This window comes from Kocuria sp. SL71, from assembly GCF_026672465.1.
GTDB classification, from domain to species: domain Bacteria; phylum Actinomycetota; class Actinomycetes; order Actinomycetales; family Micrococcaceae; genus Kocuria; species Kocuria palustris.
Genome location: NZ_JAPPRE010000001.1, coordinates 1541796 through 1656613, shown reverse-complemented (window position 1 = coordinate 1656613; position 114818 = coordinate 1541796). Strand labels below are relative to the sequence as shown.

The window sequence follows — 114818 nt, the reverse complement described above, 5'->3', positions numbered from 1 at the left end:
GCCGCGCGTGGCCGCGCTCCCCAAGATCGCCGCGACCCAGGATCACGGCGCTGAGGTCGTGCTCTTCGGCTCGACCGTGGACGAGGCGCTGAGCGAGGCCAAGCGGGTGGCGGAGGAGTCCGGCATGGTCTTCATCCACCCCTTCGACAACGCGGAGATCGTGGCCGGTCAGGGAACGCTGGGCCTCGAGATCCTCGAGCAGGTCCCGGAAGTGGACACCGTGCTCACGGGTGTGGGCGGAGGTGGGCTCCTTGCGGGTCTGGCTGTCGCCCTGAAGGCCAGAGCCGCCAACGGCGGGCGCCCGGTGCGGCTGATCGGCGTGCAGGCCGAGAACGCCGCCGCCTACCCGCCCTCGCTGGCCGGGGACGCGATCGTCTCCCTGGACAGGGTCTCGACCATCGCCGACGGCATCGCCGTGGGCAAGCCCGGAGAGCTGCCCTTCGAGATCATCCGCGACCTCGTCGACGACATCGTGACGGTCTCGGAGGACCGCCTGGCCGAGGCGCTGATCTTCCTGCTCGAGCGCAACAAGCTCGTGGTCGAGCCGGCCGGTGTGGTCGGCGTGGCCGCGCTGCTCGACGGACGCCTCCAGGAGGGCCACGGAGACCTCGGCACCACGGCTGTGGTGCTTTCCGGCGGCAACATCGATCCCATGCTCATGCTCAAGGTGATCCAGCGCGGTCTGGCGGCGGCTGGGCGCTATCAGACCCTGAAGATGATGCTCGTGGACCGCCCCGGCGAGCTGACCCGCATCTCCGGGATCATCTCGAGCCTGGACGCCAATGTGACCGGCGTGGACCACACCCGCATCGGCGGCTCGCTGTCCATGGGCGATGTCTCCATCACGATCGACATGGAGACCAAGGGCCACGAGCATTCGCGTGCCGTGATCGCCGCCCTGGAGGCAGAGGGCTACGAGCCCGTCGTCGTGCACTGAGCCGAGCGCTCCCGCAGCCCGCACCCGCTGCGGGTCGGCATGAGGAAGGCGCCGTCTCCCGAACGGGAGACGGCGCCTTCGCCGTGTGCGGGGCTTCAGCCGCGGAAGGGCTTGGCCTCGAGGATCTCGACTTCGATGGACTTGCCGTTGGGGGCCTCGTAGCTCACCTTGTCGCCGGCCTTGTGGCCTGCGATGGCCGCGCCCAGCGGGGAGCGCAGGGAGTAGACCTCCAGGTCGGAGTCCCCGACGAGGTCCTCGGCGACCTCGCGGGAGCCCAGCAGGAAGGTCATCTCGTTGCCGGCGATCTTCGCCGTGACGATCATGCCGGCTTCGACGACGCCGTTGTCCTCGGCGAACTCGCCTACCGTCGCGTTCTCCAGGAGATTGGTCAGCTGCTGGATGCGGCCCTCGTTCTTGGACTGCTCCTCGCGGGCGGCGTGGTAGCCGCCGTTCTCCTTGAGGTCGCCCTCATCGCGAGCCGCCTCGATGCGGTCGACGATCTCCTGACGGTACGGCCCGGAGATGTGGTCGAGCTCCTTCTTGAGGCGGTCGTAGGCCTCCTGGGTGAGCCAGGCGCCCTCGGTCTCGGGGGTCTCGGACACGGTGCTCTTCTCTCTGTCTGCGGTGGTCTTGCCGGCACGGCACCCGACGCCGGGGCGCGGGGCCTCTGCGGTCTGCTCGGGCGGTGCCGCTGCCTGAGGGGGCTGCGCTGCGCATCGCTGGGATGCGGGCGCGGCAGAACAGGCAGGAGGATCATCTTATCGGAAAGGGGTGCGATCTTCGGCACACCGATCCACGGCGCCCGTGTCAGGCCGAGTGCGCGCGGCCGGGGCTCAGCCCAGGTTCCAGCAGCTGTCGACCCGGGCGGTGTTGGCCGGATTGGTGGTGCGGATGGCCAGGCGGTGGGCGGTCGTGCGCTCGGCCTGGGAGTCCGCGGGCAGCGTGATCTCCTCGTAGCCGACGACGGCCCAGTCCTCGTTCAGCGCCTCGACGCCGCAGCGCACCGCCTGATCGGGATCGCGGGTGACCTCGAAGTCGGCGGTCACCTGGGCCGAGGAGATGAGGTCGAAGCCCACGTCCTTGGAGCTCGGCGCTGCGGACCGGCCCTGCACGATCCACACGACGAACAGGGTGGCCACCAGCAGCGCGGCCCCGATCAGACCCCAGCGAGCACGAGCGCTCAGCCGGCGGCGGGGACGGAGGTCATAGCGCTGCTGCAGCACCGACGTCTCGCTCGCGGCTGCGGGCTCTCTCGTGTGCGGCATGCCTTCCAGTCTAGTGCCGGCCTCGGACGCCCCGGTCGGTCCGGGCACCGAGGGAAGGCCCAGCCGAGGCGCGTAGGATCGCGGGGTGTGCGTGCTGTCGGCCGGAGCCGGAAGCGCGCCGCCTGCTGAGCACGGATGCTTCGTGCTCAGCGCCCCTCATCGGAAAGGATCTCAGGACCTTGCCCTCGTACTCCGACATGCGTCTGCTGGCCGTCCACGCCCATCCCGACGACGAATCGTCGAAGGGCGCCGCCACGATGGCGCACTACCGCCGTCTGGGCGTCGACGTGATGGTCGTGACCTGCACCGGCGGCGAGTCCGGCTCGATCCTCAACTCCGCCATGGAGTCCGTGCCCCACGCCCGGCGCGACCTCGCGGGCTACCGCCGCCAGGAGATGGACCGGGCGGCCAAGGCGCTGGACATCCGCCACCGCTCGCTCGGCTACACGGACTCCGGGCTGCCCGAGGGCGATCCGCTGCCGCCGCTGCCGCCGGCGTGCTTCGCGCTGCAGCCGGTGGACCGGGCCGCCGCCCCGCTGATCCAGCTGGTCCGCGAGTTCCGCCCGCACGTGATCCTCACCTACGACGAGAACGGCGGCTATCCGCACCCGGATCACATCCAGACCCACAACGTCGCCATGCGCGCGTGGGAGAAGGCAGGGGAACCCGAGCACCTGCCGGAGCTGGGCGAGGCCTGGCAGCCGCTGAAGCTCTACTACGACCGCGCCTTCGACCTGGATCGCCTCCAGGCGCTGCACGCGGCCCTGACCGCCAAGGGCCTGGAGTCCCCGTTCGCCGAGCGCATCGCGCGTCGGCTCGAGGCCCGGGACACGGAGGGCAACGACTCCGCGCCGAACGAGCACGTCACCACGACCAAGATCCACTGCGCCGACTGCTTCCCGGTGCGCGACGAGGCCCTGCGGGCGCATGCGACCCAGGTGGCCCCGGAGTCGTGGTTCTTCGCCATGTCCCCACAGGACCAGGCCGCGGCCTGGCCGTGGGAGGACTACGTGCTCGCCGACACCCGCGTGGACGCCGAGCTGCCGGAGACCTGCGTGTTCACCGGGATCGTGGACGAGGTCCACCCGGACCCCGAGGACGCCCCCTCCTGGCAGATCTGAGGGACCCGCGCCCGCGGAGCCCCAGAACCTTCGAAGAGACGAGATCACCGCTTCCATGCTCAGCCTGCCGCTGCAGAACTACAACGATGCCACCGACCCGGGTGAGCTGCGCCCCGGCCTGGAGGCCGAGCAGGTCAGCCCCGGGCTGCTCGGCTTCCTGATCACCTTCGTGATGGTCGCCGTCGTCGTGCTGCTGATCGTCGACATGGTGCGCCGCCAGCGCCGCCTCCGCTACCGCGCCGATTACGCGCGCGCCCGCGAGGAGGCCGAGTCGGGGGCTGCGCTCCAGTCCCCGGAGGCGGCGCAGGAGGACGAGCCCGCCGGATCAGCCGCTTCCACGGACACCTCCCGCGGCGGACCTCCGGGTGCCCGCGAGCAGGACGATGCGCGCGCCGAGAGGGACGCTCCGGGCGAGCGGCCCTGAAGCCGCCCGCGCAGCAGTCGTGCCAGTGCCGCTCAGGCGGACATCGCGACGACGATCGCGCTCCAGTGGCACACGAAGCCGATCACGGTGCACGAGTGGAAGACCTCGTGGAAGCCGAAGTGCAGCGGCGCGATCGCCGGGCGCTTCAGCGCGTAGACCACCGCGCCGGCGATGTAGGCGATCCCACCCACGGACAGCAGCACGGTGGCCGCTGAGCTCACGGGCCAGAACACCGGGAGGTAGGCCACCGCGATGCAGCCCATGACGATGTACAGCGGCGTGTAGAGCCAGCGCGGGGCGCCCATCCACACCAGGCGGAAGGCGATCAGGCCCGCGGCGCAGGACCAGATGATGATCAGCAGCGCCCGCGGATCCTCGAGCAGGGCGATCGCCAGCGGCGTGTAGGTCCCCGCGATCAGCAGGGCGATGTTGCAGTGGTCGAACCGGCGCAGGAAGCCCGTGACCCGGGGGGACCAGTAGCTGCGGTGGTAGATGCCGGAGACCCCGAACAGCAGCAGCCCGGTCACGCCGAAGATCGCGCAGGCGAACCGCAGCTCCAGGCTCGGCGCCAGCAGCACCGCGATCAGGCCCAGCACGAACACGACCGGGGTGAACGCTGCATGGATCCAGCCGCGCATCAGCGGCTTGCGCTCGACCGGGGGATGCCGCTCCGAGAAGCCCAGCCGCGAGAGCAGACGGGACGCGGCCACGGAGCGGGTCACGGTGGGCAGCTCGAGCCGACGGCGCCTGCGCCCGCCCGAGGCCCGGATCTCGTCGCGGTGATTGTGCACACGGCGTCCCTGCGGCGCCTCGGCGGTGTGCGGTGACATGGAGCCTCCCGGGGACGTCAGTGAGGATCTGCGCAGCGGTGCGATGCGGATCCTGTCCATGCTAGGCCGACGGCCTGCGATCGAGCTGGGTGCATCGTCAGCCGAGAGAGGACGGGATGGGCGGCGCGGTGGATGCGCCGCTGCTCCAGCAGCGCCCGCGCTATCTTTGGGGCAGCGGCGTCACCGGTCCATGAGAGACCGTGCGGGGCCGGACAGGGGTGCCGGGCCGCAAGGCCCGCAGCCGAACCGCCAGATGGAGGGACTGCGTGTCCAAGACCCGCCCGCTGTACCGCCTGTACGAGCAGCGGCTCGAGGCAGGGCTGCCGCCCGAGCAGCTGCCCGGGCACGTGGGGGTGCTCGTGGACGGCAATCGGCGCTGGGCGGAGCAGTCCGGAGGCTCGACCGCAGACGGGCATCGTGCCGGGGCCGAGAAGATCATCGAGTTCCTGGGCTGGTGTCGGGATCTGGATATTCCGCACGTCACGCTGTACGTCCTGTCCACCGAGAATCTCAAGCGCCCGGCCGAGGAGCTCGGACCGCTGCTGGAGATCATCGCCGAGCTGATGAGCTCGCTGCAGACCCGCAGCCTGTGCCAGGTCCAGGCGGTCGGCGCTCTCGAGATGCTCCCCGACGACCTCCGCGGCTCCATCCGCGAGCTGGAGCGCGCGACCGTGGGGAACGAAGGCCCTCACCTGAACATCGCGGTGGGCTACGGCGGGCGCCAGGAGATCGTCGACGCCGTGCGGGAGATCTTCGCGGGGGCGCTCGAGCGCGGCGAGGACGTGGCCGAGCTCGTCCAGCGCCTGAGCGTCGATGACATCTCCGAGCACCTCTACACGCGCGGGCAGCCGGATCCGGACCTGTTGATCCGCACCTCGGGGGAGCAGCGGCTCTCCGGCTTCCTGATGTGGCAGTCCGCCTACTCGGAGTACCACTTCTGCGAGGCCCTGTGGCCGGACTTCCGCTATGTGGACTTCCTGCGCGCGCTGCGCGACTACGCGAACCGCCATCGCCGCTTCGGCGGCTGATCGGCGCGGCCGACGCGGCCGGTCCGCGCCCGACGATCGCGGGAGCACCATGTCCCTCTCCGGTGAATCACACACGTGCAATTCATGCTGCGTTCATGCCAGCGGAGTCCGGGCACTGCGCCGCTGTGCCACGTTGGAGCCAGGCGGACCGGAGGATGAGCCATCCGGGCGCCCCGACGGCAGGAGGATGCGGCGATGACGAGCACCACCACCCACCCCACTGGTCAGCAGGGCCCCGTGCAAGCGTCGGAGCAGGAACCGCCGCGGCCTGAGCCGAGCGCCGAGCCCCCGCGCGCGGGAGTGCGCTGCTACGTGGTGGACACCTCGGTCCTGCTCTCGGATCCCCGTGCCGTGCTGCGCTTCGCGGAGCACGACGTGGTGCTGCCGGTCGTCGTGGTCATGGAGCTGGAGGCCAAGCGCCACGACCCTGAGCTCGGGTACTTCGCGCGCAAGGCCCTGCGGCTGCTGGACCGGCTGCGCGTGGACCATGGCGGGCTGGATCGCCCGATCCCGCTCGGCGATCACGGCGGTCGGCTGCGCATCGAGCTGAACCACATCAGCGAGACCGTGCTGCCGCTGAGCTTCCGGCTGCGCGACAACGACTCGCGCATCCTGGCCGTGGCCCGGAACCTGGCCGATGAGGGCCACGATGCCTGCGTGATCTCCAAGGACCTGCCCATGCGCGTGAAGGCCTCTGCGCTGGGCCTGGACGCCGAGGAGTACCGCGCCGAGTGGATCGGCGACGACGAGCACGAGTGGTCGGGCATGGTCGAGCTCGACGTCGACGACGAGCTCGTGAGCCGCCTCTACGCCGACGAGGACGTCCGCGTCCCCGGCTCGGAAGGGCTGCCCTCGGGCGCCGGACTGATCTTGCACTCGCACCGCGGCAGCGCCCTGGCCCGGGTGCGCCCCGACGGCGGCACCCGGGTGGTGCGCGGGGACCGCGAGGTCTTCGGGCTCAGCGGCCGCTCCGCCGAGCAGCGCATGGCGATCGATCTGCTGCTGGATCCGCAGGTCGGCATCGTCTCCCTCGGCGGGCGCGCCGGCACGGGCAAGTCGGCGCTCGCGCTGTGCGCCGGGCTCGAGGCGGTCCTGGAGCGACAGGAGCACCGCCGGATCATCGTGTTCCGCCCGCTGCACGCGGTGGGCGGCCAGGAGCTGGGCTATCTGCCCGGTTCGGAGGAGGAGAAGATGAGCCCGTGGGGCCAGGCGGTCTACGACACCCTGGGCGCGGTGGTCTCCGAGAATGCGATGGCCGAGATCAGCGCGCGCGGGCTGCTCGAGGTGCTCCCCCTGACCCATATCCGCGGCCGCTCCCTGCATGACGCCTGGGTCATCGTGGACGAGGCGCAGTCCCTGGAGAAGAACGTGCTGCTGACGGTGCTGTCTCGCATCGGGCAGAACTCGAAGGTCGTGCTCACCCACGACGTGGCCCAGCGCGACAACCTGCGCGTGGGCCGTCACGACGGGATCGCGGCGGTCGTGCAGGCGCTGAAGGGCCACTCGCTGTTCGGGCACGTGACCCTGACCCGCTCCGAGCGCTCGCCGATCGCGGCGCTGGTCACCGAGGTGCTCGAGCGCACCGAGGTCTGAGCCGACCGCCTCGGCCCCGGCCGGAGCTCGTGCCGGGGCTCAGGCGTCCTCGGCCGATGCCTGCCGGGGCCGCAGCGCGACCCATGCTCCAGCGGCGATGGAGACGAGCAGGGGGACGGTTCCGAGCCGCTCGAGCGCAGGGGGACCGTTGAAGACCACGTCGGCCCCGCGGTCGCCCAGGTACTCGGCGGCCATGACCGACGGATTGTCGCTGAAGGCCACCAGGATCATCAGCGCCAGCACCGCGGCCGCTGCCCATTCGGCAGGCGGTGCGCTGCGCGGGCGGTCCGGGACCAGGGCGAACAGCAGCGGCAGCACCCACACCCAGTGGTGCTCCCAGGAGATGGGGGAGATCAGCAGCATCACGAGGGCGCCCAGCACGACGGCGGAGAACGGGTCGCCGGCTCGCGCCGCGCGGCGGATGCCGAGCCCTCCGAGCACGATCACGGCGACCGAGAGCAGCAGCCACAGGGGGGTGACCAGGGCATCCGGCAGACCCCACAGATGCAGCATGCCGTTGAGCGACTGATTGGAGATCCGTCCGGCGTCGCCCACACGATCCGTCGAGAACAGCTGGTGCGTGAAGTAGTCGAGCACCTCGCGGGGCAGGACCACGGCCGCGCCCAGGACCGTGATCAGCACGCCGAGGACCATGCCGATGATCGTTCGCCACCGGCCCAGCACGAGCGGGACCAGGCCCATGGCCGCCGGGGTGATCTTCAGGCCGGCGGCCAGACCGGTGAGCACGCCCGAGCCGGCGCCTCCGCTGCGTCGACGGCCGAGATCCGCGAGGATCAGCACGGCCAGGAGGACATTGATCTGCCCGAAGATGAACGTGAACCAGACGGGGTAGAGGTGCCAGGCCAGACCCAGCGCCGTCGCATAGGCCAGCAGCGTGGGGACCGGGCGCAGCAGGAACCAGCCGCGCGAGATCGGGGCCAGGCGCAGCACGACTCCGACGAACACCCCGATCAGCCCCGCATTGACCGCCTTGAGCACGGACCACGCCGATTCCAGGGACATGGCCCCCAGCGGATGGAAGAGGATCGCGGCAGCGGGCGGGTAGGTGAACGGCAGCTCGATCTTCCCGGCCTCCACGAGGCTCGGGGCATAGAGGTAGTCAGTCGTCGGGTTCTGGCCGTGCAGGATCTGGGCCGCGCGCCAGTAGACCTGCATGTCCAGCCCGGGGGCCTCACGTTGGCTGTGGACCACCAGGATGAACACGGCGGTGAAGATCAGCAGCCCCGCCCACATCAGCAGGCGCTGGAGCACGGACGGGGCCGACGGGGAGGACTCGTCGGCGAGGACGGCAGAGGGCATGGGCGCGGCGCCTTCGGTGGGGAGCGGATCGTGCGGTGGAGCTTCCGGGCCTGCAGCTCTGGTCTCGGGCAGGCGTGCGGGCGACTCGGAAGTTGTTCAGCCCCGCAGCCTCCACGGCAGGTGCTGGGAGACGTCGGTGAGCCGGAAGGACACGGGGGTGAACAGGTCGTCGTTGAGGTAGTCGTCGACCGCCTCGATCCGCAGCCGGTGACCGGAGCCGGCCTCGGGGCCCTCGAGCACCTCCGACGCGGTGCAGATCCCGGTCTGCTCGTCGATGCTCACGGCGGTGGGTGCGGGAGCCAGCGGATGCCCGGGCTCCACAGGACGATAGCCCACGAGCGGGCGGACGACGGCCCGGCGCACCGGGCGGCCGTCGTCATCGACGGCGCTGCGGATCTCGGTGAGGGCCGCTGGGGCCCGCTCCGCGAGGTAGAGCGGCTGCGGGGCGGGCCCTGCCAGCTCGACCGGATCGAGGACGGCCTGCCACCGGCCGCCGCCGAAGACCGGGTCCCCGTAGGCCGCCTCCGGACGGCGCTCGACCAGCCCCGAGCGGGTGTAGATGGGGCTGAGCAGTCCAGGAGGCACGAGCCAGGACTCGGGGCGAGCGGAGACGTAGAAGTCGTCGCGCGAGCCCACGAGATCCGTGGAGGTGTACAGCGCGGTGCCGTCCAGTGCCTCCACGCGCAGATCCTCCGGGCGGCGGATCCAGCAGCGCACGGGGGCGGTCTCGGGGCCCAGCCAGCTCAGGGTGAAGCGCACCGTGCCCCAGCGCCAGGGGGAGGACCGGCACAGGGCGGCGAACTCGGACGGATCGGTGGCGGGGGCGGCGCAGGGACGACCGCTCGCAGACGGGGTCATGCAGCCATCGTAGGTCGTCGCAGCGTGGTCACTGCTGTCCACAGCTGCTCGCACGGCCTCCCTCGCAGCTGCCGCCTCGGCTAGCTTCAAGTCCATGGGGGCGATCCTGGGTGGAGTTCTGGACGGCGGGGCCGCGCAGTGGGCTGCTGCGGCTCTGCTGCTGCTCGTGCTCACCGGACTCGCCGTGGTGGGCACCTGGCTCGTGGTGGTGGACCTGCGCGAGCACCGTCTGCCCGGGGACATCGTGCGCCCGGCGTGGATTGCCGCCGCGGCGGGGCTGGCAGGAGCCGGGCTGCTGGCCGGGCAGCCCGCGCGGATCCTCGCCATGGTGATCGGGGCGGCTGCGCTGTGGGGGCTGTACTGGCTGCTGCGCCGCGGCTCGAGCGGGGCTCTGGGCGCCGGCGACGTCCGTCTGGCCGGGCTGATCGGCACCGTGCTGGGCTTCGACTCGCTGTGGCTGCTGCTGTGGGCCACCGCGGCTGCCTTCGTGCTCGGCGGGCTGGCCGCTCTGGTGGTCGTGGTGCGCGATCGCGGCGACCTGCAGACGCGCATACCGTTCGGACCGGCCATGATCGCGGGTGCTGCCGCCGCGCTCGTCGTGGTCTGAAAGCGCGGCCCGAGCGTACAGCGCGGCCGAGGCGCTGCCTCTCGGTCGGCGCCCGGGCTGCTGTGGGACGCTGAGGTGCTGCCGCTGCGCGGGCCGTCGTCGGGCGGCCCGCCACTGATCGAAGGAGTAGTCCGTGCCCACTCCCGAGTACATCCTGTCCCTGCGCGAGAAGATCGGTCATGATCTGCTCTGGCTTCCCGGAGCGACCGCCGTGGTCCTGCACGAGGGCCGGATCCTGCTGGGGCGGCGTGCGGACAACGGGAACTGGGCGCCGATCACCGGCATCGTGGATCCTGGCGAGGAGCCCGCGGCCGCTGCCGTGCGCGAGTGCCTCGAGGAAGCCGGCGTGGTCTGCGAAGTCGAGGGCCTGGCCGGTGTGAAGGCCGGGGGAGAGGTCGTCTTCCCGAACGGGGACCGATGCCGGTTCCTGGACCACACCTTCCGCTGCCGCTACATCAGCGGCACCGCGCGCGTGAACGACGACGAGTCCACGGAGATCGACTGGTTCGACCTGGACGACCTGCCGCCCATGCGCGAGGACCTGCTGCGACGCATCCGCTGCGCCATGGACTTCGACGGCACCACGCGGTTCTCCACGGAGCCCGGTCCCTCCCAGGACCCCACGGGCGCCCACGAGCCGCCTCGGAGCTGAGAGCAGAAGAGCCGCCCCCGCCTCCGAAGAGGACGGGGACGGCTCGCGGTCTGCCGGTCGGATCAGCGCAGCGCGTTGATGTTGCGCAGGTTGGAGCGCGCCATCGAGACGGCCTCGCCGGCTCCTCCGTTCATCACGACCTTGCTGATCGCGGTCGCGAAGCCGAAGACCTGGTCCGAGGAGATCTGCGGCGGCATGGACAGGGCATTCGGGTCGGTGATGACCTCCACGAGCGAGGGGCCCTGGTGCGCCAGCGCCTCGCGCAGGGCGGGCTCGACCTCCTTGGACTTGATCACGCGCCGGGACTGGAAGCCCATGGCGGCTGCGACCTGGGAGTAGTCCGTGTCCGGGACGTCCACGCCGAAGTCGGGCAGCCCGTCCACGAGCTGCTCGAGCTTGACCATGCCGAGCGTCGAGTTGTTGAAGAGCACGACCGTCAGCGGCAGCCGGTAGGTGGCCGCCGTGACGAGCTCGCCCAGCAGCATGGACAGGCCGCCGTCGCCGGACATGGAGATGACCTGCCGGTCCGGGTAGGCGAACTGGGCGCCGATCGCATGCGGCAGGGCGTTGGCCATGGTGCCGTGCTTGAAGGAGCCGATGATCCGGCGGGTTCCCAGCGGGCGGATGTAACGGGCCTGCCACACATTGGTCATGCCGGTGTCGGCGGTGAACACCGCGTCCTGCGCGGCGACCTCGTCCAGCACGCTGGCCACGTACTCCGGATGGATCGGGGAGAGCCTCTTGACGTTGCGGGTGTAGGCGCCCACGGCATGGTTCATGATCCGGTCGTGGCGCTTGAGGGTCTTCTTGAGGAAGGACCGGCTGCGCTTGCGCTTGAGCAGCGGAAGCAGCCCCTGCACGGTGGCCAGGGTGTCGCCGTGGACGGGGTAGTCGACCTGGGTGCGGCGCCCCAGCACGGAGGCGTCGCGGTCGACCTGGATGGTCAGGGTGTCCGGCAGGAACTGGTCGTAGGGGAAGTCGGTGCCGAGCATGACCATGACATCGGCATCCTTCATGCCCTCCGCGGCCGCGCCGTAGCCGAGCAGGCCGGTCATGCCGACGTCGAACGGGTTGTCGAACTGGATCGCGTCCTTGCCGCGCAGCGAGTGCCCGATCGGAGCGCTCAGCACATCGGCGAGCTCGATCACGGCGTCGTGGGCGTCGCGGACGCCGTCGCCGACGAACAGGGCGACGTTGTCGGCCTTGTTCAGGACCCCGGCCAGCTCGACCAGGCAGTCGGTGTCCGGGACCACGCTGGCGCCCATGACCGGCTTCCACTGCGGGGTCTCGGCGGTCGCCTCGAGATCGGCGACATCGCCGGGCAGGGTCACGACGGACACGCCGTGCAGGGTCGTGGCCTTCTGGATCGCCGATCGCACCACGCGCGGGGACTGGTCGGTCGTGGAGATCATCTCCGAGTACACGGAGCACTCGTTGAACAGGCGGTCCGGGTGGGTCTCCTGGAAGAAGGACTGCCCGATCTGCGCCGAGGGGATGTGCGAGGCGATGGCCAGCACGGGCGCCCCGGTGCGCTGGGCGTCGTACAGCCCATTGATCAGGTGCAGGTTGCCGGGGCCGCAGGAACCAGCGCACACGGCCAGCTCACCGGTGAGCTGGGCGTCGGCGGCCGCGGCCATGGCCGCGCCCTCCTCATGGCGGACGTGGATCCAGTCGATCCCGCCCTGGGCGGCACCTCCGGTGCGGCGCACGGCATCGACCACGGGGTTCAGGCTGTCGCCCACGATCCCGTAGATCCGGCGGACGCCGGCCTGCTGGAGCTGGGCCACGATCTGGTCTGCGAGCTTCATATCGTCTCCTTCGGGCGCGGTCGCTTCAGGGGGCGGCCCGCGCAGAGTCTGGAATGACACCATCGTAAGCACGCATGCGATCGACGACGGGACGATCGTGAGGCGGCTGACATCACGCTGTCAGCGGACAACGACGGCCGCCCCTGCCTCGCGTGAGCGCGGCAGGGGCGGCCGGGGAGCTGCGCGGGTCAGCTCAGCGGGATGATCACTTGTACTGCCCGATCATGGTGGTGACGTCCAGGGCGGCATCGAGCTGGTCCTCGGTGAGCTTCTCGCCGTCCACGTAGCCGAGCTCGACGGTCGCCTCGCGGACCGTGACCTTGTTGGCCACCGCGTACTTGGCGATCTTGGCGGCGGACTCGTAGCCGATCGCCTTGTTCAGCGGGGTCACGATCGAGGGGGAGGCCTCGGCCAGGAAGCGGCAGCGGTCCTCGTTGGCGGTGAGGCCGTCGATCATCTTCTCCGCCATGACCGTGGAGGTGTTGGCCAGCAGGCGGATCGACTCGAGCAGGTTGGCGGCCATCACGGGGATGCCCACGTTGAGCTCGAACGCGCCGTTGGTGGAGGACAGCGACACGGTGGTGTCGTTGCCGATGACCTGGGCACTGACCTGGATCGCGGCCTCGCAGATCACGGGGTTGACCTTGCCCGGCATGATCGACGAGCCCGGCTGCAGGTCCGGGATGGCGATCTCGCCCAGACCGGTGTTGGGACCGGAGCCCATCCAGCGCAGGTCGTTGTTGATCTTCATGTAGGAGTACGCGATGTTGCGCAGCTGCCCGGAGGCCTCGACCAGGCCGTCACGGTTGGCCTGCGCCTCGAAGTGGTTGCGCGCCTCGGTGATCGGCAGGCCCGTCTCCTCGCCGAGCAGCTCGATCACGCGCGCCGAGAAGCCGTCCGGGGTGTTGATGCCGGTGCCCACAGCGGTGCCGCCGAGCGGGACCTCGGCCACACGCGGCAGCGAGGACTGGACGCGCTCGATGCCGAAGCGCACCTGCGCAGCGTAGCCGCCGAACTCCTGGCCCAGGGTCACCGGGGTGGCGTCCATGAGGTGGGTGCGTCCGGATTTCACGATGCCCGAGAACTCCTCGGCCTTCTTCTCCAGCGACGCGGCCAGCGTCTCCATGGCCGGGATCAGCTCGTTGCTCAGCGCGGAGGTCACGGCCACGTGCACGGAGGTGGGGAAGACGTCGTTCGAGGACTGCGAGGCGTTGACGTGGTCGTTCGGGTGCACGGTGACGTCCGCGGAGGCCAGCTCGTCCGAGGCCAGCTTGGAGAGGACCTCGTTGGTGTTCATGTTGGACGAGGTGCCGGAGCCGGTCTGGAAGACGTCGATCGGGAACTGGTCGTCGAACTCGCCAGCGGCCACGCGATCCGCGGCGCTGCGGATCGCCTCGGCGCGCTGGGCGTCCAGGACGCCGAGCTCCTGGTTGGCCTTGGCGGCGGCCTTCTTGACCTGGGCCAGCGCCCGGATGTGCTGGCGCTCCAGGGTCTTGCCCGAGATCGGGAAGTTCTGGACGGCGCGCTGGGTCTGAGCGCTGTAGAGGGCGTCCGCGGGTACGCGGACCTCGCCCATGGTGTCGTGCTCGATGCGGTATTCGGACGTGTTCTCAGTCATGGGGCCAGTCTAGAGTCCCGCCGGGCCGCTCGCAGGGCGGAGCGGCCCGGCCGCAGATCAGCCCTGGTGCTCGACGCCGCCGTGCTCGGGGACGTCCAGCCACGAGCCGTGGCCGAAGGTGAGCTTGGCGCGGCCGTGCTGCAGGCTGTAGCACATGCCCACGATCGCGACCCGGCCCGTGGACACGGCGGAGGCGATCGAGCGGGACTGATCGAGGATGCGGTGGGCCACCATCTCGACGTTGGCCTCCACGATCTCGTCGACCGAGTCCCGGCCCGCGCGCTGGCTGTCGAGGACGGCCGGCATGATGCGCTCGACGAGGGAGCGCTGGAAGCCGCGCGGCATCTCGCCGCTGCGCACCGACTCGCGCGTGGCCGTGACGGCTCCGCAGCTGTCGTGGCCGAGGATCACGATCAGCGGGACGTTGAGCACCTCGACCGAGTACTCGAGAGTTCCGATCACGGCGTCGTCGATGACCTGCCCGGCGGTGCGGACCACGAAGGTGTCCCCCAGGCCCAGGTCGAAGATGATCTCTGCGGCCAGGCGGGAGTCCGAGCAGCCGAAGATCGTGGCGAACGGGTTCTGCGACTGCGTCAGGGACTCGCGCCGAGAGGCGTTCTGGTTCGGGTGCTCCGAGGTGCCCTCCACGAACCGGAGGTTGCCGGCCTGCAGCTTCTCCAAGGCCTGGCGAGGGGTCAGCTGCGCTGCGGCGGCAGCAGGCGCGGTCGCCGTCGTCGTCGGCTGCTCGGCCGACGGGGAGGCGGCCTCGGGGGTCTCCTCGACGGCAGGTGCGGTTGACGGCTGCTCGGGGGCGGTCTGCGCGTCCGTGCGCGTTGCGGCGGTCATGGGATCCTCCTGGGTTGGATGGAAATAGGCGGGTGTAAGGGAAGGGGTGCGGCTCAGGCGCTGTCGTCGGCGGCGTCCGCGACGGCCTGGGCGGCGTGGTCGAACTCGGAGTCGGGGGCGGTGCCCTGCAGGATCACCGTGGTGCCCTCGACCTCGCCGATCCAGGCGGTGCGCTGCTCGTCGTCATCGTCCTCGCCGAAGTGCACCTCCCACTCGATGCCTCCGGCCTCAACGGTGTCCGCCTGCGGCAGCGAGTCGATCTGCTCGAGGGTCCAGGTGGGGTTGGCCTGATCGGTCTGGATCAGCCCGATGAAGCCGCCGCGCGGGGTCACCCAGCCGGCGTCCCAGGAGTCCACGCCGTCGGACTGCTGGCCCTCCCAGCGGGCGTAGTTGGGGCTCCAGCCCTCGCCGAGGTCGGGGACGAGGGGATCGAAGTCCGCGACGTCGGCCGCGTAGCCGGCCTCGCGCTGCACGTCGACGTCCGGGCGGTAGGTCTGGGCATCGGGGCGCGGCTGCAGGAAGAAGAAGACCAGCACGAGCGCGATGAGCACCACCATGGACAGCACCATGGCCCGTGCCGGGGCATTGACGCGCTTGGCCTGCTTCTGCGTCAGCTGGGGGACGACCGGCGGCTCCTGGTCGGCGCCGCTGCCGCGGTCCTGGCCGGCCTGCTGCGGCTGAGCCTCCTGCGCCTCGGGCTCCGGGCCTGCTGTCTGCACGGGCCGCCCCTCGGGGGTCCGTCGGGGCGCGGGGTCGGTGGGGGCGGGGGCTGCGCTCGAGCCGGTCCTGCTGCTGTCATCGATCTCCGTCACGCCCCCATTGTGCCCCGCCCGCGCGGCGCCGGGCGAACCGCCCCCGGGCGCCGGGGCCGGTTCGCCCGCCCCGGCGTGCTCATCGCCCCAACCGGCCCGCGGCGATGTCGCTCGAGCCGGCCCCCGGAGCCTGACGTCCGCCGCGGCCCAGCGCCGGGCCGCGGTCCGGGACCTCGGTGCGCAGGTCGTAGGTGTACTGGGCGCTGGGCCACTGGGGATCCTCGCCGATCCGCGAGGCGGAGATCACGACGGCCTCGCACTCGTTCATCCGCAGGATCTGCGAGACGTACCGCGGCAGGCTCCCCGGCTCGCGACCGCCGGTGCGCCAGGCGCTGCCGTAGTAGTGATCGGTCCGCTGCGCCCGCCGCAGCACGGAGGCGCGGACGGGGGCGGGCAGGTGCGCCTGCCGGTCGGCCGCCCTCCTGGCCAGGGTCGCAACCTCGGCCGAGTCCTCGTCCGCGGACTTCGTCGCCGTGCTCGTCCCCGCTGCATTCGTGGAGCTCCCGGCCGACGGCGACGTCGAGTCGACGGCCACGTCTCCCACGCGCGCGGTGGCGGGCTTGCGGGCTCGGCGCTTCACGGAGCCCGCCTTGACCCATCCTCCACTGGGCTTGAAGGTGCCGCGCGGCTGGACCTCGAGCTCCTGCCCGACTCCGAGGCCCGTGAGGATTCCTGTGCCGATCTCGCCCATGACCATGGCATTCATGGCGGCCAGCGCGGCCAGACGGACGAAGAGCGTCAGGAACCAGAGCTCACCCTGCTTCTCCTCTCCCAGCAGAGCATGGGCTCGCCGCTGCCGGACCTGCTGCCGCCGTCCGGGACGAGGCTCCTCGGGCAGCCGTCGGCGCAGGTCCTCGGCCTGGCCCCACCAGCTCAGCCCCCGGCGACCTCCGCTGATCTGCGTCCAGGCATCCAGTCCGGCCTGACTGCGCGGGTCGTGCTGCGAGCGATCCGGTGCAGGCCCCCCGGCCCCGACGCCCTTGACGGCGGTGTCCGGCGCAGGGGGAGCAGTCGGCGGTGCGTCATGAGGCGCGTCCTCGATGGGAGCGCCCCACCCGGGCATGCCAGGTTCGGCATCGCCACCGGTCGCGTCCGCCTCGTCGCCCGGCGGGGGCTCGGTCTCGCCCTGGTCCGGTGGTCCACAGCGATCGGATCCTGCCGCGAGGCCTGCGCGCAACCCTGCCCTCGGACGGCACGCTGTGCCGAACGGCACGCTGATCTGCCCGTCGGGCTGCAGGCACCGCGAATATGTCATGGCGGCCTGCGACGGCACGGCCCTTCCTCGCCCGGGCCGCCGCAGGTGAGCATCAGGGGCGCGGACGGTCGCGGGCCTGCACCGAAGACGTGCCCGCCCTCCTTCCAGCCCGTTTCGCGGCTACTCTGGGAGACGTATATCGATGACGACGACGTCCTACGAGTACTCGACGGTGAGGAACCCCAGTGGCAGATCAGACCACCACCCAGTCCGCCCCCGACCGCAACCTGGCGCTCGAGCTGGTCCGCGTGACCGAGGCGGCGGCGATCGCCGCAGGCCACTGGGTCGGCGCCGGTGACAAGAACAGCGCGGACGGCGCGGCTGTCGATGCCATGCGCTCGTTCCTGTCCACCGTCGACTTCAACGGCACCGTCGTGATCGGCGAGGGGGAGAAGGACGAGGCCCCCATGCTCTTCAACGGCGAGCAGGTCGGCGAGGGCACCGGCCCCGCCAGCGACATCGCCGTGGACCCGATCGACGGCACCCGTCTGACCGCCCTGGGCATGAACAACGCCCTGTCCGTGATCGCCGTCGCCGACGGCGGCGCCATGTTCGACCCCTCCGCGGTGTTCTACATGGAGAAGCTCGTGGTGGGCCCGGAGGCCGCCGACTTCGTGGATCTGCGCCTGCCGGTCAAGCAGAACCTTCACCTGGTCGCCCGCGCCAAGGGCGTGCCCGTCAACCAGCTGACCGTCTGCGTCCTGGATCGCCCGCGCCACGAGGGCCTGGTCGATGAGATCCGGGCCACCGGCGCCCGAACGCGCGCATGATCCTCGACGGCGACGTCGCAGGCGCGATCGCCGCCTGCCGCGCCGGCACCGGCGTGGACGTCATGATGGGCACCGGCGGGACCCCGGAGGGCATCGTGACCGCCTGCGCGATCAAGGCCACCGGCGGCGTCATCCAGGGCCGCCTGGCCCCCATCGACGACGACGAGCGCCAGCGCGCGATCGACGCCGGCCACGACCTGGACCGCGTCCTGACCACCGATGACCTGGTGACCACGGACAACTGCTTCTTCGCGGCCACCGGCATCACCGACGGCGACCTGCTGCGCGGTGTGCGCTACCGCGGCGACCGCATCTCCACCCAGTCCATCGTCATGCGCTCGCGCTCCGGCACGGTCCGCGTGGTCGAGGCCGAGCACGTGGCCGAGAAGTGGTCCAAGTACTCCCGCTGAGACCTTCCGCTCGGGGCCTCGTGAGGCTCGACACCACGGGGCCCGGACCGCTGGGTCCGGGCCCCGTGGCCTTAGAATGTGCTCGATCTCAGCCCCTGGCGTGCCGTGTCACACGAGCGCTTCAGGCACCGCCCACCAGCAGCGGCGCTGCAGCGCCCTGAGGGCACGCCCATCGCCCATGCCGCTAAGGAGTCCCCCCATCGTGGCTCTGTCCGTCACCTCCTCCCAGAACCAGAAGACCTGGGACGCCACCGTCCGCGTGACCGGAGGCCATCCCCTGCAGCTGTGGGGGATCGGCGAGTCCCAGGCGGCGGCGGAGCCCGGTCTGAAGCTGGATCGGGTGGTGGTCCGCGATGAGAACGATCGGATGGTCGGCTACGGGCAGCTGCAGATCCGCCGCGAGAACGTGGGCCGCGACGGCAAGGCGCTGCTGGTGGCCGAGTGCCTCAACGTGCACTCCAACCGGGCCAGCACCATCCCCGTCCTGCTGGATGCGCTGGCCGAGCACGCCGCCGAGCAGTGGGATGCCGCCCTGTTCGGCGTCGAGCTCGACGCCCCCAGCAGCCCCGAGCTGGTGGCAGCGGTGCGCGAGCACGGCTGGCAGCGCACCGGCGAGACGCCCGAAACGGAAGCCGGACCCCGGCGCCTGCGCGTGAACCTGGGCCACAGCGAATCCGACCTGTCCTCGAGGCTGTCCCAGGCCACCCTGGACCGCTGCCGCTCCGGGCTGAGGGTCTCGGACGTCGCGGTGCGGGAGATCACGACCCGCTCCGGGGATCTGCGGGCGGCAGGGCTGCGCACGGAGCAGATCGGCCGCCTGCTGCGCGAGCTCGGCCAGGACTCGCTGCTGCTCGTGGCCACCCAGGAGCGCGAGGGGCAGGAGCCCACCGCCCTGGGCTACCTCTGGTTCGTGCACACGGTCGGGCAGGCCATGCTCTACCGGGTCGGCTTCACGCGCGCCGCCCGCGAGATGGGCATCGACGACGCTCTGCTGCTCACCGGCGCCGTCGAGCTGCAGAAGCGGGGCGTCCAGCGCCTGGACGGCGGCGATGCCGCCGATCCCGACGTCCCCACCGTGGTGCGCGAGCTCGCCGATGTGCAGCGCACGATCCTGGGCCCGTGGCGCAAGCCGCTGGGCGCGGAGACCATGGCCGCCGCTGATGAGATCCAGCGTGGGGCCGCAGCGGAGGAGCCCGGGAAGAAGGCCGACAAGCCCGGCAAGCGCCGTCGCGGGCTGTTCCGCTCGCCCCGGTCCCAGAAGCCCGAGCAGGTCGAGGCCGAGCCGCAGGCCCCGGTGTCGCCCGAGCCGGAGCGGACCGTGGCCATGGACGCCGATGCCGCGGCCGACCGAGCCGCCGCGGAGCGCCGCCGCGACGTCCGCCGGCAGATCAGCTCCGACCTGGGTGTCGAGGTCACCGATCAGACCCCGGCGGTCACGACCATCGGCGGGTCGACCCCCGACTCCGCAGGCGCGGAGGCAGGGGCGGCCGATCACAGCGGCGCTGTCCGTGCCGCTGATCGGGATCGCAGCACTGGCAGCCGCAGCCCCAAGGCCGGGGGCAAGGCCGAGCGCAAGCAGGCCAAGGCCCGCAAGCGCCAGGAGGCCGAGGCCCAGTCCGAGAGGGCGGGCACCCCGGACGGGAAGCAGCCCGGCAGCCCGGCAGCGACCAGCGTGGCGGCGAGCACCGGTGCTGCGGCTGCCGAGCCTGCGACCGCGACGACCGCAGCCCGCAGGAGGCCGAGACAGGCCCCGCCGAGGACGCGGCCTCCGAGCCCGCGACCCAGCCGTCGCAGGACGCGCGGCAGGCCCACGAGCAGCCGGCCGAGGCGGCCACCGCCGCGGCCGTCGAGGAGGCCCCGGTGCGCCCCGTCGACGTGGACGTCCAGGCCGCCCGGCGCGAGCGCGAGTTCAAGGCCGAGCAGCGTCGCGCGGAGCGGGTCGCGCAGAAGGCCGAAGACCTCGAGGTCCAGCAGAAGCCCAAGCGCGAGCCGATCGGCAAGCGCCTGCGCCGCGAGGCCGGCGGAGCCATCCGCGACGCCATGGGGCGCTGACGGCCCCGGCCGAGCAGAACATGGACAGAGGCCGCGAGCGCAGCAGCGCTCGGGCCTCTGTCCTGTGCCGTGCCGCCGGCTCAGCGGCCGAGGCGCCCCCGCAGCCGCTCGCGGATCGACGTGGCGCGCTGGGCGGCCGCGGCGGGTGCGCGCTTGAGGGACGAGGGCCCCTCCTCGCGCAGCGTGCTCAGGGCGGCGCGGCCGTCGGTGCGGGCGGCGCCGAGGCCCTCGCGCAGGGCGCGGGCGGTCGTGTACGTCGCGTAGCCGCCCTTGGAGACCGGCAGGTCCCAGGTTCCGGGGTACTCGACGGGGCTGCCGCCGAAGGCCTTCTTGAACCGGGTGAAGCCGTGCCACTCGTGCTCGGGGCCGGCGTCGTCGGGGGCGGTGCCGAACAGATCGAAGGTGCTCAGCCCCTTCTCCTTCGCATCCAGGATCATCCGCACGACCAGGGGGATGCCAGCGGAGAGCTTCCGGTGCTCCACATCCATGGAGGCGTGCGCGTAGGTGCGGGTGTCGTCGGAGTCGTAGACCAGGGAGGCCCCGATCGGCTCGCCCTCCAGGCGAGCGATGTAGAGCACCGCAGCTCCCTGCGGCATGAGGACCTCGGCGGCGGTCCGCAGGTAGTCGTCGTGCTGGCGGTTGAAGCCCTTGCGCTCGGCGGTCTGCTCCAGGAACCGCAGCAGCACGGAGACCGTCTCGGGCTCCGTGTGGGCGGTGAACGTCACGCCCTTCTTGTGGATGTTGCGGTGCAGGTTGCGGTTGGTGGACTTCATGTCCCTGAGGATCGCGTCCTCGTCCTGTGTGAGGTCGATCAGCTGCGTGTGCCCCGGCTGCAGGTGTCTGGGGGAGGGGCGGAAGCCGCGCCGGCGCATGGCTCGGTCCTTGGACTCGGCACCGGTCTGGATGACGGCGAAGGCCGGCTCGACCCGCACGAACCAGCAGCCATGCTCCTGCGCCGCCTGGCGCAGGGATGCCATGGCGGCCTCGAACGACTCGACGGAGTCGGCGATCGGCCCGTACGGCGCGTAGAGGTAGCGCCCGGTGCGTCCGCCCTCGACGGTGGCCTGCCAGGACCATCCCTGTCCGGATTCCTGGAGCACGGTGTGGCCCAGGGCGCGCTGGAAGTCCGCCCACGGCTGGGTCTGCAGAATATTCGTCACGCCGCCACTGTACCGGCCGAGACCACGGGCCCGGTCCGTGCCGGCGGGCGGCTCGGACCGGGCCCGTGAGGCCTGCGGGCGGGTGGGATCAGGGCACCGAGCAGGTGCCGTTGGGCGAGAGCTCGGGCGTGTCCCCGGAGGAGCCCTGGCCGTCGTCGGTGGTCTGGGCGGGCACCGTGACGAGGCTCGCGGAGCCCAGGGGGCCCGCACCGCCGACCGCCCCGGAGGCCTGCGGATCCTCGCCCTGTGCGGACTCCAGCATCTCCTGCACATCCGCGTGGAGCTGGTCGTAGTCCGGGTAGGTGGGGAACAGGTCGTCGTAGTAGGGCGGGCCGGCCGCATAGGTCGCGAACTCGTGCTCCTTGGCCTTCACCGCCAGGTCCACGAACGAGCCCAGCGACGACTGCGGGATGTCCGTCTCGACCACCTGAGTGCCGGCGGCGGCCAGCTCCTCGAACTGGGTGACGACGTTCGCGGGATTGAGCTGATCCAGCATGGCCGCCTGGACGCAGCGCTGGCGGGCCTGCCGGTCGTAGTCCGAGGCCCCCTCGCGGGAGCGGGCGTACCAGAGGGCGTGATAGCCGTCGAGCTTCTGGACCCCGGGCTCGATGTAGTCCAGGACCTCGTTGGGCTCGCCCGTGCGGGAGTTCGTGCCGCCGCCCATCGGGACCTGGCCGCCGACGTCGATCGTGATGCCGCCCAGGGCGTCGATGAGCTGCTCGAAGCCGTGCATGTCGATCATGGCGTAGCCCTGGACCTCGATGCCCAGCACGCCGGTGGCCGCATCCTTCATGGCCTCCACGCCAGGATCCTCGACGTCATCGCCGTAGATGTCCTGGTGGTTCTGCATGACGTCCGTGTAGACGGCGTTGAGCAGGCACTCGTCGCCGCAGTTGTAGCCCTCCGGGTAGATCTCGTGCATGGGCGAGTCCTCCGGGAAGGGCACGTTCTGCAGGTTGCGCGGCAGCGAGATCGTGGCGGTCTGGCCGGAATCGGCGTCGATGCTCAGCACCGTCATGGAGTCGGGGCGCAGGCCCACCCGGTCTTCGCCGGCGTCGGCGCCCATGAGCAGGATGTTGTACCGCCCGTCGACGGGGCTGAACGGCATGCCGCCGGCGAAGATCTCGCCGACCGTTCCGCGGGTGACGTTGAGCAGGTGCGCGGAGTAGAGCAGCCCGCCGGAGGTCACGAACAGCAGCGCTGCCAGCCCGGCGCAGGCCAGGACCCTGGGGCGGGTCTCGAGCAGGCCGGGTCGGATCAGCCGCAGCGTGTCCAGGAAGAGCAGGCCCCACCAGATCGCGGCGAGCACCAGGGCGAAGGCGATGATCCGGCCCGAGAAGCCGTTGGTCAGCAGGAACACCAGGGGGTTGCGCCACACCAGCGCCAAGAGCAGCGCGATGACCAGCACCGCCCAGCACATGATGGTGATGGGCAGGGCGATGCGGCCCAGTCGGCGGTTGCCCGCAGCGATCTGCGCCGATCCCGGGAAGACGAGCGTGCCCAGGATCAGCAGCCAGGCGCGCCAGGTGCGTCGGCCGGAGGAGACGAACGACGGATCCCGCAGGGCCCGAGCCCAGGACGCTGTGCCGTCGCGGCTGCTCAGGGCCGCTTCGGAGGAGATCTCGGCGGCGATGTCCCGGTCCTGCGGCTCGGGAAGCCCCTCGTGCTCGGGGCCCTCCTCCAGAGCGTCGCGGTCCAGGAGGTCTCCCTCCGTCCAGGCCCGCCGCGCCGGGGGCTCGGGAGCATGGGCTCGGGGCGTGCTGTCTCGGGGCGGTCGATCCTCTGCCGGGCCCTGATCGGCGGGGAGGCCGCGCTCGGGTGACTCGTCGGTCCACTCGTCCTCGGCCCAGTGGCGACCGGCGGGGCGCCTGGTCTCCATCGGCTCCTCCGTCCGGCGGGCGCCGGGGGTCTCAGTGCCAGGGCGCTGGACGGAGGAGTCCTCGGGACGGGCCCGGCCATCGGAGACCGGCTCTTGACGAGGGGCTCGGGAGGCGTCGATGCGTCGCCGGCGGGGGTCGCGGGGAAGCTGAGGTCCGGTCACGGTGTCACTCGCTGGATCTGGGAGGCGGGGAAGATGCCCCTGGTGGGGAAGCGGCCGGGACCGGAGCAGCGGTCCTCGGCGGGGTCACTGGGACAGACGGCGACGCAGCGCGCGTCCCTTGTCCTGAGCGGAGGCGTTGAGGTCGGCGGCGAAGGAGTTGAGGTCGCGGCGCAGCTGGCGGGCGCGGTCGTCGGTGCCGGAGGCCAGGATGCGAGCCGCCAGCAGGCCGGCGTTGCGGGCCCCTCCGATCGAGACGGTCGCCACCGGGACACCGGCGGGCATCTGCACGATGGACAGCAGCGAGTCGAGGCCGTCGAGCGTCTTCAGCGGCACGGGCACGCCGATCACCGGCAGCGGCGTGGTCGCGGCGATCATCCCGGGCAGGTGGGCTGCGCCTCCGGCGCCGGCGATGATCACGCGCAGCCCGCGCATCTCCGCCGAGGAGCCGTAGTCCAGCATCTCGGAGGGCATGCGGTGCGCCGAGACCACATCGACCTCGCAGGAGATGCCGAGCTCGTCGAGGACCTGGGCGGCGGCCTCCATGACGGACCAGTCCGAGTCCGATCCCATGATGACGCCGACATCGGGAAGCGCTTGGCTCACTGCACACTCCTGGAACGCGGACCCGCGGAGGGGCCCTGGTCTGCTGGGGCGGCGCCGAGGGGCGCCGGTTGCGGATCAGCGCACACGGTACTCGCGAACCCTGGACGCGACGTGGAGATCGACGGACGGCGCCCCTGAGGAGGCGCTGCCGTCTCGGAGAGCCGTGCCCCGGAGCTCTCAGCGGCCGTCGCGCACCACAGCCGCTGCCGCCGAGGCCAGGGCGCGGACCTCGGCGGTCACGGAGCCGTCCGCCGGGTCCTCGCGCCGGGACAGAGCATTGACGTGCCCGACCTTGCGCCCAGGCTTCACGGACTTGCCGTAGAGGTGGATCTTGGCGCGCGGATGCTCGGACATCGCCTGGGTGAGGCCTGCGAACAGGTTCGGCTGCTCGCCGCCCAGGATGTTCTTCATCACGGCGACGGCAGCCAGGGGCTCGGTCGATCCCAGGGGCAGGTCCAGCACGGCGCGCAGGTGCTGCTCGAACTGCCCCGTCACGGCGCCGTCCATGGACCAGTGCCCGGAGTTGTGCGGGCGCATGGCCAGCTCGTTGACGAGCAGTCTGCCGTCGCGGGTCTGGAACAGCTCGACAGCCATCACACCGGTCACATCCAGCTGCTCCGACAGCTCAAGGGCGATGCGCTGGGCGGTCGCGATCTCGTCCGGGGCCAGGTTCGGGGCGGGGCTGATGACCTCGTCGCACACGCCGTCGACCTGGATCGACTCGACCACCGGCCAGCAGCGCTGCTCGCCGCTGCGGCGCCGTGCCACCTGAGCGGAGAGCTCACGGGCGAAGTCGACGGCCTCCTCCGCCAGCAGCGGGGACTCGGCGCGGCCGAACCATTCGGCGGCCGTGCCGGTGCGGACCTCGTCCTCCGAGCGGACCACCAGCACGCCCTTGCCGTCGTAGCCGCCCCGCGGCGTCTTGAGGATCACGGGCCACCGGCCGTCGGCGAAGGCCACGAGGTCCTCGGCGTCCGAGACCTCGGCCCAGCGCGGGTTCGGCAGGCCCAGGCGCTCGACGGCCCGGCGCATCACGATCTTGTCCTGGGCGTGGATCAGGGCGTGGGGGCGGGGCTCGACGACGACGCCGTCGGCCAGCAGCGCCTCCAGGTGGGCGTTCGGAACGTGCTCGTGATCGAAGGTCAGCGCGTCCAGGCCCTGGGCGAAGGCGCGCAGGGCCTCGAGGTCATCTCCTGGGCCCACCTGATGGGAGGCCGCGGCCGGAACGGCCCCGGCATCCTGCGACTCCGCCAGCACCCGCAGCTCGATGCCCAGCTCCGTGGCGGCCGGGCCCATCATGCGGGCGAGCTGGCCTCCGCCGACCACGCCGATCACGGGTCCGGTGGGGGCGAAGCGCCGGGAGTCGGCTGCGGGATCGGGGCTCTGGCTGCTGTCGTCGTTCATCACATTCCCAGGGTAGTCGAGGGTCGGGTCCGTTCCCCGGCAGGTTCGCAGTAGTACACTTCTGCAGGCCCTCGTTCCGTTCCGATGCGCGCGACCCGTGCAGCTGCGGGGCCGTCTCGAATCCGGAGTCCTCACGCCATGACCGTTCGCTTCAAAGCCCTCTGGCACCTGTTCATCGCGGAGCTGATGAAGTTCGGGACCGTCGGCGGGCTCGCCTTCCTGGTCAATGCCGGCGTCGTCGCTCTGCTCATGGCCACCGTCTTCCAGGACGGCGGCCACCTCAAGGCGAAGGCGATCGCCACGGTCGTGGCCACCCTGTTCTCCTGGCTGGCCAACCGCTACTGGACCTTCAAGGACAAGCGACAGGCGGACACCAAGCGGGAGGCCTGGCAGTTCCTGGTCGCCAATGTGATCGGCCTGGCCATCGAGCTCTCGTGCATCGGCGTGAGCTACTACGTCCTGGGCCTGACCAGCGGCACGGCCTCATTCATCTCCGGCACGATCATCGGCACCGTCCTGGGCACCGTCTTCCGGTACCTGGCCTACCGCTTCTGGGTCTACGCCAAGCCGCTGGACAGCGAGCCGGGCTTCGCTCCCTCGACCGCCTCGGAGATGGTCGCGATCACGGGCAGCCTCCCGGTCGTGGGGCAGGACCGGGCTCGTCGCCGCACCGGCAGCACCGCCCACGGGACCCCGGGCGCCCCGGAGCCGGCCATGGGCGATGACCGGCAGGGCCCGGAGGCCGAGGCATCGGATCTCAGCTCCAGGTGAGTCCCACGCGCTCGGCGGCCAGATCCCGCTGCAGCGCCTCATCCCGAGGGCGGTCGCTGAGCACTGCTGTGCCCTCAGCGGCCCAGATCGCCAGCAGTCCCACCAGAGCATCGCGATCCCAGCCGTCGACAGCCACGTGCACCACTGGGGCGGAGCCCAGCTCGGCGGTCCGGGCCTCGGCCTGGTCCCGCAGCTCGGCGAAGCTCAGAGACCCGCCGCTCGTCTTGAGGGCGGCATCCGCGTCTGCGGGCCGGCTGGCCCCCGACCACCGGTCGCCGTGGGAGCGGATCTCGGCGCAGTAGTCGATGTCCCCGGGCTCGAGCACCGAGTCATCCGGCAGTCGCATGGCCAGCGCCGGGTAGGCCAGGATCAGACGATCCTCGGCCTCCGCCACAGCCGCTGCCGCTGATCCTTCGGGCGAGGGGAGCGCATCGGCTGCCGCGCCGGTGCGATCGAGCAGAGCGCTGAGCCGGACGTCGCCGACCGTGGGCTCCAGCACCACGCAGGCCCCGGTGCGCCAGGCCGCTGCGGCCAGCACCAGCGTGCGCCAGTGCAGCGCGGGATCCAGGACCACGCGGTCGCCGGGCATCAGGCCCAGATCATCCACCAGGAGGTTCGCGGTCTTGGCGATCCAGTTCTCGCTCACGCGACCGGACAGCTCGACCCGGCCTCCATCGGAGCCGTACCAGACCACGGCCGGAGTGGGGCGCTGGGCCAGCCGGGTCAGCAGACCGGTGATCTCGGCATCCGGTCGACGTGCATCGGTGCGATCGTCCATGGTGATCCTCTCGACGGGGCTTGGACAGGGCGGTCTGGCGGGGAGGCGAAGGCAGATCCTGAGTGTGCCGCTGCGGGCATCATTCGAGGTCAGAACGGGGCTCGACGGGGCGTCAGGGGCCTGCGCGCACGGGATCCCCGCTTGACGCAGGACACTTACACACGTGTAATTAAGGCTCCGAGCAGGTGATCTCCCACTGAGGGGAGCTGATCTGCTTCCCCCGCACAGTCTTCGCCGCGATCCTACGGCTCGCGCGTCTTCGCCGCATGAGATGGCACATGACGCCGCACGAGCCCCACGGATCCTCGCGCACCGGAAGGACCGACATGGCAGAGCCCGCACGAAGTCGCGCAGAGCTGTCCGAGCCCGCCCGCCGCCGCCGCGGCGCCCGCGCAGTGCCGCAGGACTGGTTCCTGGACCCGGTCGACGGCGATTCCGCCTCCGCGGCGCCCGCGCGGCGTCTGAGCGCGCTGTCGGATACGGAGAGCGCGGATTTCCAGGATGCCTCCGAGGTCCCCGGCTCCATCTGGCAGGCCGTGGCCGGCGTCTACGGCGTGGACGACGACGAGGGCGAGCTCACCTGGCAGACCGATGCCCTGTGCGCTCAGACCGACCCCGAGGCCTTCTTCCCGGAGAAGGGCGGCTCGACCCGCGACGCCAAGCGCGTGTGCTCCGCCTGCCCGGTGCGCGATGAGTGCCTGGACTACGCCATGGCCCACGACGAGAAGTTCGGCATCTGGGGCGGGCTCTCCGAGCGCGAGCGCCGTCGTCTGCGCCGCGCCGGGCGCTGACGCGCCCGGATGCCCGGGCGACGGATCGACCGGAGGGTAGCCTTCCTCGAATGAGCACCGCAGAAGCACCGCTGGATCGACTCTGCTCCCGGCAGAGCTGCCGTCGACCCGCGCGGACCACCCTGACGTTCGTGTACTCGGACTCGACCGCTGTCATCGGACCGCTGTCGGTGCATGCGGAGCCGCACGCGTATGACCTGTGCGTTCCGCACGCCCAGCGCATGACCCCTCCGCGCGGCTGGGAGATCGTCCGCCTCGAGGGCATCCCCGACTCCCAGGACGAGGAGGCGCCCGCGGCTCAGCGCGGTGACCTCGTGGCGGACTCCGCGCCGCTGGCGCGGCTGAGCACGCTGCCCGGTGCCGCACGGACCCACGCGCCTGCCGCGGACGCCGGATCGCAGACGCAGAGTCCGCAGGCCGATGACGAGGACGCCGCCGGGGATGATGCCCCGGGGAACCCCTTCGGCTCCGCCTCCAAGGGGTGGGGCCGCAGGCGTCGTTCCCGGCTGAGGGCCGTGAGCTCCTCGGGGCACAAGGAGCCGGCCGAGGAGTCCGTCGAGCACGGCGGCGAGGCATCGTCCTCCGCGCCGGAGGAAGCCCCGGTCGCTGCGATTCCCGAGCACCCGAGCGTGTCGGGCGGGCGCGCGGCTGGGCTGCGCGCCGTCTCCGATCCCCTGCAGGAGCGGGAGCCCGTCCAGGGCATCGACGATCCGGGCGAGGCGGGCTCCCTCCACGGCGAGGACGGCGCCTTCGACTCCCTGACGGATGAGATCTTCGCCAGCCACAGCACGGTGTACGTGCCCGCACGCCGAGCAGTGCGCCCCCAGCCCGAGGGGATGCGCCGCCCGCACCTGCGCCGCGGGCGCTCCTGAGCCGGACTCGGGGCCTGACCTGCCCCTACAATGGCCCACGGCGCCCCTCGATGAGGTCGCCTCGACCATGGTCCCTCCAGCCGAAGGCCTCCGCACATGACCAGCGCTCCTGGCTCCGATCCGTCGTCTCGCCCCGCAGGAGGCTCGTCCCCTGACGGGACCTCCGAGTCGGATCTCCCCGCATCCGGCTCCACCAGCCGTCCGAGCACGGGACGGCTCCCATGGGTGCAGGATTCCGCTGCTCAGGAGTCGATCGAGCGCGCCCGCCACCGCGGGCGAGGGATCTCCGAGCTCTCCCCGGACCTGCTCGAGATCCTGCGCTGCCCGCTGACCCGCGGTCGGCTGCTGCCCCTCGACGAGCATCACCTCATGAGCGAGCTTCCGCACCTGGAGGGGATCCACCCCGTCTACGAGATCACCGACGGCATCCCGCATCTGCTGCCCGCTCAGGCGATGGCGGACCGAGGGCCCCGGTGAGCCGGTCGCGTCCGGCTCGCCCCCAGCAGCCGCTGACCTCCGGAGCGCAGTGGGCCCACCTGGGCCCGGCGGTCTCCGCGCAGAGCAGTTCCGAGCAGCTGGCCTCCTCCGGGTGGCCTGACGCTTCACGCGCTGCGGACGGCTCGACGAGCGGGCCCGTCGAGCCCTGGAGCGGTGCTGGTCGGCAGAACGTCTCCCCGCACTCCGCCGAGCAGCCCCGCACACATGATCGATCGGAGCCGGAGTCTCCGGGCCGCGGCAGCACGGCGCATGCGCCCGAGGCCCGTTCGGGCGGCTCCCGTCGAGCGGAGGAGCAGGGCGGGCGACTGGGCGCACTGGGGGTGCTGACCCGCGTGCTCGTGGCACTGGCGGTGCCGCTGTCGCTGCTGGTGGTGAGCATCCGCCTGGTGGCCACGCCGCTGTTCCTGTGGATCGAGTACCACCGCCCGGGCTTCCCCGAGGATCCCTACGGGTTCCAGGCCGAGGACCGCATGATCCTGGGCTCCCATGGCATGGACTACGTCCTCAACTGGGCCCCGGGGCCGTTCCTGGGGGAGGTGCGCACCTCGTCCGGGCGGCCATGGTTCACGCCGGAGGAGGTCTCCCACATGACCGACGTGAAGTGGGTCCTGCAGATCGGCCTGTGGGCGGGGGTCGTGGTCGTCCTGGCGGCACTCGTGCTGGGCCTGCTGCGCCGCCGCGACCGCGACGGCCTGCTCACCTCCGTGGCCGTGGGCGGCTGGCTGACCGTGATCGCCTCCGCCGCTCTGGCGGTGGGGGCGGCACTGGGCTGGCAGCAGTTCTTCGCCGGGTTCCACTCCCTGTTCTTCTCCGACGGCACCTGGACGTTCTCGAACGCCGACACCCTGATCCGGCTCTACCCCACGCAGTTCTGGATGGACGCGGCGGGGACGATCGCCGTGATCACCGTGTGCGGCTCGGTGCTGGCCGCAGTCCTGGCGCAGCGGGCCCGTTCGGGTCAGCCCGGGCGTCGTCGGGCTTGATCCAGCAGACCCGGCAGACGAGGAGCCCCGCAGGAGCGCACAGCGCACCTGCGGGGCTCCGTCCTCCTCCGCTCAGATCCAATTGTCGAACCACATGCGGGCCCGCCAGTGGTCGTAGGGCAGGACCTGGGCGCTCCACAGGGGCCAGAAGAACACGGCCAGAGCCAGCACCGCGCACAGCCACAGGCCCACCACGATCCAGCCGATCCGCGCCGGCCACGGCCGTGTGTGCGGCCCCGGCAGCAGCAGCCCGGCCAGTCCGGCCAGGACGAGGACCAGGAACGGCAGGTAGGGCAGGGCGTAGAAGAAGAACTTGGTGCGCTCCGGGTACATCAGCCACGGCAGCCACCCGACCGCGATCAGGCTCAGCAGGCTCGCCATGCGCCAGTCGCGGCGCACCGCCACGATCACGACGGCCACGACGAGAGCAATGAGGCCCGCCCACCAGATCCCGGGGTTGCCCTGGTTGAAGATCTGCTGCGAGCACTTGGCGGCCTCGCAGCCGGACTGGCCCTGGCCCAGGGACTCGTAGAAGTACGACGTCGGCCGGCCCAGGAACATCCAGTCCCACGGCTGGGACATGTAGGTGTGCTCGGAGGAGAGCCCCTGGTGGAAGTCGTAGGCGGAGACGTGGTACTCCCACAGCGAGCGCAGCGGGGCCGGAAGCCACTGCGGGCCGTCGTCGGGGTGCTCGGCGGCCCACTGCCTGCGGTAGCCGCCGGTGGAGCGGAACCAGCCCGTCCAGGTGGCCAGGTACACCGCCAGCGCCACGGGGATCATGGACAGGAAGGCCGGGATGCCGTCGCGCAGCAGCCCCGACGGCAGCCAGAGCCGCACACCAGCGGCGCGCCGTGCCGTGAGGTCCCAGATCACCGTGAGCAGGCCCAGGGCGGCCACGAAGTAGAGGGCGTTCCACTTCACGGCCACGGCGAGCCCGCAGGAGACGCCGGCGGCGATCCGCCACCAGCGCACGCCGAGCCCGGGGCCCCAGCGGACGCTCCGGGCGCTCATCCGTCGGGCCAGGCGCTTTCGGGCGTCCTGGCGGTCGAGCAGCAGCAGCACGAAGGCCAGCAGGACGAACAGCGCCAGGAAGATGTCCAGCAGGGCCAGGCGCGAATGGGCGATGTGCAGCCCGTCGACGGACAGCGCCAGCCCGGCGATGGCCGAGACGATGGGGGAGCGGAACAGCAGGGCAGCGGCGATCACCACCAGCACGATCATCAGCGTCCCCGCCACGGCGGAGGAGAAGCGCCAGCCGAAGGCATCGCCGGCGCCGAAGAGACGCATGCCCAGCCCGATCAGGATCTTGCCCAGCGGCGGATGCACCGCATAGGAGGGCGCGTCCAGCGGCTCGGGAGGGGTTCCGGCGGCGAAGCCGGCATCGGCGTCGTCGGGCCACTCGCGCTCGTAGCCCGAGAGCATGATCGCCCAGGAGTCCTTAACGTAGTAGGTCTCGTCGAAGGCGATGTCCTGCGGCTGTCCCAGGTGCCAGAAGCGAAGGAAGGCCCCCAGCAGGATGCTCAGCAGCGGCAGCAGCCACAGCCGGGACAGGCTCAGCGGCGTGCGCGGCAGCAGCCGTTCACGCAGCTCGGCCTCCGTGGGCGCGGACCGGCGCGGAGTCCAGGCGGCCGAGTCGAGGACGGCCATCGAGGTCGTGGGAGGACGGGCCGGCGGCGGCGCTGAGTGCGAGGGGGACACGGAGATCATGCTAGGGGAAGCGAATGCCCGTGAGCCCCGGGATCTACAGTGGTCCGGTGAGCACCGATCGCAACGCCCCCGCTGACCGCCACGACTCCGCTCGGATCGCGGGGCTGCCCCAGGGCGGCTTCCTGGTCCTGGCTGCCACCCCGATCGGCAACCTGGGCGATGCCTCCGACCGGCTGAAGGCCGCCCTGTCCATCGCCGACGTCGTCGCTGCGGAGGACACGCGCCGCACCCGTCGTCTGGCCTCGGGACTGGGGATCGAGATCACGGGACGGCTGGTGGCTCATCACGAGCACAACGAGGAGTCCAGCTCCCAGCAGCTGCTCGACGAGGTGCGCAGCGGCTCGATGGTCGTGGTGGTCTCCGACGCAGGCATGCCGACCGTCTCCGATCCCGGCTACCGGGTCGCGGCCGCCGCCGCTGCCCAGGACCTGCCGGTCACGTCGCTGCCGGGTCCGTCGGCCGTGCTCACGGCGCTCGCGGTCTCGGGGCTGCCCAGTGACCGCTTCGCCTTCGAGGGCTTCCTGCCGCGCAAGCCCGGGGCCCGTTCCGCGCATCTGGCGGAGCTGGCCGGGGAGAAGCGCACGATGGTCTTCTATGAGGCTCCGCACCGGATCGCGGCGATGATCGAGGCGATGGCCGAGGCCTTCGGCCCGGAGCGTCCTGCGGCCATCGCCCGCGAGCTGACCAAGGTCTACGAGGAGGTCCTGCGCGGGAGCCTGGGCGAGCTGCACGAGCGGATCCGCGAGGACGGTCTGCGCGGGGAGATCGTCGTGGTGGTCCAGGGAGCTCCGGCAGCCGAGCCTGAGGAGGCTGCGGATCTGGTGGGACTGGTGGAGCAGGAGGTCGCACGCGGGACCCGGCTCAAGGACGCCGCCGGTCAGATCGCCGCCGCGCACGGAGTCTCGAGGCGGGATCTCTACGAGGCGGTGCTCGTCGCTCGGTCCTGACGCGCACCGCCATCACTCGCCGCCCGGAGCCCTCGGAGATGACCGGGCCATCGGACCGGTGGGTGCGCTGTGGGGCCGATAGGCGTCGGGGCGACGGGCTAGCCTGGGCGGGATGAGAACCTCCCGCCTGAACCAGACGCTGTGGCCGGACCCCGCCCAGCGACCCGCGACCGTGCCCGGTCAGACCCCTGAGGCCTACCGCCCCGAGCACTATCAGCTGCCGGAGGACGCGCCGTCGGGCCCGGGGACCAGGCGCCGCGGCGAATCCGCCGAGACCGGGCACAAGCGCGACCTGAGCTTCCCGGAGGCTCCCCAGCCGCTGCCGCTGCCGATCGTGGACAACCACACGCACATCGACATCCAGGACGGCAGGGTGCACATCGGGATCCCGGATGCCCTGGATGTCGCCCAGGACCTCGGCATCCGGGGGATCGTGCAGGTCGGCTGCGACATCCCGTCCTCGCGCTGGGCGGTCGAGGCCGCAGAGGCCGACGAGCGCATCCTGGCCGCCGTGGCGATCCACCCCAATGACGCCCCCGCGCTCGCGCAGAAGGGCGAGCTCGACGACGCCCTGACGGTGCTCGACGAGCTCGCCGGGCATGAGCGCACCCGGGCGATCGGAGAGACCGGGCTGGACTACTTCCGCACCGGCAAGGACCGCCACGAGCTGCAGCAGGACTCGTTCCGCGAGCACATCCGCCTGGCCAAGAAGCACGGGCTGGCCATGCAGATCCACGACCGCGACGCCCACGCCGACGTCGTGCGGATCCTGCTGGAGGAGGGCGCCCCCGAGCGCACCGTCTTCCACTGCTTCTCCGGCGATGCCGAGCTGGCGCGGATCTGCAACGAGAACGGCTGGTACATGTCCTTCGCGGGCACGGTCACCTTCAAGAACTCCCACGGGGTCCAAGCCGGGCTGCGGGAGGCGCGGCGCGAGCTGATCATGGTCGAGACCGATGCTCCGTTCCTCACCCCGCACCCCTACCGCGGGCGGCCGAACGCGCCGTACCTGGCGGTGCAGACGGCGCGCTGGATCGCCGAGCACCTCGAGACCCCGCTCGAGCAGCTGTGCGAGCAGGTCGAGCGCACCTCCCGCGAGGTCTACGGCGAGCACTGAGGCGGTGGGCCGATAGCATGTCCGACGTGCAGAGCCCTGATGCCCCGGAACCCGCTGTCCTCCCCCTGCTCGGTCCCGCCGAGATCCGGGAGCTGGCCGAGGCCGCCGGCATCCGCCCCACCAAGACCCTGGGGCAGAACTTCGTGATCGATCCCAACACGATCCGCCGCATCGTCGCCGCCGCACGGCTGGAAGCTGCTCACGACGACGGTCCCGTGGCCACGGTGCTGGAGGTCGGCCCCGGTCTCGGCTCGCTGACCCTGGGGCTGCTGGATGCTGTCGAGCACGTGGTCGCCGTGGAGATCGATCCGCCGCTGGCCGCACAGCTGCCGCACACCGTCGCCCGCTTCCGCCCTGAGGCCGCCGACCGGCTCGAGGTCGTGCTGGAAGATGCGCTGCAGGTCGCCTCGCTGCCCCGGGAGCCTGAGGCGCTCGTGGCGAACCTCCCGTACAACGTCGCCGTGCCTGTGTTGCTGAACCTGCTGGCGCGCTTCCCCTCGATCCGCCAGGGGCTGGTCATGGTCCAGGACGAGGTCGCAGACCGCCTGGCGGCCCGGCCCGGGTCCAAGGTCTACGGCGTGCCGTCGGTCAAGGCGTCCTGGCATGCGGAGGTCCAGAAGGCCGGCGTGATCGGCACCCAGGTCTTCTGGCCGACGCCGCGGATCAGCTCGGGACTGGTGCGCTTCCGCCGTCGCGCCGAGCCGCTGGCGCGCATCGGCGCTGCGGAGGCGCTGAGTCTGTCTGGTCGAGAGGGGGAGGATGCCGAGCGCGATGCCGTCTTCGCCGTGGTCGATGCCGCCTTCGCCCAGCGCCGCAAGACGCTGCGGGCCGCACTGTCCGGCTGGGCAGGCTCCGGGGCGCTGGCCGAGGAGATCCTGGTCGAGGCCGGCATCGCCCCGTCCGAGCGCGGGGAGAAGCTCGACGTGCTGGGCTTCGCGAGCATCGCCGCGGCCGGTGCTTCCCGCGGCATCATCGGGGGACCGCGCGCCTCGAGCGGCGGGCAATCGTGAGCGGACCGGTCCAGGCCGTCGCCCCGGGCAAGGTCAATCTCTGCTTCCGGGTGGGCCCTCTGCGCGAGGACGGCTACCACTCGGTGGCCAGCCTGTACGCCGCGGTCGATCAACTCGAGACCGTGCAGCTCGAGCTGGACCCGCAGCGCCCGGCCGGATCCGTGGGCTGCGAGCTGCGGGTGGTCGCAGGCTCCTTGGTGGCCCAGCAGGAGGCCGCCGGCGCCTTCGACCCGACTCTCGTGCCGCTCGACGAGCGCAATCTGGCGGTCCGGGCCGCCCAGGCGGTGCTGGCCGAGGCCCCGGACCTGCCCAGCGGTCTCATGCTGCGGATTGCCAGGGCCGTGCCGGTGGCCGGCGGGATGGGCGGAGGCTCCGCCGACGCCGCAGCGGCGCTGAGCGCGGCCGCCGAGCTGATCGCGCGGGAGACGGGCCATGCGATCGCGCGCGAGCGGCTGCTCGAGATCGGTGCCGGCCTGGGTGCCGACGTCCCCTTCGCCATGACGGGGGAGCGGCCGTCGGGACCGGCAGCGGCACCGAGCTGCGCGCCGTGCCTGTGCGGGTCCGATGGCACGGCGTCCTCGTGGCTGATACCGGCGCGCTGTCCACTCCGGAGGTCTTCGCGACCCTGGACCGGATGCGCGCCGAGGGCGCTGCACCGACGGTGCGGGAGTCCGAGCTGGAGGTGCCCGCCGGGCTGCTGCGCGCCCTGGCTGAGGGCGAGTCTGCGGTCGGCGGGGAGGCGCTGGCCAATGATCTGCAGGCGCCGGCTCTGCGGATGTCGCCCGAGCTGCGGCGGCGCCTCGACGAGCTCGAGGAGCTGGACGCTCGAGCGATGATCTCCGGCTCGGGGCCCACGATCGTCGCGCTGGCCCGCACATCAGGTCATGACGACGGCGCGGAGTCGAGCCGGGTGCTGGCGGCACAGCTGCGCGAGCGCGGCCTGTGCGCCGTGGCCTGCACCATCGGCTGAGACGCCCGGCCTCCCGCATGGACACGCAACGCCGACCCGGGGCGCGATCGTGTGCCTGCAAAGTCATGAGGCACCCTTACTGAAGGGGACGTCTCGTCCGAGTCCCTGGAAGATGCTGTCGAAAGGCATCATGCTGGATGGTTTGAATGCCCGTGCGCAGGGGGCGTGCGGTCGAACAGCAGGGGAGAGGCATGGCAGTGGACAGCTCCCTCGCCGCGACTGAGCATCGGGGCGGACCGGAGAGCGAGGCCTCGGCAGCCGCACCGCGGCAGCGGTGGATCGACACGGTCAAGGGAACCGCGATCGTCCTGGTGGTGCTGTGGCACGCCTACGGGCTCCAGCAGGAGTACGGGTGGCAGGCCCACGGCCTGTGGAACGACGTCAACATCCTGCTCGGGCTGTGGCGGATGCCCGTCTTCATGGTCGTGGCAGGCTTCTTCGTCACTCGCTCGCTGGAGAAGTACGGCAGGCAGTACTGGCGTCGTCGTCCGCTGAACATGCTGTGGCTGTTCGTGGTCTGGACGGTCGTCTTCGCGGTCTCCTACCTGCTCATCGGAGCGGTCTCGGACACCCTGACTCCGGGGGCCAAGCTCGGCGAGTGGGTCCATGAGACGCTCACCTTCGACTCCTACCTCTGGTTCCTGATCGCCTTGGCGGTCTACTACGGCCTGCAGGCCGTGGTGGGGACGCGACCGCGGATCGGCGTCGTACTGGTGGCGCTCGCGCTGTACGTGCTCTTCGTCCCGGGTCTGGTCGACAAGGTCTCCTGGGGCAGCAACGAGGTGCCCCAGCACTGGCTGTTCTTCCTGGCGGGGGCCTGGGGCAGCAGCGCCATCCGCACCCGAGTGCCGCAGATCCCCGTGTGGCAGGGACTGGCCTGGTGCGTCGCCTTCGCGGTCTCGCTGCTGCTGTGGAAGCCCACCCGCGACGTCCCCGTCCTGGAGCACTTCACAGCTGCGGTGCCGCCGCTGCTGGGGATTCCTGCGGGGATGTGGCTGCTGCACCTGCTCGACGGGCGCCGCGGCATGGGCTGGGCGCGAGCGGCGGGTTCGCGCAGCCTGCCGATCTACGTGCTGCACGCCATCATCCTGCAGCTGCTGCTCGGCCTGATGACGCGCGTGGCCTGGCCGGAGGCCATGGGCACGGTGATGCTCTGGGCGGGTCCGGTCCTGCTCACGGTCCTCACCGTCGTCGTGGCGCTGGTCATCCACCGGGTCACCGGATCGGTGCCGCTGCTGTGGGGCCTGCCGCAGCCGGCCGATCCGCCGGTCTCGCGCGGTCGCCACGCGGTCTGAGGCGGCTCAGACCTCCTGCGCGGCGCGCAGCGCCTGCCGGGACTGCTGCAGGCGCCGCGCCGCGGCCTCCTGACCTCCCCGACGGGCTGCCGAGGAGACCAGGGAGAGCAGGACGCCGCTGACGCGCACGCGCAGGGACGCGGGATCCACGATGCCGTCGAAGGCCTCGAGCACCGGCGCGATCGACGGCGCGGAGAGGGGAGCGCGGTCGTCCCGGGGGTCGACCAGCTGCGCGCAGCGGTGCGCCAGATAGCAGGCCAGGTCATCGTCCAGCCGACCCGGACCCACGGAATCGAGATCCAGCAGGCCCGTGATCGGCCCCAGGGACGGCTCCAGCAGTCGGGGCCCCACCATGACGTTGCCGGCGTGGAAGTCACCGTGGCTCGGGACCAGGTCAGCGTCCTCGCACGCGCACCGCGCGGCATCCACCGCCTCCGCGTGGGCGAGCACCTCCTCGGCCGATCCCGGCAGGGAGGCCGCAGCTGAGCGCGCGTAGTCCAGGGCGCGATCCGTCCACGACGGACGCCGGGCCAGGTCCATGACCGAGCACGGAAGCCGGTCCAGCAGGGCGAGCAGATGCTCCGCCTGCAGCGGCGATTCCGGGTGGTCGTGTCGCTTCCGCGAGGCGGGGTGCCCCGGAACGTGCGCCAGCAGCACGCCGCCGTCGCCGGAGACCGCCAGGGGCTGGGGGCACCGGGACGCCCGCCTGCCAGAGACTGAGGTGGCGCTGCACGAGCTCGTGCTGACGGGCAGACCGCACGACCTTGAGCCAGGCGGCGGGGTCGTCGAGTCCGTCGGCGTCCAGGCGCAGCACGGCGCGCCGGGTGGGGCGATAGGACAGAGGCGCCGGAGACAGCGCCTCTGGATCCGGCAGGCCCAGTCCCAGGCTCGGATCCAGCAGAGATGTGGAGCTGCGAAGCCCCGGCAGCCAGGGGTCCTCGGGCCACAGCCACCCGATCAGGGCGCAGCCTTCGGCCTCCACCGCGACGGGGCCGGGGTCGCCCCAGGAGGAGTCCGAGCCCGACTTCGGCAGCGCCGGCATGGCCCCGGTCGACAGGCACACGACGACCTCGTCGGGGTCCTGCGACGGCAGCCTGCCGGGCCATGTGGGCGCCCCCTGCGGATTGTGGCGCAGCCGCAGCGCGTACACGCCGGTGACCCCGGCGCCCGGGCGGTGGTGCAGGCCGATCCGCCGCCACGGCCGCCCGTCCGATGCGCAGAGCCGACGACGCCCCAGCGCCAGCCCATGGGCGGCCAGCACGGAGTCCAGGGCTCGGCGCAGACCGGAGCCGCGCAGCACCTCGACGGCCGCCAGCTCCTCGGCGAGACCGCCGGGCGATGGGGCAGGGGCCACGGCGTCTCTCCTCAGGGTCGCAGGCCGGCGGCGTCCTCGCCGCGGGATCCCCCTGACGATAACCCGAGGTGCGCGCGGGCGCCCGCAGTCGTCGGCGAGCGCTCAGCGGATGATCAGGCAGGTCGTGGTGGCGTGAGCGATGAGCCGTCCGCTCTCGTCATGCACCTGGCCCTCAGCGGTCGCGGTGCGCCCGCCCACGTGGATCGTGGTGCCCTCGGCGCGCAGCCGCATGCCCTTCACGGACATCACCACGCGGCCCGCCTCGACCTCATCGAAGCTCATCCCGAGCAGCCGGCGGATCGACGGGACGGCGTCGGAATCGTGGTCCTTGAGCCAGCGCAGGGTCTCCAGCCCGGTCATCGACGACCAACCCGGATCCTGGGTCTTCCCTACAGCCTGTGCGGCGCCGGTCTGCTCGGCGGGCTCTCCCTCGGTCATGGGCGTCTTTTCCGATGGTGGGGCCGCATCAGCCCTCCAGCTGCTCGGAGAGCTCGAGCCAGCGCATCTCGAGCTCGTCGATCTCGTCCTTGGCGGCGTTCATGCGGGCGGTGATCTCGCCCAGGCCCTCGAAGTCGGTCTGGTCGTGGTCGGCCAGCTCCTGCTCGCGGGCAGCCACCGTCTCGCGCAGCTTGGACAGCTTGCGCTCGATCGACCCGACCTCCTTCTGCATGGCGCGGGACTCGGCCCCGGACAGGGAGGAGCCCTGCGAGGACGCGGAGGCGGCCATGGGGTTCGACTCGGAGGTCCGCAGCGCGGAGCCGTCGGCCAGACGCAGGTACTCGTCCACGCCGCCGGGCAGATGCCGGAGGCGGCCGTCGAGCACGGCGTACTGCTGATCGGTCACCCGCTCGAGCAGATAGCGGTCGTGGGAGACGACCAGCAGGGTGCCCGGCCAGGTGTCCAGCAAGTCCTCCATGGCCGCGAGCATGTCCGTGTCGAGGTCGTTGGACGGCTCATCCAGCACCAGGACATTGGGCTCCTCGAGCAGGATCAGCAGCAGCTGCAGGCGCCGCTTCTGCCCGCCGGAGAGATCCTTCACGGGCGTGGCCAGGTGCTCGTTGGTGAAGCCCAGCCGCTCGAGCAGCTGCCCGGGCGTCATCTCCTTGCCGCCGGTCACGTAGGAGGTCCGGTAGCGCCCGACCACATCCGAGACGCGGTCCTCGGCGACCTCCTCGAGCTCGCGCAGCTGCTGGGTCAGCACGGCCAGCTTCACGGTCTTGCCCCGCGTGACGGTTCCGGAGGTGGGCTGGACGTCGCCGGTGACGAGTCCCAGAAGAGTGGACTTGCCGGCGCCGTTGCGGCCCAGGATGCCGGTGCGCTCGCCGGGGGCGATCAGCCACGTCACGTCCTTGAGCACCGTGTGCTCGCCGGCCTCCCGGTGGCCGGTCTCCTCGTCGTCGTGGGCCCCGGTGTAGGTGACCCAGGCATCCTCGATGTCGACCACGCGCTTGCCCAGCCGCGAGACGGCCATCCGCGACAGCTCCAGGGTGTCGCGCGGCGGCGGGACATCGGAGATCAGCTCGTTGGCCGCCTCGATGCGGAACTTGGGCTTGGAGGTCCGGGCAGGGGCGCCGCGGCGCAGCCAGGCCAGCTCCTTCTTCATGAGGTTCTGCCGCTTGGCCTCGGTCACAGCGGCTTGTCGGTCGCGCTCGACGCGCTGCAGGACGTAGGCCGCATAGCCGCCCTCGAAGGGATCCACGATCCGGTCGTGGACCTCCCAGGTGGCGGTGGAGACCTCGTCCAGGAACCACCGGTCGTGGGTGACCACCACGAGCCCGCCCTGCGACTTGGGCCACCGCGAGTTCAGATGCCGGGCCAGCCAGGTGATGCCGTCGACGTCGAGGTGGTTGGTGGGCTCGTCCAGGAACAGCACATCCCACTCCTGGGCCAGCAGCGCGGCCAGGGCGGTGCGGCGGCGCTGGCCGCCGGAGAGCTCGCCCACCGGCGCGTCCCAGTCCAGATCGGCCACGAGCCCGCCGATGACGTCGCGCACCTTGGGATCGCCGGCCCATTCGTGCTCGGGACGATCCCCGACGACGGCCTGACCGACCGTCAGCGACGGATCCAGGACGTCCGCCTGGTCGAGCATCCCGATCCGGGTCCCGGAGCGCGAGGTCACGCGTCCCTGATCAGGGTCGATCCGTCCTGCGAGGACCTTCATGAGGGTCGATTTGCCGTCGCCGTTGCGCCCGACGATGCCGATGCGGTCGCCGGCGTCGATGCCGACCGTCACGCCCTCCAGAACCGTGCGGGTGGGAAAGGACAGGTGCAGGTTCTCCCCGCCGAGTAGATGAGCCATGATCCGCTCAGCCTATCGGCCGCGGCGGACGCCGGAGGGCCCGCGGCATCACCAGGAGCCTGAGTGCCGACTGGTAGTGTGGGCCAGCACGCGCGGTGCCCGCGGCAGCCGCGAGAGAAGCGGTCCCGCACCTGCCGCGCCGCGGTGCGATCCGCCTTGGTGTAATTGGCAGCACCCCGGCCTTTGGAGCCGTGGAGTCTAGGTTCGAACCCTAGAGGCGGAACCGACGGGACGCGGCAGCCCACCGACTCGTCCCGCCCCCTCGACATCCCATCCCAGAGGAGCACGACAGTCGTGAGCACAACGGAATCCGCCGGGGCGATGGTGCCGCCGGCCGCAGTGATCGTCCTGGCCGCGGGCAAGGGCACGCGGATGAAGTCCAAGACTCCAAAGATCCTGCACGAGATCTGCGGGCGCTCCATGGTCGAGCACTCCTTGGCGGCGGCGCGCTCGCTGGACCCGCAGCGCCTGGCCGTCGTGGTCCGACACGACCGGGACCGCGTGGCCCAGCACGTCCTGGCCTTCGACCCGGAGGCGATCATCGCCGATCAGTCCGAGGTCCCGGGCACCGGCTCCGCCGTGCTGGCCGGGCTCGAGGCCCTGGACGCCCAGCACCGGGTCGAGGGCACCGTGGTGGTCACCTACGGCGACGTCCCCCTGCTGACCCCGGACACGCTGGCCGATCTGGTGCGCACCCACCAGGACAACGGCAGCGCGGTCACGGTGCTCACCGCCCAGCACCCCGAGCCCGGCAAGTACGGGCGCATCCTGCGCGATGCCGACGGCTCCTTCGCCGATATCCGCGAGTTCAAGGACGCGACCGAGGCCGAGCGCGCGGTCGCCGAGATCAACTCGGGGATCTTCGCCTTCGACGCCGACGTCCTGCGGGACTCGCTGGCCGCGGTCACCACGGACAACGCCCAGGGCGAGATGTACCTGACCGACGTCCCCCGCATCGCCCGCGAGGCCGGCGGCCGCGTGGACGCCGCGCTCATGGAGGACTACATGGAGCTGGAGGGTGCCAACGACCGTGCGGCGCTGGCCGAGCTCGGCCGGCACCTCAACCAGGTCACGGTGCGCCGCCACCTGCTCAATGGCGTGACCGTCGTGGACCCGGCGAGCACCTGGATCGACGTCGAGGTCGCGATCGGGCAGGACGCCACGATCCTGCCGAACACGCAGCTGCACGGCGTCACCTCGATCGGCGAGGACGCAGTCGTGGGTCCGGACACCACCCTGGACGACGTCCAGGTCGGCCGCGGGGCCAAGGTCGTGCGCACGCACGGCTCGGACTCCCGGATCGGCGCCGGCGCCTCGGTGGGCCCGTTCGCCTACCTGCGCCCGGCCACGGAGCTGGGTGCCGACGGCAAGATCGGCACGTTCGTGGAGACCAAGAACTCCACGATCGGCGAGGGCTCCAAGGTCCCGCACCTGTCCTATGTGGGCGATGCCACCATCGGCGCCGGCTCCAACATCGGCGCCGCCTCCGTGTTCGTGAACTACGACGGCGTGAACAAGCACCGCACCACGATCGGCGATCACGTCCGCATGGGCTCGGACAACATGTACGTGGCCCCCGTGACGGTCGGCGACGGCGCCTACTCGGGTGCGTCCACCACCGTGCGCAAGGACGTCCCGGCAGGGGCCCTGGCGCTGACCGAGGGCCGTGCTGTGATCGTGGAGGGCTGGGTCGAGCAGCACCGCGCCGGCACCGCAGCCGCGGAGGCCTCGGCACGGGCCCGCACGGGTTCAGCTGAGTCTGGTACAACCGAAGGCACGTCCGCGGGGCAGACCGCGGACGGCACCGCGTCGGCCCGTGTGGCCGGAGAAAGCGAGTCACGATGACCGGGATCCTCAACAACGGATCGAGCCGCCTCGTCCTGCTCTCGGGCCGGGCGCACCTCCCGCTGGCTGAGGACGTCGCGCGCGAGCTCGGCACGGAGCTCGTGCCGACCGACGCCTACGACTTCGCCAACGGCGAGACCTACGTGCGCTTCAGCGAGTCCGTGCGCGGCGCCGACGCCTTCCTGATCCAGTCCCACCCGGCGCCGATCAACCACTGGATCATGGAGCAGCTGCTCATGCTGGACTCGCTCAAGCGGGCCTCGGCGAACTCGATCACCGTGGTCTCGCCGTTCTACCCGTACGCGCGCCAGGACAAGAAGCACCAGGGCCGCGAGCCCATCTCCGCTCGCCTGATCTCGGATCTGTACAAGACGGCGGGCGCCGACCGCCTGATGTCCGTGGACCTGCACACCGCCCAGATCCAGGGCTTCTTCGACGGCCCCGTCGACCACCTCATGGCCACCCCGATCCTGGCCGATCATGTGCGCACTCTGGTCGACGATGTCGACAACGTCACCGTGGTCTCCCCGGACACCGGGCGCGTGCGCGTCGCCGAGCAGTGGGCCGAGCGCCTGGGCGGCTCGCCGCTGGCCTTCGTGCACAAGACCCGCGACATCACCGTCCCCAACCAGGCGGTCTCCAAGGAGGTCGTCGGCCAGGTCGCCGGACGGACCTGCGTGCTGATCGACGACATGATCGACACCGCCGGCACGATCGCCGGCGCGGTGAAGGTCCTGAAAGCCGCAGGGGCCAAGGACGTCATCATCGCCGCGACCCACGCGGTGTTCTCGGACCCGGCGGTCGAGCGCCTGAAGAGCTGCGGCGCCCGCAAGATCGTGGTCACCGACACCCTGCCCGTCCCGCCGGAGCACCGCTTCGAGGGCCTCGAGGTCCTCTCGATCGCCCCTCTGCTGGCGCGGGCCATCCAGGAGGTCTTCGAGGACGGCTCGGTCACCAGCCTGTTCAACGGCCGCTCCTGACACCCGGCTGCCGCCGATCCTGAGATCGCCGCGGCGGACAGACGACGACGCCCTCGCTTCCGCACGGAAGCGAGGGCGTCGTGCTGTGCCGGACCCGGAAGGCGGGTCAGGACGAGTAGCGCTGCAGGAAGGCGGCCATGGCGTCGCGGTGGGTCTGGTCCAGGGGTCGGAAGGTGCCGTCGTTCCAGCCGGTCGTGATGCCCTGGGCGTTCATCCAGTGGATCTCCTTGTAGAAGGCCGAGCCGGGGCGCACGTCCTTGAACGAGGAGGTCTTCGGTGCGGTGTAGGCCGGCGATCCCGACATGCGGTAGAGCAGCGCGGCGGTGGCGTTGCGGTCGATGTCGTTCAGCGGGCGGAAGGTGCCGTCGGACCAGCCGGTGAGCAGGCCCTGGGAGCGGGCCCAGGTGATCTCCTTGTAGAAGGCCGAGGACGGGGACACATCCTTATAGGGGGAGACCTTGGGCGGAGTGTAGGCGGGCGAGCCGGCCATGCGGTAGGCCACGGCGGCCATCGCGTTGCGGTCGATGTTCTGGGTCGGGCGGAAGGTGCCGTCCGACCAGCCGGTGAGCAGGCCCTTCGACTTGGCCCAGCTGATCTCGGAGGCGAAAGGATAATCGCCCGGCACATCGGCGAAGGGCCCGGCAGGGACGGTCTTGCGGGTCGCCTGGGGCTTCACGGCGGAGCTGGTGGTGGGCTTGGCCGTCGTCGTGGATGAGGTGACCGACGAGCGGGCGTCGGAGGGGCCGTAGCCCGAGGCATAGCCGTAGCCGTCGACGACCGAGACGATCCGCCAGGGCTGCCCGGTGCGAGCAAGGTTCCCATCGGCGATCGTGACGCCGATGCCGATCACATCGATCTTGGGGGAGAGCAGCACCTTGTTGTGATCAGGGGAGTTCTTCCACCAGGTGACGAGGGCCTTGGGGTTGATCGAGTACTCGAGGGCCGTGATCTCGTTCATGGCGTCCACGCCGGCGCCGCGTCGGGGATCGGAGACGAAGTTCAGGGAGTGGCTGACGTACTCGGCACGCACCACTCGATCGGACTCGTCCTGGGCGATGCCGGTGATCGTGGAGGAGTAGCGCACGGGCTTGAGGCCGCGAGCCGTCCGGTAGGCATTGATCTCGCTGAGGATCTGCTGCCGGTAGCCGTCCTTCTGGGACGAGGCCACGCTGACGATGTCCTGGGAGGCGGCCTGGGCGGGTGCGGGCCCGAGCATCACGGGCAGGGCAGTGAGGGCCGCGGCGGCCAGCGCTGCGCCGGCGAGTCGATGGCGAACGGAACGGGTCATGGGTCACTTCCCTTGCTGGCACGGACAATGTGCCGTCTGAGCGGTTGCATCTGGTCCCGGACGCAGGAGCGCGTCCGGGCGGTGCTGCGTCCGTGACGGGGAAGAGCCTCGGGGCAGAGCGTCGGGGCTCGCAGTCGCGCGGGTGACGGCTGCGAGCCGGGCGGGAGCGGCTGCGGCAGGGGGTCCTGCCGCAGCCGCGATGGTCAGCGGGTCCTGACGGCGCCCGAGCGCCGGGCGGGCGGGCACCGTCAGGGGTCAGTTGGCGAAGCGGTAGAGGAAGGCGGCCATGGCGTCGCGGTGGGTCTGGTCCAGGGGTCGGAAGGTGCCGTCGTTCCAGCCGGTGGTGATGCCCTGGGCGTTCATCCAGTGGATCTCCTTGTAGAAGGCGGATCCGGCGGGGACGTCCTTGAAGGAGGTGGTCCGCGGTGCGGTGTAGGACGGGGAGCCGGCCATGCGGTAGAGCAGCGCTGCCGTGGCGTTGCGGTCGATGTCGTTCAGCGGGCGGAAGGTGCCGTCGGACCAGCCGGTGAGCAGGCCCTTCGAGCGTGCCCAGGTGATCTCCTTGTAGAAGGCCGACTGCGGGGTCAGGTCCTTGTAGGGGGAGACGCGCGGCGGGGTGTAGGCGGGGGAGCCTGCCATGCGGTAGGCGACCGCGGCCATGGCGTCGCGGTTGATGTTCTGGGTCGGGCGGTAGGTGCCGTCCGACCAGCCGTTGAGGTACTTCTTGTTCTTGGCCCAGGTGATCTCGGTGGCGAACTGATTGCTGGCCGAGACATCGCGGAACGGGCCGGCGGTCGTGGGCGCGGTCGTCGGGGCCTTGCCGCCGATCGGGCGATAGTTCGGGTTGATGGCCAGGTCGCGCAGCTTGGCTGCGCTGCCGCCGAACACGTTCGAGTCGCCGGAGAACGGGCCGGTCTCGGAGTACTGCCAGATGTCGTAGGTGCTCCAGCCGTTGGGCATGACTCCGGGGGAGCCGGTCCAGCGCGCGATCATCAGCGGGTGGTCGTTGAACCGAGCGGTGTTGCCGGTGCAGGTGGCCCACCAGTCGGTCGTCGAGTAGATCGCGGGCAGACGGCCCGTGCGCTTCTCGTAGCGGTTCGAGAAGCTCTCGATCCAGTTGACCATCTCCGACTGGGAGAGATTGAAGCAGATGTTGCCGTAGGCCGGGTACGGGTTGTACTCGATGTCCAGCAGGCCGGGCAGCGTGCGGCCGTCGGCGGACCAGCCGCCGCCGTTGTCCACGAAGTAGTCCGCCTGCGCAGCACCGGTGGAGGTGCGGGTCGGCACGGCGAAGTGGTAGGCGCCGCGGGTCATCCCGGCCTGATAGGAGCCGATGTACTGGCTGCCGAAGGCGGACGAGGTGTAGGTGGTGCCCTCGGTCGCCTTGACATAGGCGAAGCGGGCGCCCATGGAGTACTCCCGCGTCCAGTTCACCGACGGCTGCCATCCCGAGACATCCATGCCCTGGATGCCGGAGGGCTGCCAGGCGCTGCCGAGCACGCTCAGCGACATGGCGCCGATGGGACCCGAGGTGGACGACGCGGAGGCGGTGTCCTCGGGATCGGGAAGGTCCCCGCCCTCGATCTGCTCCATGGTCTCCTCGGAGTCCTCCGAGAGGTGCTTGGCCTCCTCGACCGTCTTCTGGTACTGGCCCATGGTGGCACCGGGAGTGTCATCGCCGGTGCTCGGAGCGGACTGCGGCAGCTCGGGGTCGTCGTAGGAGGCCACGGCCTCGTCGTCGTAGGAGACGACCTCGCCGTCGACCAGGGGCAGCTCGCCCGCCGGGGCGCCCGCATCGGTGGTGCCGGTGGCGGGGGACTCCTCGGCGTGGGACGGGGCGGCGGTGAGAAGGGAGGTGATGGTCAGAGCCGTCAGGGACAGCACGGAGCAGGTCGCGGTGTGGCGGGGGGAGGGAGACACGCGGGGCCTATCTGTTCGGGGGGGGAGGGGGCAGCATCCGCGACGCACCCGGGCGCGCGGACGCCCCAAAGCATAAGCGAGTCTCGGGTTATTTATCAGGTCGTTATCAGCAATTTCTGGGGAATCATGATACAAAAGTGTATCGCTGCTGATCGCACGCATCTGCGCAGATCACGAACAGATTAATAACAGGTTGGGGGACAGCCGAGCGATGCCGCGGCAGACGCCTCGAGGCCGCGCCGCCGGTACCGGTGGCGCGGCCTCGAGGAGGTCGCTGGAGCGGGATCGGAGCCGGCAGCCAGTGCCGCCGAGCTCACAGCGCCCGCGCTGGGCTGAGACTCAGTAGGCGCCTTCGTGGGCGAAGACGGCCTTCACGGTGCGCAGGAGGATCAGCAGGTCCTCGAGCACCGACCAGTTCTCGACGTAGTAGAGGTCCAGGCGCACTGCCTGCTCCCAGTCGAGGTCCGAGCGTCCCGAGACCTGCCACAGGCCCGTGATGCCGGGCTTGACCCGCAGACGACGGTGCACGTACGAGTCGTACTTGCTGACCTCGGAGTCCAGCGGGGGACGGGGTCCCACGAGCGACATGTCGCCCCGCAGGACGTTGAGGAACTGGGGCAGCTCATCGAGGCTGTAGCGCCGCAGCACCTTGCCGGGCCCGGTGACTCGGGGGTCGTCCTTCATCTTGAACAGGACGTCGCCGCCGGACTCGTTCTCGGCCAGCAGAGCAGCCTTGCGCTCCTCGGCATCCGTGTACATGGACCGGAACTTCAGCATCTTGAAGTGCGTCCCGTCCAGGCCCACGCGCTGCTGGCGGAACAGGACGGGGCCGCGGTCGTGGGCCTTCACCGCCAGGGCGACCACCAGCATGATCGGCGAGAACGCGATCAGCGCCCCCAGCGCGCCCACGATGTCGACCAGGCGCTTGAGCATCCGCCGTGAGCGGGTCATGCGCGGGGTGGCCACGTGGATGAGGGGCAGGCCGGCGACCTGCTGCGTGTGGATGCGCGGACCCGCGATGTCCGTGAGCCCGGTGTTGAGCACGAGTCGCACGTGGGCATCGGCGAGGTACCAGGAGAGGTGGCGGATCTCGGCCGAGGTCAGCGGCGAGCTGTTGGTCAGCACCAGGGTCTGGATGCGGTGGCGGCGCACGGCCTCCAGGATTCCGGAGACCGAGGGGGTCTGGTCGGGGGCCAGCGCATTGGGGATCTCGATCTCCTCGAGATTCGAGGGCATCTGCTTGCGGGTGGTGGGGGTGTAGACCGCCACCGGGTCCAGCCCGGACTCGACGTGCGCGCGCAGCGACTCGGCGGTCTCGAGGGCGCCGCGACGACGGCCCACGATCATGGTGGGCGCCATGGCCTCGCCCGCGCGACGGCGGCGGATCAGCTGGGAGCGCAGCATCACGCGGCCCAGGATCAGCAGCGCCGCACCGGCCGGCAGGGCCACGAGCACGTAGCCGCGCGCCACGGGCAGCGCCAGGGCGTAGGAGACGATCGCCACGGCGCTGAAGACCATCAGGGTCGCGGTGAGGACCTGCCGGGCCTCCTCCATGCCGCTGCCGATCAGCCGCACGGCTCGGGTGCCGCGCAGATCCAGCGCGCACCACCACAGCAGGCCGATGATCAGGCCCACCACGAGGTAGTGGATGCCGAACCGGCCGATGATCAGCTCAGCCTGGGCATCGGGGAGGCTGAAGCGGGCCACCTGGGCCAGCACGAGCGTGACCACGATGGCCAGGGCATCCACGACCCGCATGCGGGTGACGTATCCGGTGCGCCACTGCTGCTCCGTGGCGGTCGGCAGCGGACGGGACGGGGCATCCGGGGTGGGGATGATGCGGATGGGGCCGGTGGTCGGCTCCCCGCCGCTGCCGTCGGGCCGGCGGGGCAGGGGAGCAGGGTTGTGGCGCGCAGACCCCTTGTGCTCCGTGGTGGCCGCGGGGCCTGAGCCCGCGCCCTGCGACGGGTGCGCGCGGCGCTGCGAGCGGTACTCCCGGGCGGTCGTGCGGCGATCGGTCTGCGGCGATGTGCCGAGCGAGCTGCTCATGGATGATTCCTCCCCCTGGTGGAATGCGCCGAGGCGATCGCGCCTGGTCCCTGATCGTCGCCGCGGCACTGCCGCGGGTGCGTCGTGCGATGACGGCGCCGTCGATGAGGGCCACGCGCTGCTAGGGGCGTCCCGATGCTTTTCCTGCGATGCTGATGCGGGTCAGCGCCCGCGACCTGCTCGGAATCCGCCGTCCCCACGGCTGATCTCGAGCGGGAGCGCGAGCATCCCACGGGCCCATCCTACGAGTCCGGAGCCCGATATGGGTGTTCTCTGCTGTGGTCTCTTGGTCGGGGCGTCGGGCGAGCCGGGGACAGCTCGACCCGTGTGACATGGGACGATGTCCGCATTCCGGGGTCGTGAGCGCAGGCTGGTATGCTGTGCGGGCTGCCGAGGCGAGGGGAGCGCGCGGGTGAGATCCCGCGGACTCCCGTGATCGACGAGGCTGGTACCTGCTCTTCCAGCGCATCCGGAGCTCGAGGCTCGCGGATCCCGCGCACGGGATGATCCGATCGGATGCCTCGCGTCCGAGTCCGGAAAGCCGTGGAGGCTGAAGGTCCCGGTCGCTCGCCGATCGGCACCGATGAACCACCACGAGAACCCGTTGCATCAGGAGGAGCCACCATGGCTGATACCACCAAGGTCCCCGGCGAGGTCCGCACCGACTTCGGCAAGGGCTACGCCCGCCGCATCCGCCAGGCCGACAAGATCCCCGCCGTCATCTACGGCGCCGGTCACGATCCCATCCACGTGTCCCTGCCGGGCCACGACATGATGCTGATCTCCCGCAATGCCAACGCCGTGATCGAGGTCCTGGCCGATGACGGCCAGAAGCACCTGGCCATGCTCAAGGACATCCAGCGCCACCCGATCCGCCCGGAGATCTACCACATCGATCTGCTGACGGTGAAGCGCGGCCAGAAGGTCGAGGTCGACCTGCCGATCAACGTGACCGGCGAGGTCGACCCCTCCGCGATCTACACGCAGGAGGAGACCACTCTCACCGTCATGGCCGACGCCCTGAACGTCCCGGAGCAGGTCGAGCTCGACATCGAGGGCCGCACGCCGGGCGAGCACGCGCTCGTGTCGGACATCGTGGTGCCGTCGGGCGTCGAGGTCCTCACCGACCCCGAGACCATGGTCATCAACGTCTCCGAGCCCATCGAGCAGGATCTCGGCGAGGAGCCGGAGACCGAGGACGAGGGTGCCGAGGGCGAGTCCGGCGAGGAGTCGGGCGAGTCCGAGGGCGGCGAGGCTTCCGACGAGGAGTCCTCCGACTCCGAGTGATCCCCCTGTGCGCCCGGCTCCGGCCGACGGCGCACCGGATCCCGATGGCACCCCGTCCGCGCGACGGGGTGCCATCGTCGTCCTGGCGCGCGAGCGGGCAGGATGGACCGAGCGCACGGTGTGCGTCACGGACACGATGACGACGACGAGCACTTCGAGGAGCAGCCCCGCATGACGACCGATCGCTGGATCGTGGTGGGACTGGGCAATCCCGGTCCCCAGTACGCGACCACCCGCCACAACGTGGGCCAGATGGTGCTCGACGAGCTCGCCGGCCGCACCGGAGGCAGCTTCTCGGCGCACAGGTCGCGGGCCCAGGTCATCGAGACCCGCCTGCGCCCGGGCGGCCCGCGCCTGGTGCTGGCCAAGCCGCTGACGTACATGAACACGTCGGGCGGGCCGGTGAGCGCGCTGCTGAAGTACTACGACGCGACCCCGGAGCAGCTGATCGTGGTCCACGACGAGCTCGACATCCCCTTCGACACCCTGCGCCTCAAGCGCGGCGGCGGCGAGGGCGGGCACAACGGGCTGCGCGACATCTCCAAGGCCACCGGCACCAAGGACTACCTGCGCGTGCGGGTGGGGGTGGGGCGTCCTCCGGGGCGCATGGACACTGCCGACTACGTGCTGCGCCCGTTCGGCTCGGCCGAGGCCAAGGACCTGCCGCTGCACCTGGACCGGGCGGCCGATGCCGTCGAGCGGATCATCGACGACGGCCTCACCGCCGCCCAGAACGCCTTCCACAGCTCCTGAGGCTCCGCTGGGCCGTCGGAGCCCTGGACTACCGTGGATACACCGTCCCGCGCCTCGTGCGCCGGACGGGCCCGACGCGATGGAGGCATCTCGACATGGACACCCCGAACGGACCCCTCGACGACGCCGAGGCCCGGCGCCTGGCCGCCGATTTCCCGATCCTGCAGCGCGAGCTCGACGGCCGCAGGCTGGTCTACCTGGACTCCGGGGCCACCTCCCAGCGCCCCGTCAGCGTGCTGGATGCCGAGCGCTCCTTCCTGGAGACGTCCTACGCTGCCGTGCACCGCGGCGCGCACACCCTGGCCGTCGAGGCCACGGACGCCTTCGAGGACGCTCGCCGCACGGTCGCCGGCTTCGTCGGCGCGCAGGAGGAGGAGATCGTGTGGACCTCGAACGCCACCGAGGGCCTGAACCTGCTCACCTACGCCTTCTCGAACGCGACCGCAGGCTCCAACGGTGCCACCGAGGCCTCGCAGCGCTTCCGCCTGGGTCCCGGCGACGAGATCGTGATCACCGAGGCCGAGCACCACGCCAACCTGGTGCCGTGGCAGGAGCTGTGCGCTCGCACCGGAGCCTCGCTGCGCTGGATCCCGGTCGACGACCGCGGCCTCCTCGAGCTCGAGGCCCTCGAGGAGGTCGTGACCGAGCGGACCAGGGTGCTGGCCTTCGCCCACGTCTCCAACGTCACCGGCGCCGTCAACGACGTCTCCGCGCTGGTCGCGGCGGCCCGCCGGGTGGGAGCGCTCGTGGTGCTCGACGCCTGCCAGTCGGTGCCGCACTTCCCGGTGGACTTCCATGCCCTCGACGTCGACTTCGCCGTGTTCTCCGGGCACAAGATGCTCGGGCCCACGGGCATCGGCGCGCTCTGGGGCCGCCGCGAGCTGCTCGAGGCGCTGCCCACCTTCCTGACCGGCGGGTCCATGATCACCCGGGTCACCATGGAGGCCAGCGAGTACATGCCGGCCCCCACCCGGTTCGAGGCCGGCACCCAGCGCATCTCCCAGGCGGTCGCCCTTGCGGAGGCCGTGCGCTACCTCGAGGGCATCGGCATGTCCCGGATCGAGGCGCGTGAGGCCGAGCTCGGCCAGCGCCTGGCCGCCGGGGTCGAGCAGCTGCCCGGAGTGCGGCTCGTGGGCCCGCCGGCCGGAGAGCCCCGCGTGGGCCTGGCCTCCGTGGTGGTGGACGGCGTGCACTCCCACGACGTCGGCCAGCTGCTCGATGTGGCCGGGGTTGCCGTGCGCGTGGGGCACCACTGCGCCCAGCCGCTGCACCGGCGGCTCGGCACCGCGGCGACCACGCGGGCCAGCGCCTACGTGCACAGCACCACGGAGGACATCGACCGGTTCCTGGAGGAGCTGGGGAAGGTGCGGGCCTACTTCCGGGTCGGCGAGGACACCAGCGCCGCCAGCAGCGGGAAGGAGAGGGCATGAGCGAGCTTGATCAGATGTACCAGGAGGTGATCCTGGACCACTCCAAGCGCCGCATCGGCGAGGGCCTGGCGGCCGAGATCCGGGAGCGGCCCGGCAAGGACGCCGTCACGGAGCCGGTGGGGCAGGAGAGCGCCGCCGGGGCGGACCACGAGTACAACCCCACCTGCGGCGATGAGATCCGGCTGCGGGTGGGCCTGCGCGGTGAGACCGTCGAGTCTGTGACCTGGGAGGGCGATGGCTGCTCGATCTCCATGGCCGCGGCCTCCGTGCTCTCGGAGATGGCGCCCGGCTCGTCCCTGGAGCAGCTGCGCGAGCAGCTGGACGCCTTCCGAGAGATGCTGCACTCGCGCGGTCGCATCGAGCCGGATGTCGAGCTGCTGGGTGATGCCGCGGCCTTCGCCGGCGTCTCGCGCTTCGTCGCCCGGGTGAAGTGCGCGGCGCTCGGCTGGGTCGCGGCCGAGAAGGCGATCGAGCGGGCTCAGGCCGGGCAGCAGGGCTGAGCGCCGGCCTCCGCCCTGGCTCACGACGACGGCGCTGCACCTCCTCGAGAAGGAAGGTGCAGCGCCGGCGTCGTCGGTGCGCGGAACCGAGCGCGCCGATCAGCCCATGGTGTCCACCTCGGCGCCCTCGTCGCGCAGCTTCTTGTAGTGGCGGTTGCGAGCCACGAGCAGGCCGCCGCCTGCAAGCGCGGCGATCGTGGAGCCGAAGAGGATGCCGACCTTCGCATGGTCGTTGTGCGGGGAGCCGATGCCGAAGGACAGCTCGGCGACCAGCAGCGAGACCGTGAAGCCGATGCCGGCCACCATGGCCAGGCCCGCCATGTCGATCCACTGGTAGTCGCGGTCCTTGCTGGCAGGGGTGAACCGGTCCATCAGCCACGCGGAGCTGAAGACGCCGATCATCTTGCCGAAGACCAGTCCCAGCACGATGCCGACGGCCACGGTGTCGGTGGCCGCCGAGCGGATCCCGTCCACACCGCCGACGGCCACGCCGGCGGAGAAGAAGGCGAAGATCGGAACGGCCAGTCCGTTGGACAGCGGGCGGAAGCGGTGCTCGAGGGTCGGGGCCAGGCCCTGGGCGGGGTCCTCGTCGTTGATCACGTGCGGACGGGTCTTCAGCACAGGGGTCGCGAAGCCGAGCAGCACGCCGGCGATCGTGGCGTGGATGCCGCTGTTGTACATGAGGATCCAGACCACGAAGCCCAGGGGCAGCAGGATGACCCAGGCGGCCCAGGCCCGCGCCATGAAGAACGAGGCGAAGCGGTGGGTCAGCACCCAGTACACGGCCAGCACGGCGAACGAGGCCAGCAGGGGCAGGAAGCTGAAGCCGTGGCTGTAGAAGATGGCGATGATGACGATCGCGATGAGGTCATCGACCACGGCCAGCGTGAGCAGGAAGGTGCGCATGGCCACCGGCAGCGCGGAGCCCACCACGGCCAGCACGGAGACCGCGAAGGCGATGTCCGTGGCGGTGGGGATGGCCCAGCCCTGGATGGTCGAGGGGTCCGAGCCGGCGGTCAGGTTGAGCACCGCGTAGATGATCGCCGGCACAGCTGCGCCGCCGAAGGCCGCCACGATCGGCACGGCGGCCTTGGCCGGATTGTGCAGCTCGCCGTCCACGAAGGAGGCCTTGAGCTCCAGGCCGGTCAGGAAGAAGAAGATCGCCAGGAGGCCGTCGGCGGCCCATTCGCCGACGGTGTGCGTGAGGCCCGGGAGGGCGTGGATGCCGACCTCGGCGTCGCGCACTCCGAAGTAGAGGGACTCGGCGGGCGTGTTCGCCAGGACGAGGGCGGCGATCAGCGCCACGAGCAGCAGCACGCCGCCCACCAGATCCTGTCGCAGGGCGTCCCCGAGACGGAGCAGAGGCGATCTGCGGGCTGAGCGTTCCTGGGGCATCGAGGACCTTCCGTACGGCATGGCGTCGACCGGTGCGGGACACCCGTCGCGGATCGGGCCAGTCTACGACCGCAGTGGTCCGCGTCGCGTCGCAGTGCCGAGGGGTCCGGAGATGACGGCGCCCCGGAGGCCCTGCCGCGAGGCGGGCATCCGGGGCGCGCAGCCGGTGCGGCCAGGACAGCCGCCGGGCGGGTCAGTGCGAGGCGATCCAGGCGTCGGCCTCTCGGGACTGCAGGCTCAGGGCCTTGCCCACATAGGGCTCGGCGGCCGAGGCGACCTTGCCGCCGACCAGCGGGATGTTGGCCTTGACGGTGACGTCCACGGCGACGTCGGTGGTCTCGCCCTTGGCGGTCAGGGTCTGCGTGCCGGAGCCCGAGACGGGCATGCCGCCCACGGAGACCTCGGTCTGGATGTCGCGGGAGCCGTTGTCGCGAGGACCGGACCAGGTGTCGACCTGGGTCACGGTGAGCCCGCCCTTGACGAACTTCTTCGCGATGTCCGGCAGCTTCTCCGCGCCCATGCTGCGCACGATCGTGACCTTGAACGGACCCGAGGTGTCGCCCTCGACGTTCTGGGACACCAGGGTCGCGCCGCCGCGCTCTGCGACATGGCGGTTGAAGGCCTCATCGGTGAAGGTCTCGATGACCTTCTCGACGGGGGCATTGATGGTCTGGCTGGCGTTGACGGCCATGGGACTCCTCCTGCTGGGACGACGGTCGTTCGCGTCTCATCCTATGGGGACCCCTCGGTGCGCAGCCGGAATCAGGCAGGAGGAGGGCCGATGCTCCGCCACGGACGGTGCGGGTCGTTCGGTGACGACCAGGAGCCACCCTGTGGGCCGAACAGGGGCGCGTCATACGGAGGAATCGGGGAGGAACAGTGTGATTCGAGTCCATATCATTGGATGACCGCTCGATCAGCTGATTGGGCTCCGGCCGGCGAAGACCTGGCAGGGGCGACGGGCCGCAGGGAGATAAGCGGCTCTGGGCGGGGATGCACTGAATGGGGAGAGTGCGTGCAGATGGAGACCGCCGTAGGGGGCTCGCAGTGGCAGCAGGCTTCGGGTCAGGGGATCCGAGGAATCGGCTGCGATGTGGAGGAGCACTCCACGATCGCCCGGGGGCTGTGCGAGAGCGCGGGCCGTTGGGCTTCTCGAGTTCTGACTTCCGATGAGCACGAGCTGGTCTCAGCCCATCCAGTGCATCGATGGGGGACCGCCGAGGCGATCCGCGCAGCCGAGCTCTGGTCGGCGAAGGAATCCGTGGCCAAGGCCATAGGTGTGCTCGACCAGGATCCGTGGCGCTGGAAGGACGTGGACGTCGGCCTGCCCGTGGCAGGCGATGGACATCGTGAGGTGCGGCTCCTCGGCACGGCAGAGGCGGTCGGGCGACGGGCGGGCATCACTCGCCTGAGTGTTCGCACCGGCCTGCTGGGCGACCACGTGTGGGCCACAGCTGTGGCCTGCGCCGGTCACCCGCATCGACAGAGCAGTACGCCACAGGAGAAAGGGAAGAGACTCATGAGCACCGATGAAGCGATCATCACGACTGTTCGGCAGGTTCTGGACCAGCACGGACATCTTGGGCGAGGCGCAGCCGAGCTCTCCGCTGCGGAGAACCTGTATTCGGCCGGTATGACCTCCCACGCGTCAGTGAATGTGATGCTGGCGCTTGAGGACGAGTTCGACATCGAGTTCCCGGAGCAGAAGCTCACCAAGGAGACGTTCGAGTCCATCGGGTCGATCGCCGCCGCAGTCGCCGACGTCCAGGCTCAGTCATGAGCACCGGAACCGTCGCACCCGTCGTCTCGAAGCACCCGGCTATCGACGAGGACTGGAAGGCCCGAGTGGGTGCTGTGGCGGCATCGGCGGCTGCCGCCGCCGCCTCGGTGGATCAGGAGGCGAGGTTCCCCGAGGAGGCGATCGGCACCGCGCGCGAGCAGCGGATCTTCGGCGCATGCGTTCCGAAGCAGTACGGTGGCCTCGGGGCCTCGATCACCGATGTGTGCGAACTGGTGGAGGCAGTGGGGCGTGAATGCGCGTCGAGCGCCGCTGTGCTGGCCATGCATTTCAGCCAGGAGCTGTGCCTGACCCGGCACATCGACCTGGAGCGTGATTCGGACCTTGCCGGTTTCACCAAGCAGGTGGCGCAGCACCAGATGCTGCTGGCCTCCTCCACCACGGAGAAGGGGATCGGAGGCGACACCCGCACCTCGTCATGTGCCGTGACCCGGACTCACGAAGGCGGGATCGAGCTGCGGAAGTCGGCACCTGTGATCTCCTATGGGCGCTTCGCCGATGCCGTCCTGGTCACTGCCCGCCGCTCTTCCGAAGCACCCCCTTCCGAGCAGGTGCTCGTAGTCGTGCCGCGTGCGCACCTGCAGCTCGAGCGCACCAGCGGGTGGGACGCACTCGGCCTGCGCGGGACGATGTCGGAGGGATTCGAACTCGAGGCCTCAGTTCCTGAGAGTTATATCCTCCCGCTCGATTTCGCGGCCATCTCGGCGCAGTCGATGCTGCCGGCCTCTCACACGCTGTGGGCGTCGTCCTGGCTCGGCCTGGCTGCCGGAGCCGGCGACGTCGCCCGACGGTTCGTGCAGTCGAAGGCCCGATTGGATCCAGGGCGCACGCCTCCTGCTGCGCTGCGCCTGGCCGAGCTCGAGGTCCATCTGCAGCGCATGACGGATTCGGTGCGTGCCGGAGTGAACCGCTTCGAATCCGCAGGCCAGGACGTCGAGATGCTCTCCTCGATGGCATTCGCGATCGCGATGAACACGCTCAAGGTCTCTGCCTCGGAGCTGGTTCGGCTCATCGTGGGGGACGCGATGGTCATCGTCGGCATCGCGGCCTATTCGAACCAGGGCCCGCTGTCCCTGGCACGAGCGCTTCGCGATTCGATAGGGCCGTCTCTGCAGGTCAACAACGACCGCATCCTGCACAGCACCGCTTCACTGCAGCTGGTTTCGAGGGGGACACGATGAGCGAGGCATTTCATGGAGGAGCTGATGGCCGCGCAGCGCAGCAATCGGCCTTCGAACGGGACCTCATCAAAGGAGGCTGGGTGCTGCCGACGCTCGGAGAGGGCGTCGTGGGCACTGGCGGACCGATGGAGGCCGTCATACGCGGGCTGGAGTCACTGGCGCGCCGCCGAGCTGAAAGCCTCACACGACCCGGAGCCCTCGTCTCGGTCCGGTTCCCCCCGGTCAACGGGCGGAGGCTGCTCGAGCGCACCGACTATGTGTCGAGCTTTCCGCAGCTGCTGGGAACGATCGACACGTTCCAGGGCGATGCGAAGGACCACCGGCGACTTCTGGCGGAGCGAGAGGAAGGGCTTCCCTGGGACGGCCACATGCGGGTCAGCGACTATTCTCTCGTGCCCGCGGCATGCCATCCGCTGTATGCAGCGCTGCAGCTCGGACCGTCACAAGGGCTGGTCGACGGGACCGTCTACCAGATGACCGGCGACTGCTTCAGGAACGAGGCCTCGGCTGATCCTATGCGTCTGGTCTCGTTCCGGATGCTGGAGCTGGTGCTGCTCGGCACCCCTGAGCAGGCGCTCGCACATAGAGAGGCCTGCTTGGAGATGGGCGAAGGACTGCTCAGGGAGCTGGGGCTCGACATCGAGCGGGAAGCCGCGAACGATGCGTTCTTCGGCCGGGCCGGAATCATCCTGTCCAGGGGCCAGCGGGAGGCTGAGCTCAAGTTCGAGCTGACGGCCCCGGTGTACTCCGACGCCAGAACGGCGATCAGCTCCGGGAACTATCACGAAGATCATTTCGGACAGGAGTTCGGGCTGCGCACGTCAGATGGTTCCGTGGCCCACTCGGCGTGCTTCGGGTTCGGGCTCGAGCGGATCGCCCTCGCGCTGGCCAAGACGCACGGAACCGATCTCGGCAGATGGCCTGGAGCGGTCCGGGAGCTGCTCCTGCCCACGGGCGCTGAATCGCCGATCGATGCGGCAGAGCGATGATCGGTCGAGAGAGCGCCGGCGCGCGCACAGGATCTCTCCGGGCTGAGCGGCTCGCAGCGGCGGAGCTGACTCCCGCCGGCTTCCGTCGGCACCCGCTGCACCGAGAGGAATCCGTCTGGTCGAACACGAACTGCTACCTGGATGTGTGGATCGAGCTGCTGCACGGACTCGGGGTCGCGCCCGAACCGCTGTTCGCCGCAGCCGTGGCCGTGGACTGCCAGGTCGAGCAGTTCGAGTTCCTCAAGATCGAGCACCGTGACCTTGAGCAGCTGTGCGGCATCCGCGTGGGGGAGTACGACATCTGGCACACGCTCGAGCAGCAGTCGCTCATCCAGCTTCAGGCGGGCAACGTGCTGCTCCTCGAGGCGGATGCGCACTGGTTGCCGGACACCCGCGGCGTCTCCTACGGGCTGGAGCACACCAAGACCAGCATCGCGATCCTCGAGGCAGACGTCGCGGCTCGCCGGCTGGTCTATCTGCACAACGACGGACTGCACGAGCTACAGGGCGACGACTTCGACTTCGTGCTGGGTGCGCGGCGCGCAGAGGGCGTCGTTCCCGCCCCCTACGTGGAACTCGTGCGTCTGGACCGGCTGTGGCGCCCCGAACCGGAGCAGGCGCGTGCAGAGGCGGTGCGCCTTCTCCGGCTGCACGCCGGGCGAGCACCCGAGTCGAACCCTGCCGCTGCACTCATGGAGGTTCTGCGGGATCGCTTCGACTGGCTGGGCGAAGCCGGGATGGACGGATACCACGCGGTGTGCTTCGAGACCACGCGGCAGCTCGGCGTTGCGGCCCTCCTCGCGGCAGAGGCATGCGCCTTCAGCCGACAGAGGGAGCTGGAGCCGGCGGCAGAGGCGTGGAGGCGGGTCTCTGCCGAAGCCAAGACCCTGCAGTTCCAGCTCGCGCGCGTAGCCCGCGGACGTCGCTCTGCGGCGCTCGAGGATGCCATGTCCTCCATCCCGCGGAACTGGCGCAGCGCCGCTCAGATCCTGGGTGACTGGGCGCAGCAGCCCACGCGCAGTCAGGCTTCTGAGCTATGAAGGCGATGTCTCCTTCCTCGGTCGCATCGCCCGTTCCGCAGCTGGAGTGGCACCTGTACCGCACCGAATCCGGTCAGCTGCAGCATGCCCCGGCGAACAGGGGCGACCTGACGAAGCTCGCCCGCTGTGCGGATGCGGTGCTGCCCGCTGCCGTGCCGGGGACAGCCGCCTCTGCCTGGAGTGACGCGCAAGCGGCAGGAGCTTCGCTTCCTCAGCAGACACCTGCAGAGGCGGTAGCCGGCGATCATGATTGGTGGTGGATCGCCGTCGTGGAGATCGAGGCTGTGTGCACGGTGCGTCTGCACTCGAACGGCCTCGCCACAAGGTCGGCCGTGCACGTGGACGGGCAGGAGACGTCTGCCTCCGAATCTGCCTTCGCCGCGCACGAGGCGGAAATCGATCTGGAGCCCGGAGAGCACGTCGTCGCGCTGTGCTGCCGCAGCCTCAGCTCCATGGTGCCCCCGTCGAGACCACGAGCTCGATGGCGCAGCAGCCTGGTGCCGGACCGACGGCTGCGATGGCTGCGCACCCCCCTGATCGGGCGGATCCCCTGGGCGGGGACCGCGCCTGTCATCGGGCCGTGGGCGGGTCTCGAGATGACTCCGATCGACGAGCACGAGGTGCGGATCCGGCATGTGCGCACGCGGATGCTCGAGGACGGCCACGGAGTCGTGAGCATCGGCTTGAGCTCCCGAGAATGCGCAGTGGTGCATGTGAGCTGTGCGGGCGCCGCCCGCACGCTGCGCATCGGCTCCGGTGAGACCACTGCCGAACTGCGTGTGGCTGATCCTGAGCTGTGGTGGCCGAGCACGCATGGCGATCCCGTGCTGCACGCTCTCGTGCTGGAGGTCGACGACCGTCAGACCGAGGTCCGCCGGGTCGGCTTCCGCACGATCTGCGCTGAGCGCGACCACGGGGCGTTCCGCCTGATGGTCAACGGGCAGGCGGTCTTCGCACGCGGAGCCGTGTGGGCGCCGGTGGACCCGCTAGATCTGGACGGCAGCGGTGAAGGGGTCGATCAGACCGTCCGGCTGCTCGTGGAGTCGGGGGTCAATCTGCTGCGGGTCCCGGGGACCGATGCCTATGCCTCGCCGGCGCTGATGGAGGCCTGCGATCGCCACGGCGCGATGCTGTGGCAGGACACGCCCCTGGCCTCCGTCGATCCTCCAGAGGATGAGACTTGGCTCCAGGACCTGGCCGCGGAGACGGAGCAGTGGGCTCGCCGGCTCGGTGAGCATCCATGTCTGGCCGTGTGGTCCGGAGGATCGGAGAACTACCAGCAGGCCGTCCTCAGCGGCCGAGCCCCTCAGGTCTGGACCAGCACCGCCCTCGAGACGACCATCCCGCGTGCCGTGCGGACGGGAGCGCCTGACCTCGTGTACGTCGCGAACTCGCCCATGGGGGGCGCCCCGCCCACGAGGAGCGACACCGGTCTGTCCCACTACTTCGGAGTGGGGGCCTATCGGCGTCCGCTCTCCGACGCGGTCACCTCCGGCGTGCGATTCGCCGCGGAGTGCCTGGCCTTCGGGTGCCCGCCCGATCCGGCGACGATCGATGAGGCCTTCCCAGACCTGGGCGCTCATGGAAGCGGGGACAGCTGGAGCAGGTGGCGGCGCGACGGGGCCAGGGACCCGGGCGCGAGCTGGAGCTTCGAGGAGATCACGCAGCACTATGCCCGGGAGCTGCTCGGCCCGCCGCCGCCTCGGGGCGTGCCGAGGGAGGACGAAGTCCCACCGGGCCCCGTCTCCGACCGTCCCGTCTGCTCACCAGAGCAGCTCTCGGCGGAGCGCTGGACGGTCGAGCATGTCATGACCCAGGTGCTGGGCCAGTGGCGTCGTGCTGACAGCAGCTGCGATGGTGCGATCGTGCTGGCATCTCGTGACCTCGCTCCCGGTCCCGGTTGGGGTCTCATCGACGCCCACGGTCGTCCCAAAGCCGGGCTGAGAGGCTTCGCCGCGGCCTGTGCTCGGACGGCTCTGGTGCTGCTGGACCATGGACTCGACGGATTGCACGTGCATGTCTTCCACGACGGTCCGGAGCGGCTGCGAGGGCAGGTCGACATCACCACCATCACGGCACAGGGCGGCCCGGGGCCCAGTGCGCAGGTCGGCGTCGACCTCGCGGGGCCGGGGGAGCAGGTGATTCCTGTCGAGCCGGAGCTCGGCGGGTTCCTGGACATCACAGGCGCCTGGGGCTTCGGCGCCGCCGCCTACGACGGAGTCGACGTCGAGCTCGTCCCCGAGGCGGACTCCGAGACCGCAGGACATGCGCTGCGGGCATCATTCCTCAGACCTGGTGCGCACGGCATCACGAATCGATAGGAGCAGTCCGTTCATGCGGCAGACCATTTCCGAGACCGGCACGGTGAGGCCGATCCGTCGGGGCGCAGCACCGGCGCCGTCGACGCGCGAGAGACTCTCCCGTCCCGACGGGCTCTCGATCTCCGAGCGCAGCGTCTGGGTCCGTCCCGGCGCTTACGCGCTGTGCGTCCGCCTGTTCGAGCCGGAGGCGGCGGCCGGCAGCCGAGGAACGGTGGTGCTGGCGCCTCCCATGGGACGGGAGTGGATGACCTCTCACCTTCCGATCCGTCAGCTGGCCCTTCGGCTGGCGACGCAGGGCTGGACCGTGGCGCGGGTGGCATGGCGAGGTGCCGGTGACTCCTCGCCCTTGGAGGACCGTGATGTCGCCTCTGCCTGGATGGCCGATCTGGTGGAGACTGCGGAGGAGGCGCAGCATCTGGCGGGCACAGGGCATCTCCCCATCCATGTCATCGGGTACCGGCTGGGGGCCGCCGTGGCGGGCCTGGCATCCGAGCACTTCGACTCCACGGTCCTGTGGGAGCCTTGCGGAGGACGCGTCTTTCTGAAGCAGTGGCATCGGGTGCGGCGAGTGTGGATGAACGATGTCCCGGAGGACGGCGGTGTCGACCTGCTGGCCCTGCGGCTCGATCATGAACAGGCGGCGAGCCTGGAGAGGCTGCCGGATCCGTCCAAGCACATGAAGAGCGCTCCGGGTGTCAGGATCCTCAAGGAGTCGGACCCCCGCCGGGCCAAGGTCATGTACGCGGTGGACCCGCTGTCGGCACGGGTCCACTTCGACGTGTTGGACGAGGTGATCGATCTGCTTCCGGATTCGCCGCTTCGCAGGGTCCAGCCGCGTCAGAGCGGATGTCGCCGAAACGTCCTTCACCGCGGCGGGCGGGCAATCTTCGAGGAGCTCACGGAGATCGGCACGGGAAGCTGGCCGGGAGTGCTCACGGGCCCCCTCGTCACCGATGTCTCCGAAAGAGCCCCGTTGCCTGTCCTCATGGTTTCCGCGGCCTCAGAACCCGCTGACTGCGGAGGACTGTGGGCAGTCGCTTCGCGGGACTTCGCAGCCGAAGGCCGTCTGTGCCTGCGCGCAGACCGTCACCACAGCGGGGATCACAGCCCCATCGGCCAGGACCGATTGGCTGTGCCCTTCAGCACGACCATGGCGGTCTCCACTCGCTGCGCGGCCCTGTGGCTGGAGCAGCGAAGCGGCAGCCCCATCGCGGGCATCGGCGTGTCGGCAGGAGCATGGGCCCTTCTGCGAGCGATGAACGAGAAGGCTCTTGGAACGCCGGCTCCGCGGCAGGCGGTGCTGCTGGCGGTCAACATCACGGACTGGCGCGCGGACATGGACCGGCATGCCTGGGAGCGGGATCTGCTGGATGCCGACGTCGAATACCTGGCGTCGCAGAAGCCTCGCCCGCAGGCGAAGGGGATCGAAGGACTGAGCCCGCGCGACCAGTCCCTGGAAAATCCGATCGACTGGCGTGCAGCAGCGATGAGCTGGACCCCCTACCCACTGTGGAACCTCTTGGGAATGCTGAAGGTCCGGGACCTTCCGGAGCACCTTCTCGATCCTGCCGCGCGACGGACACGGGTGGTGGCGATGGTCGGTCCGTCCGATCTCCGGCGGCTGGCCCGCAACAGGGTGACTCGGGCCATGCATCGCATGCGCCGAGCCGGGCATCCCGTCGAGATCCATCTGCTGGCGAAGGTCGATCACGGCGTGTTGACACATGTCGGTCAGCGCAGCGTGATCGATTCAGCGCGTCATGAGCTGTCAAGAGCAGACGCCAGGAGAGCGACGGGGAGCGCCTGATGGACCGGCGAGGCGGAAGCCTGTGGGTGGTGCTGCTCGCCGGCTTGCTACTGAGCGGCTGCTCGGAACCTGAGACAGCGGAGGTCTTAGATTCGGCGCCGGCGCGGCTGGCTCCGACTCCTGAAACTGCGGGCCCGCTCGAGGTCACGAGTCAGGAGCGGCTCGGAGAGCGGTCCACCCGATACTTCTTCGACGCGGAGCTGATCGATCCCGGGCAGATCGCCGACGGTCGGCCGTCGGTGGTGGTGACACTTCCGGCCGACTACGACCCGAACCTCGACTATCCGGTCCTGTACCTCCTGCACGGCACCGACAGTTCGGCAACGTCCTGGTTGGAGGAGGGTGGGGTCGAGAACGCTGCCGAAGGACTCGAGGCCATCGTGGTGCAGCCGGAAGGCGGGGAGACGGGCTGGTACACGGATTGGGCAGTTCAGTCTGAGGAGCCGAGGTACTGGCGCAGCCAGCACCTGGACCAGGTGGTTCCGTGGGTCGATTCGCAGTTCGCAACGATCGACGACCGGAAGGCAAGAGCCATCGCCGGTGCCTCAGCAGGCGGATACGGGTCCATGAGCTATGCGGAGCAGAGACCGGAGGTCTTCGGCACCGTGATTTCGTTCTCCGGGGTCCTCTCGCTCGAGGATGCGAGTATCCGAGGGATCGCTGAGGACGAGTTCGCACGTGCCACGGGCAACGGGAACGACGTCCTGGGCAATGGCCAGGAGACCACCGAGCAGCAGTGGCAGGACGCTGACCCCGGGCTGCATGCGGGCCGCCTGGAGGATACGGCCATCGCCGTCTACCGCGGTTCGAGCGAGCGCTATGAATCCGTGCTCGGCGCAACGACAGATCGATTCATCGAACGCGCAGAGGAAGACGGGATCAGCGTGGAGTCCTACGAATATGAAAATCTCTTCGAGAGGGACCAGCAGATGCCCAACGACTCCTACTGCACCGGTGGCCATGAATGGTCCTGCTGGTCCGGCGCCCTGAAGCAGGCGGTCCCCTTCCTCCGGGAGCAGATGGGGGAGCCCAGATGAAGGGGCAGAGCGTGCAGATCACATCGACGGGGCGGGCCGACCGCACGAAGGCCGCAGATAGCCCTTCGGGGCTGCTGGGCCGTTCAGCAACCGGAGTCCCGACCTGGATCCGGACGGATGACGATCCCGAGGGAGCATTGGCGGCGTGGGTCCACGCGGCAGGCGACGAGGTCAGAGGGGTGCTCGTGGTGGCCCCGCCCATGGGACGCGAGCACGTGATCTCGTACCGCACGGTGCGTGTGCTCTGCGTGCGGGCCGCGGAAGCCGGATTCGCGGCTGTGCGCTTCGACTGGACGGGTCACGGGGACTCCCGGGAGATGCGGCCGGGCGAGGACCTCGCTGCACGCTGGTCTGCCGATCTGGAAGCTGTGGTCGATCGGGCCCGCGATGCAGTGCCCGGTGCTCCCATTACCATCGTGGGCCTGCGCCTGGGTGCCGCCGCTGCTGCTGCGACGCGATGGGGTGAGGGGCCCTCGGCCCAGGCAGGCGGCGTCTCCCCCCGAGAAGACGACATCCGTCTGATCGGGTGGGCGCCTGTCGGCGGCCGCGCCTTCCTGCGCGAGCACGCCGTCCTCCGCCGGATGTCGCTGGGGGGTGTCCCACCTGTGGACGGCGGGCTGGGCACCGAGATCAGTGGTGATCTTCTGGACCTCGCGCAATCCGCGTCCCTGCGTCAGCTGACGGTGCCGAGGGAATCCACACGGACGATGACGATCCTTCCCGCGCAGCCGGGGGAGGAACTGGCCTGGGCCGCGGCATTCCGGTACTCACGGGTGCCGCCAGCTGCCCTCTCCGCCATCCTGACCCATGTCACACGGTGTGAGCCGACGCACAAGATGTCATGGCAGAGCGAACCCAGTGCGGTCCAACCGGTGCGAGGAGGATCGCTCGACAGCGTGCTGGAGACGTGGACAGCTGTCGCAGGCGACTCCGGCATCTGGGGGGTGACTGCCACACCGATCGACAAGCCGACCATGCGATCCGCAGTGTTCACGGCACCGGATACGGAGCCCCGGCATGGCCCCTCCAGGATGTGGACCCGCTGCGCCCGGATCCTGGCTGGTCTCGGGTGCTCCTCTCTTCGCACTGATCGACGAGGCACGGGAGACAGCGCCGATCCCCATGAGCTCGCAGAGCCCAATCCGTACACGGAGCAGACTGCTCTGGATGTGGCCGCAGCGATCCACCACCAGCAGACCGTGCAACCCGCTCCCGTCTCGGCAGTGGGTCTGTGCGCGGGCGCGTGGGCTGCCGCACGCGCTGCAGCGGTAGTTCCGGTCGAAGAGCTGATCCTCATCAACAACCAGGCATGGTCATCGGATATCCGAGCCTATCGACGGCTCTATCGGGACAGCCCGATCACAGCGGCGCTCGGGGGAGGGGCCCAGCTCGCGCAGGATCCGGCCAGCACCAGAGCGCGGATCTACAGAGGGCTGAAGTGCGCCCATCGGGAAGCTCAGCTTGTGGCGCCGGCTGCGCTGCGGCGCCTCGGTCAGCGATTCGGAGTCTTCGAGGACGCGCAGGGTCTGCTGCCGCCGGGCCTGAAAGCCGAGCAAGTCAGCGTATGGTCCATGTCGGGCGACCTTGAGTCCTTGGCTCGCGCCGGCGGCCGTCGCGCGATGCGACGCTGGCGTCGGCACGGACCGCCTGTCGCCCTGCGGCCCCTCGCGGTCCCGGATCACGCCCTGCTCTCACACGCGGCCCGCTGTGAGGTGCAGGCGATGTTGGCTCGGCAGCTGGGCGACAGCGCCGTACCGAGCGAGGGTTGACCCGCCCTATCTCCCAGTACGGAGGACGCACCGAGAAGACGATCCGCAGAGGCCGGCCGCCGTGCTGGAGCTCGCCGCGCTGGAATGACTGCGGGCGGGCCCCTCATGCGGGGGCCCGCCCGCAGCCATGGGCATGGGCAGGTGCCGCTCACCCGGCGGTGCCGCAGGCTAGCGTCGGGTGCGACGGCCTCTGCTGTCGGCAGCTTCGAACACGTGCGTCGAATCGGAATCGGACTCGGACCATGGCTCGGCAGAATCCTCGGGAGCCTTCACCGCGTCGACTCGCCCCTGGCCGTTCCCGAGGGACCAGCGCAGGAACGCGAGCAGCAGCCCCACGATCAGACCGATCACCGCACCGGCTCCGACCCACAGCGCCCACGGGACGGTGTCGGGGCTCTCGGCGACCTCGGGCTTCTGGACGATGCTCAGATCGATCAAAGCCTGATCCTGGAACGACGGGGCGGTTCCCTCGACCTGAGTCTCCAGGCTCTCTGCAACTGCTTCCGAGACCGCTGAGGAGAAGTGCGGATCGTCCGACTCGACCTCGACATCCATGATGTACGACTCGGCGGGAACCTCGACCGTGGTCATTCCTGCGAGCTCTTCCACGGTGACGTCCAGGTTCAGCTCCTCGATCACAGGCTCCAGCACGACGGATCGCTCGGCGAGTTCCGAGTAGCTGACCATCTGAGCGCGCATGTACTCGCCCAGCTGGAAGACAGAAGTGGGGTCGGTGCCATCGGCGACGGAGATGTACAGGCCGGTCGTCGAGGTGTAGTTCCGCGGCTGCAGAGCGGACAGCCCCCAGCCCGCGATGGCGCCTAGCAGCGCTCCGATCAGCAGGAAGACCCAGCCTCCGCGCAGCACCTTGAGATAGTCGGTCAGATTCATGGTTCTCCCCCGTGAGTAATTCGAATGAGCCCGCAGTCGTCAGACAGGGGGCGCCTTCCCCAAGGCGCTGGTCGAAGCCCGCTCGTGCGCGACTGCTCATCGGCGGCGACTGTAGCCGACTGACCCGGGCGCTCCGAGTGGATGACTCCGAATTCAGTGCTTTTGACTGCCGTTGTGGGCACTTGTGTACGTGTCTGATCCGCAATCGACGGGTGACCTCCGGGGGTGCCCTAGCATGGCACCGGCCAGGAAGCGGCCTTGTGGTCGACGGCTGAGATCGACACCGAGGACCCGCTGCTGAGCGTACTCAGGAGGACCGCTGGGGAGCGGTCCTCCAACTACACGGGGTGATCCTGGGGGGAGACGACATGCCAAGACTCACGGTCATGATGCCGGCGTTCAACGCGGCTCCGACCATCGAAAAGGCGATCCGATCGACGCTGCTGGCGCTGCCTGCAGAGGCGGGCGTGCTGGTGGTCGACGACGGCAGCTCCGACTCGACTCCTCAGATCCTCGAGCGGCTGGGCAGGAAGCATCCGCAGCTGCGGTGGCACCGGTTCGAGCGCAATCGCGGTGTCGGTTCGGCATTGGCATGGCTGGTGGATCACGCTGAGGCCCCGCTGATCGCCCGGATGGATGCGGATGACGTGTGCCTGCCGTGGCGGTTCACTCCCACGCTGACTCGGATGCGGCGCGCCCGTGCGGATCTGTGCTTCACCGGAGCGCTGAACGTCGATGGCCGACTCCGGCCCCTGCGACCCACGGTGCCGTGGCCGCTGGGGCCCGATGCCGCTCCATTCGACCTGCTGGTGGACAACAGCCTGTTCCACGGAGGCATGATCGCCCGCCGCGAGGCACTGAAGTCGCTGGGCGGCTACCGGGATGTCGAGGCCGAGGACTACGACCTGTGGCTAAGGGCCGCACGCGACGGGTGCCGGATCCTGCGGGTGCCGTGGCAGGGATATCTGTATCGCACGCATCCCACGCAGGTGACCAGCTCGCAGGAGCACTATGAGGGGCTTCGCGACAGCAGGGAGATCGCCCGGGCCCACTCGGACCTCTCGGAGGCAGTTCTGGGCCGCAGGATCGAAGCCTTTCGCGCACTGCACACCCGCGAGGAGGACCTCGACCACGCGGACCGTGCCGTCATCGCAGAGCTGCACGACGCGCTCGAGGAGTCCATCGACCGAGCCCGGCAGCTGAGCCGCACGGACAGGATCCTGCTGCGGCGCCGTCGGCTTGCGCGGCTGCGCACTCTCGCAGGGGAGCGCTGATGCTGAGCGCAGGGGTGATCATCCTGCTGGTCATCGCAGCAGCGATCGTGATCATGGCGGCCCCATCCATCCCCCTGTGGGCGGTGCTTCCGGCCTTCGTGCTGATCCGAGCCCTGGGCGACTGGGGGCTGGCCGCCAACCGATCACCAGTGCCGCCAGGCATTATCGGCGCGGCCGTCTCCATCGGCTTCGTGCTGTGCCTCGTGGTGCCCTGGTATCGCCCGGTGCCGCGACGGGCTGTGGGCACGGTCCTGGCGGCAGCACTGTGGTGCGGCTTCTTCGGCCTGATCGCGTTCGTCGGGGCAGGCCTCGGAGTCCAGGCCCTCGGAGAGGCCCTTCGGCTCTTCTCGGTCATTACCGCGGGTGCCTTGGTGGCCAGGCTGCCGTTTGAGCACCGAGCGAGACTCCGGACAACGCTGCTGATCGCCGCACTGGTACCGGCCGCCTACCAGCTCTTCGCCACCGTGGTCGAGGTCCCCGGAACCTTCCAGCCGGACACCGGGCGAGTGATGGGCACGTTCTCGCACCCCAACCCCGCCGGATGCTTCTTCGTGCTGGGGGCGCTCTACAGCTGGTCGGTGGTGCAGCAGCGCTCCAGCGCCGTGCTCGGCTGGCTCACTCTTGTCGTCTCGGTCTCCGCAGCGATCACCACGCAGAACCTCAGCGCCGTCGGCGCGCTCTTCGCCGCGGCGCTCGTCATGCGCATGGCGTCGCCGGGACTGCGCGTGGGGCGCAGGGTCGCAGAACTGGCCCTGCTGGTCCTGGCGGGTGTGGCGATGCTGTTCGTGCCGCAGATCCAGGGGCGCCTCCAGGAGTTCCAGAACATCGATCTGTCGGCATCGGGCGTCAGCGCGGACAGCGCCAACAGCTTGGAATGGCGGCTAATCAACTGGAGCCGTCTCCTCGAGATCTGGGTGGATCAGCCGTGGCTGGGCTACGGACTCTCCTCGACCGATTCGGTGATCATCCCGCTGGGAAGCCCGCCGCACAGCGGCCCCGTCCAGCTGCTCGTGGAGACGGGCATCCTGGGCTTCGTCACAGCTACTGCCGGCCTGGCGGTCCTGGCCGCAGCTGCTTGGCGTCGACGCACGCCGGGGGACTCGGGGCCGTCACTGGTGCTGGGCATCATCGTGGTCATCCTCATCGTGGGCTCGATGGACAACATCGTGAACTACGCCGCTGCTCTCTACCTGGCCGCCGTGTGCGTGGGTTTGGGACTGACGGGGGGATCGCCCGCTGAAGGACCGGGAGGACTAGGAGGCCGCGGTAGCCTCGGCAAGGGGCCCACTGATGGGTGGCCGGAGGCCGTCTCCACCGCAGATCGCGGTGAGGCAGGCGACCCGCAGCTCCCGAAGAGGCGACATGCGCATCGGGGACTGCTCCGGCATGGGCGGGATGTGCCCCGGGCATGACGAGCATCTGGGCGTTCGTGGAGCGGCTTGTTCCTCGCGGGGGAACAGCACTGGTGATGCTGCTACTGGCGATAGTGGTCACTCCTGCCGAGGTCGGTGTGTACACGCTGAGCATGATGCTGGTCATGCTCGTGCAGACCATGACCGACGGCTCCGTGCGGGGCATCGCGATCTCGGCAGTCTCCACGCGGAAGGGCCGGCGCTTCCTGCGCTCCTATCAGCGGTGGGCATCGTTTCTGGGCACCGTCGTGGTGGCCGTGGGCCTGCTGATCATCTGGATGATCCTGGATCCGCAGCTGCGCCCGACCGTTGCCGGAGCCCTTCCGCTGGTGCTCATGCCCACAGCGGCCGCTGTGCGAGTCCGTGCGACGGCCGATCTGCAGATCGAGGGTTGGTGGCGCTCGCTGGCGCGCTCGCAGTCCATTGCGACCTTCGTGAGCCTCGCCATCAGCATCCCGGTGCTCTTCGCCACGCAGAGCATCGTCGCGTCCTCACTGCAGGCCGTGCTGACCGAGGTGATCTTCAGCTTCCTCGTCCTGCGCTCAGTGAGTCGGGTGGAGGTGACCCTCACCGAGGCGCAGGTCCTCGAAGGTCTCAAGCGGCGTCCGCGCCCGGAGATGGTCCATATCTCCGGCTACCAGCTTCTGGGGTGGGTCCAGTCACAGGCGGATCGTCTGCTCGTCGGGGCGTTCGTCGGACCGGGGGGACTGGGACAGTGGTCGTTCGCGCAGAACATCGCACGCGCAGCGGGGGACTCATTGGCTGCGTCGACCACCAACGTGCTTCGTCCCGCGCTGTTCTCCGGGGATGACAGGAGCAGTCGCGAAGGCGGTCGTCAGGTCCTTGACCGCGCGCTGATCATGGTGGTGGTTGTCGAGGTCATCGTCGTGATCGTTGCCCTGACGCTGCTTCCGGTGCTGCTGGACGCTGATTGGGATCCGGCGATCCATGCGGTTCCGATGATGGCCCTGAGCTGCGTGGTGACCACACTGAACTGGTCGCTGTCGATCTACCTGCTGAAGGCGGACCGGATCTTCTTCGCCTCACCCATCAAGGTCGTCGGCATCGTCATGGCGCTGCCGATCGCACTGGTCGCGGTCCACGACTTCGGGCTGGCGGCATGGATGCTGCTGGCTCGTGAATCGGTCGAGGCGCTGCTGCTGCTGATCGTCACGCGCAAGGTGGTGCCCTGGTCCTCAGTGCTCCGATATGCCGCGGTCGTCGGGGTCTCGAGCGTGCTGCTGCTGGTCTTCCATCACTGACGACCGCGAAGCGGGGCTGAAGGACGTGCGCTGCGCACCTGCGGGCCCTCCTCACGGCGAGGCCACGGCACAGGGGCAGGCCCCGGAGACCTGAGGGTCTCCGGGGCCTGCCCCTGTGCCGTGCAGCTCGAGTCGGAACCAAGGATCAGCTGTGGACCATTGTGGAGTCTCTCTCGGCGACGACGGCGGCATGGGCTGCGGCCTCGGCTCGAATCGGCGCAGGTGCACGGCGGGCAGCTGAATCCTGCCCTCCGACCAGAGACCGGGCGATCACACCGAGGAAGCGCGGACCCTTGATCAGGTAGCGAGAAGCCAGCCGAGAGGGCTCCTGCGACAGTCTCCAGACCCACTCCAGGCCGGCATTCTGAATGGCTCGGGGCGCTCGTGACTTGGCCCCTGCGGCGAAGTCCACCGCGGCTCCGGCGCCGATGTAGACGGCGCTGGGCAGCTCGTGTCGCCAGTGGAGGAACCATTCCTCCTGCTTGGGCGATCCCAGGCAGAGGAAGACGACATCGGGGGACCGCCGCTGCAGGTCCTCCACTACCGACTTCGAAGCCTCGTCGGAGACATCGCTGAGGTGGGGGAAGGGGACGCGCTCGATCCATGCAGAGGGATTCTGCTCGCGGAGCTTCCGCACTGCGCTGGAGGCCACGTCCGAGGATCCTCCGGCGATCACTATGCGCCAGCCGCGGGTAGCGGACTGCTGGGCCATCAGCGGCAGCAGGTCGGCCCCCGTATGGCGGTGCACCTGGCGTGCGCCCAGAGCGCGGGCTAGGAGGACGAGAGGCATGCCGTCGATCAGCCGCAGACCGGCAGCCTCGTACGATCGGCGCAGTCCCGGGCTGCTTGCGAGATTCAGCACCTGATCGACGTTCGCCGTGACGACGAGCTCCGGTCGATCGGCATCGATGATCGCCTGGAGCGCATTCTCGAGCTCCTGGACGGTTCCGGTCTCCAAAGGCATTCCATCTATCACCGTGGTTCCGTGATCGTGGGCCAGGGTCGGGCGGAAGGTCTCAGAGGGCTCGCGGACGCTCATCAGCGAGCGGACCACCGCCGGCGCGCTCATCGTCGCCACAGTCTCAGGGATGCTCGTGCGTTCGAGCTTCGCGGCCTCGCGGATCCGCTGAGCCATCTCCTTCGGGTCTCGTCCGGTCACGAAGCCGTTGAGGCCGTCGATAACCACATGCCCCGGATCGGCCCCTTCAGTGACGACCACAGGCATGCCGGCTGCCAGGGACTCCACGATTACGGTGGGGAAGCCCTCGTAGCCGGGGAAGGAGGTCATCAGCAACACACCGGAAGAAGCCTGGGCTCGTGCCACCTCCGTCGGCTCCACGCGACCGTGGATGTGGATGCGCCGAGCGGCGTCGGAGGGCAGTGCCTGGACAGCTGTGCGAAGAGCTTCCAGCTGAGTGCCGGGCCCATAGAAGTGCAGAGTCCAAGGACGTCGGGGCTCCGCGTCCACCAGTTCGGTGAATGCCCGGACGGCCAGGCCAGGGTCCTTGAGCTTCTCGATCCTGCCGATCCACACGATGCGATGAGGGTCGTGCGCGGATGCATCGCGCGCGGCAGCCGAGACGAGGTCCGGGTCCCACCATGTGGGGGAGGCCTGGGCTGCCGGATTCCATTCGCGTACCGCGTCGATGCGCTCCGGGCTGAACACCCGGACATCGACGGCTCGTCGCGAGACGGCGCGCTCGAGTGCCGGATGCACCTTTCCCGCGAATCGCCAGAAGGAATCCGAGGAGCGTCCGGTGGAGCCTCCCACCTGCGTGTGGATCAGGTACACCAGCGGGCGGCGTAGCAGCACGAGGGAAGCGGCGGCGGTGTCCATCCGATGGCACTGGACCCGTGCGGCCCTCGGGAGCCGGTGAAGATAGCGCAGCAGCCCGGCCACGAGACGAAGGGTGTGCGGGATCCGGCGGGACTGATCTGCCGGATCCAAGCTCACAACAGGCAGGAAGTGGATACTGCGCTCCCCGAACCTGTGCTGCTCCCATCGGCCGATGCGCGATGGATCCCCGCCGGGAGTCGTATCGACTCCCACGACGGCGATAGAGGTCTCGGGCGGTGTGTAGCGCACGATGCCGCGGATGATGGTGTCGATGCCGCCTGGAGAGGTCCTGGCTGCATCGAACTGATGGATGATCAGCCAGTCGACGTGCTTCGGTGCGCCGAGCTGCGCGGATGACTGCGCTGAGGCATAAACGGACAAGACTCTCCCCAAGTGTCGTTCCCCCCGTACGGCGCCCGACAGTACACGTCGCCCATGGGGGCGCCGGGTGGGGGTTCAGGGCATCTCCACCCAAGGGCCCACAGCCGAACGGCTCCTCGGCGTGAAGCAGATGGCGCCCTGAGACGGGGTGGGGCGGCATTGACGCGTAGGCTGTACCGGTTCGCACGCTGGCGCTTCGCCCTGTCGTGTCGGATGTCAGCCGAAGTGACCACAGCTGAGGGTCGAGCGCGCTGACATGCAGAGACATACACGCAGAGTCGGCTGCACCATCGAGTCCGCAGCGCCGCACAGCCCCCACCAGGAGTCCCGCAGCACATGTCCCTCACCGGCCTCGCCGACATCCTCGCCCAGGAGCCCTCGCTGGCCACAGTCCGCGCCCAGGCGGGCGTGCGCCCTGCGGAGCGCTCCGCCGAGACCGTGATCAGCGTGGCCGATGGCATGCGCCCGGTGCTGATCAGCCAGCTGCTGGCGGGTCTGCGCAGCGCCCCGGCCTCCGACGGGCAGCAGCCGGTGCTGCTCGTGGTCACCGCCACGGGCCGGGAGGCCGAGGAGCTCGAGCAGCAGCTGCCGGCCTGGGCCCCGCAGGCTCAGGTCGCCTCGCTTCCGGCCTGGGAGACGCTGCCGCACGAGCGGCTCTCGCCGCGCTCGGACACCGTGGGCCAGCGCCTGGACGTCATGCGCCGGCTGGCTCACCCGGAGCAGGGGGCGCTGGATGTCGTCGTGGCTCCGGTGCGCGCGGTGCTGCAGCCGGTCGTGGAGGGGATGGGGGACCTGCAGCCGGTGATCCTCGAGCGCGGGGCCGAGCAGTCCTTTGACGACACCGTCCGGGCCCTCGCCGGTGCCGCCTACTCCCGCACGGACATGGTCTCCCGCCGCGGCGAGTTCGCCGTGCGCGGCGGGATCATCGACGTCTTCCCGCCCACTGCCGATCATCCGGTGCGCGTCGAGTTCTTCGGCGATGAGATCGAGGAGCTGCGCTGGTTCGCGGTGGCCGATCAGCGCACCCTGCGCAGCGGCGAGCACCCGCAGCGCATCGTGGCTCCACCGTGCCGCGAGCTGCTGATCACCCCTGCGGTGCAGTCGCGCGCCGCCCGGCTGAAGGACCGCCTGCCCGGGGCGGAGGCCATCCTGGAGCGGATCGCCGGCGGCATCTACTCGGAGGGCATGGAGTCGCTGGCCCCGCTGCTGGCCGATCGCATGGTGCCCGTGCTCTCGCTGCTGCCGGGCGGGTCGATCGTGGTGGTGCAGGAGCCGGAGAAGGTCCGTGCCCGCGCCGAGGACCTGGTGGCCACGAACGAGGAGTTCCTGGCCGCGGCCTGGGAGTCCGCCGCGGACACCGATCAGGCGCCGCTGGACGTGGCCCAGGCCCAGTCCCTGGAGGACGACGGGCGCACCCTGGCCTCCGGGTCCTTTCACACGCTGGCCCAGTCCCGGGAGACCGCTCTGGAGACCGGCCTGGGCTGGTGGTCCACGACCGCACTGACCGTGGGTGCGCAGCTCTCGGAGGTCGACGCCGACACCGACGAGGCGCTCGTGCGGCTGATGGACACCGACGCCGACACCCTGACCGTCTCGGGGCGGGCGCCGCGGCGCTTCGGCGGCGATGTGGAGGCGCTGCTGGAGCACCTGGGCTCGCTCGTGCGCAAGGGCTGGCGCGTGGTGGCCGTGACCGAGGGGCCGGGTCCGCTGCAGCGCCTGGCGGAGCTGATGGGCACCGCGGAGATCCCCGCCGCTCGCCACGAGTCCCTGGAGGTCGAGCCCACCGCCGGCGTCGTCGAGCTGACCACAGCCGGGGTGTCCACGGGCTTCGTGCTCGACGACCAGCGCGTGGCGCTGCTCAGCGAGGCCGACGTCCTGGGGCGCTCGTCGTCCTACGCGGCCAAGACCAAGACGGCGCTGCCGCAGCGGCGCCGGCGCAACGCGGTGGATCCGCTGGCGCTGCAGCCCGGCGACTACGTGGTCCACGAGCAGCACGGCGTGGGTCAGTTCATCGAGCTGATCGCCCGACCGATCGCCGGTGCGGTGACCAAGCCCGGGCAGCCCAAGCCGCAGCGCGAGTACCTGGTGCTCGAGTACGCCCCGTCCAAGCGCAATGGGCCCAAGGACCGGCTGTTCGTGCCCACGGACCAGCTGGACCAGATCTCGACCTATCAGGGCGGGGAGGCTCCGGTGCTGTCCAAGATGGGCGGCTCGGACTGGAATGCCAAGAAGCGCGCGGCCAAGCGGGCGGTCAAGGACATCGCCGCCGAGCTGATCCGCCTGTACTCGGCGCGCATGGCCACGCGGGGCCACGCCTTCGGCCCGGACACCCCGTGGCAGCGCGAGCTCGAGGAGGCCTTCCCCTACATCGAGACCCCCGATCAGCTCACCACGATCGACGAGGTCAAGGCCGACATGGAGAAAGAGGTCCCCATGGACCGCCTGATCTCCGGCGACGTCGGCTACGGCAAGACCGAGGTCGCGGTGCGTGCGGCCTTCAAGGCCATCCAGGACGGCAAGCAGGTCGCGGTGCTCGTGCCGACCACGCTGCTGGGCCAGCAGCACGTCGAGACGTTCTCCCAGCGCTACTCGGGCTTCCCCGTGCGCGTGGCGGGCCTGTCCCGCTTCCAGACCGCCAAGGAGTCCAAGGAGATCCTGGCCGGTCTGCGCGACGGCTCCGTGGATCTCGTGGTGGGCACCCACCGCCTGCTGAGCAAGGAGGTCCAGTTCAAGGACCTCGGCCTGATCATCGTGGACGAGGAGCAGCGCTTCGGCGTGGAGCACAAGGAGAAGCTCAAGGCCATGCGCACGGACGTCGATGTGCTGTCCATGTCCGCGACCCCCATCCCGCGCACGCTCGAGATGTCGCTGACCGGCATCCGCGAGACCTCCACGCTGGCCACGCCCCCAGAGGAGCGCCACCCCGTGCTGACGTACGTGGGCGCCTACACGGACCGGCAGGTCACCGCCGCGATCCGCCGCGAGCTCATGCGCGAGGGCCAGGTCTTCTTCGTGCACAACCGGGTCTCGTCGATCACCCGCCGCGCCTCGGAGATCGCCCAGCTGGTGCCGGAGGCCCGCGTGGCGGTGGCGCACGGGCAGATGTCGGAGACCGAGCTCGAGCAGATCATCCTGGACTTCTACGAGAAGCGCTTCGACGTCCTGGTCTCGACCACGATCGTGGAGACCGGCCTGGACATCGCCAACGCCAACACCCTGATCGTCGACGGCGCGGACAAGTACGGGCTCTCGCAGCTGCACCAGCTGCGAGGGCGCGTGGGCCGCGGCCGCGAGCGGGCCTACGCCTACTTCCTCTACGACGTCGAGAAGCCGCTGACCGAGACCGCCCTGGAGCGGCTCAAGGCCGTGGCCGCGCACAACGAGCTCGGCGCCGGCCTGCAGCTGGCGCAGAAGGACCTCGAGATCCGCGGTGCCGGCAACCTGCTGGGCGGCGAGCAGTCCGGTCACATCCAGGGCGTGGGCTTCGACATGTACCTGCGCCTGGTCGGCGAGGCCGTCTCCGAGTTCCGCGGCGACGAGGACACCGCGCCCACGGAGATGAAGATCGAGCTGCCGGTCAACGCGCACCTGCCGCACGACTACGTCCCGGGGGAGCGCCTGCGCCTGGATGCCTACCGCACCCTGGCCCAGGCCTCCGATGTGGACGGCATCCGCGAGGTCGAGGCCGAGCTGCAGGACCGCTTCGGCGAGCTTCCGGAGCCGGCTCGGCTGCTGCTCGAGGTCGCCCGCCTGCGTGTGATGGCCCGCTCGGTGGGCCTGTCGGACATCGCTGTGCAGGGGCCGAGCATCCGCTTCGCCCCGGCCGATCTGCCCGAGTCCAAGCAGATGCGCCTGCAGCGCATGCACCCCGGATCCAAGATCGTGCCGGTTCCGGGGGCCGACGCCTCCGGTGCCCGTCAGGTCCTGATCCCCAAGCCCAAGACGGCGCGCGTCGGAGGCAAGGACCTCACCGATGCCGCCGTGATCGACTGGGCTCGCCAGGTGCTCGTGTCGATCTTCGAGGCGCAGGAGCCGCAGGCATCGTCGAGCACAGCGCAGGCGCAGAGCGGTTCGCAGTGATCCCAACGTCGTCCCACGCCAGGGCGCAGATGTCCTCTACTGTGCGGAAGCTCATCTACTTCGGCTATTTAAGGGGACATGTCCGCTTTTCTGCACGGATCGCTACCTGATCGAGGACATCTCACCTATTCTTCTGAAGGTTGAGCGGATACGGGTTCACCACCCTGCCGCTGTACTGTGCAGAAGGTGCTTGTGACCTTGGGGGCACCAGCACCTCCCGCTGAAGCGGCAGACCCGCAGATGGAGCACCTGATCCTCGGGCAGCTCGCTGCGGCTGACGACCCGCGCGCGTCGCGCAGGCCCTTCGGCCCGTGACGCAGGAGAAGCCCCGCACCCTGGTCGGTGCGGGGCTTCTGTCGTCCCGTCCGCCCTCCCCAGCCGGCACCCCCAGCCATCCCGTTCGAGACTGCGGGAGACAGGAGCACGCCGAGGGGACGCAGCGGACGGCCTTCCGGGCCCGAATCGCGGCGGATGGGTCCCCTCGGCGACGATCCTCGACCGCGTACTCCTTCCTGCCCATACCCTGCGTGTCCGCCCGTGAGAGATCGCCTGTGCAGGCCTTCGCGCCGCGAAGGCCTGCACAGGCGACTCCTCCTGGCGGCTCGGGGCGGCAGCGGGCCCGCAACGCTGCCGAGGCCACATTCCTGGGTACGACGACGGCGCGCCGCCCGATCCCGCGAGGGGAGGGGCGGCGCGCCGTGAAGGGGCCGGAAGATGCTCCGGACGAGGCTCAGTGGCCGGCGGGCTTGCTGATGTTGGTCGCAGCCGAGGCCGGCAGGTCCAGCGCCGTCTCGTGCCCGCCGATGGGGCGCGAGCGGGTCTTGGAGGCCATGATCCCGGTGGGGACCAGCAGGGCCGCTCCGTAGACGCCGATGCCCAGCAGGAAGAGCCAATTATCGTGGTAGGCGAACAGGTAGAAGCTCACCAGGATGGTGGCCATGGCGCCGATCAGCAGGATCAGGCTGACCGCGCCGGTGCCTTCGCCGGAATGACGGCGGACCTTGCGTCCCTGGGCATCGACAGCCATTGAGTCCTCGTTTCCATGGTGCGGCGCGTGCGGCCGCGATCGTGCGGGTTCCTGACGGCCAGTGTACGTCCTTCGTGCAGCGGCCGCTCCGAGCCCCTGCCCGCGAGCCCAGCTGTGGCCCGAGGGCGCGCGGCGGCTCAGCCGAGCAGGGCGGCTCCGGCCGAGGCGCCGATGCGCGAGGCCCCGGCGCGCAGCATCTCGACGGCCGCCTCGTGGGTGCGGATGCCGCCGGAGGCCTTCACGCCGATGCCTCGGCCCACGGCCGCGCGCATCAGCTCGACGTCCTGGACCGTGGCGCCGCCGGTGGAGAAGCCGGTGGAGGTCTTCACGTAGTCGGTGCCGCCGGCCACGGCTGCCTCGCAGGCGACGGTCTTCTGGGAGTCCTCGAGCAGGCAGGTCTCGATGATGGTCTTCAGCTGCGCCCCGCCCTCGTGGACGGCCTCGGCCACTGTGCGGACGTCGTGCTCCATGGTGGGGCGGTCGCCGGCGCGGGCGGCCGCGATGTCCAGGACCATGTCGATCTCCTGGGCGCCGTTGCGGATGGCCTCGCGGGCCTCCCAGGCCTTGGCCTCGGGCGTGGAGGCGCCCAGGGGGAATCCGACGACGGCGCACACCAGCACATCCGAGCCCGCCAGGGCCTCGGCGGCACGGGCCACCCACACTCCGTTGACGCACACCGAGGCGAAGCCGTGCTCACGGGCCTCGGCGCACAGCTGGTCGATGGCCTCCGCGGAGGCCTCCGGCTTGAGCAGGGTGTGATCCACGCGCGAGGCGATGTCCGCGGCGGTGATGTCCGACAGCGAGGAGATGGGCTGGCGCTCGGTGGGGTCGTAGGCGGAGGTCATGTGCTGGGCCTTCCTCATGTGTGGGGGATCCCGCCCTGTGCGGACGAGCAGCGGCTCGGATGCCGCGCGGCGGCCTGTGGGCGGCTCGCCGGTCTCTGCTGTCGAGGGTATCGGGCAGCCCCGACGCCGGCTCGCTGAACTCGTCAGTGCGCCTCAGGGCTGCTGCCCGGGTCCCAGGACGTCGCAGAGCTGGTTGATCATGGCGCCCATGCGGAATCGCTCGGGCACCAGGGCGGGGATCCCGGCCTCCTCGAGGGGCTGAGCGGTCACCGGCCCCACAGTCGCCGCGACCACCGCGCGGGCCGATGCGTCCTGCCCCGGGTGGAAGGCCGCGGCGAAGTCCTCGGCCAGTCCCAGGGCGGCGGCTGCGGAGACGAGGGCCTGGGCGCCGGCGGCCGAGGTGAAGGTGACTGCATCGATCCGTCGGGCGCAGACCTCGCGCACGAGTTCGGGCACGGCGCCGGTCTCATCGGCGTCGGCCCATCGGTGCGGGGTGACCGTCAGGATCTGCGCCCCGGCCTCGGCCAGGCGCTGACGCTGGTCCCGATCCGCGAACCCGTTCTCCTGCCAGCCCACCACGGCGCCGCTGAGGCCGCGGCCGTAGGCCTCCTGCATCAGGTCGACGAGACGGGGCAGGGTCTCGTCGGGGGAGATGCCCGCGTCCTGCAGCCCCAGATTGCGCACGGCCGCCCGTCCCTTGGGCCCGCGCACCCACAGATCGGCCTCAGAGAGCACCTCGAGCGCTTCCTGGGACAGCCCGGCCGCCTCGACGACCTCCCACCACCGCTTGAAGCCGTAGCCCGTGGTGATCACGAACAGCCCCGGGCGTGCGGCCAGCAGGCGGCGCGTGTCGGCGATGACCTGCTCTTCCTGCTCCACGGGCACGAGCTTCAGCGACGGAGCGGCCAGGACCTCGGCCCCGCGACGGCGCAGCGCGCCCATCTGGTCCTCGGCCCGGCGGTGGGCGGTCACCGCGATGCGCCGCCCGGCCAGCGGCAGGTCGTTCTGCGCGGTGTCGGGCGGTGCCACGGCCCGGTGCGGGGTGAGCTCGCCGAGCACGCGCTCGCGGTCCTCGGCGGCCAGCGCGGCGACCGGCCCGATCACGGTCACCGCGGGCGAGACCGCCGAGGCCAGGTCTACGACGGCGCTGCCCAGCTGGCCCGTGAGCGTGCGCTGATCGGGGGAGAAGCCCTTCTCCACCACGGCGATCGGCAGCTCGGGGGAGGCCCCGGCGCGCATCAGCCCGCTCACGAGCTGCGGCAGGGTGGAGACCCCCATCAGCACCACGAGGGTGGCTCCGGTGCCCAGCAGCCGCGCGAAGCCGGCCAGCTCGTCGTCGTCGAAGGGCATGTGCCCGGAGGCCACGGTGAAGGCCCGGGAGACCTCGCGGAAGGTCAGTGGGATACCAGCCGCGCCGGGCACGGCCACGGCGGAGGTGATGCCGGGAACGGTCTCCACGGGGATGCCCCAGGACTCGCAGTCGGCGGCCTCCTCCCCGCCGCGGCCGAAGACGTAGGGATCCCCGCCCTTGAGGCGCACCACGCGGCGGCCGCGGGAGGCCGCGGTGAGCAGCTGGCGCTGGATCTGCTCCTGGGGCACCGGGTGGTGCCCGGGCCACTTGCCCACGCGCACGATCTCGGCGTGCGGGGCCTGGGCCTCGACGACGCCCTGCGGGGCCAGCCGGTCCAGCAGCACGACGTCGGCATCGGCCACGGCCTCCAGCCCGCGCACTGTCATCAGCTCCGGCGCACCGGGGCCGCCGCCCACCAGGGACACGCCCTTGCCGGGGGCGGGCACGACCGAGACCGGCACGGGTCCGTGGGCTTCACGGAGCCGCAGCAGCAGCCCCTCCCAAGGGGCGCGATCGCCGACCACGACGACGAGTCCCGGTGCCCCGCCTCTCAGGGCCTGCTCGGCAGCGGCCTCGTCGCCGGGTGCCTCGCCCGCCTCGGCCGCGGCGCCGGAACCAGCACCGGCGGCACCAGCCGGACCGGCGACCGCGCGGACCTCGGCGCCGGCCGCGCGCAAGCGCCTGGCCGGGCGGGAGTCGTCGTCGGCGCCGAGCAGCAGGAGGCGAACGCCGTCCACAGAGGTATCGAGAAGCATGTGATCAGCCTAGAACGGCAGGCCGGTCGTCTGGTCCACGCCCCGGCGGAGTGCGGCTCAGCCCTGGGCGCCCACCGGGATGCGGGTCCCGGAGATCAGCACCGGCCCGGAGCCGTCCTCGGCCGCGGCGATCTCCTCCGGGGTGGCCGGGCGGATCTGCTCGCGCTCGAGCACGTACTGGCGGGCGGAGTCGTCCGAGGCATCCGGGTCGTTGACGAACGGGCGGAACCGGCGCAGGCGCTGCGGGTCGCGCAGGGTCGCGGCCCACTCGTCCTCGTAGCCCTCGACCTGGCGCTGCATGTCCGCCTCCAGGTCGGCGCAGATGCCCAGGGAATCGTCGATCAGCACCGCCTTGAGGTGGACGATGCCGTCGCCGTACTCCTCGTCGAGGTCCTCGAGCCATCGGGCGGTGCGCTGCAGCTTGTCCGCGGTGCGGATGTAGTACATGAGGTAGCGGTCCACGTACTGCACGAGCTCGGCCTCCGAGACGGACTCGGCGAAGACCCTGCCGTGAGCGGGATTCGCCCCGCCGTTGCCGCCCAGATACAGCGTCCAGCCCTCGGGGGTGGCCATCACGCCGATGTCCTTGGACTGGGACTCCGCGCAGTCGCGGGCGCAGCCCGAGGAGCCGATCTTGAACTTGTGCGGCGAGCGCAGCCCGCGGTAGCGGTTCTCCAGGCGGATGCCCATGCCCACGGAGTCCTGCACGCCGTAGCGGCACCAGGTGGAGCCCAGGCAGGACTTCACGTTGCGCAGGGACTTGCCGTAGGCCTGCCCGGACTCGAAGCCCGCGTCCACGAACCGCTTCCAGATCGCGGGCAGCTCCTCGAGTCGGGCCCCGTAGAGCCCGATGCGCTGAGCACCCGTGATCTTGGTGTAGAGCCCGTATTCGTGCCCGACCTCGGCGATCACCGCGAGCTTCTCCGGGGTGATCTCCCCGCCCGGGATACGCGGGACCACCGAGTAGGTGCCGTCCTTCTGCATGTTGCCCAGGTTGCGGTCGTTGGTGTCCTGCAGGGTACCGCGGCCCTCGTCGAGCACGTAGGCGTGCGGCTGGGAGGCCAGGATCGAGGCCATGGTGGGCTTGCAGATCGCGCAGCCGTCCTGACCCCTGCCGAAGCGCTCGAGGGCCTCCGGGAACGTGCGGATGCCGGTGGCGCGCACCGCCGCGTAGAGCTCGGCGCGCGAGAGCTCGAAGTGCTCGCACAGCGCCTTGGAGACCGTCAGGCCCATCTCGGCCATGGTCTTCTCGAGCGTCTTGTGCATCATCGGCACGCACGAACCGCACTGGGTGCCGGCATCCGTGCACTTCTTCAGCTCCGGCACGGACTGGTGGCCGTCGCGCACGGCCTGGCGGATCTCCCCGAAGGGCACACCGTTGCACGAGCACAGGATGGCGTCATCGGGCAGCTCGGTCTCGGGGGCGTCGCCGCCGGCCGCGGAGAGGTAGCGAGCCGGCTCGGCCGGCAGCGGTCGGCCCTGCAGGGGGCGCAGGGCGTCGTAGGGCTCGGCATTGCCTACGAACACGCCGCCGATCAGGGTCTCGCGGTCCTCGGCCACCACGAGCTTCTGATAGATCCCGGCCACCGGATCGGAGTAGTCGACCTCGATCGCCCCGGGCGTGGTCGCGTAGACGTCGCCGAAGGAGGCCACGTCCACGCCGGCGAACTTCAGCCGGGTCGAGGTGTCGAAGCCGGAGACCTCGCCGTCCCCGCCGTGGAGGCGATCGGCCACGACCTCGGCCATCTTGTTGGCAGGGCCCACCAGGCCCCAGGTCTGGCCCAGGATGTGCGCGACCTCGCCGATGGCCCACACGTGGGCCACGGAGGTGCGGCAGGCCTCGTCGACGACCACGCCGCCGCGCGGGTCCAGATGGAAGCCTGAGCGCCGCGCCAGGCCGGAGCGGGGGCGGATGCCCACGCCCAGGATGACCATGTCCGCCTCGAGCCGGCGCACCACCGCCTCGGGACCGGGGCCGTCGGCGACGTTCACGCCGATCACGTTCTCCTGCTCGTCCAGCTCCACGCCCTGGATATAGCTCGAGCACTGCACGTCCAGGCCCTGCTCGCGCATCAGCGAGTTGACGGCCAGTCCGCCCTCGCGGTCCATCTGGGTGCACAGCAGGAATTCTGCGACGTCCAGGATGGTGGCCTCCGCACCCAGATCCAGAAGCCCGGCGGCGGCCTCCAGACCGAGCAGACCGCCGCCCACGACCACCCCGCGCGGGGCGCGCCCCAGCTTCTGCTTCCGCTGCTCGACCTCGGCCACGATGCCGCGTACGTCGTCGATCGTGCGGAAGACGTGGACCCGGTGGGCGCCCGGGATGTTCAGGGTAGCGGCGTTCGAGCCGGTGGCCAGCACGAGCTCGTCGTAGGCGAAGGTCTCGCCGCTGCGGGTGAGCACCGTGCGGGCCTTGACGTCCAGCTCGGCGGCGCGCTGGCCCGAGCGCAGCTCGATGCCCGGTGTCTGCCACATATGCGGATCGCCCAGCGTGAGGTCGCGCTCGGCGTCCACGAACAGCTTCTCCAGGGCCACGCGGTCGTACGGGGTCCACTTCTCCTCGGAGAGCACCGTGATCGTGTCCTGGCCGAGCCCGCGCTTGAGCATGGACTGCACGAAGCGGTGAGCGGCGGGGCCGCCTCCGATGACGAGGATCCGGCGTCCGGTCGAGGTGTCCTGGGCGGTGGTCTCTGACATGAGTGGCTTCCTTCGCATCGCGGGTGGGCTCGTTCCGATCAGACCACGCGCCCCCGGGCAAGGAGGACCTCAGTTGCCTTCAGATGCTGCGCGACCTGCGCGCGGCAGCGGCCTGCGGGTACGGTTCGGGACAGGGCCGCGCCGAGCTCGCGGCGCCCTTCGAGGCCTCCTGCGGAGGGCTCGCACACCGGGCACGGCGCTCGCCGCGCCCGAGGACCCAGGCAAGGAGCCGCATCATGAGCGCCACGACCGCCGTCGAGATATGCCGCCTCGAGGACCTGGAGACCGGCTGGGGCGAGGTCGCCCTGGTCGAGGGCCGCCAGATGGCCGTCTTCCGGCTGCCGGACGACACCGTGGCCGCGGTGGATCACGCCGATCCCCGCTCGGGCGCGCTCGTGATCGCCCGCGGGATCGTGGGCGCCACGCTCGACGGGACCCCCACGATCGCCTCCCCGCTCTACAAGGAGGTCTACGACCTGCGCACGGGCCAGTGCCTCACGACCGATGCCTACGAGCTTCCCGTCCACGACGCGGCCGTCTCCCCGCAGGGCCGGGTCGTCGTGGCGCTGCGCCCGTGAGCGCGCGGGGCGCCGGAGCCCCTGGACCCCGGTCCGAGGTAGACCCCGTCCTGCTGCTGTGCGCGCACGGCTCGCGCTCGCCGACCGCTCAGCGCGCCACGGCACGGATCACCGAGCAGGTCGGGCGCCTGCTGCCGGGAACCGAGGTGGTCGAGACCTGGGTCGACGTGCAGGCCCCGGATGTCGCTCAGCGATGCGCCGAGCTGGCTGATCGCCCGGTCGTGATCGTGCCCCTGCTGCTGTCCGCCGGCTACCACGTGCGCCACGATCTTGAGCTGGCCGTGCACGGGCGGCCGCACCATGTCGTCGTCGGTGCTCTGGGACCGGATCCGCGGCTCTCCACGCTGCTCGCGCGCCGGCTGGCGGAGGCTGAGCAGGAGCCCGTTGCGGCCGAAGACGGCCACGCCGCGGCCGGGGCAGGCGAGCGCAGCGAGGATCCGGTCGTGCTGATCGCCGCCGGTTCCTCCGACGCGCGCGCGGTGGCCGATGTCCGCGCCCAGGCGCAGGATCTCGCGGGGCGTCTGGGGCGCCCCGTGGAGACGGGCTTCGTCTCGGCCGCGCAGCCATCGGCGCCGGAGGCCGTGGAGGCGGTGCGGAAGCGGACGGGGCGGCCGGTCACGGCGGCGTCGTTCCTGCTGGCGCCGGGGCAGTTCCACGACCGGGCCGCGGACGCCGGAGCCGAGCGGATCTCGGCGCCGCTGCTCGTCGAGGACGCAGTGGCCGAGGAGATCCTGGAGATCGTGCTGCAGCGCCGGCAGGAGGGCCTGCGACTGCTGGCCTCAGGCGGGCGCTGAGCCCGGGCGGCGGCAGGTGAGTGCGCTCAGTCGTCGTCCTTGTCCGAGGCGGCGGAGTCCTCCCGCTCGACCTGGACGATGGGCATCATCCCCGTGCGGGCCTGCTCATTGCGCTGGCTGCGCTGCCGGCCCAGCCGACCCTTGTGCACCACGATCCGCGGCCTCTTGGCGCTGGCGGTGCGGGCCAGCTGCCGCCCTGCGGAGCCGACATCCCAGCCGCCCTGACCCGGAAGCGTCCACCCCAGGGTGCGCGTGAGCACGGTCAGCAGGGCCGCCAGGAGGATCGCGGCCCCCATGCCCCAGTTGGGTCGACCCAGCTCCCACGCGGCCGCCATGGTCAACGCGCTGGCGAACGCAGTGGTGGCCGTGAGGGTGTTGCCGCCGAAGATGCCGGGGACGCGGCCGATGCAGACATCGCGCACGGCGCCGCCGCCGACCGCGGTGATCATCCCCAGCATGATCGCCGGGATCCAGCCCAGCCCGGCGGCCAGCCCCTTGGAGGCGCCGGTGGCGGCCCAGCAGCCCAGGGCCAGCGCATCCGCCGCCGAGAGGGCCCGGTGCATCCAGCGGCCTTTGATCGGGAGGTTGAAGATCAGGCCCGTGCCGATCAGCGCGGTGATGAGGTAGGTCGGATCGCTGAGGGCCACCGGCCTGCCGTTCTGGAGCAGGACATCGCGGATCATGCCGCCGCCCAGCCCGGAGAGCACGGCCAGGACCAGGAAGCCGATGATGTCCAGCTTCAGGGAGCGGGCGATCGCTCCGCCGAGCACGGCGTTGACGAACACCCCCGCCAGGTCGACAGCGCGGAATACCGCCTCAGGGTCCAGCAGCTGCACGACCGCCTCCTCATCGGGATGCCGACACGACAACGGGCCGCGGTCTGCGGCCCCGCCGAGGCTATCAGCGCGACGCGGGGCGACAGCGCGCAGGGGCTGCGGCTCAGGCGCTGCGCACCGGCTGCTGCTCGAGCCAGGTGTCGAACGGGGTGGTCTGCTCGCCGAAGACCTGGAAGTAGGTCGTCGGGTCGGCGATCTCGCCGTGGGCCTGCATGAGTCCCATGGTGTCCAGGGCGCGGGTCAGCCCGCCCTTCATGAACAGGCGATTGACGGGGTTCATGAACCACAGCGGCATCACGGTGACCTTGGCCCCGGGGCGGGTGGCCTTCAGGTAGCGGCGCAGCGCGGACTTCAGCGTCATGGGCTCGCGGCCGGTGACCTCGAAGACGCGGTCCTGGGCCTGCGGCATGGCGTAGCTGCGCGCGATCGCATCCATGAGGTCTGCGCTGATGATGGGGTGGAGGGTGTGCGGCTGCGGGCCCAGCAGCATGCCGCGCCCGTTCTGCACGAAGGACTCGAGGGTCTCGGCGAAGAAGGCCGGTCGGAAGACGGTCGCCGGTGTGCGCGCGGCCAGCAGGTGCTGCTCGGCGCGGACCTTGGCTCCCTCGCCGGGGTGATCGGCGAACTCGGGGCGGGCGTACATGCCGGAGATCATCGAGATCCGGGTGATGCCCAGCTGCCCGGCCGCCCGTGCCACGTGCCGCACGCCCTCGTCCTCGACGGCGCGGATCTGCTCGGGATCATTGCCTCCGCTCAGGGAAAGGTGCACGGCCTCGGCGCTCTCGAGCGCCCCCGGCAGGGTCTGCGGGCGCGTCACGTCGGCCACGCGGGCCTCGACGCCGGCCGGCAGGTCCGTCTGCCGGCCGCGGGCCACTGCCAGGACGCGGTGGCCGCGGGCGGCGAAGACCTCGACGGCGCTGCGGCCGAGCTGCCCGGTACTGCCGATCACGGCGATCGTGCGCGGAGCTCCGGAGGCCCGCGTCTGCGGGTCCTGCTGCGGGGCGGGCGTGCGGTCCGTGCGATCCATGTCCTGTCCTCCTGGTGGGGTGCGGCGGCCGTGCGGAGGCCGAGATCCCCTTCATCGTGGGGCACCGGCCTGGGAGGGCGCGCGGCGCGGGCGGGGATGTGACGGGGCGTGTCCGGTCCGGGCGAGACGGGGTGTCCACACTCCTGGGGGATCACGTTCCCCGCTCGGGGGACAATCACGCCGCGAAAATGCACTTAAGACTGGACGCAGGCCCGTGACGTGCCACGATGAATACTCGAGTTCGGCAGTGACCGGAACCTCGCGCCGCGCGAGCCCACCTGATCCAGGGCGATGACCGCGGTGCGACGTCCGCGCCGGGACCGCCCGCGAACAACGGCGCCCCTGGGAAGGGTGCGCCAGGCGGGCGCGGCGCGGAAGCCGGTGAGGCTGCGGGCTCGACGGGCAGGCGCAGTCGATGCGTGCAGTGCATCGGTGCCCTCTCCGAGCCGCACGGCGGTGGAGCACACCGCTCGAGCAGGACCACAGGCCAGAGGGAGGCTGCAGCATGGCTTGACAGGCAACAGCGCTCGAGGGACAGGGCGCCGGCATGCACGCGACGGGGGCGGTGGCACGGCAGGCCGTCGCCGATCCGACGGCAGCCGCCGCGAGCCGCGCCGCTCTGCGCCTCGCCGGAGCACGGGCAGCAGCCCGCACCTGACCGAGCCGGCCGCGAGCGGCTCCCAGACCGGAAGCAGGACGCGCAGCGCGTCCGCCAGGCTCCACCGCACCGCCCCTGCAGCGGCCCCTGATGGGCACTGCCCGAAGACCCAGCACCACCCGAGCACCTCCGAGAGGACCCCACGGACCATGGCACGAGCACGGATCACCGGCGTCGGCGGCTACCAGCCCGGCGAGCCCATCGGCAATGACGTGATCGAGGAGCTGGCCGGCGAGCTGCCGGCCGAGGTCCTGGAGGGGCTGTCCATCCAGCAGCGCTTCTGGCTGATCGACCCGCGCACCGGCGAGCACCGCGAGTCCAACGCCGACATGGCGACCGAGGCCGCTCGTCGCGCCCTCGACTCGGCGGGACTGGTCCCGGAGGACATCGACGGCATCATCCTCTCGACCGGAACCCCCGAGTACACGCTGCCGCCCACGGTCGGCTACGTGCAGGAGCAGCTGGGGCTGGAGAAGGTCGCGACCATGGAGCTGCGCTCCGCCGGTGCCGGCACGGTGCAGGCACTGGAGATCGCGCGCATGCAGATCGCGGCCGGCACGCGGCGCCGCGTGCTCGTGATCGGCTCGGAGTGCATCTCCCCGGTGCTGGCCGGGACCTACCTGGCCATGCCCAAGGAGAAGATCCGCATGCGCGACCGCGTGCCGATCTACATGTTCTCCGACGGCGCCGGCGCCATCGTGGTCGAGGCCTCCGACGACGAGTCGAAGGGCCTCGAGCCCGGGGCCGAGCAGGCCATCGGCGGGAACCGCAAGCCCGGCATCCACGCCGTGGGCGGAGGCACGTTCAAGCCGCTCGTGGAGCAGCAGCGCACCAAGCGCCTGGTCGATCTGCGCGTGGACGTGGTCGGAGCAGGCGAGTTCACCCCCGTGATGGTCCTGGAGGCGCTGTCCGGGACCCTGGCCGCCGCCGGGGCGACACCGGCCGATCTGGACTGGTGCCTGATCCCCGAGGGCAATGTGGGCTGGCTGCTGGACTCCATGGAGGAGCAGGGCACGCTCAACGCCGACTTCAAGGCCCTCGAGGGCAAGGTCTTCGACAACCTCGCCGACACCGGCGCCTGCGGCTCGGCCGCCGTCCCGCTGTTCCTCGATCACGCCTGGCGCTCGGGCATGATCGAGGTCGGCCAGCGCGTCAGCCTGATCGGCGTCGAGGCCACCAAGTGGATCTGGGCCGGGATCACTCTGGACTGGACCGCGCCGGCTCCTGCGAGCACCGGGCGGGACGCATGAGCGCCCGCCACGATGCGATCGTGATCGGCGCGGGCCTGTCCGGGCTCAGCGCCGCAGCCCTGCTGGCCCGAGCCGGGCTGGACGTCGTCGTCCTGGAGAAGGCCGACGGCCCCGGCGGCTGCGCCCGCTCCTTCACCCGCGACGGCTTCACCTTCGATCCGGCCGTCCACGTGACCGTGGAGGCGCGGCCGGAGGCCTATATCGGCCTGCTGCTCGAGCACCTGGGCGTGGCCGATCAGGTCGTCTTCGAGCGCTTCGGCGAGATCTACCGGGTGGATCTGCCGGGCTTCTCGATGGTCGCCCCCACCGGGCGCGAGGACTTCCTGGCCGCGCATCAGGACGCGTTCCCGGCTCAGGCCCGCGGCCTGGCCGAGCTGTTCGAGATGCGCCGCGAGCTCTACGAGCAGACCTCGTCCATGCCGCAGCGCCTCGATCTCGCCGAGGACATCGAGGCGGTCATGGCCCGCGTCCCGCGCGTGCTCGAGCACCGTCGTTCGACCGTCGAGTCGGCCAGCGCGCCGTACCTGGACGACGAGCGCGCCCGCGCCGTCATGGGAGCGATCTGGCCGTACCTGGGCTCGAGCCCCGACCGGCTGTCCTTCCTGCTGTTCAACCAGATGCTCGAGACCTTCCACACCGGCGGATGGTTCCCGCGCGGCGGCTTCCAGTCCCTCGTGGATGCGATCGTCTGCGGGCTGGAATCGGCCGGCGGCACGCTGCGCACCGGCGCCGAGGTCACCCGCGTGCTCAGCGCCGACGGCGCCGTGACCGGCGTGGAGCTGGCCGACGGCGAGCAGATCCTGGCCGAGACCGTGATCGGCGCCTCCGACGGCACCGCGCTGCTGGCAGAGCTCGTGGGCTGGGACGCCCTGCCCGCGTCCTGGAAGCGGCGCGTGGAGCGCTACACGCTGGCCCCTTCCGCCGTGACGCTGTTCGGCGGCTTCGACGGCGACCCGCAGCAGCTGGGCATGGTCGACGAGAACATCGTCTTCCGCCACTGGGACCACCGCCGGACCTGGGCCGAGCTGCAGGACGGGCGCCCCGGCGGGATCTGGGCCTCGGTGCCCACCCTGGTGGATCCCGGCATGGCCCCGGCCGGGAGGCACTCGGTGACGATCACCGGCCTGGTGCCGGCCGAGCTGTCCCGGGACTGGTCGGCGGCCAAGCCCGAGCTGGCAGAGGACATGATCGCCGCCGTCGAGACGGCCTTCCCGGGATTCCGCGACGGATTCGACCTGATGGAGACCGCCACGCCGGCCACCTACGCGCGCTGGACGGGCAACCGCGGGGGAGCGGCCTACGGCTGGGAGAACACCCCGTCGCAGACCGCCTCCAAGCGCCTGCCCCACGTCACCCCGCTCAAGGGCCTGCTGCTGGCGGGGCACTGGTCGGAGGAGGGCGAGTCGTCGCTGCGGGCCCTGACCTCGGGCCGAGCCGTCGCCGAGCTGGCCGCCGAGCGCCACGGGCTCCCGGGGCCGTGCCGTCGTTCGGCGGGCCGTCGTCGCTGCGCGAAGCCGCTCGGGCCGGTTCCTGAAAGAGCCGGACCCGAAGCACATGTCAGCTGCAACCGGGAGAAATCAGATGAGCGAGCAGAACCAGACCGAGGGCGCCGGGCGCCGGGCCGCCCTGGTCACGGGCGGCTCCCGCGGCATCGGCGCCGCGCTGAGCCTGCGCCTGGCCCAGGACGGCTTCGACGTGGCGGTCAACTACCGCTCCGGCGCCGAGGCCGCGCAGGAGACCGTCGAGCAGCTCCGCGAGCTCGGCGTGGAGGCGATCGCCGTGCAGGGCGATGTGGCCGACCTCGAGCAGATGAAGGCCGCGGCCGCCCGCGCGATCGAGGCCTTCGGGCAGCTCGACGTGGTCGTGAACAACGCCGGGATCTCCAAGGACGTGCTGATCTCGTCGATGCAGACCGAGGACTGGCGCTCCGTCATGGACGTCAACTTCGGCGGCGTCTTCAACGGCACCAAGGCCGTGCTGGAGCACTTCATGTCCCGCGGCACCGGCTCGATCATCAACATGTCCTCCGTCATGGGCGAGCGCGGCTGGGTGGGCGAGGCCAACTACTCCGCCTCCAAGGGCGCGATCAACGCCTTCACCCGCTGCTCGGCCGTCGAGCTGGCCCGCTTCGGCATCCGCGTCAACGCCGTGATGCCCGGCTTCGTGCCGACCGAGCTCGTCGAGGAGCTCGTGGCGAAGTCCGGCGCGGGGATCAGGAGGCAGCTGCCCATGCGCCGGTTCGGCGCTGTGGAGCAGATCGCCGGCGTCGTGTCCTTCCTGGCAGGCGAGGACTCCGCCTACATGACCGGCGAGTGCCTGGCCGTCGACGGCGGCGCCGCCGCCCAGCTCGGCCTCGGCCGGCCCAAGTGACCCGCGCCGACCGGCGCGCCGCGAACCACCCGACCACCCCGAAGGATCCGCCGAGCATACCGCTCGGACCGACACACAGAAGGAGAGCGCAATGACCGCTTCGATCGCTGAGACCAACACCGAGCTCTACGAGAAGGTCCGCGACTGCGTGGCCGAGGCACTGGCCCTGGACCTGGACGAGATCTCGCCCGAGTCCACCCTGCTCGACGAGCTGGGCGCCGAGTCCATCGACCTGCTCGACATCCTCTTCCGCATCGACCGCGCCACCGGCGTGAAGATCCAGTCCGACGAGCTGGCCAGCTACGTCCAGGGCGGCATCCCCGACGAGGAGTTCGGCGACGAGGACGCCGACGTCATCACCCCCAAGGGCATGGACCAGCTCAAGAAGGTCATGCCGCAGATCGCGGAGAAGGACCTCGACGGCAAGCTCTCGCCCGAGGACGTCATGAGCCACTTCACCGTGGCGAACCTGACCGAGCTCGTCGCCTCCCGGGCCTGATCATGACGGTCCGGGAACCGCAGGCTGAGCTGGTGCGGGTGGGCGTGGACCTCGTGGAGACCGAGAAGCTCGCTCGCCTCGCCGAGCGGTTCCCGGACCGCCTGCCGGATCTGTTCACCGCCGCCGAGCTGGCCTACGCGCTGCGCGGCGGACGGCGCAGCGGTGAGCGGCTCGCCGCCCGGTTCGCCGCCAAGGAGGCCGCGTTCAAGGCCCTGGGCACCGGCATGAGCCGGGGCGTGGGCTGGACGGAGATCGGCATAGAGCGCGAGCTCAGCGGCCGGCCCCGGCTCGAGCTCACCGGGCGCGCGGCGGCCACCGCCGCCCGGCTGGGCCTCACCGGTGCGGACGTGAGCCTCTCGCACACCCGTGACTACGCGATCGCCCACGTCGTCCTCTACGCGGCCGCCTCCGAACGCGGCACGACGGCGGCGCCGGCACCGCCCTGCGGCCCGAGCCGCTGGGTCGCCCCGGTGCCGGCCGCGCCGGCCGCGACCACCACCAGCTGACACACCACCGTCAGGAGCACTGATGAGATTCCACCTCGTGGATCGGATCGAGGAGCTGAGGCCGCACGAGTCGGTGCGCGCCGTCAAGGCGACCTCGCTGGCCGAGCCCTACTGGCAGGGCGAGCCGCCCGTGATGCCGCCGAGCCTCGTGCTCGAGAGCATCTGCCAGGCCGGCACCTGGCTGATCATGGGCTCGACCGAGCTGACCCGCCGCGCGGCGCTGCTGCAGGTGGGCGAGCTGCGCACCCACGGGCTGGTCCGCCCCGGCCAGCGCCTGGAGCTCACCGGCACGGTCGTGTCCTGGACCGAGGAGATCGCCGTGCTCAGCGGCCGCGCCGCGGCCGACGGCGAGCTGGTGCTCGAGGCGGAGGACATCATGTGCTCGCTCATGGACGCCGAGACGCTGCAGGACCGCGAGACCTCGCGGCGGCTCTACGAGACGCTGGTGCGCGCATGAGCCCCGCCCAGACCGCCCGCCGCCGCGTGGTGATCACCGCCGCCGGTGCCGTGACGCCGCTGGGCCTGGACGCCGAGTCGACCCTCGAGTCCCTGGTGGCCGGTCGCAGCGGCGTCCGGGAGATCACCCAGTTCGACGCCTCGACCTACCCCGTGCGCATCGCCGGCACGGTGCCCGTGGAGGATGCCCGCACGCTGGTGCCCGACGTCGCCGAGGCCGAGCTGCTCTCCCGGCAGGGAGCCTTCGGCGTGGCCGCCGGGCTCGAGGCGCTGCGCCGCTCCGGGCTGCCCGCCGCCCGCGACGAGGACGAGGCCGACCGCCGCACCGTGGTGGTCGGAGCCACCGCCGGCCGTCCCGACCTGCAGGAGATGGCCGAGTTCTTCCACCGGGTCAAGTCCGAGCTGCCCCTGCACAGGCCGCTGATCGAGGACGTGCTGCGCCGAGACCAGAACATCCCTGCCGCGGTGCTGGCCCGAGAGGCCGGCTTCCGCGGAGCGGTGGAGTCCGTCTCGACGGCCTGCACCGCCTCCGGGCACGCGATCGGCGAGGCCTTCCGCCAGATCCAGGAGGGCGAGGCCGATGCGGCCCTGGCCGGCGGCTACGACTCGCTCGTGACCTGGCTCGACGTCCTGGGCTTCTCCCTGCTGGGAGCGCTGACCAAGGACCACGCCGATGAGCCCGAGCGCGCCTCCCGGCCCTTCAGCGACGACCGCTCGGGCTTCGTGCTCGGTGAGGGCGGGATCATGCTCGTGCTCGAGGAGCGCGAGTCCGCCCTGCGCCGCGGCGCCCCGATCCTGGGCGAGATCGCCGGCTACGCCGCCACCATGAACGCCTACCGCATGACGGATCCGCCGCCTCCCGGGGGAGGGGTGACCCAGTGCATGGTCCGGGCCGTCGAAGACGCCGGGGTCCCCGCCGAGCGCATCGGCTACATCGCGGCGCACGGCACCTCCACTCCGGGCAACGACGTCAGCGAGTCCCAGGCCGTGCGCGAGGTCTTCGGCGCCCACGCCGGCGAGCTCGTGATGACCTCCGTGAAGTCGATGAGCGGTCACCTCACGGCTGCGGCCTCCGCTCTCGGAACGCTCGGAGCCCTGGGGGTGCTGGCCGATGGCCGCGTCCCGCCCACGATCAACCTGGAGAACCCGGATCCGGATTGCGACCTGGACTACGCCCCGCAGCCTGGCCGGGTCCTGGACACCGACGCCGTGCTCGTCAACGCGTTCGCCTTCGGCGGCACGAACGCCTGCACGGTGATCACCCGCCACGTCGACGACGCGGCGCGGCCCGCCCGACCCGCCGATGAGGAGGCCGCACGATGACGCAGCGCAGCACCACCCGCATGCCTCAGCTCACCGGCGTGGACCGGGTGACCGAGCTCGTCCCGGGCGTGAGCGCCCGCGGCGTGCGCGGGGTCGGCGGGACCATGGACCTGCTGGACGACCACTTCCCGGACTTCCCGGTGCTGCCGGGCGTCCTGCTGCTGGGCTCGCTGGCCGAGCTCGCGGCGATCGTCGAGGAGTCGACGACCGACGAGACCGCCGAGGCCGCGGCGCCGGCGCTGCAGCTGGGCGGGGCCACCCGCGTGCAGTTCCGCACCTTCGTGCGCCCCGGCGACGTCCTGGAGCTGGAGGTCAAGCGCACCGGTGAGAAGACCTACCGCGCCTCGGCCTCGGTCGAGGGCAAGTCCGTCATGAAGGTCAACGCGCTGCGCCTGGAGCGCGTGGCCCCGATCGGCGCGCCGGATGCGCGCGGGACCGTCGACGGCGCCGACAGCACCGGACAGGGAAGCGAGGTCGGCGCATGAACGACGTCGTCATCACCGGCATCGGCGCCGTCACGGGCCTGGGACACAGCGCCGAGCAGAACTGGGAGGCGCTGCTGGAGGGACGCAGCGCGGTCGCCCCCACGCAGTCCTTCGACGCCTCGTCGCTGGACTGCCGCGCCAGCGCGGAGGTCGCGGAGCTGCAGTCGGCGCTGAAGCCGCTCGTGGACCGGCGCATGCTGCGCAACATGATCCGCAACGACCGCCTGGCCGCACTGGGCGCCGTGCATGCCGTCCGCGATGCGGGCCTGGAGGGCCAGCTGGAGCAGGCCGGGCTGTACCTGGCCAGCGCCAAGGAGATCTCCGAGCCGGACAAGGTCATGGACGCCGTGCTGCTGGCCCGCGACGAGGACGGCTCGGTCGACTACCAGGTCATGGGCGCCGAGGGCGCCGCCGACTTCTACCCGCTGTTCTACGTCGAGGGCCTGCAGGCCGCCTCGCTGTTCTACATCTCCAAGGTGCTCGAGATGAAGGGCATCAACGCCTACGTCTCGGGCGCCGCCGAGGCCGGGATGTCCGCCCTGGGCATGGGCCTGCGCGCGATCCGCCGGGGCGAGGCCGAGGTGGTAATCGTCGGGGGCTTCGACGACGCTACGTCGTGGTGGAACCAGTCCAAGTACCAGGACTGGGGACTGCTGCAGCACGGGCAGGACCAGCCGCACCCGTTCGCCGCTGAGGGCGCCGGCACGGTGCTCGGCGAGGGCTCGGTGTTCCTGGTGCTCGAATCCTCCGACCACGCCGCCGCCCGCGGGGCCCGTGTCTACGCGGGGCTGGAGGCCGTGTCCTCCCGCCAGGACAGCGCCAGGGTCTTCACGCCCCTGACCGACGGCGACGGACTGGCCCGCGCCGTGCGCGCCGCGCTGGCCGGGGCCGGGATCGACGGCGAGCAGATCGCAGCCGTCGTGGCCGAGGGCACCGCGACCGCTGATGGCGACGCCCGCGAGGTCCAGGCGCTGAGCGAGGCGCTGGGCGCTGCCCGTCCGGCCGTGACGGCGGTGAAGGGCGCTGCCGGGCACACGACGGCGGCCTCCGGGCTGCTCAACGTGGCCGTGGCCGCGCTGGTGCTGGAGGCCGGGACGGTTCCGGCGATCGTCGGGACCGCCGCCGAGCAGGCAGGCGAGCCCGAGCTCGATCTCGTGCTGGGCAGCGCCCGGCCGCTGCCGCTGTCCGACGACGGCCCTTCCGGTGCGCTCGCACTCGCCCAGGGCTTCCAGGGCCAGTCCGGCGCAGCCGTGCTGCGCCGCGCCCAGACCTCGCGCGCCGCCGGGACCGGCGCCGCCGACCAGACCGCAGACCAGGGGGAACGATCCGAATGAACCAGCAGCACGCAGCAGCTCAGCCCCGTCCCGTCGTGGTGGCCGTGGGCGCGGTGACCTCGCAGGGCCGCGGCGCCGAGGCCACCTGGGAGGGCGTGCGCGACGGCAGCGTCGCGATCCGCACCGTCCAGCGTCTGTCCACCGAGGGCATCCGCACGGACATCGCTGGCGAGGTCGCCCCGCTGGACAAGCCCGCCGATCGCGCCGGCTACCCCGAGGGCTACGACGATCCGGCGCTGGACTTCGCGCTGATCGCCGCCGAGGAGGCCATGGCCGCAGCCGAGGGACTCGGCATCGAGCCGGAGCGCTGGGGCCTGGTCCTGGGCACCTGCAACGCCGGGCTTCTCTCGGTCGAGCAGTGGTACCTCGACGAGCGCGCCGGGCGCGAGGGCAAGGGCGAGGCTCTGGCGTACTCGACCCCGCAGGGCCTGGCCGAGGCCGTGGCAGGAGCCCACGCCATCCGCGGCCCGGTCCTGTCGCTGAACACCGCCTGCGCCGCCGGCGCCAACGCGGTGGGCTATGCCGCCGAGCTGATCGCCGACGGTCGCGCCGATGCCGTGCTCACCGGTGGCACCGATGCCCTGTCCGATGTGCTGTTCGCCGGGTTCAACTCGCTCGAGTCGCTGTCGCCGGAGCCGGCCAAGCCGTACTCCGCCGACCGTCAAGGACTCTCGCTGGGCGAGGGCGCGGCCATGATGGTGCTCGTGCGCGAGGACCTGGCCGAGCAGCTGGGCCTGGAGGTCCTGGCGCAGTTCGCCGGGCTGGGCCTGTCCGCCGACGGCTACCACCCGACCGCCCCCGAGCCCGAGGGCCGCGGCGCGGCGGGCCATCCAGGAGGCGCTGCGCCAGGCCGGGGTCTCGGCCTCCGAGGTCGGCTACCTGAACTCCCACGGCACGGGCACCGCCAAGAACGACCCCGCCGAGACCGCCGCCATGCGACGGGCTCTGGGGGAGGACCTGGACCAGATCCGGGTGTCGTCGACGAAGTCCATGATCGGGCACCTGCTGGGTGCGGCCGGGGCCTCCGAGGCTATGGTCACGGTCAAGGCGCTGCAGACCCAGACCGCGCCGCCCACCGCCGGGCTCGTGACCCCCGACCCGGTCTGCGACCTGCGCCATGTGCCGATCGAGGCGCAGCCGATGGAGACGAACGCGGCGATCTGCAACAACTTCGCCTTCGGCGGGGCGAACGCCTCGCTCGTGCTCACCCGCGATCATGAGGACACGCGCCTGCCGGTCAGCGATCGCCGGGTCGTCCTCACGGGTCTGGGCGCGGTGACCTCCGCCGGGGAGACGGTGTCGGCGCTCGAGGAGGCGGTGGCCGTTGGCGAACAGGCCTTCACCGAGGTCGAGGGCCAGCAGGTCGGGCTGTTCACGGCGACCGGCAAGGAGCAGCTGGCCCCCCGCGTGCGCCGGCGCATGGATCGCCTGGCGATCGGCTCGGTCGTGGCCGCGCAGTCCGCGCTCGAGCACGCCGACCACACCGCAGGCGAGCGCACCGGCATCATCCTGGGCACCGAGATCGGGCCCATGGACGTCATGGAGCGCTTCGCCCAGCCCCTGTTCGACGAGGACCCCTCCGCGGCCAACCCGGCGCTGTTCCCGAACACCGTCTACAACGCCGCCGCCGGCCAGGTCGCCATGAACCTGGGCTGCGTGGGCCCCACCACCACGCTGACCGCAGGACGCGCCGCCGGGGCGCTCACGCTGAGCATGGGCGCCCAGGAGATCCGGCGCTGTCGCGCCGACGCGATCCTGGGCACCTCCGCGGAGGCGCTGACCCCGTCGGTCGTGCGCGGGCTGCGGGACCTGGGCCTGTTCGACGGCGGCGACTGGCACGCCGCCGAGGGCGCTGCCAGCGTGCTGATCGAGGACCGGGACTCCGCCCTGGAGCGCGGTGCCCAGCCGCTGGCCGAGCTGCTCGGCACCGGCATGGCCTCCGACGGACTGGGCATCGGCTCGGTCTCGGCCGAGGGCGAGGGCCTGGAGCGCGCCGTGCGCGACGGCCTGCAGCGCGCCGGCGTCTCGGCGCAGGACGTGCACCACGTGTGGGTCGACCTCAAGGGCTCGGCCGGCTCCGATGCCGCCGCCGAGTCGGCCCTGGGCCGTGTTCTGCCGCAGGCCCAGCGCCACGCCAGCCGCCCGGTGCTGGGCGACTCCTTCGCCGTGGGCGGTCTGCTGGACGTGGTCCTGGCCGCCGGGGCGATCTCGCGCGGCGAGGCCGAAGGCCCCGTCGTCGTGACGACCTCCAGCTCGAACGGCTTTCACCTGGCCCTGGTGCTGGGCGCGGCCGAGGCGGATCACGGTGTCTCCTAAGGCTCGCCCGCTGCCGCAGCTGTGGAGCGCGCACGACCCCGTCCTGGCCTACGGGAGCCTGGGCCGGGGCGTGCCGCGGATCGTGCACGTCCACGGTCTCGGCGCTCGCTGGCAGGTCTTCAAGCCGGTCATGGCCGGTCTGCAGGAGCACACGCAGCTGGCCCTCGACCTGCGCGGACACGGGCTCTCCGGGAGAGCGGCAGGGGATTACTCGGTGGAGGCCATGGCGGGGGACCTGATCGACCTCCTCGAGGCGCACTGCCCCGAGCCGGTCGTGCTCAGCGGCCACTCGCTGGGCGGCTGGGTCGCGATGGCGGCCGCCTCCCGCAGACCCGAGCTGATCGACGGGCTCGTGCTGATCGACTCGCCGCTGCACTCGCGGCGACCGGATCCCTCGATCACGCGGTCCTACCTCGCGGACGCGCCCCTGGTCCTGCGAGCGGTGTCGCGCTCGCCGGAGCAGCTGGACCCGGCGGTGCTGGAGGCCTACCACGACGGAGAGTTCGCCGCCCCGTGCCCGGCCGAGGACCTGCTCGTGCGCTTCGACGGACCGGTGGCGCTGCTGCAGGCCGACGAGGACCGCGGCGGGCTCATGTCCGCCGAGGACGTGCAGAGGGCACGACAGGCGCACCCGCGCCTGCACCACGTGGCCTTCGACGGCATCGGCCACGCCGTGCAGGTCGAGGACTCCACGGGACTGATCGAGCAGCTGCGCGGCTTCCTCGAGATCCTCGACGAGGGCCGCGGCTCGCACGCCGTCGGCACCGTTCCGGCGAGGGAGCCGGAGGCCGTCGGCAGCAGGGTTCAATACGCGGGCTCCGGGGCTGCGGCCTCGGGTGCCGCACGGGACGAGGACAGGATCGAGCAGCCATGAGAAGAGCAGAGATCGTGATCGTCGGCGGCGGCATCGCCGGACTGACGGCGGCCAACGCGCTGCAGCAGGCGGGCTTCGGCGTGCGCGTGCTCGAAGCGCGCGAGACCGCCTCGACGGCCGAGCTGGGCGCCGGCATCCACCTGTGGCCCAACGTGATCGACTGCCTGCACCGGCTGGGGCTGGCCGAGCCGGTGATCGAGCGCGGCACCGTGGTGCGCCGCCACCGCTATCTCACCTGGCGCGAGCGCCAGATCGGGACCCTGGACGTGGAGAAGCTGGCCGCCGGCGCGGGCTGCCCGGCCGTGGGCGTGACGCGCACGCACCTCTACCAGACCCTGCTGCAGGCCCTGGAGCCGGGCACCGTGCGCTTCGGCATCTCGGTGACCGGCTTCGACCGCACGGATTCCGGTGTCATCGTGCGCACCGGCGACGACCAGAGCCTGCGCGCTGATGCCGTGATCGGCGCCGACGGCATCGGCTCCGTGATCCGCCGCCAGCTGCACGGCCCCGCCGAGCCGCGCTACTGCGGGCTGACCGCCTGGCACGGCACGACCGACTACCAGCACCCCGAGCTGGTCCCCGGCGACATGGCCATCTACTGGGGCCCCACCGGGCGGATCCTGCACTACCACGTCAGCGACGGCGAGCTGTACTGGCTGGCGCTGCTGCAGGCGCCGCCGCGGTATCCGGACGTGCCGGGGGAACGTCAGGCCGAGGCGATCCGCCGCTTCCGGGGCTGGCCCGCGCACGTCCAGTCGATGGTCCGCTCGACCCCGGAGGAGCGCATCCTGCGCAACCACATCCTGGACCGCGACCCGCTCCAGCACTGGGGCCGCGGCCGCGCCACGATCATCGGCGACGCCGCACACCCCATGACGCCGGACATGGCCCAGGGGGCCGGTCAGGGCATCGAGGACGGGCTCAGCGTGGCCCTGGCCTTCCAGCGCGAGGCCTCCGTGGCCGAGGCGCTGCGCAGCTTCGAGGAGCGGCGCAGGGACCGGGCCAACGGCTTCGTGAAGTCCTCCCGCCAGGTCTCCTCCGTCTCCACCTTCACGGCCAAGCCCATGATCGCCGTCCGCAACGAGATCGTCCTGCGCGCCATCTACCGCACGCATCCCTGGGGCACCGCGCAGAAGGAGATCATCCCCGTGCTGTGACCCGCCCGCCCACCCGTGACATCTGTCGGGGGTGCGGGCGGGCAGGACAGCGCACGGGGAGTCGACGGAATCCCCATAGACCCAGCCGACCAGGGCTGATGTGATGAGACCGGATGCCTGTGCCTCCGCCTCGCACGTCGTCGCCGATACCGGCTCGACGAGCCGACCGACAGTCAACGACCCCATGAAGGAGACCACCATGAAGCCGCTGCGCCGAGGAGCCCGCGCCGCTGAAGGGCTGCTGCTGCTGGCCACGATCGGAATCGAGGCCGGGGGCAACTACGTCCTGGCCCTGACCCGGGGCGAGGCCGAGGGCACCGAGTTCCAGCGCACCTTCGCGCGCTCGGGCCACGGCCACGCCGGATCCCTGGCCACGCTGGGAGCCGTCACCGTCATCCTGGCCGAGCAGACCGAGCTGAAGGGCCCCGCGCTTCAGGTGGCGCGCTGGGCCGTGCCGGCCTCGGCCGTGCTCATGCCGGCCGGATTCTTCCTCTCCTCGAACGGTGAGAACCGCGAGGAGCCCAATGAGCTCTACGTCCTCGTCCAGGCGGGCGCCGTCACCCTGGCGGCCGGGCTCGTGACCCTGGGCGGAGCGCTCGTCGCATCAGCCGTCAAGAGGTGAGGACAGTGCTGGAACGTCGTCGACTGGCCATCATCGGAGCAAGCCCAGCGGGTCTGGCCACCGCGCGCACCCTGCAGGGCAGGGGCTGGGACGTGCACGTCTTCGACGCCCGCCCCACCCTGGAGTCCAGGGACGGCGGCTGCTATGTGCTGTGGTACGCCGGGGTCATGGCCCTGCAGCGCATGGGGCTCATGGACCGGGCGCGGGAGGTGAGCTCGCCGATCACCAGCTTCGAGATGTCCGGAGCCCGCGGCGAGCAGTTCACTACGATCGACACCGTGGCCGAGGGCCGGCAGTTCGACGACTCCGTGCCGATCGCGATCAAGCGCGCCGATCTGGTCAATGTGATCGCCGACAGCTCGCCCGAGATGACTTTCCATCGCGGCACGAACGTGCGCGAGGTCCTCGACGCCGCAGGCGGGCCGCGGGTCGTGCTGACCGACGGCACCGAGGACCGCTTCGACGCGGTGGTGGGCGCCGACGGCATCAACTCCGCGGTGCGGGCGACCCTGCACCACGCGGATCCGCCGCGCCATCCCGGCTACGCCCACTTCTGGGGCATGGCCCAGGCCCCGGTGACCGGTGCGATGCCCGGGACGTTCCGCATCATGCACGGCGCGGCGGTGCGCTTCGCGCACTTCTGGCTCGACGACGAGACCATCGTGTGGTGGTGCGTTCGCCCCTCCGGGCCCTCCCCGGAGGGCGACAGCCTGGGCTCGCAGCTGTCCATGGCCTCGCTGCTGGCCGAGTGGGATCCCGTGGCCGCCGAGCTGGTCTCGCGCACCGAGGTCATCACCCGCCGTGACACGATGGATCAGCCGCCGTTGCGGCGCTGGGGCAGCGCCCGCATCACCCTGGCCGGCGACGCCGCCCACGCCATGACCTTCGACCTCGGCCAGGGAGCGGGCACCGCGCTCAGCGACGGCGTGGTCCTGGGCTCCCTGCTGGCTCAGGACCGCGGCATCACCGAGGCGCTGCGCGCCTACGAGTCCGCCCGCCGGCCCACGGCCAACATGATCGCCCGGGCCTCGCGCGGAGTCGGCGCCTCGGCACACCGCCCTGGTATCGGCCCGGCACTGAACGCGCAGTTCCTCAAGCGCTTCGGCCCGGCCGTCACGCCCCGGATCTTCGCCGCGGATGCCAAGGCCCAGCTCAAGGCGCTGGGCCCCGTCCAGCCGCTGAGCGCGGCGCACCAGGAGCACTGATGGGCCGCCACCGAGCAGCAGGACCGGCTGTCGGGCGCCGTCGTCGAGACGACGGACCCCGACGGGCCGCCCGACCCGACCTCGATGAGGCAGCCGAGCCCATCCACCCCACCGAGACCACCCCGACCTCGAGGAGCGCGAGACCATGACCGACGCCCAGCCCGCCCCGACCCCCGCCGAGCCGTCGCGGCCCGGACTCGACATCGAGCGCAACCGCATGCTGATGGTCGATTACCTCGAGAACGCCTGGAACCGCCAGGACTGGGACTATGCCAAGCGCGCCGTCCACCCCGATGTCGTCTTCCACGACCAGATCCGCGAGGGGCTGCCGCCCGGGCACGAGGGCATGTTCCAGGCCATGCACCGCGTGTTCGAGGCCGTCCCGGACTTCCACGTGGAGATCACCGAGATGATCTGCGAGCGCGACCTCGTCACGGTCGTCTTCCACGGCTCCGGCACCCACACCGGCACCTTCATGGGCTACCCGGCCACGGGCCGCCCGGTCGTGTTCGACTCGATCAGCATCGTGCGCTGGTCCGATGAGGGCCAGATCATCGAGGGCTGGCAGGAGGCCGATCAGATGGGCATGGCCCAGTCGATCGGCATGATGCCCTCGGGCTCCATGCCCAAGCCGATGGCCTACGCCATGTCCTTCGGCACGCGGTTGTCCGACCGCCTGAAGAAGCGCCGATGACGGCCTGGCTGGCCTTCCTCTGGCTGTTCGTCCCGGGCTTCACCGCCTGCGCCGAGTTCGGCTCCTACGCGTTCGTGCACCCGGTGCTGCGCCAGCTCGACCGGCAGAACCATGTGATCGCCGAGAAGGGGCTCGTGAAGACCTTCGGGCGGATCATGCCCGTGCTCATGACGGCCTCGCTCGTGCTGCTGATCTCCGGGGCCGTCGACCTGGGCGGAGCCACCCTGCCCGTGCTGGCGGCTGTGCTCTGGGGCATCGCGCTGATCACCACGATCATCGTTAACGTGCCGATCAACTTCCGGACGCACTTCTGGCAGGACGACGAGTCCACGGCAGGAGCCTGGTCCGGCATGCGACGGCTCTGGGAGGTCTTCCAGGGCGTGCGCTCGTGGCTGTTCCTCATCAGCTTCGCGCTGGTCTGCGCGCATGTGGCCGTGAGCTGATCCGGCATTGCCCGACCCCAACCCGCGCCTGCGTGCCTCGATGCGGCTTCGCATCTTCCAAGGGCATCCGGGCACGCAGGCGCGGGAGGGTGACGTGCTGGGTCGAGCCGTCAGGCGGTGAAGAGGGCCCGCAGCTGCTCCGTGAGCGCTTCCAGACGATCCTGTGCGCGGCGTCGGGCGGCGGGAAGCTCGTCTCGGTGCTCGAGCTGCATGACCGTCTCGAGATAGCACTTGAGCTTGGGCTCCGTGCCCGAGGGCCGCACGATGACTCGGGTTCCGTCCTCGCTCAGCAGGCGCATGCCCTCGGTGGGCAGCAGGTCCGAGTCCGGCTCCGGGTGCGCCAGGTCCTCGACGGAAGCCACAGCGGAGCCCGCGAGCTCGCGGGGCGGGTCCTCGCGCAGCCTCGTCATCATCCGCGGGATCAGCTCCAGATCGGACACTCGGATCGACAGCTGCGACGTGGCGTGCAGGCCGTGGCGCAGGGCGAGGTCGTCGAGCTCATCGACCAGGGTGCGCCCCTGGGCGGCAGCCGCCCGGGCCAGCTCGGCGATCGCGACGGCGGCGGTGATCCCGTCCTTGTCGCGCACGATCTCCGGAGCGGTGCAGTAGCCCAGCGCTTCCTCGTAGCCGTAGACCAGCCCCGGCACGCGGGCGATCCACTTGAAGCCGGTCAGCGTCTCGCGGTGGGCGACCCCGGCGGACTCGGCCATGCGCCCGAGCAGGCGCGAGGAGACGATCGAGTTCGCCAGGACCGGCGCGGACGGCTGCGCCTCCGCCGTCTCGGAGGGTGATGCCGAGGCGGCCGGACCTGCCGCCTGCGCAGTGCCCGCGGCAGAGGCGGAGCCGGCCAACTCGCTCAGGCGGCGCAGGGCCGCCAGTCCGAGCAGGGCGCCGACCTCGTCCCCGCTCAGCGCGCGCCAACCGTCCTGGGAGCGGGGATCCGCCGGATCGGGGACGGCCGCCGCGCAGCGATCGGCGTCGGGGTCGTTGGCCAGCACCAGATCGGCGTCGAGCCTGCGGGCCAGAGCCAGCGCCAGCGACAGCGCCCCGGGCTCCTCGGGGTTCGGGAACGGCGCGGTGGGGAACTCGGGATCTGGCTCGCACTGCTCCGCCACGGGATGGACGTCATCGAAGCCGGCACGCTCCAGCGCGGCGAGGGCGGTGGGGCCGCCGACGCCGTGCATGGCGGTGAGCACGATCCGCGGGGAGTTGCTGCGCTCAGCCTCCGGATCGGCGACGGCCTCGAGGTACTGCCGGTCGATGTCCTCGGACAGGATCTGCCAGCCGGATTCGGCCAGCTCCAGCTCGCGCAGATCGCCCACGGCCTCGATCCGCTCGGCGATCTGGGCGTCGTGCGGCGGGACGATCTGGCAGCCGCGGGCGGTCGGCTCGACGCAGCGCCCGCCCAGGTAGACCTTGTAGCCGTTGTCCGTGGCCGGGTTGTGAGAGGCGGTGACCATGATCCCGGTCTCCGCGCCGCGATCGCGCACAGCCCAGGCGAGCAGGGGAGTGGGCAGCGGGCGTGGCATGAGCTCGACGCTCAGCCCGGCGGCGGTGAGCACCGCGGCGGTGTCGCGGGCGAAGACCGCCGAGCGGTGGCGGGCGTCGAAGCCGATCACGGCCTTCGGCGCCGGCTCGGCTCCGGCCACGGCCAGCACGTGGGCGGCCACACCGGCCGCCGCGCGCTGGACGACGGCGCGGTTCATCCCCATGGGTCCGGCGCCGATCGCGGCCCGCAGACCGGCCGTGCCGAACTGCAGGGTCCCGCTGAAGCGCTCGGCGAGCGTGGCCACGGCCTCCCGCGCCTGATCCTCCGGGGCCGACGGGTCCTGGGCCTGCTCAAGCAGCCCGCGCAGCTCGTCGCGGTCGCCCTGATCCGGATCCTGCTCGATCCACTCGCGCACGGCCAGCAGGAGCTTGGCGCCCTCGGCGGCGGCCTGGACCTCGGCGGTGCCGACGGGATTGTGCTCGGCGCTCATCGGATCTCACCCGCGATGCGCGCGAGCAGCTCGGCGATGCGCGGTCCGGCGGCCTGTCCTGCCTCCACGACCTCCTGGTGCGACAGCGGCGTCTGCTGGATGCCGGCGGCCAGATTGGTGACCAGGGACAGCCCCAGGACCTCCAGGCCGGCGTGGCGGGCGGCAATGGCCTCCAGCGCGGTGGACATGCCCACCAGGTCCGCTCCGAGCACCCCGGCCATCCGCACTTCGGCGGGGGTCTCGTAGTGCGGGCCGGGGAACTGCGCGTAGACGCCCTCCGGCAGCGAGGGATCCACGGTGCGGGCCAGATCGCGCAGGCGCGAGGAGTACAGATCGGTCAGGTCCTGGAAGGTGGCGCCCTCCAGCGGAGAGCGCCCGGTGAGATTCAGGTGATCCGAGATCAGCACCGGGGTGCCGGGAGCCCAGTCCGGGTTGAGGCCTCCGCAGCCGTTGGTGAGCACCATGGTGGAGGCTCCGGCAGCGGCTGCGGTGCGCACGCCGTGGACGACGGCGCGCACGCCGCGGCCCTCGTAGTAGTGGGTGCGGGCCCCGATGACCAGCGCGTGGCGGCCGTCGGCAAGGCGGATCGAGCGCAGCGTCCCCACGTGGCCCTCCAGCGCGGGCTTGGAGAAGCCGGGGATCTCCGGGGCGGGGATCTCCGCGACAGTCTCGCCGAGCAGATCGGCGGCTCCGCCCCAGCCGGAGCCCAGGGTGAGCGCGATCTCGTGGGTCTCGACCCCGGTGCGCTCGCGCAGGGCCTGGGCGGCGCGCTGGGCGAGCTCGAACGGGTCGGTCTGGGCGAAGGGATCGGCGGATGCGGGCTGCTGCGTCACGGTGCGGGCCTCCAGAGGCGGGATCGGTGCTCGTCCTGGCGTCGACCGGCCTGCGGCGCACCGCGTCCCGGTGCGTGCGCGGACCGGGCTGTCGACGCCCTCGTCGTCACTCATCCTGCCAGCGGCTTCGGACGCCGCAAAGCAGATCCGTGCCCGTCGCGACGACAGCTCGCAGCGACAGCGCGATGACCTCGCGGGGTCCTTCCGAGAAGCGCAGCGCCCGCCCCGCCGCGAGGCGGGACGGGCGCGACGGCCAGTGGTGTCAGCGCTTGCGCTGCTTGGTCCTGCGGATCAGGAAGACGGACAGCAGCAGGAAGGCGATCCCGAAGCCGGCGGTGATGCCCGTGGAGCCCCACCAGTTCAGCGTGCTGCGCTTCCACAGCGGGTCGAGCACGGCGCTGGAGTCATCGACCTCGGGGATCTGCGGAGCGGGCGGCTCGGGGGTCCCGGCATCGCGCGCCTTCTGGGCGGCCTCGTCGTGCTCCTCCTGCAGATCGGCGTTGGCCTCCTCCTGCGGCAGGGTCACCGCGGCCACGCGCACGATCTCGTTCAGATCGCCCGTCTGGCCCATGGCCGCGTACGCCCATCGGGTGGGCACGGCGCGCGAGATGCCGTCGGTGGCACCGTCCATTGCGAAGAGCCCGCCGCAGAAGATCAGCTGCACGACCACCAGCAGCGAGGCCACGTTCATGGCCACATCCGAGCGGGAGACCATGGCCGAGACCAGGAAGCCCAGCAGCCACGAGGTCATGGTCAGCAGGAACGTCACGATCCACAGCTCGAGCCACATGGGCCCCCAGGCACCCATGGGCTCATTCGGGATCAGCGCGAGCACGGCCAGCACCAGGATCAGCGACTGCACCAGTGACGTGGAGATCGTGACGAGCGTCTTGGCGCCCACGTAGGGCCACACGCCCAGGCCCGTGCGGGCCTCGCGCAGGAAGATCCGCTTCTCGTCCAGGAACGTGCGACAGGCGGGGAACAGGCCCAGGGCGACCGCCGCCAGCAGGATGACGATCAGCAGGATCTGCGGCTGGTTGACCTCGGAGTCCGTGGACTCCGGCATGGTCAGGCCGTGATCGCCGGGCACCACCAGCACGAGGAGGGCCAGCAGCGCAGGCGCCAGCACCGTGGTGATCAGCATCGACATGGCGTCCGTGCGCAGGAGCTGGATCTGGCGCCGCAGCAGCACCGAGAGCTGGAACAGGCCGCGTCGCGACGACGCATGCGGGGCGGCCGTGGGCGTCTGGGCGCGGACGCGCTCGCGGGGGGCGTCGTCGTCGTTCTCGTGCCGGAACGCGGCCGCAGCGCTTGCGGGTCGTCCTTGAGGCCCTTGTAGACCTCGCGCACCTGCGGGCCGAGGCCCTGGGAGCGCTCGAAGTACGGCATCATCCCGGCGGGCTCGCCGAAGTAGGCCACCGAGCCGCCCGGGGCCAGGACCAGGACTCGGTCGGCCAGGTCCAGGTTCGCGGTCGAGTGGGTGATCACCACGACGGTCGAGCCGTCCGCGCCGCCGACCTCGCCGTGGGCCATGCGCCGCAGCAGGTCCATGACCTCGAAGTCCATGTCCGGGTCCAGTCCGGAGGTCGGCTCGTCCAGGAACAGGTAGCGCGGGCCCGTGAGCAGCTCCATGGCGGTCGAGACGCGCTTGCGCTGGCCGCCGGAGAGCTGCGAGACGGGGGTGCGCGCGTGCTCGGTGAGGCCCAGGGCATCGAGCACCGAGGCGATGCGCGCCTTGCGGGACTTGCGATCGACGTCCTCGGGCAGGCGCAGCGCGGCTGTGGACTCGAGGACCTGCTGGGCGGTCAGCTCGCGGTGCAGCACGTCCTCCTGCGGGACCATGCCGATCTGCGAGGACAGCGCCGAGCCGAACTGGGCCATGTCCAGACCGTGGTATTCGATACGGCCCTGATCCGGGTTGACGTCGCCGAGCATGCAGTTCAGGAACGTGGACTTGCCGGCGCCCGACGGGCCGATCACGGCGATCAGCGACCGGTCCGGGATCTCCAGGGTGATGTCGTCGACCAGCGTCTTGCGCTGGCGCGGGTTCTTGCGGTCGGGGACCGTGTAGGTCAGGTCCTGCACCATGATCGAGGTGTTGCCCTCGGTGCGCACGACCTCCGCCAGGCCGATCTCGGTCTGGCGGAAGGGGACGCCGCCGATCACGGCCTGCGCGCCCGGCAGCAGCTCGACGGTCCCGGAGATCCGCTGGCCGTTGACCCACGTGCCGTTCGTGGAGCCGAGGTCGGTGAGCATCGAGCCGCGCTCGGTGCGCTGGACCTGGGCGTGGCGGCGCGAGACCAGCAGGCCGTCGATCAGCACGTCCGCCGACGGGTCGCGCCCGACCGTCAGCGTCCCGCCGATCTCACGGGCCCGGAACGCCGGCGACAGGCGCATGCCGGAGCGCAGCTGGGCGTCCTCCTCCGGGGCGCGCAGGATCTCTGCGGCCTCGGGGCGGTTGACCCACGAGCGCTGCTCGATCTGCACGGCCGGATCCGCGCCCGAGGCGTCCTCGGCATCAGGGCCCTGCTCCCGCTGCGGGGCCAGCTCCCGGTTCATCGACACCGCGAAGACCGTGGGCTCGGCCGAGGCCGCGGGGATCTCGGCGGAGTGGATGTCATCCAGTGACGGGCCGGACTGATCCCGGGCCGGGCGCTTCTGCTCAGTGCTGCGCTCGCTGTTCCGTCGGTCCTGGGCGGCCTGTTCGACGGGCAGGGCGAACACGGTCGGCTCGACCGAGGCCAGCTGGATGTCCTCGGAGTGCAGATCGACGGGACGCGCCTGGGCCGGATCGGCCGCCGGCGGCTGGGGCGCGGACGCCTGCTGCGACGGAGCCCGGTCCGTGGGGCCCTGCTGGTCCTGAGGTCGCTGCGCAGAGCCCTGCTGCCCGGTGGCCTGCTGCATGGAGCCCTGCTGGGCGTGCGCGGGCGTCGAACCCTGTCCCGGCTGCTGTCCCGGCCCCTGAGCGGCGCTCGCGGACCGTGCTCCGGGGGCCGTCATCGACGACGAGCCTGCGGCGGCCCCACCCGACGGGCCCGGCCCGGCAGCCGGTGCGCTCGGGTGCTGCGGCGTCATGGCGATCACGAAGCCGCGGCCGGTGTCCGGGGCCAGGGTGATCTGGGCGGGGGAGTCGAGCAGAGCGGCCATGTGGGCGTGGAGGCGGAAGCCGTTGAACGCGGTGCCGGTCTCCGAGCCGCGGTCCTCGATCGTCCAGGAGGCCCCGGACCACCGCAGGATCAGGTGGATGTCCTGAACGCCTGGGTGATCGATGCGGACATCGGCGAACTGGGAGGAGCCCACGGTCCACGGGCGCCGGGGGTCGAGCTGTCGGTTCTGACCTGCGAGGTCCAGGGACAGGGGGTGCATGAGGCCTTCCAGGTCGCGTCATCGACGGGCGCGCCGCACCCGTCTTCACGACCGCGAATATATCGGCATGCGCGCAGGTGCGGGAACTGTGACACCGCTCGGGCCTGTCGCCGGCGGTGAGGGCGCTCACGCGCGAACCCGGCGTCGCCGTCGTCTTTGGCACAATGACCTCGTGATCTCATCCCAGGACTCTCAGCGCAAGCCCACCAGACGACTCGTGATCATCGGCGGAGGCCCGGGAGGCTACGAGGCCGCTCTCCATGCGCGGACCCTGGGTGCGGACGTCACGATCATCGAGGACAAGGGCATGGGCGGCTCCGCCGTGCTCACCGATGTGGTCCCCTCCAAGACCCTCATCGCCTCGGCGGACACCATGAACCGCTTCACCGAGGCGCAGGACCTGGGCGTCCACGTGGCCGGGGCGACCAGCGACGACGACAGCCTGAACGGCCTGGAGGTCGACCTGGAGGTCGTCAACACCCGGCTGCTGCGCCTGGCCGTCACCCAGTCCCGCGACATCCGCCGCGGGCTGGAGCGCGACGGCGTGCACATCGTCGAGGGCCGCGGCTCGATGCTCGATGACCGCACCGTGCACGTGGTCGCCGCCGACGGCATGGAGTACGACCTCGAGGCCGACGCCGTGCTGATCGCCGTGGGCGCCCACCCGCGCGAGCTCGGCTCCGCCCGCCCGGACGGGGAGCGGATCTTCAACTGGACGCAGCTCTACTCGATGACTGACCTGCCCGAGCACCTGGTCGTGGTCGGCTCGGGCGTGACCGGCGCCGAGTTCGCCTCCGCCTACAACGGGCTGGGCGCCAAGGTCACCCTGGTCTCCTCGCGCGATCAGGTGCTGCCCGGCGAGGACGCCGACGCCGCCGAGGTCCTCGAGAACGTCTTCGAGCGCCGCGGGCTCAACGTCATGTCCCGCTCGCGCGCCGCCTCTGTGGAGCGCGTCGACGACGGCGTGGTGGTCACCCTGAACGACGGCCGCAAGATCTCCGCCTCGCACTGCCTCATGGCCGTGGGCGGGGTCCCCAACACGGAGGGGCTCGGGCTGGAGAACACCGGCGTGCACGTCTCGGAGTCCGGGCACATCGAGGTCGACGGCGTCTCGCGGACCACCGTGCCGTCGATCTACGCCGCCGGCGACTGCACCGGCAAGCTGCCGCTGGCCTCCGTGGCGGCCATGCAGGGGCGGATCGCGGTCTCACACTTCCTGGGCGATGCCGTGCGCCCGCTGCGGCTGTCCACCGTGGCCTCCAACATCTTCACCTCCCCGGAGATCGCCTCCGTGGGCATCACCGAGGGCGATGTCCGCTCCGGGCGCTACGCGGCAGACGTCCACAAGATTCCGCTGCCGAACAACCCGCGGGCCAAGATGATGGCCGTGGACGACGGCTTCGTGAAGGTCATCGCCCGCAAGGGCCCCGGCACGGTGCTCGGCGGCGTGGTCGTGGGTCCGCGCGCCTCGGAGCTGATCTTCGCGCTGTCCGTGGCCGTGTCCAAGGGGCTGACGGTCGATGACCTGGCGGAGACCTTCACCGTGTACCCGTCGCTGTCCGGCACGATCTCGGAGGCCGCCCGTCGCCTGCACCAGCGCCTGTGAGCACTTCGGCGAGCACGACGGGGGCCCTGGAGCTGACAGCTCCAGGGCCCCCGTCGTGCCGGCGGCGGATTCAGCGGGTCCCGACGGAGCGCATGTCCACGTCCTTGGTCTCCGGGGAGCACCACAGGGCGATGAACGTGATGACCGCGGCGAGCGAGAGGTACATACCCACCGCCGAGACGCCGAAGCGGGAGGTCAGCCACACCGCCACGAACGGGGTCAGCGCAGCGCCCAGGATCGAGGCCACGTTGTAGGCGATGCCCGAGCCCGTGTAGCGCACGTTCGTGGGGAACAGCTCCGGCAGCACCGCCGACATGGAGCCGAAGGTGAGACCCATCAGCGCCATGCCCAGCGCCAGGAAGCACAGCAGGCGGATGATGTTGATCTCCGTGCCGGTGCCGAGGTTCTCCGGGGCGATGAACCAGCCGAAGATCAGCCCGAAGCCCACGATGGCGGCCGTGATCACCAGCAGCGAGGAGCGGCGCCCGAAGCGGTCCGCCAGCCAGCCGGAGACCGGGACCATGCCGGCGAAGAGCAGGACCGCGATCAGCTGGATCACCAGGAACGAGCGGTAGGGGATGCCGAGCATGCCGGCGTCGGGGGAGCCGATGCCGTAGGAGAGGATCCACGCGGTCATCAGGTAGAAGAGCACGTAGGTGGCCAGCATGATGAAGGTGCCCTGGATCATCTGCAGCCAGGAGGTGCGGAAGACCTCGCCCAGCGGGGACTTCACATCCTGCTTGGCGTCCAGCGCCTGCTGGAAGACCGGGGTCTCCGCGATCGCGAAGCGCACGTACAGGCCGATGGCCACCATGACGATCGAGGCCAGGAACGGGATGCGCCAGCCCCAGGCCAGGAAGCCGTGGTCCAGGCCGTCGACCGCGCCGGAGGTGAAGCCCATGGCCATGGTCAGCAGCAGCATGAAGCCGTTGGCCAGGATGAATCCGAACGGCGCACCGAGCTGGGGCCACATGGCCGCGCGGCCGCGCTTGCCCTCCTCGGCGTACTCCGTGGCCAGCAGGGCAGCGCCCGACCACTCGCCGCCCAGGCCCAGGCCCTGGCAGAAGCGCAGGATCGTCAGCAGCAGCGGCGCCCAGATGCCGATCGCGTAGAACGTGGGCAGCAGGCCGATCAGGAACGTGGCGATGCCCATGGTCAGCAGCGCGCCGATCAGCGTGGCCTTGCGCCCCACGCGGTCGCCGAAGTGGCCGAAGAGCACCGAGCCGATGGGTCGCGCCACGAACGCGGCGCCGAAGGTCGCCATGGAGGCCAGCAGCTTGGCGGTGTCGTTCTCGCCCGTGAAGAACAGGACGGGGAAGACCGCCACGGCGGCGGTGGCGTAGATGTAGAAGTCGTAGAACTCGATGGTCGTGCCGATCAGCGAGGCCAGGACGACCTTGCTGCGGTTGACCGGGGGCGTGCTGTCGACGGCTGCGGCGGAAGGCGCGGCAGGCTCGGCGGAGGAGGACATGGCGGTGCTTTCCACGAGGTGATGGGAACGCCCGACAGGCTACTGAGCCGTGACCGTATCGTGATATTCGGTCTCACTATGTGGTCGTCTGCTGACCGCCACGCCCCCGCACGCCTGCACGCGGGCCGAGCCAACGCTTCTCCGCACCGCGCGCGCCCGAAATCCCGTTTCCGTGCAGCAGTCTGGTCGAGATCCCGCTTCCGTGCGCGGATTCGGCGATCTGCCGCATTTGCGCGGGATCTCGGCGGCGCGGATGCACGGAAACGGGATCTCGACCCCCGATGCAGGCGCAGGGCACAGGCTCGCGGGCTTGCGAGGAGGGCTGATCAGGCGAGGTGCGTGCGCAGCCAGTACAGCAAGGCGGCCGTGCGCTGCGGATCCTTGAGGTCGGCGGCGACCACCGTGCGGACGTCCCAGCCGGCATCGGCTAGGAGGTGCAGCCGGTGCTGCTCATCGCCGTAGGTCTTCCGGTCCTCGTCATGGACGCGGGCGTTGTTGTGGCTTCGTTCGCTTGGTGGCGGGGTTTTTGCAGCGCTCCGTGGCGGTCTTGTTGCCGCGATCACGCAGGACTGGCTGCAGGTAGGTGTCGCGGTCTGAACCGAGAGGGGTGCGCCCGGTCGGGGCCGTTCGGATCGCTGCCGCTACGTCAGAGTCCGAAGGCTCCGCCGCTGACGAGGATCACGATGCCGAGGCCGATGAGAACGATGGGGAAGAGGATGTGCTCCCAGCGTTCGAGCACTTCGGCGATCGGGGGGCGGGTGGCGACGAACTTTGCCAGGGCCACCAGGACCGCGACGAGCGCGAGGAAGACGATGCAGTAGGCGACTACTGCGAGAGGTTCCACGCTGAGGAAGACAGGGGTGTAGACGCCGATGTTGTCGCCGCCGTTGGCAAGGGTGACGCCTGCGACTGTCCACACGCCGACCTTCTTGCCGGCAACCTTGGCCTCGTCGTCATCGTCTCTGCGCCAGGTCTGCCATGCGGCCCAGAGGCCGAGGCCCAGAGGGATGAGACCGAAGTACGGGATGGCTGCCGAGGGCAGGAATGCTCCGGCACCGATGGTCACCAGGACCGCGGCACCGAGGATGCCGGCGAATCCGAGGTACTGGCCGGCCAGAATGCGGGCGGTAGTGCCGCGCTGGCCTGCCCCTCGCGCGAAGAAGAGGGAGAGCACGATGATGTCGTCGATGTTGGTCGCTGCGAACAGGCCCATCGCCTGCAAGACCGAGGTGAGGATCATGCGCCCTCCCCAGCTGCGTCGCATCCGGGAAGCGAGCAGGCGGGATCGATGCACGGGGCGTCTTCGTCCACTGCCAGGGTGGCATCGACCAGTGCCGTCAGCGCCTGCGCCAGGTGCGAATCGGCGATCTCATATCGTGTCCGACGACCCTCGGGCTCGGAGACGACGATCCCGCAATCGCGCAGGCATGCCAGGTGGTTGGACACGTTCGGGCGTGTCAGGTCCAGATCTCGGGCCAGTTCCGCCGGGTAAGCGGGATGGTCGAGCAGGGTCAAGATGATCCGGGATCGAGTGGGGTCGGCCAGTGCACGACCCAGGCGGTTCATCACGTCGAGACGCGAAGCAATAGTCAGCATGGACTGAACTATACAGCGCGCACTGAACACTCGGTCACAGGCGTCAGCCCAGATCGCATGCCCGTAAGGGGAACCCTCACCGGACACCACCGCTACTTATCGAGAGGAAAGACGGCACGCCTGGCGGGCTGTCCCGTAAGACCCGTCCGGTGAACTGTCCGGTGAAGGGAGGCTATATGACACACTGGGGAGCATGTCCCCCTTGAAGGTCGGCTATGCCCGAGTCTCCACCGACGAGCAGGACTTGACCGCGCAGCGTAACGGACTCGCGGAGTTCGGCGTCGATCCCAAGCGCATCTACGGCGATCACGGGCCGCAACGCCGACCGTGAGGGCCTGCGGCAGGCGCTGGCTGCCTGTCGGGACGGCGATACGTTCGTGGTCACCAAGCTCGATCGGCTGGCGCGTTCAGTCCGTGATGCCCACCAGATCGCCGACGACCTCGCGGCGCGGGAAGTGAAGCTGAGCATCGCCGGATCGGTGTACGACCCGACCGACCCGATGGGGAAACTGTTGTTCAACGTGCTGGCGATG

94 protein-coding genes, 1 tRNA gene and 5 pseudogenes (2 of these 100 cut by a window edge) are annotated in these 114818 nt (G+C 70.9%); 60 read left to right on the top strand and 40 right to left on the bottom strand.

Annotated features, from left to right (window positions below; genetic code table 11):
• On the top strand, positions 1-937 hold the 3' portion of the coding sequence (gene ilvA / locus OVA15_RS07410; protein WP_268144101.1) for a threonine ammonia-lyase. The gene continues 311 nt to the left of window position 1, outside the view; only the last 937 of its 1248 coding nucleotides appear in the window; the start codon falls outside the window, past its left edge; it ends in the stop codon at positions 935-937.
• A gap of 95 nt (positions 938-1032) precedes the next feature.
• On the opposite strand, the gene greA is transcribed toward ilvA, so the two are convergent.
• Positions 1033-1539, bottom strand: coding sequence for a transcription elongation factor GreA (gene greA / locus OVA15_RS07405; protein ID WP_006213422.1), 507 nt, complete (start codon positions 1537-1539; stop codon positions 1033-1035).
• A gap of 231 nt (positions 1540-1770) precedes the next feature.
• Positions 1771-2202, bottom strand: a complete 432-nt coding sequence (locus OVA15_RS07400) for a DUF4307 domain-containing protein (RefSeq protein WP_053447786.1) — start codon at positions 2200-2202, stop codon at positions 1771-1773.
• Between the two features lie 197 nt (positions 2203-2399).
• Between OVA15_RS07400 and mca the strand changes: the two genes are divergently transcribed.
• Both mca and OVA15_RS07390 read left to right on the top strand, forming a co-directional pair.
• Positions 2400-3323, top strand: a complete 924-nt coding sequence (gene mca / locus OVA15_RS07395) for a mycothiol conjugate amidase Mca (RefSeq protein ID WP_268145650.1) — start codon at positions 2400-2402, stop codon at positions 3321-3323.
• Between the two features lie 55 nt (positions 3324-3378).
• Positions 3379-3747, top strand: coding sequence for a hypothetical protein (locus tag OVA15_RS07390; protein ID WP_053447785.1), 369 nt, complete (start codon positions 3379-3381; stop codon positions 3745-3747).
• Between the two features lie 32 nt (positions 3748-3779).
• Here the strand turns inward: OVA15_RS07390 and trhA are convergent, their stop codons facing one another.
• Complete coding sequence (trhA, locus tag OVA15_RS07385) at positions 3780-4577, bottom strand: PAQR family membrane homeostasis protein TrhA (protein ID WP_206390348.1); 798 nt, start codon at positions 4575-4577, stop codon at positions 3780-3782.
• 266 nt (positions 4578-4843) lie between these two features.
• Between trhA and OVA15_RS07380 the strand changes: the two genes are divergently transcribed.
• Together OVA15_RS07380 and OVA15_RS07375 are read left to right on the top strand one after the other, a co-directional pair.
• Complete coding sequence (locus tag OVA15_RS07380) at positions 4844-5605, top strand: isoprenyl transferase (RefSeq protein ID WP_053447783.1); 762 nt, start codon at positions 4844-4846, stop codon at positions 5603-5605.
• A 195-nt stretch (positions 5606-5800) separates the two neighbouring features.
• On the top strand, positions 5801-7198 hold the full coding sequence (locus OVA15_RS07375) for a PhoH family protein (protein WP_268144096.1): 1398 nt from the start codon (positions 5801-5803) through the stop codon (positions 7196-7198).
• A gap of 39 nt (positions 7199-7237) precedes the next feature.
• Here the strand turns inward: OVA15_RS07375 and OVA15_RS07370 are convergent, their stop codons facing one another.
• Together OVA15_RS07370 and OVA15_RS07365 are read right to left on the bottom strand one after the other, a co-directional pair.
• Entirely contained in the window at positions 7238-8518 is a 1281-nt protein-coding gene (locus OVA15_RS07370; protein ID WP_268144095.1) for a glycosyltransferase 87 family protein, read from the bottom strand.
• 96 nt (positions 8519-8614) lie between these two features.
• Positions 8615-9376, bottom strand: a complete 762-nt coding sequence (locus OVA15_RS07365; RefSeq protein WP_268144093.1) for a hypothetical protein — start codon at positions 9374-9376, stop codon at positions 8615-8617.
• Positions 9377-9470: 94 nt separating this feature from the next.
• Between OVA15_RS07365 and OVA15_RS07360 the strand changes: the two genes are divergently transcribed.
• Both OVA15_RS07360 and OVA15_RS07355 read left to right on the top strand, forming a co-directional pair.
• The gene (locus tag OVA15_RS07360; protein WP_268144091.1) at positions 9471-9983 is read left to right on the top strand and encodes a prepilin peptidase; all 513 of its coding nucleotides are present in this window, start codon (positions 9471-9473) and stop codon (positions 9981-9983) included.
• Positions 9984-10116: 133 nt separating this feature from the next.
• On the top strand, positions 10117-10635 hold the full coding sequence (locus tag OVA15_RS07355) for an NUDIX hydrolase (protein WP_268144089.1): 519 nt from the start codon (positions 10117-10119) through the stop codon (positions 10633-10635).
• 62 nt (positions 10636-10697) lie between these two features.
• Here the strand turns inward: OVA15_RS07355 and OVA15_RS07350 are convergent, their stop codons facing one another.
• The 5 genes from OVA15_RS07350 to OVA15_RS07330 all read right to left on the bottom strand — a co-directional run bounded on the left by OVA15_RS07350 (position 10698) and on the right by OVA15_RS07330 (position 16782).
• Positions 10698-12443: a pyruvate dehydrogenase gene (locus OVA15_RS07350; RefSeq protein ID WP_268144087.1), complete on the bottom strand. Its 1746-nt coding sequence runs from the start codon at positions 12441-12443 to the stop codon at positions 10698-10700.
• A 205-nt stretch (positions 12444-12648) separates the two neighbouring features.
• Positions 12649-14061: a class II fumarate hydratase gene (locus tag OVA15_RS07345; RefSeq protein WP_006213409.1), complete on the bottom strand. Its 1413-nt coding sequence runs from the start codon at positions 14059-14061 to the stop codon at positions 12649-12651.
• A 57-nt stretch (positions 14062-14118) separates the two neighbouring features.
• The gene (locus OVA15_RS07340) at positions 14119-14907 is read right to left on the bottom strand and encodes a carbonic anhydrase (RefSeq protein ID WP_235444516.1); all 789 of its coding nucleotides are present in this window, start codon (positions 14905-14907) and stop codon (positions 14119-14121) included.
• Positions 14908-14960: 53 nt separating this feature from the next.
• Positions 14961-15719 carry a DUF4245 domain-containing protein gene (locus OVA15_RS07335; protein ID WP_206390344.1) on the bottom strand — a complete coding sequence of 253 codons (759 nt, stop codon included), beginning with the start codon at positions 15717-15719 and terminating at the stop codon, positions 14961-14963.
• Between the two features lie 79 nt (positions 15720-15798).
• The gene (locus OVA15_RS07330; RefSeq protein WP_268144083.1) at positions 15799-16782 is read right to left on the bottom strand and encodes a hypothetical protein; all 984 of its coding nucleotides are present in this window, start codon (positions 16780-16782) and stop codon (positions 15799-15801) included.
• A gap of 377 nt (positions 16783-17159) precedes the next feature.
• Here OVA15_RS07330 and glpX point away from each other — a divergent pair.
• Positions 17160-18154 (top strand): annotated as a pseudogene (gene glpX, locus OVA15_RS07325) (class II fructose-bisphosphatase).
• 202 nt (positions 18155-18356) lie between these two features.
• Positions 18357-20363 carry a hypothetical protein gene (locus OVA15_RS07320; protein WP_268144081.1) on the top strand — a complete coding sequence of 669 codons (2007 nt, stop codon included), beginning with the start codon at positions 18357-18359 and terminating at the stop codon, positions 20361-20363.
• On the opposite strand, the gene OVA15_RS07315 is transcribed toward OVA15_RS07320, so the two are convergent.
• The 4 genes from OVA15_RS07315 to OVA15_RS07300 all read right to left on the bottom strand — a co-directional run bounded on the left by OVA15_RS07315 (position 20287) and on the right by OVA15_RS07300 (position 25414).
• On the bottom strand, positions 20287-21366 hold the full coding sequence (locus tag OVA15_RS07315) for a lipid II:glycine glycyltransferase FemX (RefSeq protein ID WP_268144079.1): 1080 nt from the start codon (positions 21364-21366) through the stop codon (positions 20287-20289). The genes OVA15_RS07320 and OVA15_RS07315 overlap by 77 nt on opposite strands.
• An 88-nt stretch (positions 21367-21454) precedes the next feature.
• Entirely contained in the window at positions 21455-23245 is a 1791-nt protein-coding gene (locus OVA15_RS07310) for an LCP family protein (protein WP_268144077.1), read from the bottom strand.
• 246 nt (positions 23246-23491) lie between these two features.
• On the bottom strand, positions 23492-23977 hold the full coding sequence (gene purE / locus OVA15_RS07305; RefSeq protein ID WP_053448307.1) for a 5-(carboxyamino)imidazole ribonucleotide mutase: 486 nt from the start codon (positions 23975-23977) through the stop codon (positions 23492-23494).
• 210 nt (positions 23978-24187) lie between these two features.
• Positions 24188-25414 carry a 5-(carboxyamino)imidazole ribonucleotide synthase gene (locus tag OVA15_RS07300; RefSeq protein WP_268144074.1) on the bottom strand — a complete coding sequence of 409 codons (1227 nt, stop codon included), beginning with the start codon at positions 25412-25414 and terminating at the stop codon, positions 24188-24190.
• Positions 25415-25552: 138 nt separating this feature from the next.
• Between OVA15_RS07300 and OVA15_RS07295 the strand changes: the two genes are divergently transcribed.
• Positions 25553-26185 carry a GtrA family protein gene (locus OVA15_RS07295; protein WP_006213398.1) on the top strand — a complete coding sequence of 211 codons (633 nt, stop codon included), beginning with the start codon at positions 25553-25555 and terminating at the stop codon, positions 26183-26185.
• On the opposite strand, the gene OVA15_RS07290 is transcribed toward OVA15_RS07295, so the two are convergent.
• Positions 26172-26963, bottom strand: coding sequence for a TIGR03089 family protein (locus tag OVA15_RS07290; RefSeq protein ID WP_268144070.1), 792 nt, complete (start codon positions 26961-26963; stop codon positions 26172-26174). The genes OVA15_RS07295 and OVA15_RS07290 overlap by 14 nt on opposite strands.
• Before the next feature lie 326 nt (positions 26964-27289).
• Between OVA15_RS07290 and OVA15_RS07285 the strand changes: the two genes are divergently transcribed.
• From OVA15_RS07285 to OVA15_RS07270, 4 genes are all read left to right on the top strand, one after another.
• Positions 27290-27754 (top strand): WhiB family transcriptional regulator, encoded by a 465-nt coding sequence (locus OVA15_RS07285; protein ID WP_231860997.1) that lies wholly within the window; start codon positions 27290-27292, stop codon positions 27752-27754.
• A 50-nt stretch (positions 27755-27804) separates the two neighbouring features.
• The gene (locus OVA15_RS07280) at positions 27805-28626 is read left to right on the top strand and encodes a DUF3499 family protein (protein WP_268144068.1); all 822 of its coding nucleotides are present in this window, start codon (positions 27805-27807) and stop codon (positions 28624-28626) included.
• A gap of 225 nt (positions 28627-28851) precedes the next feature.
• Positions 28852-29103 carry a Trm112 family protein gene (locus OVA15_RS07275; protein WP_029643653.1) on the top strand — a complete coding sequence of 84 codons (252 nt, stop codon included), beginning with the start codon at positions 28852-28854 and terminating at the stop codon, positions 29101-29103.
• On the top strand, positions 29100-30107 hold the full coding sequence (locus tag OVA15_RS07270) for a TIGR01906 family membrane protein (RefSeq protein ID WP_268144065.1): 1008 nt from the start codon (positions 29100-29102) through the stop codon (positions 30105-30107). Before OVA15_RS07275 ends, OVA15_RS07270 begins: the two co-directional genes overlap by 4 nt.
• Positions 30108-30179: 72 nt before the next feature.
• On the opposite strand, the gene OVA15_RS07265 is transcribed toward OVA15_RS07270, so the two are convergent.
• The gene (locus OVA15_RS07265) at positions 30180-31814 is read right to left on the bottom strand and encodes a dolichyl-phosphate-mannose--protein mannosyltransferase (RefSeq protein ID WP_442786731.1); all 1635 of its coding nucleotides are present in this window, start codon (positions 31812-31814) and stop codon (positions 30180-30182) included.
• Positions 31815-31861: 47 nt separating this feature from the next.
• Here OVA15_RS07265 and rsmI point away from each other — a divergent pair, with 47 nt between their 5' ends.
• The 6 genes and pseudogenes from rsmI to OVA15_RS07235 all read left to right on the top strand — a co-directional run bounded on the left by rsmI (position 31862) and on the right by OVA15_RS07235 (position 37153).
• On the top strand, positions 31862-32761 hold the full coding sequence (rsmI, locus tag OVA15_RS07260; protein ID WP_268144062.1) for a 16S rRNA (cytidine(1402)-2'-O)-methyltransferase: 900 nt from the start codon (positions 31862-31864) through the stop codon (positions 32759-32761).
• A gap of 112 nt (positions 32762-32873) precedes the next feature.
• Entirely contained in the window at positions 32874-33878 is a 1005-nt protein-coding gene (locus OVA15_RS07255; RefSeq protein WP_024290005.1) for a TatD family hydrolase, read from the top strand.
• 17 nt (positions 33879-33895) lie between these two features.
• Complete coding sequence (rsmA, locus tag OVA15_RS07250; protein WP_268144060.1) at positions 33896-34888, top strand: 16S rRNA (adenine(1518)-N(6)/adenine(1519)-N(6))-dimethyltransferase RsmA; 993 nt, start codon at positions 33896-33898, stop codon at positions 34886-34888.
• Positions 34885-35334, top strand: a pseudogene (locus OVA15_RS13435) (GHMP family kinase ATP-binding protein); the annotation flags it as partial. The gene rsmA and the pseudogene OVA15_RS13435, both read left to right, overlap by 4 nt.
• A 134-nt stretch (positions 35335-35468) precedes the next feature.
• Entirely contained in the window at positions 35469-35858 is a 390-nt protein-coding gene (locus OVA15_RS07240) for a hypothetical protein (RefSeq protein ID WP_268144058.1), read from the top strand.
• 191 nt (positions 35859-36049) lie between these two features.
• The gene (locus OVA15_RS07235) at positions 36050-37153 is read left to right on the top strand and encodes an acyltransferase family protein (RefSeq protein ID WP_268144056.1); all 1104 of its coding nucleotides are present in this window, start codon (positions 36050-36052) and stop codon (positions 37151-37153) included.
• Between the two features lie 6 nt (positions 37154-37159).
• Here the strand turns inward: OVA15_RS07235 and OVA15_RS07230 are convergent, their stop codons facing one another.
• The 3 genes from OVA15_RS07230 to OVA15_RS07220 form a co-directional block, all read right to left on the bottom strand.
• Positions 37160-37906 (bottom strand): aminoglycoside phosphotransferase family protein, encoded by a 747-nt coding sequence (locus OVA15_RS07230; RefSeq protein ID WP_268145648.1) that lies wholly within the window; start codon positions 37904-37906, stop codon positions 37160-37162.
• A 703-nt stretch (positions 37907-38609) separates the two neighbouring features.
• Positions 38610-38945: a PaaI family thioesterase gene (locus tag OVA15_RS07225; RefSeq protein ID WP_024290010.1), complete on the bottom strand. Its 336-nt coding sequence runs from the start codon at positions 38943-38945 to the stop codon at positions 38610-38612.
• Between the two features lie 28 nt (positions 38946-38973).
• Complete coding sequence (locus tag OVA15_RS07220) at positions 38974-40806, bottom strand: ABC-F family ATP-binding cassette domain-containing protein (RefSeq protein WP_268144054.1); 1833 nt, start codon at positions 40804-40806, stop codon at positions 38974-38976.
• Between the two features lie 150 nt (positions 40807-40956).
• On the opposite strand from OVA15_RS07220, the gene OVA15_RS07215 reads away from it, so the two are divergent.
• From OVA15_RS07215 to OVA15_RS07205, 3 genes are all read left to right on the top strand, one after another.
• Positions 40957-41029 (top strand) — tRNA-Gln (locus OVA15_RS07215).
• Positions 41030-41127: 98 nt separating this feature from the next.
• Positions 41128-42651, top strand: a complete 1524-nt coding sequence (gene glmU / locus OVA15_RS07210; RefSeq protein WP_206390392.1) for a bifunctional UDP-N-acetylglucosamine diphosphorylase/glucosamine-1-phosphate N-acetyltransferase GlmU — start codon at positions 41128-41130, stop codon at positions 42649-42651.
• Positions 42648-43631: a ribose-phosphate diphosphokinase gene (locus tag OVA15_RS07205; RefSeq protein WP_053447763.1), complete on the top strand. Its 984-nt coding sequence runs from the start codon at positions 42648-42650 to the stop codon at positions 43629-43631. The genes glmU and OVA15_RS07205 overlap by 4 nt, the downstream gene beginning before the upstream one ends.
• A gap of 106 nt (positions 43632-43737) precedes the next feature.
• Here the strand turns inward: OVA15_RS07205 and OVA15_RS07200 are convergent, their stop codons facing one another.
• From OVA15_RS07200 to OVA15_RS07190, 3 genes are all read right to left on the bottom strand, one after another.
• A complete protein-coding gene (locus OVA15_RS07200) occupies positions 43738-44919 on the bottom strand; it encodes an S-layer homology domain-containing protein (RefSeq protein ID WP_268144051.1) in 1182 nt (393 codons plus the stop codon).
• A 255-nt stretch (positions 44920-45174) separates the two neighbouring features.
• Complete coding sequence (locus OVA15_RS07195; protein ID WP_206390329.1) at positions 45175-46839, bottom strand: GH25 family lysozyme; 1665 nt, start codon at positions 46837-46839, stop codon at positions 45175-45177.
• A 339-nt stretch (positions 46840-47178) separates the two neighbouring features.
• Positions 47179-48888: a sugar transferase gene (locus OVA15_RS07190; protein WP_268144047.1), complete on the bottom strand. Its 1710-nt coding sequence runs from the start codon at positions 48886-48888 to the stop codon at positions 47179-47181.
• A gap of 624 nt (positions 48889-49512) precedes the next feature.
• On the opposite strand from OVA15_RS07190, the gene OVA15_RS07185 reads away from it, so the two are divergent.
• The 4 genes from OVA15_RS07185 to sufU all read left to right on the top strand — a co-directional run bounded on the left by OVA15_RS07185 (position 49513) and on the right by sufU (position 52858).
• Positions 49513-50175 (top strand): 50S ribosomal protein L25/general stress protein Ctc, encoded by a 663-nt coding sequence (locus OVA15_RS07185; RefSeq protein WP_268144045.1) that lies wholly within the window; start codon positions 49513-49515, stop codon positions 50173-50175.
• Positions 50176-50346: 171 nt separating this feature from the next.
• Positions 50347-50928: an aminoacyl-tRNA hydrolase gene (pth, locus tag OVA15_RS07180; RefSeq protein ID WP_268144043.1), complete on the top strand. Its 582-nt coding sequence runs from the start codon at positions 50347-50349 to the stop codon at positions 50926-50928.
• Positions 50929-51023: 95 nt separating this feature from the next.
• Complete coding sequence (locus OVA15_RS07175; RefSeq protein ID WP_053447758.1) at positions 51024-52358, top strand: SufS family cysteine desulfurase; 1335 nt, start codon at positions 51024-51026, stop codon at positions 52356-52358.
• The gene (gene sufU, locus OVA15_RS07170; protein WP_053447757.1) at positions 52355-52858 is read left to right on the top strand and encodes a Fe-S cluster assembly sulfur transfer protein SufU; all 504 of its coding nucleotides are present in this window, start codon (positions 52355-52357) and stop codon (positions 52856-52858) included. Before OVA15_RS07175 ends, sufU begins: the two co-directional genes overlap by 4 nt.
• A gap of 99 nt (positions 52859-52957) precedes the next feature.
• Here the strand turns inward: sufU and nhaA are convergent, their stop codons facing one another.
• Both nhaA and OVA15_RS07160 read right to left on the bottom strand, forming a co-directional pair.
• Positions 52958-54253: a Na+/H+ antiporter NhaA gene (nhaA, locus tag OVA15_RS07165; RefSeq protein WP_268144040.1), complete on the bottom strand. Its 1296-nt coding sequence runs from the start codon at positions 54251-54253 to the stop codon at positions 52958-52960.
• A gap of 193 nt (positions 54254-54446) precedes the next feature.
• Positions 54447-54944, bottom strand: coding sequence for a DUF2505 domain-containing protein (locus OVA15_RS07160; RefSeq protein WP_006214201.1), 498 nt, complete (start codon positions 54942-54944; stop codon positions 54447-54449).
• On the opposite strand from OVA15_RS07160, the gene OVA15_RS13250 reads away from it, so the two are divergent.
• The 8 genes from OVA15_RS13250 to OVA15_RS07120 all read left to right on the top strand — a co-directional run bounded on the left by OVA15_RS13250 (position 54861) and on the right by OVA15_RS07120 (position 66195).
• Positions 54861-56033, top strand: a complete 1173-nt coding sequence (locus OVA15_RS13250) for an acyl carrier protein (RefSeq protein ID WP_326493267.1) — start codon at positions 54861-54863, stop codon at positions 56031-56033. The two genes, OVA15_RS07160 and OVA15_RS13250, sit on opposite strands and share 84 nt — an antisense overlap.
• Positions 56030-57232 carry an acyl-CoA dehydrogenase family protein gene (locus OVA15_RS07150; RefSeq protein WP_268144037.1) on the top strand — a complete coding sequence of 401 codons (1203 nt, stop codon included), beginning with the start codon at positions 56030-56032 and terminating at the stop codon, positions 57230-57232. The genes OVA15_RS13250 and OVA15_RS07150 overlap by 4 nt, the downstream gene beginning before the upstream one ends.
• Positions 57229-58221: a hypothetical protein gene (locus OVA15_RS07145; protein ID WP_268144035.1), complete on the top strand. Its 993-nt coding sequence runs from the start codon at positions 57229-57231 to the stop codon at positions 58219-58221. Before OVA15_RS07150 ends, OVA15_RS07145 begins: the two co-directional genes overlap by 4 nt.
• Positions 58218-59261, top strand: coding sequence for a DUF1839 family protein (locus OVA15_RS07140; RefSeq protein WP_268144033.1), 1044 nt, complete (start codon positions 58218-58220; stop codon positions 59259-59261). Before OVA15_RS07145 ends, OVA15_RS07140 begins: the two co-directional genes overlap by 4 nt.
• 269 nt (positions 59262-59530) lie before the next feature.
• Positions 59531-61582 carry a hypothetical protein gene (locus OVA15_RS07135; protein ID WP_268144031.1) on the top strand — a complete coding sequence of 684 codons (2052 nt, stop codon included), beginning with the start codon at positions 59531-59533 and terminating at the stop codon, positions 61580-61582.
• A 13-nt stretch (positions 61583-61595) separates the two neighbouring features.
• On the top strand, positions 61596-63389 hold the full coding sequence (locus OVA15_RS07130; RefSeq protein ID WP_268144029.1) for a hypothetical protein: 1794 nt from the start codon (positions 61596-61598) through the stop codon (positions 63387-63389).
• Between the two features lie 26 nt (positions 63390-63415).
• A complete protein-coding gene (locus OVA15_RS07125) occupies positions 63416-64426 on the top strand; it encodes an alpha/beta hydrolase (RefSeq protein WP_268144027.1) in 1011 nt (336 codons plus the stop codon).
• The gene (locus OVA15_RS07120; RefSeq protein WP_268144025.1) at positions 64423-66195 is read left to right on the top strand and encodes an alpha/beta hydrolase; all 1773 of its coding nucleotides are present in this window, start codon (positions 64423-64425) and stop codon (positions 66193-66195) included. Before OVA15_RS07125 ends, OVA15_RS07120 begins: the two co-directional genes overlap by 4 nt.
• A 168-nt stretch (positions 66196-66363) precedes the next feature.
• Here the strand turns inward: OVA15_RS07120 and OVA15_RS07115 are convergent, their stop codons facing one another.
• Positions 66364-67086 carry a YveK family protein gene (locus tag OVA15_RS07115; protein ID WP_268144023.1) on the bottom strand — a complete coding sequence of 241 codons (723 nt, stop codon included), beginning with the start codon at positions 67084-67086 and terminating at the stop codon, positions 66364-66366.
• 368 nt (positions 67087-67454) lie between these two features.
• Here OVA15_RS07115 and OVA15_RS07110 point away from each other — a divergent pair, with 368 nt between their 5' ends.
• From OVA15_RS07110 to OVA15_RS07100, 3 genes are read left to right on the top strand one after another with little or no spacing between them, the layout of a single operon-like run.
• A complete protein-coding gene (locus OVA15_RS07110; protein WP_268144021.1) occupies positions 67455-68360 on the top strand; it encodes a glycosyltransferase family 2 protein in 906 nt (301 codons plus the stop codon).
• Positions 68360-69772 (top strand): O-antigen ligase family protein, encoded by a 1413-nt coding sequence (locus OVA15_RS07105; protein WP_268144019.1) that lies wholly within the window; start codon positions 68360-68362, stop codon positions 69770-69772. The genes OVA15_RS07110 and OVA15_RS07105 overlap by 1 nt, the downstream gene beginning before the upstream one ends.
• Positions 69769-71034: an oligosaccharide flippase family protein gene (locus OVA15_RS07100; protein WP_268144017.1), complete on the top strand. Its 1266-nt coding sequence runs from the start codon at positions 69769-69771 to the stop codon at positions 71032-71034. Before OVA15_RS07105 ends, OVA15_RS07100 begins: the two co-directional genes overlap by 4 nt.
• Before the next feature lie 145 nt (positions 71035-71179).
• Here OVA15_RS07100 and OVA15_RS07095 read toward each other — a convergent pair whose 3' ends face one another.
• Complete coding sequence (locus OVA15_RS07095) at positions 71180-73252, bottom strand: WecB/TagA/CpsF family glycosyltransferase (RefSeq protein ID WP_268144015.1); 2073 nt, start codon at positions 73250-73252, stop codon at positions 71180-71182.
• Between the two features lie 336 nt (positions 73253-73588).
• Here OVA15_RS07095 and mfd point away from each other — a divergent pair, with 336 nt between their 5' ends.
• The gene (gene mfd / locus OVA15_RS07090) at positions 73589-77332 is read left to right on the top strand and encodes a transcription-repair coupling factor (RefSeq protein WP_268144013.1); all 3744 of its coding nucleotides are present in this window, start codon (positions 73589-73591) and stop codon (positions 77330-77332) included.
• 730 nt (positions 77333-78062) lie between these two features.
• Here the strand turns inward: mfd and OVA15_RS07085 are convergent.
• The 4 genes from OVA15_RS07085 to nirB all read right to left on the bottom strand — a co-directional run bounded on the left by OVA15_RS07085 (position 78063) and on the right by nirB (position 84007).
• The gene (locus OVA15_RS07085) at positions 78063-78359 is read right to left on the bottom strand and encodes a hypothetical protein (protein ID WP_024290039.1); all 297 of its coding nucleotides are present in this window, start codon (positions 78357-78359) and stop codon (positions 78063-78065) included.
• Between the two features lie 137 nt (positions 78360-78496).
• Complete coding sequence (gene deoC / locus OVA15_RS07080; RefSeq protein ID WP_024290040.1) at positions 78497-79204, bottom strand: deoxyribose-phosphate aldolase; 708 nt, start codon at positions 79202-79204, stop codon at positions 78497-78499.
• Between the two features lie 153 nt (positions 79205-79357).
• Entirely contained in the window at positions 79358-81310 is a 1953-nt protein-coding gene (gene cobA / locus OVA15_RS07075; protein ID WP_268144010.1) for a uroporphyrinogen-III C-methyltransferase, read from the bottom strand.
• Between the two features lie 57 nt (positions 81311-81367).
• Entirely contained in the window at positions 81368-84007 is a 2640-nt protein-coding gene (nirB, locus tag OVA15_RS07070; RefSeq protein WP_268144008.1) for a nitrite reductase large subunit NirB, read from the bottom strand.
• A 236-nt stretch (positions 84008-84243) separates the two neighbouring features.
• Between nirB and nirD the strand changes: the two genes are divergently transcribed.
• Entirely contained in the window at positions 84244-84585 is a 342-nt protein-coding gene (nirD, locus tag OVA15_RS07065; protein ID WP_206390300.1) for a nitrite reductase small subunit NirD, read from the top strand.
• Positions 84582-85379 (top strand): sirohydrochlorin chelatase, encoded by a 798-nt coding sequence (locus tag OVA15_RS07060; RefSeq protein WP_268144006.1) that lies wholly within the window; start codon positions 84582-84584, stop codon positions 85377-85379. The genes nirD and OVA15_RS07060 overlap by 4 nt, the downstream gene beginning before the upstream one ends.
• A 26-nt stretch (positions 85380-85405) precedes the next feature.
• Here the strand turns inward: OVA15_RS07060 and OVA15_RS07055 are convergent, their stop codons facing one another.
• A complete protein-coding gene (locus tag OVA15_RS07055; RefSeq protein WP_259895660.1) occupies positions 85406-86215 on the bottom strand; it encodes a trimeric intracellular cation channel family protein in 810 nt (269 codons plus the stop codon).
• A 103-nt stretch (positions 86216-86318) separates the two neighbouring features.
• A complete protein-coding gene (locus tag OVA15_RS07050; protein WP_268144003.1) occupies positions 86319-87242 on the bottom strand; it encodes an SDR family oxidoreductase in 924 nt (307 codons plus the stop codon).
• Positions 87243-88049: 807 nt separating this feature from the next.
• Here OVA15_RS07050 and OVA15_RS07045 point away from each other — a divergent pair.
• From OVA15_RS07045 to OVA15_RS06970, 17 genes and pseudogenes are all read left to right on the top strand, one after another.
• Complete coding sequence (locus OVA15_RS07045; RefSeq protein ID WP_268144001.1) at positions 88050-89150, top strand: 3-oxoacyl-ACP synthase III family protein; 1101 nt, start codon at positions 88050-88052, stop codon at positions 89148-89150.
• A pseudogene (locus OVA15_RS13430) lies at positions 89147-90550 on the top strand (phytoene desaturase family protein); the annotation flags it as partial. The gene OVA15_RS07045 and the pseudogene OVA15_RS13430, both read left to right, overlap by 4 nt.
• A 181-nt stretch (positions 90551-90731) precedes the next feature.
• The gene (fabG, locus tag OVA15_RS07040; RefSeq protein WP_241180196.1) at positions 90732-91520 is read left to right on the top strand and encodes a 3-oxoacyl-ACP reductase FabG; all 789 of its coding nucleotides are present in this window, start codon (positions 90732-90734) and stop codon (positions 91518-91520) included.
• Positions 91521-91611: 91 nt separating this feature from the next.
• Positions 91612-92019, top strand: coding sequence for a phosphopantetheine-binding protein (locus OVA15_RS07035; RefSeq protein ID WP_006214242.1), 408 nt, complete (start codon positions 91612-91614; stop codon positions 92017-92019).
• 2 nt (positions 92020-92021) lie between these two features.
• Complete coding sequence (gene acpS / locus OVA15_RS07030) at positions 92022-92525, top strand: holo-ACP synthase (RefSeq protein WP_206390293.1); 504 nt, start codon at positions 92022-92024, stop codon at positions 92523-92525.
• Between the two features lie 22 nt (positions 92526-92547).
• Positions 92548-92982 carry a hydroxymyristoyl-ACP dehydratase gene (locus OVA15_RS07025; protein WP_006214245.1) on the top strand — a complete coding sequence of 145 codons (435 nt, stop codon included), beginning with the start codon at positions 92548-92550 and terminating at the stop codon, positions 92980-92982.
• Complete coding sequence (locus OVA15_RS07020) at positions 92979-94304, top strand: beta-ketoacyl-[acyl-carrier-protein] synthase family protein (protein WP_206390291.1); 1326 nt, start codon at positions 92979-92981, stop codon at positions 94302-94304. Before OVA15_RS07025 ends, OVA15_RS07020 begins: the two co-directional genes overlap by 4 nt.
• On the top strand, positions 94301-94789 hold the full coding sequence (locus tag OVA15_RS07015; protein ID WP_053447732.1) for a hypothetical protein: 489 nt from the start codon (positions 94301-94303) through the stop codon (positions 94787-94789). Before OVA15_RS07020 ends, OVA15_RS07015 begins: the two co-directional genes overlap by 4 nt.
• Complete coding sequence (locus OVA15_RS07010; RefSeq protein ID WP_268143997.1) at positions 94786-96123, top strand: beta-ketoacyl synthase N-terminal-like domain-containing protein; 1338 nt, start codon at positions 94786-94788, stop codon at positions 96121-96123. Before OVA15_RS07015 ends, OVA15_RS07010 begins: the two co-directional genes overlap by 4 nt.
• Positions 96120-96827, top strand: a pseudogene (locus OVA15_RS07005) (beta-ketoacyl synthase N-terminal-like domain-containing protein); the annotation flags it as partial. The gene OVA15_RS07010 and the pseudogene OVA15_RS07005, both read left to right, overlap by 4 nt.
• A gap of 124 nt (positions 96828-96951) precedes the next feature.
• A complete protein-coding gene (locus tag OVA15_RS07000) occupies positions 96952-98439 on the top strand; it encodes a beta-ketoacyl synthase N-terminal-like domain-containing protein (RefSeq protein ID WP_326493307.1) in 1488 nt (495 codons plus the stop codon).
• Positions 98429-99313, top strand: a complete 885-nt coding sequence (locus OVA15_RS06995) for an alpha/beta fold hydrolase (RefSeq protein WP_268143995.1) — start codon at positions 98429-98431, stop codon at positions 99311-99313. The genes OVA15_RS07000 and OVA15_RS06995 overlap by 11 nt, the downstream gene beginning before the upstream one ends.
• A complete protein-coding gene (locus tag OVA15_RS06990) occupies positions 99310-100470 on the top strand; it encodes an FAD-dependent monooxygenase (protein WP_268143993.1) in 1161 nt (386 codons plus the stop codon). The genes OVA15_RS06995 and OVA15_RS06990 overlap by 4 nt, the downstream gene beginning before the upstream one ends.
• A 184-nt stretch (positions 100471-100654) precedes the next feature.
• Positions 100655-101092 (top strand): hypothetical protein, encoded by a 438-nt coding sequence (locus OVA15_RS06985; protein ID WP_235044728.1) that lies wholly within the window; start codon positions 100655-100657, stop codon positions 101090-101092.
• Positions 101093-101097: 5 nt separating this feature from the next.
• On the top strand, positions 101098-102297 hold the full coding sequence (locus OVA15_RS06980; protein WP_268143991.1) for an FAD-dependent oxidoreductase: 1200 nt from the start codon (positions 101098-101100) through the stop codon (positions 102295-102297).
• Between the two features lie 145 nt (positions 102298-102442).
• Positions 102443-102991 carry an ester cyclase gene (locus tag OVA15_RS06975; protein WP_024290059.1) on the top strand — a complete coding sequence of 183 codons (549 nt, stop codon included), beginning with the start codon at positions 102443-102445 and terminating at the stop codon, positions 102989-102991.
• A complete protein-coding gene (locus OVA15_RS06970) occupies positions 102988-103434 on the top strand; it encodes an anthrone oxygenase family protein (protein ID WP_268143989.1) in 447 nt (148 codons plus the stop codon). Before OVA15_RS06975 ends, OVA15_RS06970 begins: the two co-directional genes overlap by 4 nt.
• A 110-nt stretch (positions 103435-103544) precedes the next feature.
• Here the strand turns inward: OVA15_RS06970 and OVA15_RS06965 are convergent, their stop codons facing one another.
• From OVA15_RS06965 to OVA15_RS06950, 4 genes are all read right to left on the bottom strand, one after another.
• Positions 103545-105413, bottom strand: coding sequence for a phospho-sugar mutase (locus OVA15_RS06965; protein ID WP_268143987.1), 1869 nt, complete (start codon positions 105411-105413; stop codon positions 103545-103547).
• Positions 105410-106246, bottom strand: a complete 837-nt coding sequence (locus OVA15_RS06960) for a purine-nucleoside phosphorylase (protein WP_006214261.1) — start codon at positions 106244-106246, stop codon at positions 105410-105412. The genes OVA15_RS06965 and OVA15_RS06960 overlap by 4 nt, the downstream gene beginning before the upstream one ends.
• A 262-nt stretch (positions 106247-106508) precedes the next feature.
• Positions 106509-107396, bottom strand: coding sequence for an ABC transporter permease (locus tag OVA15_RS06955; protein WP_268143983.1), 888 nt, complete (start codon positions 107394-107396; stop codon positions 106509-106511).
• Positions 107384-109612, bottom strand: a complete 2229-nt coding sequence (locus OVA15_RS06950) for an ATP-binding cassette domain-containing protein (RefSeq protein ID WP_268143981.1) — start codon at positions 109610-109612, stop codon at positions 107384-107386. The genes OVA15_RS06955 and OVA15_RS06950 overlap by 13 nt, the downstream gene beginning before the upstream one ends.
• Before the next feature lie 67 nt (positions 109613-109679).
• On the opposite strand from OVA15_RS06950, the gene OVA15_RS06945 reads away from it, so the two are divergent.
• On the top strand, positions 109680-111218 hold the full coding sequence (locus OVA15_RS06945) for an NAD(P)H-quinone dehydrogenase (RefSeq protein WP_081609472.1): 1539 nt from the start codon (positions 109680-109682) through the stop codon (positions 111216-111218).
• A gap of 70 nt (positions 111219-111288) precedes the next feature.
• Here the strand turns inward: OVA15_RS06945 and OVA15_RS06940 are convergent, their stop codons facing one another.
• From OVA15_RS06940 to cmtR, 4 genes are all read right to left on the bottom strand, one after another.
• Positions 111289-112689, bottom strand: a complete 1401-nt coding sequence (locus OVA15_RS06940; protein WP_024290065.1) for an MFS transporter — start codon at positions 112687-112689, stop codon at positions 111289-111291.
• A 326-nt stretch (positions 112690-113015) separates the two neighbouring features.
• The gene (locus OVA15_RS06935; protein WP_155930983.1) at positions 113016-113252 is read right to left on the bottom strand and encodes a hypothetical protein; all 237 of its coding nucleotides are present in this window, start codon (positions 113250-113252) and stop codon (positions 113016-113018) included.
• Positions 113253-113335: 83 nt separating this feature from the next.
• Positions 113336-113929, bottom strand: coding sequence for a cadmium resistance transporter (locus OVA15_RS06930; RefSeq protein ID WP_204782063.1), 594 nt, complete (start codon positions 113927-113929; stop codon positions 113336-113338).
• On the bottom strand, positions 113926-114285 hold the full coding sequence (cmtR, locus tag OVA15_RS06925; protein ID WP_006590980.1) for a Cd(II)/Pb(II)-sensing metalloregulatory transcriptional regulator CmtR: 360 nt from the start codon (positions 114283-114285) through the stop codon (positions 113926-113928). Before cmtR ends, OVA15_RS06930 begins: the two co-directional genes overlap by 4 nt.
• A gap of 193 nt (positions 114286-114478) precedes the next feature.
• Between cmtR and OVA15_RS06920 the strand changes: the two are divergent.
• Positions 114479-114818, top strand: a pseudogene (locus OVA15_RS06920) (recombinase family protein) (it continues 249 nt past the right edge of the window).

Excerpts from the sequence above, each read along its gene's own strand:
- OVA15_RS07400 (WP_053447786.1), bottom strand. The coding sequence starts at position 2,202 with ATGCCGCACACGAGAGAGCCCGCAGCCGCGAGCGAGACGTCGGTGCTG.
- mca (WP_268145650.1), top strand. The coding sequence starts at position 2,400 with ATGCGTCTGCTGGCCGTCCACGCCCATCCCGACGACGAATCGTCGAAG.
- OVA15_RS07390 (WP_053447785.1), top strand. The coding sequence starts at position 3,379 with ATGCTCAGCCTGCCGCTGCAGAACTACAACGATGCCACCGACCCGGGT.
- trhA (WP_206390348.1), bottom strand. The coding sequence starts at position 4,577 with ATGTCACCGCACACCGCCGAGGCGCCGCAGGGACGCCGTGTGCACAAT.
- OVA15_RS07375 (WP_268144096.1), top strand. The coding sequence starts at position 5,801 with ATGACGAGCACCACCACCCACCCCACTGGTCAGCAGGGCCCCGTGCAA.
- OVA15_RS07370 (WP_268144095.1), bottom strand. The coding sequence starts at position 8,518 with ATGCCCTCTGCCGTCCTCGCCGACGAGTCCTCCCCGTCGGCCCCGTCC.
- OVA15_RS07365 (WP_268144093.1), bottom strand. The coding sequence starts at position 9,376 with ATGACCCCGTCTGCGAGCGGTCGTCCCTGCGCCGCCCCCGCCACCGAT.
- OVA15_RS07360 (WP_268144091.1), top strand. The coding sequence starts at position 9,471 with ATGGGGGCGATCCTGGGTGGAGTTCTGGACGGCGGGGCCGCGCAGTGG.
- OVA15_RS07350 (WP_268144087.1), bottom strand. The coding sequence starts at position 12,443 with ATGAAGCTCGCAGACCAGATCGTGGCCCAGCTCCAGCAGGCCGGCGTC.
- OVA15_RS07345 (WP_006213409.1), bottom strand. The coding sequence starts at position 14,061 with ATGACTGAGAACACGTCCGAATACCGCATCGAGCACGACACCATGGGC.
- OVA15_RS07340 (WP_235444516.1), bottom strand. The coding sequence starts at position 14,907 with ATGACCGCCGCAACGCGCACGGACGCGCAGACCGCCCCCGAGCAGCCG.
- OVA15_RS07330 (WP_268144083.1), bottom strand. The coding sequence starts at position 16,782 with ATGCCCGGGTGGGGCGCTCCCATCGAGGACGCGCCTCATGACGCACCG.
- OVA15_RS07310 (WP_268144077.1), bottom strand. The coding sequence starts at position 23,245 with ATGGAGACCAGGCGCCCCGCCGGTCGCCACTGGGCCGAGGACGAGTGG.
- purE (WP_053448307.1), bottom strand. The coding sequence starts at position 23,977 with ATGGGATCGGACTCGGACTGGTCCGTCATGGAGGCCGCCGCCCAGGTC.
- OVA15_RS07300 (WP_268144074.1), bottom strand. The coding sequence starts at position 25,414 with ATGAACGACGACAGCAGCCAGAGCCCCGATCCCGCAGCCGACTCCCGG.
- OVA15_RS07295 (WP_006213398.1), top strand. The coding sequence starts at position 25,553 with ATGACCGTTCGCTTCAAAGCCCTCTGGCACCTGTTCATCGCGGAGCTG.
- OVA15_RS07290 (WP_268144070.1), bottom strand. The coding sequence starts at position 26,963 with ATGGACGATCGCACCGATGCACGTCGACCGGATGCCGAGATCACCGGT.
- OVA15_RS07285 (WP_231860997.1), top strand. The coding sequence starts at position 27,290 with ATGGCAGAGCCCGCACGAAGTCGCGCAGAGCTGTCCGAGCCCGCCCGC.
- OVA15_RS07280 (WP_268144068.1), top strand. The coding sequence starts at position 27,805 with ATGAGCACCGCAGAAGCACCGCTGGATCGACTCTGCTCCCGGCAGAGC.
- OVA15_RS07265 (WP_442786731.1), bottom strand. The coding sequence starts at position 31,814 with ATGATCTCCGTGTCCCCCTCGCACTCAGCGCCGCCGCCGGCCCGTCCT.
- OVA15_RS07255 (WP_024290005.1), top strand. The coding sequence starts at position 32,874 with ATGAGAACCTCCCGCCTGAACCAGACGCTGTGGCCGGACCCCGCCCAG.
- rsmA (WP_268144060.1), top strand. The coding sequence starts at position 33,896 with ATGTCCGACGTGCAGAGCCCTGATGCCCCGGAACCCGCTGTCCTCCCC.
- OVA15_RS07235 (WP_268144056.1), top strand. The coding sequence starts at position 36,050 with ATGGCAGTGGACAGCTCCCTCGCCGCGACTGAGCATCGGGGCGGACCG.
- OVA15_RS07225 (WP_024290010.1), bottom strand. The coding sequence starts at position 38,945 with ATGACCGAGGGAGAGCCCGCCGAGCAGACCGGCGCCGCACAGGCTGTA.
- OVA15_RS07220 (WP_268144054.1), bottom strand. The coding sequence starts at position 40,806 with ATGGCTCATCTACTCGGCGGGGAGAACCTGCACCTGTCCTTTCCCACC.
- glmU (WP_206390392.1), top strand. The coding sequence starts at position 41,128 with ATGGTGCCGCCGGCCGCAGTGATCGTCCTGGCCGCGGGCAAGGGCACG.
- OVA15_RS07205 (WP_053447763.1), top strand. The coding sequence starts at position 42,648 with ATGACCGGGATCCTCAACAACGGATCGAGCCGCCTCGTCCTGCTCTCG.
- OVA15_RS07200 (WP_268144051.1), bottom strand. The coding sequence starts at position 44,919 with ATGACCCGTTCCGTTCGCCATCGACTCGCCGGCGCAGCGCTGGCCGCC.
- OVA15_RS07190 (WP_268144047.1), bottom strand. The coding sequence starts at position 48,888 with ATGAGCAGCTCGCTCGGCACATCGCCGCAGACCGATCGCCGCACGACC.
- OVA15_RS07185 (WP_268144045.1), top strand. The coding sequence starts at position 49,513 with ATGGCTGATACCACCAAGGTCCCCGGCGAGGTCCGCACCGACTTCGGC.
- pth (WP_268144043.1), top strand. The coding sequence starts at position 50,347 with ATGACGACCGATCGCTGGATCGTGGTGGGACTGGGCAATCCCGGTCCC.
- OVA15_RS07175 (WP_053447758.1), top strand. The coding sequence starts at position 51,024 with ATGGACACCCCGAACGGACCCCTCGACGACGCCGAGGCCCGGCGCCTG.
- sufU (WP_053447757.1), top strand. The coding sequence starts at position 52,355 with ATGAGCGAGCTTGATCAGATGTACCAGGAGGTGATCCTGGACCACTCC.
- nhaA (WP_268144040.1), bottom strand. The coding sequence starts at position 54,253 with ATGCCCCAGGAACGCTCAGCCCGCAGATCGCCTCTGCTCCGTCTCGGG.
- OVA15_RS13250 (WP_326493267.1), top strand. The coding sequence starts at position 54,861 with ATGGCGGTTGAAGGCCTCATCGGTGAAGGTCTCGATGACCTTCTCGAC.
- OVA15_RS07160 (WP_006214201.1), bottom strand. The coding sequence starts at position 54,944 with ATGGCCGTCAACGCCAGCCAGACCATCAATGCCCCCGTCGAGAAGGTC.
- OVA15_RS07150 (WP_268144037.1), top strand. The coding sequence starts at position 56,030 with ATGAGCACCGGAACCGTCGCACCCGTCGTCTCGAAGCACCCGGCTATC.
- OVA15_RS07145 (WP_268144035.1), top strand. The coding sequence starts at position 57,229 with ATGAGCGAGGCATTTCATGGAGGAGCTGATGGCCGCGCAGCGCAGCAA.
- OVA15_RS07140 (WP_268144033.1), top strand. The coding sequence starts at position 58,218 with ATGATCGGTCGAGAGAGCGCCGGCGCGCGCACAGGATCTCTCCGGGCT.
- OVA15_RS07130 (WP_268144029.1), top strand. The coding sequence starts at position 61,596 with ATGCGGCAGACCATTTCCGAGACCGGCACGGTGAGGCCGATCCGTCGG.
- OVA15_RS07120 (WP_268144025.1), top strand. The coding sequence starts at position 64,423 with ATGAAGGGGCAGAGCGTGCAGATCACATCGACGGGGCGGGCCGACCGC.
- OVA15_RS07115 (WP_268144023.1), bottom strand. The coding sequence starts at position 67,086 with ATGAATCTGACCGACTATCTCAAGGTGCTGCGCGGAGGCTGGGTCTTC.
- OVA15_RS07110 (WP_268144021.1), top strand. The coding sequence starts at position 67,455 with ATGCCAAGACTCACGGTCATGATGCCGGCGTTCAACGCGGCTCCGACC.
- OVA15_RS07105 (WP_268144019.1), top strand. The coding sequence starts at position 68,360 with ATGCTGAGCGCAGGGGTGATCATCCTGCTGGTCATCGCAGCAGCGATC.
- OVA15_RS07100 (WP_268144017.1), top strand. The coding sequence starts at position 69,769 with ATGACGAGCATCTGGGCGTTCGTGGAGCGGCTTGTTCCTCGCGGGGGA.
- mfd (WP_268144013.1), top strand. The coding sequence starts at position 73,589 with ATGTCCCTCACCGGCCTCGCCGACATCCTCGCCCAGGAGCCCTCGCTG.
- OVA15_RS07085 (WP_024290039.1), bottom strand. The coding sequence starts at position 78,359 with ATGGCTGTCGATGCCCAGGGACGCAAGGTCCGCCGTCATTCCGGCGAA.
- deoC (WP_024290040.1), bottom strand. The coding sequence starts at position 79,204 with ATGACCTCCGCCTACGACCCCACCGAGCGCCAGCCCATCTCCTCGCTG.
- cobA (WP_268144010.1), bottom strand. The coding sequence starts at position 81,310 with ATGCTTCTCGATACCTCTGTGGACGGCGTTCGCCTCCTGCTGCTCGGC.
- nirB (WP_268144008.1), bottom strand. The coding sequence starts at position 84,007 with ATGTCAGAGACCACCGCCCAGGACACCTCGACCGGACGCCGGATCCTC.
- nirD (WP_206390300.1), top strand. The coding sequence starts at position 84,244 with ATGAGCGCCACGACCGCCGTCGAGATATGCCGCCTCGAGGACCTGGAG.
- OVA15_RS07050 (WP_268144003.1), bottom strand. The coding sequence starts at position 87,242 with ATGGATCGCACGGACCGCACGCCCGCCCCGCAGCAGGACCCGCAGACG.
- OVA15_RS07045 (WP_268144001.1), top strand. The coding sequence starts at position 88,050 with ATGGCACGAGCACGGATCACCGGCGTCGGCGGCTACCAGCCCGGCGAG.
- fabG (WP_241180196.1), top strand. The coding sequence starts at position 90,732 with ATGAGCGAGCAGAACCAGACCGAGGGCGCCGGGCGCCGGGCCGCCCTG.
- OVA15_RS07035 (WP_006214242.1), top strand. The coding sequence starts at position 91,612 with ATGACCGCTTCGATCGCTGAGACCAACACCGAGCTCTACGAGAAGGTC.
- acpS (WP_206390293.1), top strand. The coding sequence starts at position 92,022 with ATGACGGTCCGGGAACCGCAGGCTGAGCTGGTGCGGGTGGGCGTGGAC.
- OVA15_RS07025 (WP_006214245.1), top strand. The coding sequence starts at position 92,548 with ATGAGATTCCACCTCGTGGATCGGATCGAGGAGCTGAGGCCGCACGAG.
- OVA15_RS07020 (WP_206390291.1), top strand. The coding sequence starts at position 92,979 with ATGAGCCCCGCCCAGACCGCCCGCCGCCGCGTGGTGATCACCGCCGCC.
- OVA15_RS07015 (WP_053447732.1), top strand. The coding sequence starts at position 94,301 with ATGACGCAGCGCAGCACCACCCGCATGCCTCAGCTCACCGGCGTGGAC.
- OVA15_RS07010 (WP_268143997.1), top strand. The coding sequence starts at position 94,786 with ATGAACGACGTCGTCATCACCGGCATCGGCGCCGTCACGGGCCTGGGA.
- OVA15_RS06990 (WP_268143993.1), top strand. The coding sequence starts at position 99,310 with ATGAGAAGAGCAGAGATCGTGATCGTCGGCGGCGGCATCGCCGGACTG.
- OVA15_RS06985 (WP_235044728.1), top strand. The coding sequence starts at position 100,655 with ATGAAGGAGACCACCATGAAGCCGCTGCGCCGAGGAGCCCGCGCCGCT.
- OVA15_RS06975 (WP_024290059.1), top strand. The coding sequence starts at position 102,443 with ATGACCGACGCCCAGCCCGCCCCGACCCCCGCCGAGCCGTCGCGGCCC.
- OVA15_RS06970 (WP_268143989.1), top strand. The coding sequence starts at position 102,988 with ATGACGGCCTGGCTGGCCTTCCTCTGGCTGTTCGTCCCGGGCTTCACC.
- OVA15_RS06965 (WP_268143987.1), bottom strand. The coding sequence starts at position 105,413 with ATGAGCGCCGAGCACAATCCCGTCGGCACCGCCGAGGTCCAGGCCGCC.
- OVA15_RS06955 (WP_268143983.1), bottom strand. The coding sequence starts at position 107,396 with ATGTCGATGCTGATCACCACGGTGCTGGCGCCTGCGCTGCTGGCCCTC.
- OVA15_RS06950 (WP_268143981.1), bottom strand. The coding sequence starts at position 109,612 with ATGCACCCCCTGTCCCTGGACCTCGCAGGTCAGAACCGACAGCTCGAC.
- OVA15_RS06945 (WP_081609472.1), top strand. The coding sequence starts at position 109,680 with ATGCGCGCAGGTGCGGGAACTGTGACACCGCTCGGGCCTGTCGCCGGC.
- OVA15_RS06940 (WP_024290065.1), bottom strand. The coding sequence starts at position 112,689 with ATGTCCTCCTCCGCCGAGCCTGCCGCGCCTTCCGCCGCAGCCGTCGAC.
- OVA15_RS06930 (WP_204782063.1), bottom strand. The coding sequence starts at position 113,929 with ATGATCCTCACCTCGGTCTTGCAGGCGATGGGCCTGTTCGCAGCGACC.
- cmtR (WP_006590980.1), bottom strand. The coding sequence starts at position 114,285 with ATGCTGACTATTGCTTCGCGTCTCGACGTGATGAACCGCCTGGGTCGT.